Annotated in this window: 104 protein-coding genes and 1 pseudogene (1 of these 105 cut by a window edge); 54 read left to right on the forward strand and 51 right to left on the reverse strand. The window is 59.5% G+C overall.

Features of this window, described 5'->3' with window-relative positions:
- The coding region (locus ONB52_04640) for a T9SS type A sorting domain-containing protein (GenBank protein ID MDZ7415433.1) at window positions 1-1,489 on the forward strand (1,489 nt) is incomplete at its 5' end.
- Between the two features lie 314 nt (window positions 1,490-1,803).
- On the opposite strand, the gene ONB52_04645 is transcribed toward ONB52_04640, so the two are convergent.
- From ONB52_04645 to ONB52_04740, 20 genes are all read right to left on the reverse strand, one after another.
- The gene (locus ONB52_04645) at window positions 1,804-2,442 is read right to left on the reverse strand and encodes an IMPACT family protein (protein ID MDZ7415434.1); all 639 of its coding nucleotides are present in this window, start codon (window positions 2,440-2,442) and stop codon (window positions 1,804-1,806) included.
- On the reverse strand, window positions 2,435-3,670 hold the full coding sequence (locus ONB52_04650; protein ID MDZ7415435.1) for a 4-hydroxy-3-methylbut-2-enyl diphosphate reductase: 1,236 nt from the start codon (window positions 3,668-3,670) through the stop codon (window positions 2,435-2,437). Before ONB52_04650 ends, ONB52_04645 begins: the two co-directional genes overlap by 8 nt.
- A gap of 13 nt (window positions 3,671-3,683) precedes the next feature.
- Window positions 3,684-4,166, reverse strand: coding sequence for a 23S rRNA (pseudouridine(1915)-N(3))-methyltransferase RlmH (locus tag ONB52_04655; protein MDZ7415436.1), 483 nt, complete (start codon window positions 4,164-4,166; stop codon window positions 3,684-3,686).
- Between the two features lie 79 nt (window positions 4,167-4,245).
- Window positions 4,246-4,929 (reverse strand): metal-dependent hydrolase, encoded by a 684-nt coding sequence (locus tag ONB52_04660; protein MDZ7415437.1) that lies wholly within the window; start codon window positions 4,927-4,929, stop codon window positions 4,246-4,248.
- Window positions 4,930-5,006: 77 nt separating this feature from the next.
- Window positions 5,007-5,561 carry a GTP cyclohydrolase I FolE gene (gene folE, locus ONB52_04665; protein ID MDZ7415438.1) on the reverse strand — a complete coding sequence of 185 codons (555 nt, stop codon included), beginning with the start codon at window positions 5,559-5,561 and terminating at the stop codon, window positions 5,007-5,009.
- 156 nt (window positions 5,562-5,717) lie between these two features.
- Window positions 5,718-5,867 carry a hypothetical protein gene (locus ONB52_04670; GenBank protein MDZ7415439.1) on the reverse strand — a complete coding sequence of 50 codons (150 nt, stop codon included), beginning with the start codon at window positions 5,865-5,867 and terminating at the stop codon, window positions 5,718-5,720.
- Window positions 5,860-6,846, reverse strand: a complete 987-nt coding sequence (locus tag ONB52_04675) for a TIGR01212 family radical SAM protein (GenBank protein MDZ7415440.1) — start codon at window positions 6,844-6,846, stop codon at window positions 5,860-5,862. The genes ONB52_04670 and ONB52_04675 overlap by 8 nt, the downstream gene beginning before the upstream one ends.
- A gap of 153 nt (window positions 6,847-6,999) precedes the next feature.
- The gene (locus ONB52_04680; protein MDZ7415441.1) at window positions 7,000-7,524 is read right to left on the reverse strand and encodes a DJ-1/PfpI family protein; all 525 of its coding nucleotides are present in this window, start codon (window positions 7,522-7,524) and stop codon (window positions 7,000-7,002) included.
- Between the two features lie 171 nt (window positions 7,525-7,695).
- Complete coding sequence (locus ONB52_04685; protein MDZ7415442.1) at window positions 7,696-8,001, reverse strand: MTH1187 family thiamine-binding protein; 306 nt, start codon at window positions 7,999-8,001, stop codon at window positions 7,696-7,698.
- Complete coding sequence (locus tag ONB52_04690) at window positions 7,998-8,468, reverse strand: molybdenum cofactor biosynthesis protein MoaE (protein MDZ7415443.1); 471 nt, start codon at window positions 8,466-8,468, stop codon at window positions 7,998-8,000. The genes ONB52_04685 and ONB52_04690 overlap by 4 nt, the downstream gene beginning before the upstream one ends.
- Window positions 8,469-8,545: 77 nt before the next feature.
- Complete coding sequence (locus ONB52_04695; protein ID MDZ7415444.1) at window positions 8,546-8,803, reverse strand: MoaD/ThiS family protein; 258 nt, start codon at window positions 8,801-8,803, stop codon at window positions 8,546-8,548.
- On the reverse strand, window positions 8,800-9,219 hold the full coding sequence (locus tag ONB52_04700; protein ID MDZ7415445.1) for a hypothetical protein: 420 nt from the start codon (window positions 9,217-9,219) through the stop codon (window positions 8,800-8,802). The genes ONB52_04695 and ONB52_04700 overlap by 4 nt, the downstream gene beginning before the upstream one ends.
- 46 nt (window positions 9,220-9,265) lie before the next feature.
- Entirely contained in the window at window positions 9,266-9,940 is a 675-nt protein-coding gene (locus ONB52_04705) for an LON peptidase substrate-binding domain-containing protein (protein ID MDZ7415446.1), read from the reverse strand.
- 30 nt (window positions 9,941-9,970) lie between these two features.
- Window positions 9,971-11,089, reverse strand: a complete 1,119-nt coding sequence (queG, locus tag ONB52_04710; GenBank protein MDZ7415447.1) for a tRNA epoxyqueuosine(34) reductase QueG — start codon at window positions 11,087-11,089, stop codon at window positions 9,971-9,973.
- Window positions 11,090-11,148: 59 nt separating this feature from the next.
- Window positions 11,149-11,454: a Rieske (2Fe-2S) protein gene (locus ONB52_04715; GenBank protein MDZ7415448.1), complete on the reverse strand. Its 306-nt coding sequence runs from the start codon at window positions 11,452-11,454 to the stop codon at window positions 11,149-11,151.
- Window positions 11,455-11,691: 237 nt separating this feature from the next.
- Entirely contained in the window at window positions 11,692-12,078 is a 387-nt protein-coding gene (locus tag ONB52_04720) for a hypothetical protein (protein MDZ7415449.1), read from the reverse strand.
- 822 nt (window positions 12,079-12,900) lie between these two features.
- Window positions 12,901-13,404, reverse strand: coding sequence for an acyl-CoA thioesterase (locus ONB52_04725; protein MDZ7415450.1), 504 nt, complete (start codon window positions 13,402-13,404; stop codon window positions 12,901-12,903).
- A complete protein-coding gene (locus ONB52_04730; protein ID MDZ7415451.1) occupies window positions 13,401-14,423 on the reverse strand; it encodes an MBL fold metallo-hydrolase in 1,023 nt (340 codons plus the stop codon). Before ONB52_04730 ends, ONB52_04725 begins: the two co-directional genes overlap by 4 nt.
- 204 nt (window positions 14,424-14,627) lie before the next feature.
- Window positions 14,628-15,494 (reverse strand): Mrp/NBP35 family ATP-binding protein, encoded by an 867-nt coding sequence (locus tag ONB52_04735; GenBank protein MDZ7415452.1) that lies wholly within the window; start codon window positions 15,492-15,494, stop codon window positions 14,628-14,630.
- Between the two features lie 386 nt (window positions 15,495-15,880).
- Complete coding sequence (locus ONB52_04740; protein MDZ7415453.1) at window positions 15,881-16,507, reverse strand: superoxide dismutase; 627 nt, start codon at window positions 16,505-16,507, stop codon at window positions 15,881-15,883.
- Window positions 16,508-17,353: 846 nt separating this feature from the next.
- On the opposite strand from ONB52_04740, the gene ONB52_04745 reads away from it, so the two are divergent.
- The 4 genes from ONB52_04745 to mdh all read left to right on the forward strand — a co-directional run bounded on the left by ONB52_04745 (window position 17,354) and on the right by mdh (window position 20,644).
- Window positions 17,354-18,877 carry an Rne/Rng family ribonuclease gene (locus tag ONB52_04745; GenBank protein ID MDZ7415454.1) on the forward strand — a complete coding sequence of 508 codons (1,524 nt, stop codon included), beginning with the start codon at window positions 17,354-17,356 and terminating at the stop codon, window positions 18,875-18,877.
- Window positions 18,878-19,046: 169 nt separating this feature from the next.
- On the forward strand, window positions 19,047-19,358 hold the full coding sequence (gene rplU / locus ONB52_04750) for a 50S ribosomal protein L21 (GenBank protein ID MDZ7415455.1): 312 nt from the start codon (window positions 19,047-19,049) through the stop codon (window positions 19,356-19,358).
- Between the two features lie 21 nt (window positions 19,359-19,379).
- On the forward strand, window positions 19,380-19,634 hold the full coding sequence (gene rpmA / locus ONB52_04755; GenBank protein MDZ7415456.1) for a 50S ribosomal protein L27: 255 nt from the start codon (window positions 19,380-19,382) through the stop codon (window positions 19,632-19,634).
- Between the two features lie 83 nt (window positions 19,635-19,717).
- Window positions 19,718-20,644 carry a malate dehydrogenase gene (gene mdh, locus ONB52_04760; GenBank protein ID MDZ7415457.1) on the forward strand — a complete coding sequence of 309 codons (927 nt, stop codon included), beginning with the start codon at window positions 19,718-19,720 and terminating at the stop codon, window positions 20,642-20,644.
- A gap of 78 nt (window positions 20,645-20,722) precedes the next feature.
- Here mdh and ONB52_04765 read toward each other — a convergent pair whose 3' ends face one another.
- The 5 genes from ONB52_04765 to ONB52_04785 form a co-directional block, all read right to left on the reverse strand.
- Complete coding sequence (locus ONB52_04765; protein ID MDZ7415458.1) at window positions 20,723-22,117, reverse strand: MATE family efflux transporter; 1,395 nt, start codon at window positions 22,115-22,117, stop codon at window positions 20,723-20,725.
- Between the two features lie 60 nt (window positions 22,118-22,177).
- The gene (locus tag ONB52_04770; protein ID MDZ7415459.1) at window positions 22,178-23,410 is read right to left on the reverse strand and encodes a metallophosphoesterase; all 1,233 of its coding nucleotides are present in this window, start codon (window positions 23,408-23,410) and stop codon (window positions 22,178-22,180) included.
- Between the two features lie 218 nt (window positions 23,411-23,628).
- Window positions 23,629-26,169 (reverse strand): ABC transporter permease, encoded by a 2,541-nt coding sequence (locus ONB52_04775; GenBank protein ID MDZ7415460.1) that lies wholly within the window; start codon window positions 26,167-26,169, stop codon window positions 23,629-23,631.
- A 226-nt stretch (window positions 26,170-26,395) separates the two neighbouring features.
- Complete coding sequence (locus tag ONB52_04780; protein ID MDZ7415461.1) at window positions 26,396-26,635, reverse strand: hypothetical protein; 240 nt, start codon at window positions 26,633-26,635, stop codon at window positions 26,396-26,398.
- 200 nt (window positions 26,636-26,835) lie between these two features.
- A complete protein-coding gene (locus tag ONB52_04785; protein ID MDZ7415462.1) occupies window positions 26,836-27,528 on the reverse strand; it encodes an ABC transporter ATP-binding protein in 693 nt (230 codons plus the stop codon).
- Window positions 27,529-28,273: 745 nt separating this feature from the next.
- Between ONB52_04785 and ONB52_04790 the strand changes: the two genes are divergently transcribed.
- Window positions 28,274-28,957, forward strand: a complete 684-nt coding sequence (locus ONB52_04790; protein MDZ7415463.1) for a response regulator transcription factor — start codon at window positions 28,274-28,276, stop codon at window positions 28,955-28,957.
- Between the two features lie 356 nt (window positions 28,958-29,313).
- Here ONB52_04790 and ONB52_04795 read toward each other — a convergent pair whose 3' ends face one another.
- Window positions 29,314-30,078, reverse strand: a complete 765-nt coding sequence (locus ONB52_04795; protein MDZ7415464.1) for a ceramidase — start codon at window positions 30,076-30,078, stop codon at window positions 29,314-29,316.
- Window positions 30,079-30,453: 375 nt separating this feature from the next.
- Between ONB52_04795 and ONB52_04800 the strand changes: the two genes are divergently transcribed.
- From ONB52_04800 to ONB52_04815, 4 genes are all read left to right on the forward strand, one after another.
- Window positions 30,454-30,828: a hypothetical protein gene (locus ONB52_04800; GenBank protein ID MDZ7415465.1), complete on the forward strand. Its 375-nt coding sequence runs from the start codon at window positions 30,454-30,456 to the stop codon at window positions 30,826-30,828.
- The gene (locus ONB52_04805; protein MDZ7415466.1) at window positions 30,825-30,977 is read left to right on the forward strand and encodes a hypothetical protein; all 153 of its coding nucleotides are present in this window, start codon (window positions 30,825-30,827) and stop codon (window positions 30,975-30,977) included. Before ONB52_04800 ends, ONB52_04805 begins: the two co-directional genes overlap by 4 nt.
- A gap of 1,071 nt (window positions 30,978-32,048) precedes the next feature.
- On the forward strand, window positions 32,049-32,780 hold the full coding sequence (locus ONB52_04810; GenBank protein MDZ7415467.1) for a glycosyltransferase family 2 protein: 732 nt from the start codon (window positions 32,049-32,051) through the stop codon (window positions 32,778-32,780).
- Window positions 32,781-32,824: 44 nt separating this feature from the next.
- Complete coding sequence (locus ONB52_04815; protein ID MDZ7415468.1) at window positions 32,825-34,090, forward strand: TolC family protein; 1,266 nt, start codon at window positions 32,825-32,827, stop codon at window positions 34,088-34,090.
- Window positions 34,091-34,201: 111 nt separating this feature from the next.
- Here ONB52_04815 and ONB52_04820 read toward each other — a convergent pair whose 3' ends face one another.
- The gene (locus tag ONB52_04820; GenBank protein MDZ7415469.1) at window positions 34,202-34,447 is read right to left on the reverse strand and encodes a DUF4926 domain-containing protein; all 246 of its coding nucleotides are present in this window, start codon (window positions 34,445-34,447) and stop codon (window positions 34,202-34,204) included.
- A complete protein-coding gene (locus ONB52_04825; protein ID MDZ7415470.1) occupies window positions 34,444-34,782 on the reverse strand; it encodes a hypothetical protein in 339 nt (112 codons plus the stop codon). Before ONB52_04825 ends, ONB52_04820 begins: the two co-directional genes overlap by 4 nt.
- Window positions 34,783-35,074: 292 nt before the next feature.
- Between ONB52_04825 and ONB52_04830 the strand changes: the two genes are divergently transcribed.
- The 6 genes from ONB52_04830 to speA all read left to right on the forward strand — a co-directional run bounded on the left by ONB52_04830 (window position 35,075) and on the right by speA (window position 45,274).
- Window positions 35,075-36,520, forward strand: coding sequence for an efflux RND transporter periplasmic adaptor subunit (locus tag ONB52_04830; GenBank protein MDZ7415471.1), 1,446 nt, complete (start codon window positions 35,075-35,077; stop codon window positions 36,518-36,520).
- Between the two features lie 81 nt (window positions 36,521-36,601).
- Window positions 36,602-39,751 carry an efflux RND transporter permease subunit gene (locus ONB52_04835; protein MDZ7415472.1) on the forward strand — a complete coding sequence of 1,050 codons (3,150 nt, stop codon included), beginning with the start codon at window positions 36,602-36,604 and terminating at the stop codon, window positions 39,749-39,751.
- Entirely contained in the window at window positions 39,744-42,245 is a 2,502-nt protein-coding gene (locus tag ONB52_04840; protein ID MDZ7415473.1) for a heavy metal translocating P-type ATPase, read from the forward strand. The genes ONB52_04835 and ONB52_04840 overlap by 8 nt, the downstream gene beginning before the upstream one ends.
- Before the next feature lie 67 nt (window positions 42,246-42,312).
- The gene (locus ONB52_04845) at window positions 42,313-42,696 is read left to right on the forward strand and encodes a heavy-metal-associated domain-containing protein (GenBank protein ID MDZ7415474.1); all 384 of its coding nucleotides are present in this window, start codon (window positions 42,313-42,315) and stop codon (window positions 42,694-42,696) included.
- A gap of 233 nt (window positions 42,697-42,929) precedes the next feature.
- A complete protein-coding gene (locus ONB52_04850) occupies window positions 42,930-43,355 on the forward strand; it encodes a hypothetical protein (protein MDZ7415475.1) in 426 nt (141 codons plus the stop codon).
- A 23-nt stretch (window positions 43,356-43,378) separates the two neighbouring features.
- The gene (gene speA, locus ONB52_04855) at window positions 43,379-45,274 is read left to right on the forward strand and encodes a biosynthetic arginine decarboxylase (protein ID MDZ7415476.1); all 1,896 of its coding nucleotides are present in this window, start codon (window positions 43,379-43,381) and stop codon (window positions 45,272-45,274) included.
- A 77-nt stretch (window positions 45,275-45,351) separates the two neighbouring features.
- Here speA and murJ read toward each other — a convergent pair whose 3' ends face one another.
- The 11 genes from murJ to ONB52_04910 all read right to left on the reverse strand — a co-directional run bounded on the left by murJ (window position 45,352) and on the right by ONB52_04910 (window position 59,346).
- On the reverse strand, window positions 45,352-46,938 hold the full coding sequence (gene murJ / locus ONB52_04860; protein ID MDZ7415477.1) for a murein biosynthesis integral membrane protein MurJ: 1,587 nt from the start codon (window positions 46,936-46,938) through the stop codon (window positions 45,352-45,354).
- Window positions 46,939-47,436: 498 nt separating this feature from the next.
- The gene (locus tag ONB52_04865; protein ID MDZ7415478.1) at window positions 47,437-48,060 is read right to left on the reverse strand and encodes a flavin reductase family protein; all 624 of its coding nucleotides are present in this window, start codon (window positions 48,058-48,060) and stop codon (window positions 47,437-47,439) included.
- A 146-nt stretch (window positions 48,061-48,206) separates the two neighbouring features.
- Window positions 48,207-49,226, reverse strand: a complete 1,020-nt coding sequence (locus tag ONB52_04870) for a metal-dependent hydrolase (GenBank protein MDZ7415479.1) — start codon at window positions 49,224-49,226, stop codon at window positions 48,207-48,209.
- A gap of 674 nt (window positions 49,227-49,900) precedes the next feature.
- On the reverse strand, window positions 49,901-51,007 hold the full coding sequence (locus ONB52_04875; protein MDZ7415480.1) for a SpoIIE family protein phosphatase: 1,107 nt from the start codon (window positions 51,005-51,007) through the stop codon (window positions 49,901-49,903).
- Window positions 51,008-51,100: 93 nt separating this feature from the next.
- Window positions 51,101-54,208, reverse strand: a complete 3,108-nt coding sequence (locus ONB52_04880) for an efflux RND transporter permease subunit (protein MDZ7415481.1) — start codon at window positions 54,206-54,208, stop codon at window positions 51,101-51,103.
- A 97-nt stretch (window positions 54,209-54,305) separates the two neighbouring features.
- Window positions 54,306-55,391 (reverse strand): efflux RND transporter periplasmic adaptor subunit, encoded by a 1,086-nt coding sequence (locus ONB52_04885; protein MDZ7415482.1) that lies wholly within the window; start codon window positions 55,389-55,391, stop codon window positions 54,306-54,308.
- A gap of 169 nt (window positions 55,392-55,560) precedes the next feature.
- Complete coding sequence (locus ONB52_04890; GenBank protein MDZ7415483.1) at window positions 55,561-55,716, reverse strand: hypothetical protein; 156 nt, start codon at window positions 55,714-55,716, stop codon at window positions 55,561-55,563.
- 583 nt (window positions 55,717-56,299) lie between these two features.
- Window positions 56,300-56,725 (reverse strand): OsmC family protein, encoded by a 426-nt coding sequence (locus ONB52_04895; GenBank protein ID MDZ7415484.1) that lies wholly within the window; start codon window positions 56,723-56,725, stop codon window positions 56,300-56,302.
- A 170-nt stretch (window positions 56,726-56,895) separates the two neighbouring features.
- The gene (locus tag ONB52_04900) at window positions 56,896-57,504 is read right to left on the reverse strand and encodes a YceI family protein (GenBank protein MDZ7415485.1); all 609 of its coding nucleotides are present in this window, start codon (window positions 57,502-57,504) and stop codon (window positions 56,896-56,898) included.
- A gap of 82 nt (window positions 57,505-57,586) precedes the next feature.
- Complete coding sequence (locus ONB52_04905) at window positions 57,587-58,072, reverse strand: MarR family transcriptional regulator (GenBank protein MDZ7415486.1); 486 nt, start codon at window positions 58,070-58,072, stop codon at window positions 57,587-57,589.
- A 443-nt stretch (window positions 58,073-58,515) separates the two neighbouring features.
- Entirely contained in the window at window positions 58,516-59,346 is an 831-nt protein-coding gene (locus ONB52_04910; GenBank protein ID MDZ7415487.1) for a phosphatase PAP2 family protein, read from the reverse strand.
- A 657-nt stretch (window positions 59,347-60,003) separates the two neighbouring features.
- On the opposite strand from ONB52_04910, the gene ONB52_04915 reads away from it, so the two are divergent.
- Window positions 60,004-61,389, forward strand: a complete 1,386-nt coding sequence (locus ONB52_04915) for an MBL fold metallo-hydrolase (protein MDZ7415488.1) — start codon at window positions 60,004-60,006, stop codon at window positions 61,387-61,389.
- Between the two features lie 584 nt (window positions 61,390-61,973).
- Here ONB52_04915 and ONB52_04920 read toward each other — a convergent pair.
- On the reverse strand, window positions 61,974-62,849 hold the full coding sequence (locus ONB52_04920) for a DUF4835 family protein (protein ID MDZ7415489.1): 876 nt from the start codon (window positions 62,847-62,849) through the stop codon (window positions 61,974-61,976).
- Window positions 62,850-62,916: 67 nt separating this feature from the next.
- On the opposite strand from ONB52_04920, the gene ONB52_04925 reads away from it, so the two are divergent.
- The 23 genes and pseudogenes from ONB52_04925 (at window position 62,917) to ONB52_05035 (ending at window position 87,639) form a co-directional block, all read left to right on the forward strand.
- Window positions 62,917-63,744: a hypothetical protein gene (locus tag ONB52_04925; GenBank protein MDZ7415490.1), complete on the forward strand. Its 828-nt coding sequence runs from the start codon at window positions 62,917-62,919 to the stop codon at window positions 63,742-63,744.
- Between the two features lie 645 nt (window positions 63,745-64,389).
- Complete coding sequence (locus ONB52_04930) at window positions 64,390-65,409, forward strand: YpdA family putative bacillithiol disulfide reductase (GenBank protein ID MDZ7415491.1); 1,020 nt, start codon at window positions 64,390-64,392, stop codon at window positions 65,407-65,409.
- Between the two features lie 76 nt (window positions 65,410-65,485).
- Entirely contained in the window at window positions 65,486-66,049 is a 564-nt protein-coding gene (locus ONB52_04935; protein ID MDZ7415492.1) for a hypothetical protein, read from the forward strand.
- An 83-nt stretch (window positions 66,050-66,132) separates the two neighbouring features.
- Window positions 66,133-67,527, forward strand: coding sequence for a dihydrolipoyl dehydrogenase (lpdA, locus tag ONB52_04940; GenBank protein ID MDZ7415493.1), 1,395 nt, complete (start codon window positions 66,133-66,135; stop codon window positions 67,525-67,527).
- A gap of 131 nt (window positions 67,528-67,658) precedes the next feature.
- Window positions 67,659-67,868 (forward strand): hypothetical protein, encoded by a 210-nt coding sequence (locus ONB52_04945; GenBank protein ID MDZ7415494.1) that lies wholly within the window; start codon window positions 67,659-67,661, stop codon window positions 67,866-67,868.
- Between the two features lie 157 nt (window positions 67,869-68,025).
- A complete protein-coding gene (locus tag ONB52_04950; GenBank protein ID MDZ7415495.1) occupies window positions 68,026-68,367 on the forward strand; it encodes an NADH-quinone oxidoreductase subunit A in 342 nt (113 codons plus the stop codon).
- The gene (locus ONB52_04955) at window positions 68,364-68,834 is read left to right on the forward strand and encodes an NADH-quinone oxidoreductase subunit B (GenBank protein MDZ7415496.1); all 471 of its coding nucleotides are present in this window, start codon (window positions 68,364-68,366) and stop codon (window positions 68,832-68,834) included. Before ONB52_04950 ends, ONB52_04955 begins: the two co-directional genes overlap by 4 nt.
- Before the next feature lie 218 nt (window positions 68,835-69,052).
- Window positions 69,053-69,760 carry a T9SS type A sorting domain-containing protein gene (locus ONB52_04960; protein ID MDZ7415497.1) on the forward strand — a complete coding sequence of 236 codons (708 nt, stop codon included), beginning with the start codon at window positions 69,053-69,055 and terminating at the stop codon, window positions 69,758-69,760.
- A gap of 293 nt (window positions 69,761-70,053) precedes the next feature.
- Window positions 70,054-70,816: pseudogene (locus tag ONB52_04965) on the forward strand (IS5 family transposase).
- A 78-nt stretch (window positions 70,817-70,894) separates the two neighbouring features.
- A complete protein-coding gene (locus ONB52_04970; GenBank protein ID MDZ7415498.1) occupies window positions 70,895-72,760 on the forward strand; it encodes an NADH-quinone oxidoreductase subunit D in 1,866 nt (621 codons plus the stop codon).
- Window positions 72,757-73,236, forward strand: a complete 480-nt coding sequence (locus ONB52_04975) for an NAD(P)H-dependent oxidoreductase subunit E (protein MDZ7415499.1) — start codon at window positions 72,757-72,759, stop codon at window positions 73,234-73,236. Before ONB52_04970 ends, ONB52_04975 begins: the two co-directional genes overlap by 4 nt.
- 63 nt (window positions 73,237-73,299) lie before the next feature.
- Entirely contained in the window at window positions 73,300-74,616 is a 1,317-nt protein-coding gene (nuoF, locus tag ONB52_04980; protein ID MDZ7415500.1) for an NADH-quinone oxidoreductase subunit NuoF, read from the forward strand.
- 128 nt (window positions 74,617-74,744) lie between these two features.
- Window positions 74,745-76,409, forward strand: coding sequence for a molybdopterin-dependent oxidoreductase (locus ONB52_04985; protein ID MDZ7415501.1), 1,665 nt, complete (start codon window positions 74,745-74,747; stop codon window positions 76,407-76,409).
- A gap of 3 nt (window positions 76,410-76,412) precedes the next feature.
- On the forward strand, window positions 76,413-77,492 hold the full coding sequence (locus tag ONB52_04990; protein MDZ7415502.1) for an NADH-quinone oxidoreductase subunit H: 1,080 nt from the start codon (window positions 76,413-76,415) through the stop codon (window positions 77,490-77,492).
- 66 nt (window positions 77,493-77,558) lie between these two features.
- Window positions 77,559-78,143: an NADH-quinone oxidoreductase subunit I gene (locus ONB52_04995; GenBank protein ID MDZ7415503.1), complete on the forward strand. Its 585-nt coding sequence runs from the start codon at window positions 77,559-77,561 to the stop codon at window positions 78,141-78,143.
- A 631-nt stretch (window positions 78,144-78,774) separates the two neighbouring features.
- The gene (gene nuoB / locus ONB52_05000; GenBank protein MDZ7415504.1) at window positions 78,775-79,320 is read left to right on the forward strand and encodes an NADH-quinone oxidoreductase subunit NuoB; all 546 of its coding nucleotides are present in this window, start codon (window positions 78,775-78,777) and stop codon (window positions 79,318-79,320) included.
- Entirely contained in the window at window positions 79,320-79,916 is a 597-nt protein-coding gene (locus ONB52_05005) for an NADH-quinone oxidoreductase subunit C (GenBank protein ID MDZ7415505.1), read from the forward strand. Before nuoB ends, ONB52_05005 begins: the two co-directional genes overlap by 1 nt.
- 2 nt (window positions 79,917-79,918) lie before the next feature.
- A complete protein-coding gene (locus ONB52_05010) occupies window positions 79,919-80,479 on the forward strand; it encodes a 4Fe-4S dicluster domain-containing protein (GenBank protein MDZ7415506.1) in 561 nt (186 codons plus the stop codon).
- Between the two features lie 57 nt (window positions 80,480-80,536).
- The gene (locus ONB52_05015) at window positions 80,537-81,799 is read left to right on the forward strand and encodes an NADH-quinone oxidoreductase subunit D (protein ID MDZ7415507.1); all 1,263 of its coding nucleotides are present in this window, start codon (window positions 80,537-80,539) and stop codon (window positions 81,797-81,799) included.
- Between the two features lie 514 nt (window positions 81,800-82,313).
- Window positions 82,314-82,799 (forward strand): (2Fe-2S)-binding protein, encoded by a 486-nt coding sequence (locus ONB52_05020; protein MDZ7415508.1) that lies wholly within the window; start codon window positions 82,314-82,316, stop codon window positions 82,797-82,799.
- 226 nt (window positions 82,800-83,025) lie between these two features.
- Complete coding sequence (locus ONB52_05025) at window positions 83,026-85,338, forward strand: xanthine dehydrogenase family protein molybdopterin-binding subunit (protein ID MDZ7415509.1); 2,313 nt, start codon at window positions 83,026-83,028, stop codon at window positions 85,336-85,338.
- Between the two features lie 52 nt (window positions 85,339-85,390).
- Window positions 85,391-86,368, forward strand: a complete 978-nt coding sequence (locus ONB52_05030) for an FAD binding domain-containing protein (GenBank protein MDZ7415510.1) — start codon at window positions 85,391-85,393, stop codon at window positions 86,366-86,368.
- A 17-nt stretch (window positions 86,369-86,385) separates the two neighbouring features.
- Window positions 86,386-87,639, forward strand: coding sequence for a hypothetical protein (locus ONB52_05035; GenBank protein MDZ7415511.1), 1,254 nt, complete (start codon window positions 86,386-86,388; stop codon window positions 87,637-87,639).
- An 87-nt stretch (window positions 87,640-87,726) separates the two neighbouring features.
- On the opposite strand, the gene ONB52_05040 is transcribed toward ONB52_05035, so the two are convergent.
- Window positions 87,727-88,386 carry a DUF480 domain-containing protein gene (locus ONB52_05040; GenBank protein MDZ7415512.1) on the reverse strand — a complete coding sequence of 220 codons (660 nt, stop codon included), beginning with the start codon at window positions 88,384-88,386 and terminating at the stop codon, window positions 87,727-87,729.
- 582 nt (window positions 88,387-88,968) lie between these two features.
- Complete coding sequence (locus ONB52_05045) at window positions 88,969-90,072, reverse strand: saccharopine dehydrogenase NADP-binding domain-containing protein (GenBank protein ID MDZ7415513.1); 1,104 nt, start codon at window positions 90,070-90,072, stop codon at window positions 88,969-88,971.
- Between the two features lie 443 nt (window positions 90,073-90,515).
- Between ONB52_05045 and ONB52_05050 the strand changes: the two genes are divergently transcribed.
- The 8 genes from ONB52_05050 to ONB52_05085 all read left to right on the forward strand — a co-directional run bounded on the left by ONB52_05050 (window position 90,516) and on the right by ONB52_05085 (window position 98,946).
- On the forward strand, window positions 90,516-90,644 hold the full coding sequence (locus ONB52_05050) for a hypothetical protein (protein ID MDZ7415514.1): 129 nt from the start codon (window positions 90,516-90,518) through the stop codon (window positions 90,642-90,644).
- 592 nt (window positions 90,645-91,236) lie between these two features.
- Entirely contained in the window at window positions 91,237-92,298 is a 1,062-nt protein-coding gene (locus ONB52_05055) for an ATP-grasp domain-containing protein (GenBank protein MDZ7415515.1), read from the forward strand.
- Window positions 92,295-93,362 (forward strand): ATP-grasp domain-containing protein, encoded by a 1,068-nt coding sequence (locus tag ONB52_05060; protein MDZ7415516.1) that lies wholly within the window; start codon window positions 92,295-92,297, stop codon window positions 93,360-93,362. Before ONB52_05055 ends, ONB52_05060 begins: the two co-directional genes overlap by 4 nt.
- Complete coding sequence (locus ONB52_05065; GenBank protein MDZ7415517.1) at window positions 93,301-93,780, forward strand: GNAT family N-acetyltransferase; 480 nt, start codon at window positions 93,301-93,303, stop codon at window positions 93,778-93,780. Before ONB52_05060 ends, ONB52_05065 begins: the two co-directional genes overlap by 62 nt.
- A 265-nt stretch (window positions 93,781-94,045) precedes the next feature.
- The gene (locus ONB52_05070; protein MDZ7415518.1) at window positions 94,046-95,296 is read left to right on the forward strand and encodes a NupC/NupG family nucleoside CNT transporter; all 1,251 of its coding nucleotides are present in this window, start codon (window positions 94,046-94,048) and stop codon (window positions 95,294-95,296) included.
- A 70-nt stretch (window positions 95,297-95,366) separates the two neighbouring features.
- Window positions 95,367-95,750: a four helix bundle protein gene (locus ONB52_05075; GenBank protein MDZ7415519.1), complete on the forward strand. Its 384-nt coding sequence runs from the start codon at window positions 95,367-95,369 to the stop codon at window positions 95,748-95,750.
- Window positions 95,751-95,993: 243 nt separating this feature from the next.
- Complete coding sequence (locus tag ONB52_05080) at window positions 95,994-97,496, forward strand: amino acid permease (protein ID MDZ7415520.1); 1,503 nt, start codon at window positions 95,994-95,996, stop codon at window positions 97,494-97,496.
- Between the two features lie 43 nt (window positions 97,497-97,539).
- A complete protein-coding gene (locus ONB52_05085; protein ID MDZ7415521.1) occupies window positions 97,540-98,946 on the forward strand; it encodes an amino acid permease in 1,407 nt (468 codons plus the stop codon).
- 322 nt (window positions 98,947-99,268) lie between these two features.
- Here ONB52_05085 and ONB52_05090 read toward each other — a convergent pair whose 3' ends face one another.
- The 7 genes from ONB52_05090 to ONB52_05120 all read right to left on the reverse strand — a co-directional run bounded on the left by ONB52_05090 (window position 99,269) and on the right by ONB52_05120 (window position 103,997).
- On the reverse strand, window positions 99,269-99,745 hold the full coding sequence (locus ONB52_05090) for a biopolymer transporter ExbD (GenBank protein ID MDZ7415522.1): 477 nt from the start codon (window positions 99,743-99,745) through the stop codon (window positions 99,269-99,271).
- Entirely contained in the window at window positions 99,720-100,376 is a 657-nt protein-coding gene (locus ONB52_05095; GenBank protein ID MDZ7415523.1) for a MotA/TolQ/ExbB proton channel family protein, read from the reverse strand. The genes ONB52_05090 and ONB52_05095 overlap by 26 nt, the downstream gene beginning before the upstream one ends.
- 23 nt (window positions 100,377-100,399) lie before the next feature.
- Complete coding sequence (locus ONB52_05100; protein ID MDZ7415524.1) at window positions 100,400-101,293, reverse strand: TonB C-terminal domain-containing protein; 894 nt, start codon at window positions 101,291-101,293, stop codon at window positions 100,400-100,402.
- A 101-nt stretch (window positions 101,294-101,394) separates the two neighbouring features.
- Window positions 101,395-102,195, reverse strand: a complete 801-nt coding sequence (locus ONB52_05105) for a ribonuclease Z (GenBank protein MDZ7415525.1) — start codon at window positions 102,193-102,195, stop codon at window positions 101,395-101,397.
- Window positions 102,196-102,198: 3 nt separating this feature from the next.
- The gene (locus ONB52_05110) at window positions 102,199-102,540 is read right to left on the reverse strand and encodes a divalent-cation tolerance protein CutA (protein ID MDZ7415526.1); all 342 of its coding nucleotides are present in this window, start codon (window positions 102,538-102,540) and stop codon (window positions 102,199-102,201) included.
- Window positions 102,541-102,815: 275 nt separating this feature from the next.
- Window positions 102,816-103,709, reverse strand: coding sequence for a hypothetical protein (locus ONB52_05115; protein ID MDZ7415527.1), 894 nt, complete (start codon window positions 103,707-103,709; stop codon window positions 102,816-102,818).
- A 6-nt stretch (window positions 103,710-103,715) separates the two neighbouring features.
- Window positions 103,716-103,997 carry a hypothetical protein gene (locus ONB52_05120; GenBank protein ID MDZ7415528.1) on the reverse strand — a complete coding sequence of 94 codons (282 nt, stop codon included), beginning with the start codon at window positions 103,995-103,997 and terminating at the stop codon, window positions 103,716-103,718.
- 159 nt (window positions 103,998-104,156) lie between these two features.
- On the opposite strand from ONB52_05120, the gene ONB52_05125 reads away from it, so the two are divergent.
- A complete protein-coding gene (locus tag ONB52_05125; GenBank protein MDZ7415529.1) occupies window positions 104,157-105,062 on the forward strand; it encodes a BlaI/MecI/CopY family transcriptional regulator in 906 nt (301 codons plus the stop codon).
- Window positions 105,063-105,205: 143 nt separating this feature from the next.
- Here ONB52_05125 and ONB52_05130 read toward each other — a convergent pair whose 3' ends face one another.
- Together ONB52_05130 and ONB52_05135 are read right to left on the reverse strand one after the other, a co-directional pair.
- Window positions 105,206-107,443 carry a TonB-dependent receptor gene (locus ONB52_05130; GenBank protein ID MDZ7415530.1) on the reverse strand — a complete coding sequence of 746 codons (2,238 nt, stop codon included), beginning with the start codon at window positions 107,441-107,443 and terminating at the stop codon, window positions 105,206-105,208.
- 98 nt (window positions 107,444-107,541) lie between these two features.
- On the reverse strand, window positions 107,542-108,033 hold the full coding sequence (locus tag ONB52_05135; protein MDZ7415531.1) for a hypothetical protein: 492 nt from the start codon (window positions 108,031-108,033) through the stop codon (window positions 107,542-107,544).
- A gap of 396 nt (window positions 108,034-108,429) precedes the next feature.
- On the opposite strand from ONB52_05135, the gene ONB52_05140 reads away from it, so the two are divergent.
- The 5 genes from ONB52_05140 to crtI (ONB52_05160) all read left to right on the forward strand — a co-directional run.
- Window positions 108,430-109,230: a DUF547 domain-containing protein gene (locus ONB52_05140; protein ID MDZ7415532.1), complete on the forward strand. Its 801-nt coding sequence runs from the start codon at window positions 108,430-108,432 to the stop codon at window positions 109,228-109,230.
- Window positions 109,231-109,284: 54 nt separating this feature from the next.
- Window positions 109,285-111,429 carry a TIGR04283 family arsenosugar biosynthesis glycosyltransferase gene (locus ONB52_05145; protein ID MDZ7415533.1) on the forward strand — a complete coding sequence of 715 codons (2,145 nt, stop codon included), beginning with the start codon at window positions 109,285-109,287 and terminating at the stop codon, window positions 111,427-111,429.
- 63 nt (window positions 111,430-111,492) lie between these two features.
- A complete protein-coding gene (locus ONB52_05150; GenBank protein MDZ7415534.1) occupies window positions 111,493-112,170 on the forward strand; it encodes a lycopene cyclase domain-containing protein in 678 nt (225 codons plus the stop codon).
- Window positions 112,139-113,647, forward strand: coding sequence for a phytoene desaturase family protein (gene crtI, locus ONB52_05155; GenBank protein MDZ7415535.1), 1,509 nt, complete (start codon window positions 112,139-112,141; stop codon window positions 113,645-113,647). Before ONB52_05150 ends, crtI (ONB52_05155) begins: the two co-directional genes overlap by 32 nt.
- 191 nt (window positions 113,648-113,838) lie before the next feature.
- On the forward strand, window positions 113,839-115,343 hold the 5' portion of the coding sequence (gene crtI / locus ONB52_05160; GenBank protein MDZ7415536.1) for a phytoene desaturase family protein. Its footprint extends 22 nt past the window's final position; the window shows 1,505 of its 1,527 coding nt (coding positions 1-1,505); its start codon is at window positions 113,839-113,841; its stop codon lies off the right edge, out of view.

The following is a 115,343-nucleotide window of genomic DNA, read 5'->3' on the forward strand; positions in this document are numbered from 1 at the left end:
GAGCATCGCCAGCGTGACGGTGAACATTACCGACAACGATGCGGCGGGCGTCACCATCACCGAATCGGGCGGGAGCACGGATGTGACCGAGGGCGGCGCGACGGACAGCTACACGGTGGTGCTCAACACCGTGCCGACGGACAATGTCACGATTTCTTTTGCCACCGGCAGCCAGTTGCAGCCGATGGCGGCGCTCACTTTCACGCCGGCGAATGCGCTGACGCCGCAGACGGTGACGGTGAGCGCGGTGGATGATGCGGTTGCCGAGGGCAGCCACACCGGCACGATTGCGCACAGTGCCAGCAGCAGCGATGGCAATTACAATGGTCTGAGCATCGCCAGCGTGACGGTGAACATTACCGACAACGATGTGGCACCACCGCCAGTGAAGCCCTTCGTTTTTCTCGCCAATACGCTCACGCTCAAACGCACGAAGCAGGCGACACCGGCGGGCGACATGCATGCAAATGGCTGGCTGACAGTCGAGAAGGGCACGCCGAGCACGTACAATTCCAATCTTACCGCGGTGGGGAAAATCACCATTCAGAAGGACAACACCATCAATGGTGATGTGACTTCCGCGACGGCGATCAGCAACGCCGGCACGATCACGGGCACGTCCGGTATTGCGCCGGTGGCGCCGGAGCCGCTGCCGAGCCTGAGCTATTCTGCCGGCGGGCCAACCCAGACCGTACCACAAAATGGGACGCTGGTTTTGGCGCCCGGTTCATACAACCATGTCATCCTGAACAGCTTCAGCACGCTCCAGCTCAGCAGCGGCGAGTACTTTTTCACGTCGCTCAGATACAGCAACAGCGCAGTGACCTCGGCGGTCATCACAATCGATCTGAGCAGCGGTGATCCAATCACGCTGAATGTCGTCAGCAACCTCGCGCTTGGCCCCGAAATCGAAATCCGGCTGCTGCCCAATGGCGAGGGCGACAGCGAACTGGTCACGTTCAACACGCTGCAAAGCACGAATGTGACCCTGGGCCGCGAGGCGTATTTGCTCGGCAGTTTCAACGCGCCGAACGCGAAGATGACGCTGGCCAAGAACAGCCAGTTGCGCGGCGCGTTGTGTGCCAATGAGATCGTGGTGGAGCGTGATTGTCTGTTCCTGCATCATGCGTCGCCGGGCAGTTTGCCGGGACCGGGTAATTTGCCGAAGTCTGCCCTGGAAGATGAAGTCACCGACAACCCGCAGCCGGTCACCAGCTACGAGTTGCAGCAGAACTATCCCAACCCGTTCAATCCCACGACGACGATCCGGTTCGCGCTGCCGCGGGCGGGCGAGGTGAGTCTGGCGATCTTCAACACCAACGGGCAGCTTGTGAAGCAAGTGGCAAGCGGCAAGTATGCCAGTGGCAGGCATCAAATCGTGTGGGATGCGACCGACGAACGCGGCCAGCGCGTAGCGAGCGGGGTGTATCTCCTGGTGCTCAAAGCGGGAGAATTTACCGCGCAGAGGAAACTTGTGTTGATGAAGTAATTTTGTGAAGGGCGAGGGGTGATGAGTGAAGGGGGCGTCTTTCGTCCCTCACTCCTCGCTCATCGTTTCTCGCCGTGCAGAGGAAACCGGTGCTGGAGCGCAGGCATCCGTGCCTGCAGCCAGGAGGTCTGCGCCATGTTGATCGCCCATCGCAAACAGGTTTTGCGGCGCGGACACGGGCGGAGGAAAAAGGCAGGGCGAAAGACGGAGGTTGCGTCTTTCGCCCTTTGTTTTTCATCTCACTTTTGCCCGGCTCTCTCATCCGGTCGCCAGCGCGGGGACTGGCACACGCGACAACGCAACCGGCGGCACTTTCAGGCAGTGCCTGGCGGCTCCTCTACGGCTTGAATCTGCACGCGGCCGCCGCTCCAGTCGGTCAGGCTGCTGCGAAATGCCGGCTCCAGATCCCGGCGAATCACGACCAGACGGCTGATCGCCGTGCCGAAGTCGCTGGCCAGCGTTTTGGCTTGATATTGATGCAGGGCTTTTTCCACCGCGGCGGAATGGTGGTAGGAGTAGGTCAGGCGCAGATGAGTGCGGGGATGCAGCGGCACCAGGGTGGCGCGCGCAATTGCGGCTTGCACCGCGCTGCTGTAGGCCCGCATCAAGCCGCCGATGCCGAGTTTGGTGCCGCCAAAATATCTGGAGACCACGGCCACGAGGTTGGTGAGTTGATGGGCGGCGAGGGTCTGCAACATCGGCCTGCCGGCGCTGCCGGAAGGCTCCTGCGCATCGCTGCTGTGGGCGAGCAACTGCTCACCCAAGCCGAGGCGAAAGGCGTAACAGTTGTGGCGGGCATCGGCAAATTGCCGGGCGCGCGCCGCGATCAGGGCCTCGGCCTGCGCGCGTGATTGTGCGGGCGCCAGCCAGGCAATGAAACGCGAGTCCCTCACCCGCACTTCGGCTTCGCAGGCGGCGGCAATGGTGTGGAAAGGTTTCGCCGCCTCAGTCAAGCATCCAATCCTCGAGGTTGAAACCGCGCAGTTGCGCCAGGCGCACGATGGTTTCACCGATTTTGTTGTTCGGTGTGGAGGCCCCGGCGGTGATGCCGATCTTCAGCTCGCCGGTCGGCAGCCAGTTGCTGGTGGTGATTTCGTCGGGCTGGCCCGCAGGCTTGTGGCGCAGCGTGCGGGCATCCACCAGGCAGGCGGCATCGTCGATGTGATAGGCATGGGTGTGCTGCCCCGCAATCTCGACGAGATGATTGGTGTTGCTGCTGTTGTAGCCGCCGATGACGAGCATGAGATCGAGGCCGTGGTTTTGCACCAGCTCCAGCACGGCATCCTGGCGGTCCTGGGTGGCGCTGCAAATCGTATCGAAGTTGCGGAAATGCCGGTCGATTTCGGCGGCGCCGTACTTTTCGATCATCGCGCTTTTGAGACGTTCGGCAATCGCCAGGGATTCGCTGGAGAGCATGGTGGTTTGATTGGCGACGCCAATTTTGACAAGATCGTGATCGGGATCGAAGCCCGGTGAAACCGCCGGGCGGAAGCGCGTCAAAAATTCCGCGCGGGAGAGACGGCCGGCGAGGAAGGCGCACACCTCCTCGGTTTCCGCCATGTCGCGCACCACGAGATAGCGGCCGTTGGGATATTTCAGGGCCTGGCTGCTGGTGGCGCGCGTTTCCTCGTGCGCATATTTGCCGTGAATCACCGCGGTGAAACCGTCGCGGGCGTATTGCTCCACCCGTTTCCAAACATTCAACACCGAACCGCAGGTGGTGTCCACCAGGATGCAGCCGATGGCGGAGAGCTGGCGGAATTGCTCGCGGGTGACGCCGAACGCGGGCAGAATGACGACGTCCTCCGGCCGCAGCATGCGGTAGTCGTTGCTCCGGCTGTACTGCCCGCTCAGGAAATTGATTTCCATCTCGAGCATGCGCCGGTTGACGTGTGGATTGTGAATGATTTCGCCGGTGAGAAAAATGCGGCGGTCGGGAAATTTTTCCCGCGCCTGATAGGCATACTCGACAGCGCGTTCGACGCCGTAGCAAAAACCGAATTCCCTGGCGAGATGAAACTGCAGATTGCCGGCGCGCAGCACATACTGGTGGCGGCGCAGATAGTCCACCACCCGGCTGTGATAATCACGCGCCAGTTGTTCCTGTGCGAAGGCCTTCAGGCCAAGCCCTTTTTGAAAATAAGTTCCGCTGTGCGGCGGCGTCGAAGTGATCTGACTCAAAGAAGGGTCCTCTCTATTTGTGATATTTTTCGCCGCGCAGAATCGTGCCGGCGCGATAAAGCTGCTCCAGCAGCACGATGCGGGCCAGCTCATGCGGCAGGGTCATGGGCGAGAGCGACAGCCGTTCCTGCGCACAGTTGCGCACGGTTGCGCTCAGACCCAGCGGACCGCCCAGCACGAAATCGATGGCGCGCGGCCCGTGCTCCAGCAGGTGTTGCAGCCAGCGCGTGAACGCCTGCGTGTCCCGCCGCCGGCCCTGGGCCTCCAGCACCACCAGGTGTGCCTGGCGGCGCAAGGCTTGTTGGATGTCCGCCCCCTCCGCCGCGACCGCCTCCGCCTCCGAAAGTCCCCTGCCCACGCGATCCCTGATATCCACCACCTCGAGGGTGAAATAGTGCTGCAGCCGCTGCTGATAATCGCGTGCCGCAGCGAGCCAGTGTGACTGGCGCAGCTTGCCCACCGCGACGATGCGAAGCTCCAGAGGGAAACGCGCCATGCTTGCTCCGCGGCCGCCTGCCACTGTCAACGCGCCGCCAGGCCGCCGGCGTGGGACGCGCGCAGGCGGCGGGTAGGGTTTAGAATTCGAAATGCTCGCCGGGGTTGAGAATCACCACGCGCGTTTTGCCGCCGGCAAGCCGTTCGGCAAACTCACGCGGGTCGGCGGCGATGACCGGAAAAGTGTTGTAGTGCATCGGAATCACGATGCGGGGTTGCAGAAACTCGACGGCCTGAACGGCATCCGCGATGCCCATGGTGTAGTTGTCCCCGATGGGCAGCAGGGCGACATCGATGGCATGGCGCTGGCCGATGAGCTGCATGTCGAGAAACAATCCCGTGTCGCCGGAGTGATAGACCACCTTGTCGGCGGCGGTAATCAGGAAGCCCGCGGGACTGCCCATGTACAGAATGCCGTCGGCGGTTTCATACCCCGAGCCGTGATGTGCGATGGTCAGCTTGACACGGCCAAAGGGAAAAGCCCGGCTGCCGCCGATGCTCATGCCGTGAGCCTCGACGCCCTGTTTGCCGCAAAACGTCGCAATCTCATGATTCGCGATGATGCGGGCGCCGGTGCGGCGTGCAATCGCGACGGCATCACCGACATGATCCCCGTGACCGTGGGAAATCAAAATGAAATCGCAGACGATTTCCTCCGCTTTCACCGGCGCCACCGGGTTGCCGGTGAGAAAAGGATCGAGCAACAGACGATGTGTTCCGGTTTCCAGCAGAAAACAGGAATGCCCAAGAAATGTGAGTTTCATGACGCCTCTCCTCATGTTTTGGGCAACCGCAACCGCGCCGGACTGCCCGGCAGGCACCAGGCCGCGTGCCGGGGCTCTCAGCTCATCTGGCGGTGGCCGATGAGCTGCATGAATTCTTCGCGGCAGGCACGGTCATCGTGAAAGATGCCGAGCAGCGCGCTGTTGGTCACCACCGTGTTTTGTTTTTGAATGCCGCGCATCATCATGCAGAGATGCCGCGCTTCGGTCACCACCGCGACACCGGCGGGGCGCAGGACTTCCATAAGCGTCCTGGCGATCTCGTTGGTCATGCGTTCCTGCACCTGCAGCCGGCGGGCAAACACTTCGACGATGCGGGGGATTTTGCTCAGCCCCACCACCCGCCCGTCGGGAATGTAGGCCACATGGCAGCGGCCGTAGAACGGCAGCAGATGATGTTCGCACAGGCTGTAAAAATCGATATCCTTGACGATCACCATCTCGCTGTACTGCTCGTCGAACAGGGCATTGTTGAGAATCGCCTGCACGTCGCTGTGATAGCCGGCGGTGAGAAAGGCATAGGCATCGGCGACCCGCCGGGGGGTGCGCAGCAGCCCCTGGCGGCGGGGATCCTCGCCCAGTTGTTCGAGCAGCTCATGAATCAGCGCCATGATGCGGCTGTGGCCGGCGCGTTCCGCGCGCGGCCCGGTTTCATGATTAAAGGCATCGTCAACAAAGGTCAATGCCGCGGGCACGCCGTCCGCCGAAGCCTCCGGTTTGACCTCACTCTGTTGCTGTTGTCGTTTGGGATCGAACATAACAATTGGTGCTCAGGGTTGGGGCATGATCCGCACGGCCTGGCAGGCGGGCGCGCCACCCGCCGCCGGGAACAACAGCGCGAGCAGGGTGAGCACGGCAACGACCGCGAGGGCCAGCAGGATGAAATGCCGGCGTATGGTTTTTTGTCTGTCATCAGCCATGCGAGGGTCCCCCGGCTGCCGTGTCCGGCGCGACAGTGGTTGGGCTTGCAGGTTGAAATAATCGTCCCTGATAGGTGCCACGGCGCCGCATCTCGGCGGTGATGCCGTGGATGATTTCCGCGCGCGAGAGATGCCAGCGCGGCGCGATCAGCAACGCGCGTGGCGTCTCGCCGTGCAGCCGTTCGATGACGATCGCCGGCGACAGGCGTTCGAGAAAGCGGATGACCAGCGACACCCACTCCTCGTAGGAAAAGACATGAAACGGCTGCTGCTGGTATTGCCGCGCCAGTTCCGTGTGTTTGACCACGTGCAGGTTGTGGAGCTTGATGATTTGCACATCGAGGGTGTTGATCACCTCCGCCATTGCCAGCCACTGTGCCTCGGTTTCATTGGGAAAACCGAGGATGACGTGCAGTGTCACCGGCAGGCCGAAAGCCCGCGCCTGTGCGATCGCCGCACGCGTGCAGGCAAAATCATGGCCGCGGTTGATCCGGCGCAGGGTGTCGTCATAAATCGACTCCAGGCCGAATTCGAGAGTGATGTGGGTTTCGCGCGCCAGCCGCGCCAGCATGGCCAGTCTGGCCTCGTCCACGCAGTCGGGCCGTGTGCCGATTGCCAGCCCCACGACCTGCGGATGCTGCAACGCATCGCGAAACAGGGTCTCCAAATGTTCCACCGGTGCGTAGGTGTTGCTGTAGGGCTGAAAGTAGACGAGGAAGCGCCGTGCTGCGAAGCGTTGTTCGAGAAACCGTATGCCGGTTTCGATCTGATCGCGCACGGAATATTTGGGCCGCGCGCTTTCCGGGGTGAAGCTGACAATGTTGCAATAGGTGCAGCCGCCGCGCCCCACCGTGCCGTCACGGTTGGGGCAGGTGAAGCCGGCATGCACACTGACCTTGTGCACCCGTTCGCCGAACTTCTCCTGCAGGTAGCGGCCGTAGGCGTTGTAAAGTGGCGGTGTCGTTTTGCGTGCACTCATATTGTCACGTTTTATCTGCCCGGCAAGGTTGCCACCCCGGCCGCTCCGTGGTTTGCCAGGACGGGAGCATTCGGGAGGCGCGGCGCTTTGCACTGCCATGACCGGGCCGTAGCGCAAACACGCTTGTTGCAAGGCTGCCGCTTCGCACCACGGCTAATTCCCGGAAAAAGTCTTCGCCAGTTCCCCGGCAAACAGCGAAACCGCAGAGGCGCCTTCGGCGGTCAGGAGATTGCCGTCGCGTTCGACCTTGCTGCCGGTGTAATCCGCACCGAAGTTCGCGAGTTTTTCGAATACGGAGATGTGACCGGTGACTTTTTTGCCTTTCAACAGACCGGCCGCGCCCAGCGCCACGGTGGCGCGGTCAATCGCAGCGATGGGTTTGCCCGCGCGCGCGTGGGCGCGCAAAATCTCGTGGACTTTGTAATCATACCAGTACTGGCTGGCGCCGTGGCCGCCGATCAACACCACACCGGCATAGTCCTCGGGATTGACCTGGTCGATCAGCAGGTCCGTGGCGACGGTTTCTCCGCGGCTGCCAGTCACACCATCGGGCACGGTGGAGGCCACCACCACTTTCAGACCGCGCTGTTCCAAAGCGGCGCGCGCCGTTTCGTATTCTTCCTGGCGAAAAGCATGGGACGGCAAGACAAACAAGATGGCCCGGCCGTTCTTGCTCATGATCTGCTTCCTCCTCCACAATCGCTGTTTGCTCTGAATCACCAATTGCCCGGCTGTGCCCGGCGGATTCATGGCCGTGCCGGAGATTCAGCAAAAGCCCTCCGCCCGGACACCGCCCGCGCCGGCGTTGCACCTGACACCCGCGGCCGGCGCGACGAACCCAATGCCGGCTCACTTGCGCACGGCAAATCCCAGGATTTTTTCCACCGCCTGCACTTTCTCCTCCGGCAGCCGTTCCTGTCCCTTGAAATCGTCGATTTTGATGCGGGTCAGGACGCGATCATGCTGCTGCCGCACGGCGTCGTGACAGCGGCGCACCACGGCCATGACCGGCTCCCATTCACCGACGATCACCGTACCCATCGGTGTCAGACGATATTCCAGACCGCTTTCATGGATGATCTTGACCGCGGCCGCGACTGCCGCACCGAGGTGGGCTTCCCGGCTCACCGGCACGATGCTGAGCTCAACCATCATGTCACAGTATCCTCTCGTTGCGTTTGAGAATCGCGCGCAGCCTGGGGCACGCTGTGTGCCTGACAGCCCTCGACCCAGTAGCTGCCGTCCGGGCGAAATTCCTTTTTCCAAATGGGCACGGCATGTTTGATCGTGTCGATCACAAAACGGCAGGCGGCAAAGGCATCGGCGCGATGCGTGCACGCCACCGCAATGGCCACGCTCACCTCGCCGAGCGCGAGCCGGCCCAGGCGGTGCGCGATGGCCAGCTTGCGCACCGGCCAGCGCCGCCGGGCCTCTTCTGCGATTTTCTGCATCTGCCTCAGGGCCATGCTGTCATAGGCCTCATACTCCAGGCCGGTGACCTGTTGTCCCCGGGAATGATCACGCACCCGCCCGAGAAAGACGACGACACCACCGCTGCCGTGGTCATCCACCTGTGCCAGCAGCTCCGCCAGATCAATGGGTTTGTCGGTCAGGGCAATCATGCGTTCCGGCTGAAAAAACTGTCAGGCTTGTTTCGGGTTTGAATGACAAGGGGAAGTTAAAAGAGTCGGGCAGAATCTCAAGTGCTTTGTTCGCCGCCACTCACCGGCGGCAGCAGCGCCAGTTCGCGCGCCTGAGTGAGCACCACCCGGGCCGGCACAAATTCGCCGTCCACTGCAAACGCGAGGGTTTTGAGATGCGGGCCCAACCGGGGATATTGTGCGGCGAGTCGTTCGGCAATTTCCAGCGGCGTCAGCGGGCCGGGCAGTTCCATTTCGATTTCGCGGCTGCCCACGGCCTCGCGCAAACCGGCATACAGGAGAATCCGAATTTTCATGTTGCGGTCTTGGAATACTTCAGGGCGGTGAGATGATCAAAACCGCGGTGGGCGGGATTTACCTGAAAGTCCCGGTAGATCGCGCGGCACTGGTAGCAAATGGTCACCGTCGGCAGGAGGTAATAAAGTGCGAAATCGAGCGCGGTGGCGAGCAACAGGCTGAGAAATTTGGTGTGATAGCTGAACAGCACGCCGATCGCAAAGATGAGCAGGCCGAGGCGGGGGTTGAAGTCTTTCTGCAAATAAAAGCCCTGATTGCCGCACACCGCGCACTGCTCGATCTGGCCGGATTGCCGGCTGTGATCGGAGAAGGTGAGCGTCACGGTTTGACCGCAGCGGCGGCACTGGATCAGCGGGGTGTCGCTCCCGGCTTGGTTTTCCGCCCGGCAGTGCGGGCAGAGGAATTCGACGGTCATGGGTGATTTCGGGGGCATGGTTCGAACAGCCGCAGGGCGGCGGGTTTCAGTTGAGTTCGGGATCCTCCGGCACGACGCGCATGCTGGCCACCACCTGGCGCAGTTTCGCGGCATAATTCAGGCGGCCGTCGACGATGCCCTGCACCACGTCCAGCCGCTTTTCCACGGCCGGCATTTCCAGCAGTTGCTGCTTGTCGCTTACGGGGATATCGAGGATCGCGGCGACTTGATTAACCACCATTTCGAGCGAGGCGCTGCGGTCCCAGCGATTGTCATCCAGGTCGATGCCCAGCACTTGATTGAAATAGGTGAAGAAACGTTCGAGCAAATGATCGCGTGCGCGCAACTGCTCATGGGTCTCGCGCGCTGAGGGCGTGTCATCCAGCAGATTGACCACCGCAATGCGATAGGGCTTGTCTTTCACGAATCGGACCAGCTCGAAACGGCGCAAGCCGTGCAACAGGATGTTGAAGCGGCCCTCGGGCAGACGCTCGTAGGCTTCGATGCGGCCCATGCAACCAATGCGATAAACCGCCGGCAGGCCGGCGCTGTCACGACCGCCACCATCCTTGAGAAGAATCATGCCGATCTGGCGCTCATGCTCCAGGGCGTCGTTTACCATTTGTTTGTACCGCGGCTCGAAGATATGCAGCGGCAACAGGATCTTGGGAAAGAAGACGACATTGGGCAGCGGGAAAATGGGCAAAACAATTGTCGCCATGATCGGCCTCCCAAACGCGGCAAGGTTCAGTTATGGTTCGGGAACAGGGGTGGATGCCGTGACGGACTTGCACCCTCCTCTCAGCGGGCCGGCGACGACAATCCGCGCCAGGCGCGTACAGGCCCAGTGCGCGGCCTCGGCCAGCACCGCATCAGGATGATCGCAGAAGCGTTCCGCCACCCGCCGCAAACCCGGCAGCCCGCTGTTGCCGATGGCGAGCAGCACGTTGCGCATCAGACCGCGCCATTTGGCGCGTTTCACCGGCGAATGCGTGAAGCGCCGGCGAAAGTCCTCCTCGCTCATTTCCGCCATTTGTTGCAGGGAGGGCGCCAGCAACCCCGGCCGCGGGGAAAACGCAGGGTCTGCCGTGGTCGCGGCCTTGCGGTTCCAGGGGCACACGTCCTGGCATATATCACAGCCGAAGAGATGCATGCCGAGCGGTGCCCGTAATTCCTCCGGTATGGCACCACGCAGTTCGATGGTCAAGTAAGAGATGCAGCGGCTGGCGTCCAGCACATAGGGCGCAACGAATGCCTGTGTCGGACAGGCCTCCAGGCAGCGCGTGCAACTGCCGCAGCGGTCGGGGGGCGGCGCATCCACCGGCAGCGCCAGATTGGTGATCAGCTCGCCGATGAAGAACCAACTGCCCAGGCGCTGGTTGATGAGATTGGTATTCTTGCCGAACCAGCCCAGGCCGGCATATTTGGCAAACACCCGGTCGAGCAGCGGCCCGGTGTCGGTGTAAAAGCGGCCTTGATAAGCCTCGCCCAGGCGCGCCGAGAGAAACTCATGCAGCGCGACCAGTTTGCGGCGCAGAATCTCATGATAGTCATCACCCCAGGCGTAGCGTGAAATCCAGCCACGGCCCGGTTCGCGTCTGGCAATGGAGAGCGGCTGCGGCGTATGATAAACCACACCGATGACAATTACGGACCTGGCCTCGGGCAGCAGACGACGCACGTCCATGCGACCGGGCAGTTGCCGGTGCAAATAAGCCATCTCGCCGGCATAGCCGGCCGCCAGCCAGCCGGGATAATGATGCAGCTCTTCAAAGAACGCAGCCGGTGCGACACCGAACAACTCACAACCCTGGGCGGCGGCCAGTGCCTGCAGTTCTTCCTTCAGACCGGCGGTCATCGCATTGGACATGCGGGCAACGCCTCTCGTGCAATTCGTCTCAACGCACCTGCAGCCGCCTGTATTTCCGCTCACAGCGCGACTTGCACTTCCCCGTTGCGGCTGCGCACCGCGTAGGTTTTGAGTTTGCGGGCGCGGTTGCCGAGATACTCGCCGGTGGTGACGTCGTACTGCCAGCCATGCCATGGACAGGTGATGACGGTACCCTGCAGCTCGCCCTCTTCGAGCGGGCCCTGGCGGTGGAGGCATTCCTGCTCGGTAGCGTAAAGTTGGCCGCCGACATTATAGAGCACGATCGTCCGGCCCTGCACTTCCACTTTGCGCACGGCGCCGACCGGGAGATCCTCTGCTTTACAGACTGTAACGAAATCACTCATGGCATTCTCCTTTTGTCCAAATCGCATGTCATCACGCCGAAGGAGGTCACGAGTAGAAATTCTGCTGAACAGGCCGGGCGGAATGGCCGCCGGGGTAACTGTTCAGCCACAGTTTGACCATCACTTCATCCTGCTCGGCAGGAATGCCGCGGCCACGCGCAGCAGATCAAACAGGGAGTTGAACCATTACTGTTTGTCATGAAAATATTTTTTTGCACCTGAATTTTTACTCCAACCTTAAGTTCCAAAATCCGCTCCGCAACCCAAAACTGTCATTCCGGAGGAATTTGCCATGTGCATTGGCACACCCATTACGATGAAAATGTCTGCAGGCAGGCTGGAAGCCTGCGCTACGGCATTTTCGTGGTAATCCTCCTGAGTACCGGGATAGATGCTTATTCTGACATTATCCCAAGCACTCAAGAAGATTCTTGCAGAATGACATTGGGGGGTGGAGGTGCCAACCTGACGCTGTACTAATTTTGCACCCAGATTGATTTCCTGCGCGAGATGCGTCGCTTTCAACGCGATGGCCAACCACCCAGCGGCTGAGGCATAAAAAATTTTGCCGGCCCCCGTGCGCTCAACTTCGGCAGGAGTGAGCTGTTTTTGATGAAGCAGCATCTCGCATTTCCCAAAACTTTGTTGGGAGTGACCGGCGTGGCCCTCCTCAAGAAGCCGCGTCAGATCAGGAGAAATTCTACAGGTCACGCCTGACGGAGTTTAAAGACATACAAGATTCCTCTATCTACAAACAGTTCACTCCTGCGGGAGTTTGGTAAACACGCCACTTCTTCCGGACAACAGCAAGCTCGCATGCAAAATTCAGGTTTTACACGCATGGTGTTCGCTCCTCAAAAGGCGTCTCCCCAAAGCTGCGGCTGATGTGTGCTGCTGGATTGAAAACACGCCCACTCCCCAATGCTGATTACGCTGAGCAACAAAACATTCCGGCGATCTTGACAGAGTGACAGGGCCTGCGGCGAGAGTTTGGCAGGTTCGCTGTTCCACCAGATAAACGTGTGCGTGTTCCGCGGCATCTTCATGTGTTGCCCGTCCAGAGGTCATCCGGCAAGCCGGGCGGGTCCAGCCTGTCCCTGGATGCAAACATGCTGCATGAGCCGCGCCAGGCACCAAACAAAGTGACAAGCGTCATGCCCTCACTGTGAATCCCTTCGACTCCTGGAGCAATCAGCGGGGGCAATTCTTGCAAGCGCGCTCGAGCTTCCTGCAAGTCATTTGTCTGGTCGGCATAGAACTTTTCCGTGTGAACCGATTCGCGGTCACATTGCGCTGGCTGACGCTGTTCCGTGCCGGTTCGAAAACGTTTCACGCCCGGCTGCGCCGGGGTTTCTCACGGCCGATTGTCACGACGCCGAGGATGCTGAGACACCGGCCCAGCCGTTGCAGGAATACGTTTTCCCACGCCGTGATTTGGGACGGGCACTATTTAGCGAATTTGTTTTTCATTTGCAAGCGTGTCGCTCGCCGAACTTCCGCGGCATGCCAGCGCCGCTTTTCCGCTGCAGTGACGGGAACGTACTCCGGCACGGCGACCGGCCGGCCCTGTTCGTTGAGGGCGACGAAGGTGAGATAGGCGGAGCTGGTATGCTTGCGTTCGCCGGTCAGCAAGTTTTCCGACCAAACTTTGACACCGATTTCCATGGAGGTGTGAAAAGCACGATTGAGGGCGGCGCGGATGATGATGAGTTCTCCGACTTTGACGGGGTGGTGAAATTCTAGGTAGTCCACACTGGCGGTGACCACGGCACGATGGCAGTGGCGCGAGGCGGCAACGGCCGCAGCAATGTCAATCAGGTGCATAACTTTGCCGCCCAGGATGTTGCCGAGCAGGTTGGCATCGTTCGGCAGCACGATCTCCGACATTTCGGCGGTGGTGGCAGCAACAAAGTCATTCGCGTTCTCTGGCGCGCGTGTGTGTGGGTTCATGGGCTGAGGTGTATCTCCATGCCTTCGTGGGCGGCATAAGCCGATTTGAAGAGAGTACGGGCATATTCCTGAATGCGATCCATGTCTTCATCCGCATGGCGCGGATCGTGATGAAACAGGATCAGCCTGCCCACCCGGGCCTTGCGCGCCACTTCGCAGGCCATTTCGACCGTGCTGTGGCCGAAGCCCTGGGTGGGGAAATGCGGGTCGGCATACTCGTCGTGGGTGTATTGGGCATCATGAATCAACACATCGGCATCGCGGGCAAACTCGATGAGACGCGCATCGCCGCCGGTGTAGCCCTCGATGTCGGAGGCATAAACCACTCGCCGGCCGTTGTTGGCGATCTTGAAGACGAAAACGCCGTCCTTGGGATGGGCATAGCTGCGCATGATGCTCACCAGCAGATCGCCGGGCTGCGACGGCGGCAATTCCTCCCGTGCGCTGTAAATTTGGGGAGCCCTGTCGGAGTTGCGGTAGAGCAGCCGGTCGGAATCCGCCAGGTTTTCGATGATCTTGTGGGCGTTCAATTCCTCCAGCCGCACCGGGCAATAGCGTGCCGTCATGGTGAGGGAGATGCTGTCGCGCAGATCGACACCCAGCAATTGCGGGCCATAAACATAAAGCCGCGTCCGGCTCGAATAGGCCGGCAGGAAGAACGGCAGGGCCTGAATATGATCGTGATGGGTGTGACTCAGCAGAATCGTGATGGGGTGGGGTTCCCGCGGTTCGTCCGCACCGGCCGCCTGATGTTCGGACATGATGAGGTCGCCGAGTGCAATCAGGCCGGTGCCGGCATCGAGAATGATGCGATGATAGGCGTTGCGAACTTCGACACAGGCGGTATTGCCGCCGTACCGGACAGTGTGCGGGCCGGGCACCGGATAGCTGCCCCGCACGCCCCAAAATCGAATCAAAAGCTCGGCAGGAGAAGGCCGGGCTTTCTCCGCTTGTGCCTGCCTCTCCGAACGATTTTGACTTTGCGCATGACCTGCGGCGGGGCTATCGTTGCTGGCCATAGAACTCCTCTCGCGCTGCGTATCCCGTACTACTGCTGCAATGACAAAACTCCCTCCGCTCTGGACATTTCCCGCTGGCTATGTGGTACTACGTCACCTGCCCGTGGTTGCGTAAACCGCAGGCGAGACTTTGCCCGGTCTGGCTGCAGCAACTGTCATCCGGCCGTGCGACATCCCGCGCGCCCGGCTGCTTTCGTCTGACTCTCAGGAAAGCTTGAACACTTTTCCCAACAATTCGTTGCCGGCTCCCGCGCGCGAATTCTGGGCGGCGACCTGCGCGATCAAATTCTCCACAATCTTCTGAAACACCGCCTGAATGCCGGCTTCGTCATTTTGGCTGACGATCGGCCGGCCAACATCGCCTCCCAGCCGGATCGCCAGGTTGAGCGGCACCTCGCCCAGGAACGGCACGGCAAATTTCTCCGCTGCCTCCCGGCCACCGCCATGCGCAAACACCTCGGTGCGCTGACCGCAATGGGGGCAAATGAAATAACTCATGTTTTCGATGATTCCCAGCACCGGCACTTCCACCTTGCGGAACATGTTGATGCCTTTTTTGGCATCGCTCAAGGCCACATCCTGCGGCGTGGTCACGATCACCGCGCCGGTCAAGGCCACAGCCTGCGAGAGCGTTAGTTGGGCATCGCCGGTGCCAGGCGGCAAATCCACCACCAAATAGTCCAGCTCGCCCCACTCCACCTCGGTGAGAAACTGGGTGATCATACGGCCCACGAGCGGACCGCGCCAGATCACGGCCGTGTCCCCTTCGCTGACATAACCGATAGAGACAATTTTAATGCCATACTTCTCGATCGGTTGAATACGACCCTGCGGCGTGGCATGGAGTTTGGCTTTCAATGTGTCAGTCATCATCGGCACATTGGGGCCATAGATGTCGGCATCCAACAATCCCACCTGCAGCCCGCGTTGCGCCAGGGCCACTGCAAGATTGACCGATACGGTGGTTTTGCCCACGCCGCCTTTGCCGCTGGCGACAGCGATGATATTTTTCGCGCCGGGCACAGGTCGCGGTGGTTGTTGTGGCGGCGTGGGATGAAGGGGATGGTTCATGATCGTCTGCCTGCAGTTTCTAACTGTTAATCCGCACAGCCGTGACTTGGACATGCCATGCGTAGCGGGGAAATGTCTTGGTCATGTTCCTATCCGGCGGTCCACCTCGTGCAACGAATCCCCTGCCCCCTGGATACTCTCACGGGAGCGCAGCCGCCTTGTTGTAGGGAGTGTGCGCTATCCGCGCCTGCGCCAGATGGCGCGGCCAATATAACAAAAAATTTTGGCTTGTCAAATTTTTTTGACGGCCACGCGAGGCATGAGGCTTGGTGCAAATACCGCGGTGCTGTCGATTTGGCCATTGAAAAGAAATGGCCTTGAGTTACACCTCTCAAGGCCATTCGTGTTCGGCTCCCGCTGCCCCAAGACGGGGAATGACGGGGCTGCTACTTCACATACATTTTGTAGCGATCGTTGATGCGACCCCAGTGCAGCCGGGCGATGAAATTATCGATGTACTTTGCCCGGGCCGGACCGTCTTTATGATAATAGGCATGTTCGAACACGTCGCAGGCAATTAGCGGAATGCCACCCCAGATGGCGCCATATTGATGCTCGTCCACCAGCACATTGAGAAGCTGCTTGGACCAGAGAGCATCATACACCAACAGACCCCAACCACTGAGTTTGGCGGAGACGGCCGTGGCCTTGAAATCCGCCTTCCACTTGTCAAAGGAGCCGAATTGTTTTTCGATGGCTTTTAGCACCTCCGGGCCTTTGGCAGGGTCGCCATCACCACCCATCACGGCCCAATACACGTCATGCAGCAGGGCGCCGGAGTGATTCCAGGTGTAGCGCCGCTTCAACTCCCCGATCTCGCTGTAGTTGCCATTGGCATCGGCGGGATTGGCTTTTTCCAGTGCCTGTTCGATTTTGTTGAGCACTGTCACATAGCCTTTGTGGTGGGTATTGTAGTGCCAATCCGTGGTCTCCGGGCTGATCACGTCTTTCAACAGGGTCTTCGCCTCTTCATCGCTGTAAGGGCGAGGGCTCAGGTTGTATTCGTAAGCCATGACATCCTCCTAAAGTAAATAAAAATGCAGGTCAGTTCCCGCCCGGTTTATTGTAGTGGCGGTTGTGAGAAGCTTTTGAACCGGGCGCAATATCGCAATTCCGGTTCACAATGTCAACGTTGAGTTTGGCAGGGTGGACGCGCCACCCGGGGCTGGCCGCGCACGCGCGAAGCGGAGTCGGGAGGAGTCCGGTGCAGAAAAAGACCTTGCATTCTCCCATTAATTTCTGTATTATTCGCGCGCATAAAGATTGGATTCTATGAAAATAAAGGCCGCCCGAAGCAGCCGGTCACAACGCCCGACCACCGGGCAGAAGCCGGCAGAAATCAACAGGCCGAAAGGTCGTGTGCAATGGTGAGACGATAAATCGTTTACGATAGATCGAAGTGGTGAAAGGGATAGGTGACTATCCCTTCTTTTTAGTGCTCGTCCGAACTTGCCGGCTTTGCAGCGATTGTTCCTGCAACGGTCCGGCTGTTGCGTCAAAATTGCCGGAGTCTGCAAGACCTCCGGTTTTGAGAACCCCCGGCTCAGCCGAGGGGCGGGACGTTTTCGGACAGAGACTTTTTCAACTGTTCTTTGACAATCGGTAGAAGCCAATACGGCCAACCCTGTATCAGCTCACTCCCTGCACCGCCACAGAGGAGATTTTCCCTGCACCCGTATGCAGGCGGGATCGAGCTGCATGCAGCGTTTACCTGGTGCCACTTTCTCATGTGCCAGGTAACGATCCGTCAAAGATGAACCTCTTACTATCAACGGGAGAATATGACGTTAGCGCCAAGCAACACGCTCGTGCGGACGCGCCGCCGCGGGCAAAACTCCCACCAAACTTCTAGGAGTGATATGAGAAAAGAGATTTTCATCAACTCCTCGGTTGGCGAAACAAGGATTGCAATCCTTGAAGACGGAAAATTGGTGGAGCTACTGACCGAACGGCCGGAAAATGAGCGCATGGTGGGCGACATCTATCTGGGCAGGGTGGTCAATGTCGTCAAGGGGATGAGAGCCGCCTTTGTGGACATCGGCCTCGAACAAGACGCCTTCCTGCATTTCAGCGACATCGGGGAAACTCTGAGCGATTATCATGCTTTTCTCGATCTGGAGGAGACCGGAGGAGACACCCGCCCTCCGGAACGTGCCACCCCAAACCATCGCCCAATTCCCAAAGAGGGGCAGGAAATCCTGGTGCAGATCATCAAAGAGCCGATCAGCACCAAGGGCTGTCGCATCACCACCGAGTTGTCGATCGCGGGGCGATACATGGTGATCGTCCCCAACAGCGACATGGTGGGCGTCTCCAAGAAGGTGATGAATCTGAAGGAGAAGCGGCGGCTGAAAAAGATCGCCCAGGCGATCAAGCCCAAGGGTTTTGGTCTGATCATCCGTACCGTGGCAGAGGACAAGGACGAGGCCAGCCTGCGTGCTGACCTTGAAAATCTCATGCGGACCTGGCGCAAGACCGAAGCCCGCCTGAAGAAAGAGAAACCTCCCTGCCTGGTTTATAAAGATCTCGCCATGGCCTCCAGCGTGATTCGAGATCTGTTCACGCCCGACATCACCCGCGTGGTGGTCGATTCCCGCCGTCTGCATCAACAAACGGTCAGTTATCTTCAGGAAGTAGCCCCCCAATTCGTGGAGAAGGTCGAGCTGTACCGCGGCAAGAAGCCGTTGTTCGACACCTACGGCATCGAGCAGGAGATCGAAAAGAGTCTGTCGCGCAAAATCTGGACGCGCAGCGGCGGCTACATCCTGTTCGACCATGCCGAAGCGCTCACCGCCATCGATGTCAACAGCGGCAAGTTCATGGGGCGGGGCGGACACGATGAAAACGCGCTGAAGATCAATCTCGAAGCCGCGCGTGAAATCGCCCGGCAGCTTCGCCTGCGGGATATTGGCGGGATCATCGTCATCGACTTCATTGACATGATCGATCCCCGCCTCAAACGCCGCCTGCATGACGAATTCCGCCGTGAGCTCCGCAAAGACCGCGCCCAGTCCAACATCAGCCAAATCAGTGAATTCGGCATGATCGAGATGACGCGCGAAAGGGTGCGCCCCAGCCTGCTCTTCTCCTACTCGGACCCCTGCCCTACCTGCGAAGGCACCGGCCGCGTGATCTCCAAAGCCACGGTGCTCACGCGCATCGAGCGCTGGCTGATGCGCTACAAATTTATCGGCAGCGAGCGCAGTCTCGTGCTGGTGGTCCATTCCGAAATGCAGCGTTTCCTGACCGCCGGTTTGCGCAGCCGGATCCGCCGGCTGATGTGGAAGTATTGGATGAAAATCCAGGTCCTGCCGGATGACACGCTGCGTCCCGAGGAGTTCAAGTTCCTCTCCAAACGAGACGGGCGGGAAATCATGATTTAGTCCGGGGGAACGGCTCCCGTCCAAAAACGTCACCAAAACCGGCAAGTCCGGGCCAACCGAGGGAAATTAGAGCTTGACAAAAAGCGGTGCGTTCGTTACTTTGCGCACCGCTTTTTATTTTCTGCGGAACTGAAAAAAATCGACAAAAAATAACCTGTGGAGTCACGGCATGTATGCCCTGGTGGAAATTGCAGGCGAGCAATTCCGAGTGGAGAAAAACGCCAAGATTCGCACGCAGAAGCTGGCCGGCGAATACGGCACCAGCGTTTCGTTTGATCGGGTGTTGCTGGTGAACAACGAGGGCCAGATGCTGGTGGGGCAGCCGCTGGTGGCGGGTGCCAAGGTGGAAGGCACCATCGTCGATCAGGATCGCGACCCCAAAGTGCTGGTCTTCAAAAAGAAACGACGCAAAGGCTACCGCAAGCTCAATGGCCACCGCCAGCACAAGACCGTGGTTCGTATCGACAATATCATTGTTTAGAATGCCAAGGAGTGAATTGCTATGGCTCATAAAAAGGGCGTGGGCAGCTCGCGCAACGGGCGCGACAGCAACCCGCAATATCTGGGCGTGAAGCGCTATGACGGCGAGAGGGTTCTGGCCGGCAACATTCTGGTGCGCCAGCGCGGCACGCGTATTCATCCCGGCGAGAATGTCGGCCTCGGCAGCGATGACACCCTCTTCGCGCTGGTCACCGGCAGGGTCAAATTCAGCCGGCTTGGAAAAACCAGAAAAAAAGTCAGTGTGATCGCTGAATAAAATCCAACAGGCCAACGAAACCAACTTCGCTTGGCCTTTTTCATTTTGCACGGGCTGAATGGCAATGTGAGAGGAGCACGCTTATGAAGATCACTGTTGTGGGAGCAGGACATGTGGGCGCGACGACCACCCTGCGGCTGGCCGAAAAGCGCCTGGCCAATGAAATCGTGTTGATCGACATTCTCGAAGGCATTCCGGCGGGCAAGGGCCTGGATTTGTGGGAATCCGCACCGGTCGAGGGCTTCGATTGCAAGATCATCGGCTCCACCAATGATTATTCGCTCACCCGGGATTCCGACCTGGTGGTCATCACCGCCGGCCTGGCGCGCAAACCCGGCATGAGCCGTGATGATTTGCAGGTAAAGAATGCCGGCATCGTCAAGGCGGTGACCGAAAGCATCGTCCATCAGTCGCCGCAGTGCAAGATCATCGTGGTCACCAATCCCCTCGACGTCATGACCTACGTGGCGATGAAAGTCAGCGGCTTTGAACCCCATCGTGTCTTTGGCATGGCAGGCGTGCTGGACACGGCGCGCTACCGCACTTTCATCGCGATGGAACTCGGGGTGTCGGTGCGGGACATCAGCGCGCTGGTGCTCGGCGGCCACGGTGATGACATGGTGCCGCTGCCCCGGCTGACCACGGTCGGCGGCATCCCGCTCACCGAGCTGATGAGCCAGGACCGCATCGACGCGATTGTCGAGCGCACGCGCAACGGCGGCGCCGAGATCGTGAAGCTCCTGAAAGAAGGCAGCGCCTATTACGCACCCTCCGCCGCGGTCGCAGAAATGGCGGAATCGGTGTTGCGCGATGCTAAACGCGTGCTGCCCTGCGCCGCCTGGCTGAACGGTGAGTACGGTCTGCACAACGTGTATTGCGGCGTCCCGGTTAAACTCGGCAAAAACGGCGTCGAAAAAATCTACGAACTCAAGCTCACCGAGGCCGAGCTGAAGATGCTGCACGCCTCCGCCGGCCACGTCAAGGAAAGCATCGCGAAGCTCAAGCTGTGAGCCGTACGGCATGAAAGCCAAAGGGCGACGCGCGCGTCGCCCTTTGGCTTTGCACACCTGCCGCTCTTTTCCCCGCTGTCACACTTTCGCCGGCTTGATATCGACTTTGATCGCCGCCCATTTCCCCTGTCGAAAGCGCAGATACGTCAGCACCGCGCGCGTGAGATGCCCCAGGACGATCGCCCGCCACACGTCACCCGCCTGCAAATCGCGCGCGAACTGGAAGTAACCACAATAGCCGAGGGGCACGATAATTTGTGCGATCAGGGTAATGTAAAGCGGGCTGCGCGTGTCGCCCGTGCCCTGCAATCCGCCGGTGTAGACCAGCGCCACGGTGATGAACAAGCCGGAGATGCTCAGGTGATGGAGCAATTGCACGCCGATCTGCACCACCGCCGGCTCGCGCATGCCGAACAGGGCGAGCAAGTGTACGGGAACAAAGAGGAACAATGCGCCCACCGTCGCCGCCAGCGTCAGTCCCAGGCGCGCCGCGGTGTGGGCCGCCAGCCGGGCGCGGTCGATCCTGCCGGCGCCGAGGTTCTGTCCGGTCAGGGCCGCGGTTGCGCTCATCAAACCCACCGAAGTCCAGGTGATTAATGAAAACAGCTCCGTGTAGCCGATGGCATAGGCGGCGTGAGCGGCGGCACTTTGCGACAGCGAGCCGATGAAACGCAGCATCATCACGCCGGCGAGATTCATCGCCACGCCCTGGAAGCCGGTGGGCAGGCCGAAGCGAAACAATGAAGTGATGATGCTCCAGTCGGGCCGCCAGTTCATCGCGCGGGAAAATTGCACCACCAGGCGCTGCGAGAAAAGCAGATAAATCCCCAGCGCGGAAGCAACACCTGCGGCGAGCACGGTGCCCAGTGCCGCACCCGCCGTGCCGAGCACGGGAATGAACAGGAAGTTGAAAATCAAATTGAGCATGGTCATCAGCATGCCCAGGCGCAGCGGTGTTTTCGCGTCGCCGGCAGAACGCAAAGCGCCGCCGAGCATGAAGAACGTCAGCATGCCGATGCTGCACACGAACATCAGGCGCAAATAGGGCAGGGCTTCCGCCGTGACCGCCGGCTGGGCATGCACCAGCTCCAGCAGCGGCGGCGTGCAAAGATAACCGAGCGGCGCCAGCACCAGACACGACAGGGCGAAGGCTGTCAAAAAAGCCTGATAAACCACCCGGTTCACTTTGGCGGCCTCACCGGCACCGGCAAAGCGCGCCACCAACACGCCCATGCCGCTGAAGACGGAGCTGATGAACACCACCACCACCAGAAAAATCTGCCAGCTCACGCCAATGGCGGCGTTGCCACTGTAACCCACCAGTCTGCCCACCATGACATGATCGATGATGCCCTGCAGACCGCCGATGAAATTCTGCAGTACCGTCGGCCACGCCAATTTCCAAAACGCGCGCAGCATCGGGCCATCGATCAGCTCGCGATCGAATTTCCCGGGAGACGATTTTCCTGTCATGTTCATCCTTGTTGGGACGCCGGCGGCGGTGCCGGGAGGTGAGAATGGCAAAGCATTGTGTCATCCTTTTCGTGAGGGCGTCGGCCGTGCCTCTTCGTTTTCCGGCAACAGAACGATCAGCGGCGCCTCCGGCGGGCAACCCAACCGCACCGGAAACCAGTGACCGGCGCCGCTGGAGGTGTAAAGCTGGGATTCTGCGCGGCGGTAGTGTCCCCACAGAAAGCTCTCCGGCGCCCAGCCCTCGAACAAGCTGCGGCCATTCATGCCGATTTGTGCGCCATGCGTGTGCCCCGCCAAGGTCAAATCCACGCCGCGTGCCGCGGCTGGCAGAAAACCCGCAGGCCGGTGACTCATCAGGATTTTAAAGGCCGCGGCCGGCGCGTTTGCCATGGCGGCGGCCACGGTGGTCTCGAGAAAATGCGGCAGATCGCGGCGCAGCAGGCGCTGTGGATCATCCGCGCCACCAAGATACAACTCCGCGCCGTGGTGTTGCAGGCAAACGCCTTCATTGCAGAGCAGCGGCACCGGGCCAGCCGCAAAACACCGCCGCACGGTCTTGATGCCGCGGTAGTACTCATGATTGCCCAGAGAAGCCCACACGCCAAGCGGCGGCTGCAGCGCCGCCAGCAGACGCAACAGATCAGGCAGCAGTGGCAGGCGGTCGGCGAGATCGCCGGTGACCAGAATCAAATCGGGTGTCAGGCCGGCAACGCGCGTGAGCAGACGCTCGACCTCGTCGAGTTGCAGATAGTAGCCGAGATGAAAATCGGAGAAATGCATGATCTTCAAACCATGCAAACCCGCGGGCAGTCGTTTGAATTTGAGCCTGATCGCGGGCAGGCGAATTTCACCGAAGGCTTGCGCCAAGCCACCCGCGCCGGCTGCCATCAGCAGTGCCGGCACGGCCGCCGCCGTCGACAGCAGAAAGCGCCGCCGTCCGGCATCCACTGCTGTTGTGGGGGCGGCGGATTGGCCGCCTCGAGCTTTCCGCCAGCGTGCCAGACGATCACTCGCGATCGCGGGCGGCCACACCAGCAGCAAAGTCGCGGCAAAGAGCGATGCCAAAGCAGTACCTGCCGCTCCCACCTCCATCACAGCCGTTTGCTCGAGGGCTGTGCCCGCAGCCCAAAGCAGTGCACACAACAAACCGCCCGCCGGCATAAACTTGAGAAATGAGCGCACCACGCGCTGTTGCCGCCAGGCCGGCGGACCAAGGCGTGTGCCCCAGTAATTACCCAACGAAGCCAGCAGCAAAAAGACGGCACTCACCATCATGGGGAAATAGTCGCGCATACTCTCCTTGTGTAAGGCCTCAGTGACGTGCAGCACTGAGGCCTTACCTCCTTGGGTTTGGGAATCAAACTTTCCGGTGCGAAACAGGGAGCGGCAAAATACGAAATCACAAAACCGAAAGCACGCACTTCCTGGTTTTTTGCACGGAAATGCCGCGCCGCAGAAATCTGTGCAAGTCTCCGGGCGGGTGTTCCGCTCTGCCGGAAAAACAGCCGGCTTCATTCCTCCCGAATGGCGCTGGCGATGGGAAGCCGCTTCAGTCGTTGCATCGGATAGAAAGCGGCCAGCAGCGCTGCGCCGGATGCAAGCAAAAAGGTTTGCAGATAAGCCGCGGCCTCGAGCCGGAAGGGAATGGCCCAGCCAAAAGTCCGCAGATTGATGACATAAATCAGCACCAATGCCAGGGCGGTGCCGGTCGGCAGCGCGATCAAGCCTGCAAACACGCCCATCAAACCCGATTCCAGCAGGATCATGCGCCGTAATTGCGCAAGCGTCATGCCCACCGCGCGCAAAATACCCAGCTCGCGCGTGCGCTCCACCAGCAGCGACATTACCGCGCTGATAATGCCGATCACCGCGACGATTCCCGCCAAAATCTGCATCACCTGCGTGATGGCAAAACTCTGGTCAAAAATACGCAACACCTCGGCACGCAGCTCGCGGTGGGAATTGATCTCGACGGCGAACCGGCCTGCCACCGCGCGCCGCAGCGCCCGCACGTAGTCAGCGACCGCCACCCCGGGCTCCAAATAAAGCGCGGCATTGGTGATGCGCGGCGGCCCGAAACAGCGGGCATAGGTTTCGTGTGACATCATCACCTGCCCCTGATCCAGCGAGTAGTCGATGATGACCGCCGCGATGGGGAAAGGTTGCAGCCCGGCCAGCGTCGGCAACACCAGCGTGTCGCCCGCGGCCTTGCCAAAGCGCCGGCTGAAAATTTCAGAGACGATGACGTCGCCGGCAAGCAGCCTGGGCCAGTGTTGTGCACCCGTGCCGGTGGTGAAGGTGAATTGGCTGCGTGTCTGCAAAACTTCCGGGCTGACCTCCACGAGGTAGATCGGCGCGCCGCGATAACGGAACTCGGTCGCACCGTACTGAGTGAGCGCCGCAACCCCGGGCTGCCGGGCCAAGAAGTCCAGGAACGCCGGCGAGAGCGTGGCACTCCATTTTGCCGTGGCGAACCCCAGCGGCCGCAGGTAAACATCCCCCTGCAATGCGCCGTTCACCCAATCGTTGATGGTGGCGCGGAAGCTGGTGATCATCAAGCGCATGCCCAGCACCATGGCCAGCGCGAGCATCAAGGCAGCGATGGCTACCGAGGTGCGGCTGAGCGCTGCGCGGATGCTGCGGGTGGCCAGCAGACCCGGCTGGCCGGCATGGCGCTGCGCCAGCGGTGCGCTGATCACGGTGAGCCCAATGGTGAGCAGGGGCGTGAGAAAAATGGCTGCCAGCCCCACGAGCAGGGCAACGAGCAAACCGCCGAGAAAGCTGGTGGAGTGAAGATAGACCAGCAGGCCGAGTATGAGCGCCACGAGACTGGCCGCAGCGAACCAGGGCACAAAAGTGCGGGCGCGCCACTCGAGCGAGGAACGGCGCACGGCCACCGCCGCCGATATGCCGGCAGCTTCGAGCGCGGGCACGACACTGGCAAACAGTGTCGCCACCAGGCCGAGACCGGCCGCTTTGACCATCACCGCCGGCCGCACTGTCACGCCTTCGACTTCGAGGAAAACATACAGCTCTGAAATCGTTGCGCGCACAGCATGCGTGGCATATTGTGCCAGCAGCACGCCGAGCGCCAAACCCAGTGCCACGCCAATACCGCCGACTGCCAGCGCCTCCAGCAGCGCGTTGCCGATGACCTGACGCGGGGTGACGCCCAGGCAGCGCAGTATGCCGATCTGCTTGCGGCGATGCAGCACCGCGAATTCCATGGTGTTGTAGATGAGAAACATGCCGACGAACACGGCGAGAAAGGAGAGCGCGGTGAGATTCAGCCGGTAGGCGCGGATCATCTCCTCCACGCGGCGGCTGCGACCGGCTGGCGGCTCCAGGCGCAGATAATGTGGCAGGGCAGTGCGCAAGCCGGCGATGCGGTCTTCGTCCGCCATCAAATCGATGCGGTCAACATAACCGAGACGGCCGAGCACTTCCTGCGCGCTGCTCAGGTCCAGCAGGAGCAGATTGTCGAAACCCAGGCGTGTCAAGAGTTCCGGCGCCAGCGTGCCGATGACGAAGACTGGGCGCCACTCACTACCGACCAGCAGATGCAGGGTGTCAGGCAGTCGCAGGCCGTGAGTCGCCGCAAAGGTTTCACTGAGCAAACCGGCACCGGGCTGCGTCAGGAGCGGCAGACTGCGGGCGCTCAGCAGGGTGGCGCTGGAATCAGAGAGATTGGAATAGTCGCGAAAGGCTGTGTCAGTGAAGGGATCGATGCCGAGGACATGCACGGCATCATTGTCCGCTTCGCGGCAGGCCGCCACGTATTCCACCACGGGCGTGGCTGTCAGCAGTGACTGGCGCAGGATTGTGGCGGCCATGGTGTCCGGGATGCCGGCCGCACTGCCCAGAATCTGATGCGTGGCCCGGCCCGAGATGGCATCGACGGACTTGCGAAAACTCCGCAGCGCGTTATCATTGGCGAGATCAATGCCGGCCATTACGGCCACCCCAATCGCAATGCCCAGCAATGACAGGAGAGCCTCCAGCGGCCGGCGACGCAGATGACGAAAATTGAAAAGTCGGAGGAGTGTGAACAAGCAGGCCTGCCTCGAGTTGAATCGAAAATAAAAAGATACTTTTGCTGCGCGCCAGAGATCACCGTTTGTCACTCGTCACATTTCTGCACCAGCCTGGCGGGCCTCCTCGGTCCCCAGACTTTTCCACCCCCCGCCATTTTTTAAACACTGCCTCAAGGGAGGTAATTGCCATGCCCGTCCGGCCACCCATCGGGATGAAAATGTCGCGCAGACCTCCTGACCAATGTCACCAATTCCTCAAATAAAGCAAAAAACTCTCACGCAAAAAGTTTTTCTGCAGCAATTGCCAAACAACGAACCCCGGCACCACAAAAATCACACAGATCACCAGGTTTCCCTCGTGCTCTTGGCGGATTGCGTGGTTCAAAAATCTTTGCGGTGATAGTTCAGTTCCTTTTTTGATCTGCCACGGCTTGGCCGTGGCATTGCTGCAGAGCGCATCCCCAGGATCGCAAGATAAAGCCACGGTCAAACCGTGGCAGAACAGTTATTCTTGGCGCGGCCTTACGGCTTCGCATCCTTGTGTGTTTTGGCTTTTGGATTCTATCGCTTCGAAAAAGTTGGCAGCATGGACCGCCAGCTCCGCAGGCAGAAAAGATGACTGCGCTCCCTTTTCATCCTGAATGGGTATGCCAGCACACATGGCGATCACCCTGTTCTCCCGGATCAGAGCGGCACGCCGCCTGAGATCGAGAATGGCAAAATGCGACCATCGCGGACCTGCAGAGCGGAGTCTGCAAAGCGCGCGGCCGCCAGACTGTGGGTGACCAGCAACACGGTTTTTCCGCGGGCCATCGCCAATTGCTGCAGCAAAGCCAGGATGTTGTCTCCGGTTGCGGAATCGAGGTTGCCGGTGGGCTCATCCGCGAGAATTAGGACAGGATCATTGATCAACGCGCGTGCGATCGCCACGCGCTGCTGCTGACCACCGGAAAGTTGATCGGGAAACGCATCCAGGCGGTCTGCCACACCGAGGCTCTGCAGTAATTCCCGCCCGCGCTCATACAAATCTTCAGGCGGCCGGTCGCGGAGCTGTGCCGGCAGCAGGACGTTTTCCAGCACCGTCAGCGTGGGCAGCAGGTTGAAAAACTGAAAAACGAAGCCGATTTTCTCACGTCGCAGCAAGGTCAGCGCAGTTTCGTTCAGGGCGGTCAAATCAACACCATCGAAGAAAATGCGGCCATGCGTCGGACGATCGATTCCGGCAATGAGATTCAACAATGTGCTCTTGCCTGAGCCGCTTGCGCCATAGAGTGCGAGAAACTGCCCGGCGGAAATGGTCAAATTCACCTCGCGCAACGCGACGACCTCCTGACCCTGCCCGCCATAGATTTTGGATACATCCTCCAGCCGAATCAAATGACACCTCGCGCATTATTCCAAGGAAATAAGCCCTCGCACCCTGCTTGCGGGCCGGGCTAAATGAAAACCCAATTTATGCTCAAGACGAGTCGTGTGCAAGCCTTTCGCCGTTGCTCAGCCCCAAATTTGGAGTTCGGCACGCCTAGCACAAAATTGAATTCCAAATGTTTAACTGTGAGACAAGGCTGTAACCTTACTGAGTTTTCTGCAACATAATTCGGCCAATTTCCGCCACCTGGCTGATAATTGTCCGCCAGAAACTGCTTTTCGTGAAGAATCAGTATGTTCAAATTGCCTGCTTAGAAATCAGTTCCGCTGCCGCCGGCCAGCCGAATTTCGATTTAAATTCATTAAAATAAAAGATGGGTCAGCAATCAGATGTTTGTGGGTGATTTTTTTTCCTGCCACTATTAGTTGTGGCACTTATCTTGCAAATGGATAAGATGTCTTGATTGAAGGGATCAAGGTTGTACAAGTAGGCGGCTTTTGTGCCTCACATCGGGATGATCTGAGTGTCTATCAAATCCTTTTTTGATGTAGGTTGTATCAGCCTAGGCAGGGTTTTTAGGAAATTACAGGATTGGTAGACGAATGCAACCTGCACGACACCCTCTCGGTGTGAGGCCAATTTTTTGAATTTTCCTCCAACCCGCAGAAATGGCCGGTTGCAGCTATTTCTGGTCAACACGCACTCACGGCAAATCCACCCATGTACAGGATGTCGAACCTCCTGGAGGAGTCGATGGAAAAGGGTATTGTGCAACTTTACGGCAACGGTGACAGCGCCTCACTGCAATTGGAACACCTGTTGGAGAGCGAAGGATACGCGCTGCAGTGTAGCACGAATCTCGACAATTTGGCGGAAGTTGTCATCAACCAGAAACCGGCAGCTTTAATCATTGATTTGGACGAGTTCGGTGATCGCGTCTGGTCGGCGTGCATGGAACTACGCGACGAACTCGCCGCGCGCAAAACCGCGCTGATTCTGATGACTTCGAGCGAGGATGAGAATCTGCGCGTCAAGGCGCTGGAAAGCGGCGCGGATGACATCATCGCCAAGCCCTTTGGCCCGCGCGAACTGTCGGCACGCATCAAGGCCATCGTCCGGCGTCTGGCGAGCGCAGACGCCAAGAAAATTCGCGTCAAGGACATCGAAATCGATCTCGATGAACATCGCGTGCGCAAAGCCGGCAAGCCCATCGATCTCACCTACATCCAGTTCAAACTGCTTTATCTGCTGGCCTCGCGGCGCAACAACGTGTTCAGCCGCAAGGAAATCCTGGAACGGGTGTGGGGAAAAAAGGTCTACGTGACCAACCGTACCGTGGATGTGCACATCAAACGGTTGCGGGAAAAGCTGGGTGAATACAAATATCCGTCTCAATACATCGAAACGATCCACGGCACAGGGTATCGTTTCCTCTAATACCTCATTTTTCCTCCCTCCGGGCCCCTGGCGCAAGCTGGGGGCTTTTTATTTTTGTTCGCTCCTGCCTACTGCATGCCCTTCCCCGAAAAAACAATTGTCCCCGGTGAGTTCGCTCCCCAATCTGTCCGGGTCCGGCACTTCCCCTTCCGGCAGGCTTGACATTCTGAAGGTCCTGGCATACAGTGGCACAATTTCCCCGGTCAAATTCGCCAACCTTCGGGCAGGATTGGTTTCGGCTGGCTTGCGAGGGGATGGAAGATTTTCCCGCGTGATTGCCGGCGCGGCAGATGCATTCCCATTGCAGGACAGCGACAGGTGAAAGCATGCGCGGCCTGAGCCGCTGGATGGCAACTTCAGCGCAGCGGCGGCTCCGCCATTTTCTCCGAGCGATAGTAGAAAAACAGAAAGGCGCCGGCCACCGCGCCCAACACGTGCCACAGCGCATGGCCCTGCAGCCAGCTCGCCGGTGCACACAGGATCCTGGTGTAATCAAGCAGCCAGGCCGCAAAGCCCGTGAGCAGTGAGAGCAGCGCAGCATGCAGCAAGCGTGCATCCGCGTGCACGGGAGTGGGCCGCTGCCGTTCAAGCCACAACGCCACGAGAATAAGACCGCCGAAAAGCCACCGCCGCAGAAACGGTGCGGCGAGCAGCAGGCCGGCCAGCAAGAAGTTTGAAACGAGGTAGGCCGCCACGAACACGTGTTTGCGCATTGGCCGTGCACGCGAGAGATTGTAAAGCAGAATGAAAGTCGCGAACAAGTACATCCCCATCAGATCAGCGAACTGGCCGGCAAAGGTGAGCGAGGCATGATAGAAGGCGGTGCCGAGCCCGATCAAGATCAAGGTGACGCCGTAGAGCACGGGATAGCCGAGCTGGCGCGTCATCACGTTCGGATACCGGCTTCCGGTGTTCTCTGCATGATCCTGGCGGCACCGGCCAATCACCAACAGCCCGATGAGTGTGAAGCTCAAGCCTGACCAGGCGTTGGCAGGTTGTGCAACCGCGCCAGGCCGGATCTCTTCACAGAAGCAGGCAGTCGGCATACAGCTCGCCGGCCGCCAGTCGGACCAGGAATAGTCTTGAAGGCTCCAGTAAAACGCGAGGCAGAGAATCATCATCGCCCCCACTACCGCGGGCCAATAGGGTCTTATTGGAAGAGACATCGCATCAAGCCCCGCAAGTTGGTGACTTGTGAACACAAGTGTTTTTAGTAAGCCAGTTGGTTTGTTTTGTTGGAGAAATTTTTTACTCCCGAGGCAATGATTCGTGCCGAGAATAATCAACCTTTGCCAAAGCTGCAAGCCCGATCTGCCCGCATGACAAGTGGCCGCCCGCTTGCGGTAACGATTTGGGAATTTGCGTGTGATGGCACGCGCAAGTAGAGACGGGGCAGGCCGCATTTCATGCCGCTTTTCCCCTGCCAAGACCCTTTCACCCGCGGCCTGCACCACCCTCCGCCGGCCACAACAAACATCAACCATCGAGAGTCGATCATGATCAGAAAATTTTTCGCAGTGAGCGTGGCAGTCGTGTCTCTGATCCTTGCCGGGCCGGTCAGCGCCCAGCAAATACTCATTGAACAACTTCGTTCATTCCAGCCATTTTTGGATAAAACCTGGAAAGGTGAATTCAAGAACTCAACCAGGGAAAAACCGATGTTCGACGTCGCGCGCTGGGGGCGCGCGCTGAACGGCACTGCCGTTCGCAGCCTCCACTCCGTCAATAACGGCGAATATGGCGGGGAAGCCATCATATTTTGGGATAAGGGCAAACAAAGCCTGGTGTTTTTTACTTCACCACCGCGGGATTTTACACCATCGGCACACTGTCTTGCGAAGACGGCAAGTTCATCAGTCACGAATATGTGACCGGCAACCCCAACGGCATCACAGAAGTCAAGGCCATTGCCGAGGCCACCGCCGATGGCAGGATGCTGAGCAGGTCGCAATACGTGCAGAATGGAAAGTGGGTCGATGGCCACGAAGTGCTTTACGTGGAAGATGCCCCGCGCAAGTGATCTTCAAGTAGCCCGGCTGAGTGTGCGGTCCCTCCGTCTCTGCCGCTTCCCTCTGCAGAGTCGGCTACTCTCCTCCTTTGCGAGCATCGCTGTTCCCATCAACTGGCGGCCCGGGGTTGACTGCAAGCGCCGCGCAGCAACAAAAGTGTTTCAGCAGGAGCCCGCGGTGACCTCGAAAAACTTCGGTACGGCAGCTCCGGCTGAAACACTTTCGAGCGGAGGCCGTGGCCGCGGCACAAGCTGCCCGTCTGCCAGTCAGGGTAGGCCGCGAATGCGCTGCATGATCTTTGCAGTTGTGATCGTTTTGCAGGGATAATACCTGCTGTCGGCAGATCGCAGCATGCTGTGCCGGCGGCGATCAAACCGGCATCATTCTTCCCGCGCCCCGGCAAATATTCCTTGCGAATTTCGCCAAAAACGATAGATTTCGCCTTGTCATTTTATGAATTCGCGGCGTTGCCCGATTGCTTTCGAGTGAGGCCCATTGCCTGTTTCACATGCGCCAAAGCAGAACTAGAAAAAATGCTGCACCGCAGCGGCGGGCAAAAGCCCTGCTGCTCGCAGCTGCTTTGCTGACCGCCTCCATGCCATTGCTGCGCGCGGAAGGTGCAGGCCTCTGCTGTTCCATGTCTGCCGCGCGTTCCCCCCAAGCCCTCTGCTGCACAGGCAAAGCCCGGGCATCGATGATGTGCTGCACCAACGAGTCCATGCCACCTGCTGATCACGCCACGCTGGTTCCCGCCGCTACGGGTCAATCGTTGCGACTGCTGCCCGCGTGCACAACTCTGCTTGCTGCTGACGCAGTGGAGCAGGCGCAGCATTCCTGCAGGAACGTGGTGTCGGCCTGTCTCGTTTCGCTGTCAGGGCTGACCGGCACACACCGTCATCTTCTCCTCTCTGTTTTCCTCATTTGAGCGCCCGTGCAAGGGAGTAGTACGCCCGCTCCCTCCTTCTTCACCTTTGCCATCACCGTTTTTGGGGATGCCATGAGCAGCGCTGCCGGCGGATGGTCCGCCGGGGTGTCGATGCTTGCCGGAACCCCGAGGCAGCGCATGACCCGGAAAGGTCCACATGAAAGTGGCCGTCGTGATTCCAGCTTGCAATGAGGAACGCGCCATCGGCAAAGTGGTCGCGGCGATCCCGCGTCCGCCGGTGAGTGCGATCATCGTTGTCAACAACAATTCCAGCGATCACACCGCCGAGGTGGCGCGAGCCGCAGGAGCGCAGGTGGTGGAGGAGCCGCGGGCCGGCTATGGCGCCGCCTGCCTCACCGGCGTGAATGCGGCGGAGCAGCTCGGCGCAGACCTGATTGTCTTTCTCGATGGCGACTACAGCGATTACCCCGAGGAAATTCCCGAGCTGATCGCGCCGATTCTCGCAGCGCAGGCGGACATGGTCATCGGCTCCCGCATTCTCGGGCAACGCGAGCCGGGTTCCCTGACACCACAACAACGCTTCGGCGGCTGGCTGGCGTGCCGGCTCATGAAGCTGTTTTTCGGCGCACAGTACACCGACCTGGGACCCTTTCGCGCCATCACGCTGCCGGCCTTGCGACGCCTCAACATGCAGGATCGCAACTACGGCTGGACTGTTGAAATGCAGATCAAGGCGGCGCGCGCCGGCTTGCGCGTGCAGGAAATCCCGGTGCGCTATCGCAGGCGGATCGGGGTCTCGAAAGTTTCGGGCACCGTAAAGGGCGTGTTCATGGCAGGCTGTAAAATTCTCTGGACGATTTTCAAGTATGCTGTGCAAACTGCGCCGCAGGGTGTCGAATCCGGGGAACGACGACACGTTGCCGGATAAAAACCAGGCGGTGCTGGAATGACATTCCGCATTTCAAACCAATCATGAAATCAATCGTTTTCTCATTTGTCTGTGCGCTGCTGCTTTGTTGGGGAGGGAAGACCGCGGCTCTGGCGCAAAGTGAGCACGGTGAAACCGTCAGCCTTGCCGCCCTTCTCCGTGAGGCGCGCGCGCGCAATCCCGAGATTCGTGCGGCGCAGAAAAGATGGCAGGCGATGCAAGCGCGCATCAAACCGGCCGTCACCCTCGAAGATCCGCAAATCGGTTTGCAAGTGATGTATGTGCCGTATCCGCTGCGCAACGCTTTTAAGAATGAGCGCGCCCTCACCATCAGCCAGATGTTCGAGTTTCCCGGCAAGCTCGGCCTCATGTCCGGCATGGCCAAGCGCGAGGCACAAGCCAGCGGCGCGGAGTATGAACGTGTCGTGTTGCGTGTGTTGACGGAGGTCAAGAAGATCTACTTCATGCTCTTTCATCTCGATTATGAGCTCGCGAACAACCGTGAAAACCGTGCGCTGATGCGGCAATTCATCGAAATCGCCAGCGTCAAATACGCCACCGGCATGGGCTTGCAGCCGGACATCCTCAAGGCGCAAACCGAGTATTCGATGATGTTCAACGACAGCCTGATGCTGGCGCAAGAACGCCGCTCGATGGCGGCGATGCTCAACGCTCTGTTGGATCGTCCGCGCGATAGCCACGTGCCGGTGATTCACGAACATTTCGATCCGCGCCACCATTCCTTCAATCTGGATTCGCTGGTGCAAACGGCGTTTGCCCATCGCCCCGAATTGAAAAACATGCAGGCGATGGCGGACATGTATCAACTCTCCGCCCGTTTGGCGCGCCGCGAATATTTTCCCAATTTTATGTTGAGCTACACGCATCGAAAAATGCCGGAGATGAAAACGTGGGACGCGATGGTTTCGTTCAACGTTCCGCTCTATTTTTGGCGCAACGAAAAATTGCGCGTGCAGGAAGCCGATGCCAACTATCAAATGGCAGATGCCAGTTTACAGTCGATGCACAACATGGTGCGTGCAGAAGTGGAAAGCGCCTTCTACAAAGTTGAACAGGCGGCGCGCAGCGTGCGGCTTTTTCAACACACCATCATCCCGCAGGCCGAGCAATCGCTGCTGGCCAGCCGTGCCGCTTATGAGAACAACAAGGTGGATTTCCTCATGCTGCTCGACAGCCAGCGCACGCTGCGCGAACTCAAACTCGCCGCGCATCAGGCGCTGGCGGATTTCGGCACAAGGCTCGCGGAGCTGGAGCTGGCGGTCGGAACGCAACTTGTAAATTTGGATTGAGGGAAATAGGCAAGATTAAACTGGCGATGCGAGTGCGAACAAAATTATTCTCGAAGCGGGCGTGGTTGGGAAAGGACACTTTCGTGGAAAGCGTGGTACCCGATGAACCACTCACACGATTGCAAGTTCGCGAACGTGCAGCATATCGCGGCGGGTTGCCGGTCGCAGCGCCGTTGCCGGAACCGAGGTCACGGCAACTGTTTCGCCATTACCAGCGAAAAACTCGACTTCGTAGCCCTCAGGATACCGATCGGTTGCCGGATGATGTTCAACGATTGTCCCCATGTCCCCGGCAAAAAGATTTTCGTCGGGCAGGTCTTGAACGAGGACGACTCTGGAGAATAATGGAAAACTCATGGTTGTTTCTCCGGAATGAGAGTGACAAAGCGGGCGACAGATTCGCCTTGGCGAATCATCCAAATAGATCGAATCCACCGCCGTTGGCCATTAGGACCGGCGAGAGGTGCAACAATCTCATATTTTACGCCATAAATGGATTGTTTTCCCGGCAACGCTTCGAGCGGCAAATGTTGCTCGCGCAAGTCTTTCTCGAGAATTTGCCACTGCGCTTGCTGGTAGCCAAGCTGCATCAGATATCGCGCTTTGGATTCGCCATCGGGATTTGAGAGATCTAGAACATAATCGCGCAATTTCTCAGGAGCAATGATGGTTGTTGTCTGTGAAAGTTTCACCCAATGTCATTTTGGTGAATTAGATTCATGGCATCATTTTTTAACAAAATACGAGGTTTTGCCGCAAAACGCAATATTTTTGGGTTCAAGTTTTATTTTTCAACCAATGGTTCGAAGCCTGGTGCAGCAAATTTTCCACATGAAAATAGCGAGGTGAAATATGTGGCTCATATTCAAATCTTTTAGTTTCCAAACCTCATTGATCACTTCAGAATTACCATCGCGGTCATTGGTTCTTTTGTTGCTGATTTCCGCCCTTTTCGTCATTGCCTGTGAAAAGAAAGCCGCGCAAATGGCAACCACCAATGGCCCGGCAACTCCAGATAAAAAAGACCGCAAAATCCTCTACTACAAAGACCCGATGCACCCGTGGCTGACTTCGCCGAAGCCGGCCAAGGCGCCGGATTGCGGCATGGACATGGTGCCGGTTTATGAAGGCGAAGAAAACGAACAGCCCGGCAGCGCGATCAAAATCGACCCCACCGTCGTGCAAAATATCGGCGTAAAAACCGAAGCGGTGCAGAAACGCCGGCTCGCCAAAACCATCCGCGCCGTTGGCAAAGTCGAAGTGGATGAGACGAAGCTCTACGCCGTGAACACCAAAATCATGGGCTGGGTGGAGAAGCTTTATGTGAATGTCACCGGCCAGCCGGTGAAAAAAGGCCAGGCGCTGCTCGAGCTTTATTCGCCGGATTTGGTCTCGACGCAGGAGGAATATCTGCTCGCCCTGCGCTATCAAAAAGCGGTGAGCGGCAGCGAATTGCAGGAGACGCTGGCCGGCTCTTCAAGCTTGGTCGAAAGCAGCCGCCGGCGTTTGGAATTGTGGGACGTCTCTGAAGCGCAAATTGCTGAACTGGAAAAGACCGGCAAACCGCGACGCACGCTCACGTTCTATTCCCCGGCTAATGGCATTGTGATGGAAAAAATGGTGGTGCAGGGCGCCACAGTCATGCCCGGCATGGACCTGTTCAAAATCGTTGATCTGTCCAAAGTGTGGGTGATGGCGGATGTTTATGAATATGAACTGCCGTGGATCAAAGTTGGCGAACCGGCGGAAATTGAGCTGGCCTACATTCCCGGAAAAATTTTTACCGGCCAAGTCACTTACCTCTATCCCATGCTGGCAATGGAAAGCCGCACCGCCAAAGTCCGTTTGGAATTCGCCAATCCCCGCGGCGAGATTCAACTGCGGCCCGAAATGTTCGCGACGGTGCGTTTGAAATCTGACTTGGGTGAAGAAACGATTGCGGTGCCCGAGCAGGCCATCATCCGCAGCGGCGAACGACTCATTGCGATTGTCGCACGCGACGGCGGCTATTTCGACGTGCGCGAAGTGAAAGCCGGTTTGGTTGCCGAAGGCTACATGCAAATTCTCGAGGGCTTGCACGAGGGCGAGCAACTGGTGGTGTCTTCACAATTCTTGATTGACTCCGAAAGCAATTTGCGCGCGGCGATTGCGCAATTTACCAGCAGCCATGCGGGACATGGCGGGCAGTCAATGGGCGCACCATCCGGAGAGAGGGGGAAAGGTCGAGTGGGGGAAGGGGAGACGGTGAGAGGACATGAAGGGCATCAGATGCAAACGCAGAGCAAACCGGCTGAACATTCAACCCACGACATGGACAAAAATAAAGAAACCGGTGCGAAAAAGTATACCTGCGAAATGCATCCGGAAGTGATCATGGACGCGCCAGGTGATTGTCCGAAGTGTGGGATGAGGCTGGTGGAGATGAAATGAAAGTTGCTGGTTGCTCGTTGCTGACCATTGGCCAATTCAACATCATCAAAGAGCAACCAGCAACCAACGGCGGAGCTTTTTATGCTACCTAAAATAATAGATTGGTCCATCCGCAACAAATTTCTCGTCGTCCTGCTCACCGTCTTTGCGATCATCGGCGGAATTTACGCGATGCTCAACACGCCGGTGGATGCGATTCCGGACTTGAGCGATGTGCAGGTGATCATCTACACCAAGTTCGAGGGCCAGTCGCCGCGCATTGTTGAAGACCAGGTGACGTATCCGTTGACCACGGCGATGGTCTCGGTGCCGCGCTCGACGGTGGTGCGCGGTTATTCGTTTTTCGGCTACTCGCTGGTTTACGTGATTTTTGAGGACGGCACCGATATTTATTGGGCGCGCTCGCGCGTGCTCGAATATCTCAATTACGCGGCGAATCGCCTGCCCAAAGGCGTCGTGCCCGCGCTCGGCCCGGATGCCACCGGCGTCGGCTGGGTGTTTCAATATGCACTGAGATCGAACAAGCGCGATCTTGCCGAGCTGCGTTCGATTCAAGATTGGTATTTGAAATATGAATTAAGCGCGGTGGAAGGCGTTTCGGAAGTCGCCAGCATCGGCGGATTCGTCAAGCAATACCAAGTCACCGTTGATCCCAATCGCCTGCTCGCCTACAATATTCCGCTCGACATGGTGATGATGGCGATCCGCAAGAGCAACCACGACGTGGGCGGCGAAAGCATCGAAATGAGTGAGACGGAGTTCATGATTCGCGGCCTCGGCTATCTCAAGTCTGTCGACGACATCAAAAAGATTCCGCTGATGGTGGACAAGAGGGGCGGCACGCCGGTGTATTTGCGCGACGTGGCGGACGTGCAAATCGGCCCGGAAATGCGCCGCGGCATCGGCGAGCTCAACGGCGAAGGCGAGGCGGTGGGCGGCATCATCGTCATGCGCTACGGCGAGAATGCGCTGAAAGTGATTGACGGCGTGAAGAAAAAGCTGGAAATCTTGAAGGCCGGCCTGCCGGAGGACGTGGAGATTGTCACTGTTTACGACCGCTCGGCGCTGATCAAGCGCGCGATTTCCAATTTGCGCCAAAAGCTGATCGAAGAGATTTCCGTCGTCGGCCTCGTGTGTTTGATCTTTCTGCTGCACCTGCGCAGCGGCTTTGTCGCAATCTTCACCTTGCCCACCGCGGTGTTGATCTCGTTTTTGATCATGTACTATCAAGGCATCAACGCCAATATCATGTCACTCGGCGGCATTGCCATCGCCATCGGCGCGATGGTGGACGCGGCGATCATCATGATCGAAAACGCGCACAAGCATCTCGAGCGCGATGCCGGCAAAAAAGCGCATTGGAACATTATTGCCGACGCTTCCAAGGAAGTCGGGCCTTCGCTGTTCTATTCTTTGATGGTGATGACCGTGTCGTTTTTGCCCGTCTTCGCTTTGCAGCAGCAGGAAGGCCGGCTCTTCAAGCCGCTGGCCTTCACCAAAACCTATGCGATGGCGGCCTCGGCATTTCTGGCGATTACCATCGTGCCGATCTTGATGGGTTTTTTCATTCGCGGCCGTCTCCGGCCGGAGGAAAAAAATCCCATCAACCGTTTTTTGATCAAGCTGTACGACCCGGTGCTGCACTTCGTGTTGCGCTGGAAAAAATCAGTACTGGTCGCGGCGTTGATCATCCTCGGCGTAACGGTTTATCCCTTCTCGAAAATCGGCAACGAATTCATGCCGCCACTTTACGAGGGCGACTTGCTCTACATGCCGACGACTTTGCCCGGCATCAGCGTCACCAAAGCGCGCGAGCTGCTGCAGCAGACCGACAAGATCATCCGCCAATTTCCGGAAGTGCATCACGTCTACGGCAAAATCGGCCGCGCCGAAACCGCGACTGATCCGGCCGGCCTCGACATGATTGAAACAATGATCATGCTCAAACCGGAAAAGGAATGGCGGCCCGGCATGACGGTGGACAAACTCATCAACGAGATGGATGCGGCGCTGAAAATTCCCGGCTTGTCGAACGTATGGACGATGCCGATCAAGAATCGCACCGACATGCTGTCGACCGGCATCAAGACGCCAGTTGGCGTCAAAATCTCCGGTCCTGATTTGCAGACGCTGGAAGCCATCGGCAAGGAAGTCGAAGCCGCGGTCAAGCAAGTGCCGAATACGCTTTCTGCTTTCGCGGAGCGCGCGGTCGGCGGAAACTACGTCGATTTCCATGTTAATCGCGACGAAGCCGCGCGCTACGGCTTGACAGTTGATGATATTCACAACGTCATTCAATCCGCCATGGGCGGGATGGCGGTGACGACAACAGTTGAGGGGCTCGAGCGCTACCCCGTGAATTTGCGCTACAGCCGCGAATTGCGCGACAATATCGAGGCGCTCAAGCGTGTGCTGGTGGCAACGCCGACCGGACAGCAAATTCCGCTCGGCCAGCTCGCCACCCTCAGCATCAACAAGGGACCGATGGTGATTCGCAGCGAAGACACGCGCCCCAATGTTTGGGTGTATGTCGATATCAAAGACATCGATGTCGGCACCTATGTGAACATGGCGAAGCGCGCGGTGGCGGAAAATGTGAAACTGCCGCCAGGATACAACATCGTGTGGAGCGGGCAGTATGAATACATGCAACGCGCCCAGCAACGGCTGATGATCGTCATCCCCATGACCGCCCTCATCATTTTCGTCATCATTTATCTCAGCACGCGCTCGGTGACAAAGACGATGATCGTGTTTCTGGCGGTGCCATTCTCGCTGGTCGGCGCCATTTGGCTGCTCTACCTGCTTGATTACAATTTCAGCATCGCGGTATGGGTCGGCATGATCGCGCTCGCCGGCTTGGATGCCGAAACCGGCGTGGTGATGCTGCTTTATCTCGATGTCGCTTTTGACAACGCCAGAAAAAAAGGATTGATGCGAACGCTGGCAGATTTGCGTGAGGCAATTTACGAAGGCGCGGTGCGCCGCATTCGCCCGAAAGTAATGACCGTCGGAACGACGTTCGTCGGCCTGCTGCCGATCATGTGGAGCGCCGGCACCGGCGCCGACTTGATGAAGCGCATCGCCGCGCCGATGGTGGGCGGATTGTTTACTTCGCTGCTGTTGGAGTTGATGGTTTATCCGGTGATTTATTATCTTTGGAGGAGACGAGAGCTTCAAAAAGTAAACACTGATGAAACAGATAAACAAGGAAGGGTGCAGCATGGCTAAAGACCCCATTTGCGGCATGACGGTGGATGAAACGACAAGCCTGACAGCCGAGCGCGACGGGCAGACCTACTATTTTTGCTGTGAGCATTGCCGGCAGAAATTTCTCGCGCCGTCTGCACCGCAAGTCATCACCCTGAAACGGCCCCTTGCGGTCGCAAAGCAGCCTGTGAGTCTTGCGCCTTCGCACCAAGAGAAGCATGGCCAGCACGCGCCGGCGACGGTCGCGCACGCTTGTTGCGCGGATGATGGTGCATCACCAACAACGCCCAGTTCCGCTGCGAAATATTTTTGCCCGATGTGCGAGGGCGTCGAAAGCGACAAGCCCGGCGATTGCCCGAAATGCGGCATGGCATTGGAACTGAATCCTGCGTGGAAACCTAAGAGCAAAATTATCTACACGTGCCCGATGCATCCCGAAATCGAGCAGGGTCATCCCGGCGAATGCCCGATCTGCGGCATGGCGTTGGAGCCGAAAACAGTGTCACGCGACACCGAAGAGGAAAACGCCGAGTTGCGCGACATGACGCGCCGCTTCTGGATTGGCGCAGCGCTCACGTTGCCGGTTTTTCTGCTGGCGATGGCGCATATGATTCCCGCGCTGAACGTGGTACCGGAAAATATTTCGCGCCGGTTGCAGTTCATTCTCACCACGCCGGTGGTTTTGTGGGCCGGCTGGCCGTTCTTCAAGCGCGGGTGGCGTTCGATTAAAACGATGCACTTGAACATGTTCACGCTCATCGCCATCGGCGTGGGCGCGGCTTATTTCTTCAGCGTCGCGGCAATGCTGTTGCCCAATCTGTTTCCCCATTCCATGCGGCACAATGGCGGTGTGAACGTTTATTTCGAAGCCGCGGCAGTGATTGTCGTGCTGGTGTTACTCGGACAAGTGCTGGAATTGCGCGCGCGCAGCCGTACCGGCAACGCCATTCGCAGCCTGCTCAATCTCGCGCCGCCCACGGCCCACCTCATTCACAACGGCGAAGAAAAAGAAGTGCCGTTGGAAAGCGTGAAAAGGGGTGATCGTTTGCGCGTGCGGCCGGGCGAAAAAATTCCAGTTGATGGTGTCGTCATCGAAGGCCGCAGCAGCGTGGACGAGTCGATGATTACCGGCGAGCCGATTCCGGTGGAGAAAAACCCGGGCGACAAAGTCACTGGCGGCACGGTGAACGGCGCCGGCAGTTTCGTGATGCAAGCCCAGCGCGTGGGCAGTGATACTTTGCTGGCGCAAATCGTGGACATGGTCGCGCAAGCGCAACGCAGCCGCGCACCAATTCAAGGGCTGGCTGACAAGGTTTCCGGCTATTTTGTTCCGGCAGTCGTCGCCATTGCCGTAGTCACTTCATTACTTTGGTATTTCTTCGGGCCGGAGCCGCGGCTGGCTTATGCCCTTGTCAATGCCGTTGCAGTGTTGATTATTGCATGCCCGTGCGCTTTGGGTTTGGCGACGCCGATGTCGGTGATGGTGGGCGTGGGCCGCGGCGCGCAATCCGGCGTGCTCATTCGCAACGCCGAAGCCATCGAAATCATGGAGAAAGTCAATACGCTGGTCGTTGATAAAACCGGTACCCTCACGCACGGCAAGCCACGTCTCACTGCCGTGTTGCCGGCCGAAGGTTTTGAGGAGAATGAACTGCTGCTGGCGGCGGCCTCGGTCGAGCAAAACAGTGAGCATCCGCTGGCCGCCGCAATTGTGCAAGGCGCAAAAGAACGAGGAGTGAAGCCACAAACGATTACGGATTTTGCTTCGATCACTGGCGGAGGTGTCGTCGGCAAACTTGGGGGAAGGGAAATTGCTGTAGGCAAAAGTGCCTTCTTGCAGCAACGCGGGGTGAGCGGCCTAGCGGCGTTCGAAGCGCGCGCAGGAGTACTGCAATCCGAAGGCAACACGGTTATTTTCATTGCGATTAATGGCAAAGCTGCAGGCTTGCTCGCGATTGCTGATCCCATCAAAGCTTCAACCCCCGAGGCCATCAAAGAATTGCACCAACTCGGCTTGAAAATCATCATGCTCACCGGCGATAATCAACGCACTGCGGAAACAGTGGCAAAGAAACTCGGCATTGACGAAGTTGAAGCCGGCGTCGAGCCGCAAAACAAACACGAGCGTATTCAGCAATTGCGGCAACAGGGCCGCATCGTGGCGATGGCGGGCGACGGCATCAATGACGCGCCGGCATTGGCCGCGGCGCATGTCGGCATCGCGATGGGCACGGGCACGGACGTCGCCATGGAAAGCGCGGGCATCACGCTGGTCAAAGGCGATCTGCGCGGTATCACCAATACCATCAACCTGAGCCGCGCCATGATGCGCAATATTCGCCAGAATCTTTTTTTCGCGTTTGTTTACAACACGCTCGGCATTCCCCTTGCCGCCGGCGCGCTCTATCCGTTTTTTGGCGTATTGCTCAGCCCCATCATCGCGGGCGCGGCGATGAGCTTCAGCTCGGTTTCGGTGATTGTCAATGCCCTGCGTCTGCGCAAGCAAAAGCTGTAACCGCCGATTGCAGATCGCAATTCGCCGGATTTCAACCCTCATCATTCATTTCACAAAGGATACCCTCATGGTAAGAAACTCTCTTCTCGCTCTGTCACTCGGTCTGGCCCTTATGGCGTGCGGCGGTTTCGAGCACGACCGCACCGACGCCACTGGTTCCGCCACAGCGCAGGCCGGCCTTTCGGAAGTAAAGATCAGCGTGCCCACCGTGCAATGCGGCAGTTGCCAGAACAAGGTTGAGAAGGCACTGCAAGCAGTGGCGGGCGTGAAAACGGCAAAGGTTGACCTGGATGCCAAAGTCGCACGGGTGAGCTTCGATCCGCAAAAGGTCGGACTGGCTGAGCTGGAGAAGGCCATCGCGCTGGCGGGATATGATGCGAACAATGTCAAGCGCGATTCCACGGCCTATGCTGGGCTCGATCCCTGTTGCAAGCTGCCGGAAGACCGCTGAACCGCAGACCACACGCGCCACCGCAGGAGGTGCAGCATGGGCACCTCCTGCGGTTCCCGCCTTTTTTCCCCGCGTCCTGGCTGCCTAACCCCGCCGCCCGGGGGTTGAATCTGCGACCGGAGCTAGGCGGCAGCCAGTCCCGCCCGAATTTTTTCCCGTCAAACTGCAAGCTTGCTAATGAAGAATATCTTTTGTAGTATCCGCGCCGGCTGTGAAAGCCCTGCAGTCGACCAGTGGCGGCTGCGAGGTCGGAGGATGAACCTGCCCATGTTGAAAAGCAGTATGAAGATGTTCTGCAAAACCTCGAGGCCGCGATCATTGCCTTGTATCGCATCATGCCGGAGTTGACGGACTATGAGGTCGCCGATGCCGTGCGGTTGCTGATAGGCGGGTATGTGGCGGAAGAGACGGAAAGGTTTGCGCCCCATGCCAGTCTCTGCGAACGCGGCGGGGAGGTTCGGCAGGCCGTCAAAGCGATCTGCGCATGGCGCCCGGGGCGCAAGATGCTCGAGAGCGCCGGGGGCGAGGAAGTGCCCGGGCTGCAAATTTCTCTGAACGAGATCAGCGCCTGCCTGAAACGCATGCACCAATCCGTGCAATATTGGACGAAGGAGGGCGGACGGCAGGGTTGTCTGAAATTCGTCAGTCAGTTTCTTTAATCTGCCAAAGGGGTGAGTGCAACGTGTCGGTCTGGAAAATTCAAGATTCCCTGGAAACTTACAACATCGCGCAGTGGGGCGCGAATTTTTTTTCGGTGAACGATCTGGGCAACGTGGTGGTGCATCCCAACGGTGATGCCGGCCGCGCCATCGATCTGAAAGTGCTGGTCGATGAAATTCAACAGCGTGGCATTCAACTGCCGCTGCTGGTGCGCTTCTCCGACATTTTGCGCACGCGCGTGCGCGAACTCTGCCTGAGTTTTCAACGCGCGATCGAAGAGTACAGGTACCAGTCGGTTTACCGCGGCGTTTATCCCATCAAGGTCAATCAGCAAAAGCATGTCGTCTCCACCATCGTGGATGCCGGCCGGCCTTTTCATTACGGGCTGGAGGCCGGCTCGAAGCCCGAGCTGCTCACCACCATGGCGCTGCTCGACGATCCCGAAGCCCTGATCGTCTGCAATGGCTACAAGGACGAGGAGTTCATCGAGCTGGCCCTGCTGGCGCGCAAAGTGGGCAAGAACGTCATTCTGGTGGTGGAGAAGCTCAATGAAGTCGACCTGATCACCAGGCTGGCGGAGCGTTTGAACGTGCGGCCGGCGATGGGCGTGCGCGTGCGCCTGTCGACCAAGGGCGCGGGCCGCTGGGAGGCCTCGGGCGGCGACCGCTCGAAATTCGGGCTCGGCCCCGTGGAGATTCTGCAAACCCTCGAGAAGTTGCGCGCCCAAAACCTGCTGGACTGCATGCAGTTGCTGCACTATCACCTCGGCAGCCAGATCACCGCCATTCGCAACATCAAGGAGGCACTGCGCGAGGCCGGGCGTTATTATGTCGAGATCAAACGGCTGGGCGCCGCACTCAAGTACTTCGACGTGGGCGGCGGCCTGGCGGTGGATTATGACGGCTCGCGCACCAACTTTTCCGCCTCCGCCAATTATTCCCTGCAGGAATATGCCAATGATGTCGTTTATCAGATCATGACCACCTGCGATGAGGCGGGTGTGCCGCATCCCATCATTGTCAGCGAATCCGGGCGGGCAATCACCGCGCACCACTCGGTGCTGGTGTTCAACGTGCTCGGCGCCATCGTGTCGCAACCGGTGGAACCGCAAAAACCCGTCGAGGCGCCGCCGCTGGTGGTCGACTTGTGGGAGTCCTATCAAAGCCTCAGCCGCAAGAATTATCAGGAAGCCTATCACGACATCCAGCATGCGCGCGAGCAGATCTTGAACATGTTCAATCTCGGCTACATCAATCTGCACTGGCGCGCTTATGCCGAAGCCGTCTATCGCGCCGCCAACCACAAGATTCAGCGCCTGGCCAAGGATTGGGACTACGTTCCCGACGAACTGGAGGGGCTGGACCGCGCCCTGGCCGACATTTACTTCTGCAATTTCTCACTGTTTCAATCCCTGCCCGACGCCTGGGCCATCGATCAGGTTTTCCCCATCATGCCGATTCATCGCCTGAATGAAAACCCGACGCAATCCGCGGTGCTCGCCGACATCACCTGCGATTCCGACGGCTGCATCGACCGCTTCATCGATCTGCGCGACGTGAAGGATGTGCTGCCCCTGCACCCCCTGCGCGAGAACGAGGAGTATCTCATCGGCATCTTTCTGGTGGGCGCCTATCAGGAGATTTTGGGTGATTTGCACAATCTCTTCGGCGACAACAACGCCGTGCATGTCACCCTCGACGGCGAGGAGCATGCCTACAAAATCGAGCACGTCGAATATGGCGACACGGTTGCCGAAGTGCTGGGCTACGTCCAGCAGAAAAAGGACGACCTCGTCAACCGCTTTCGTGAAAGTGTGGAACGTGCCGTGCGCGAAGGCCGGTGCACGATTCAGGAGTCGCGTCACATTCTGGAAATGTATCGCAGCGGGTTCGAGGGCTACACGTACATGGAAGGCTGAAGCGGCGCCCGGCCGGCGGAGGACAGGCGCCGGGTTGCACGCCTGCGCTTGGTTCCCCCCACTGACCGCAATCCGGCTCAGGGGTTGCGGCGGCGGCCGGGTTTGAGCCGGCGGGCAATCTGCCCCGCCACGCGCATCACCTCTTCGACACGCAAGGCATGGCTGGCCGCGAGAAAAAGCGCGGTGAAGACCGTGCCAATGATCAAACACAGGAGCAGGCTGTCGCGCATGCCGTCGGGAGCGAGAAAACGCAGCACAACCTTCCTCAGGGCGGCACTCATCATGCCCGCCGCCGCACTGAGCAGCAGCAGCTTGCCAAAAAGCAGATAGACCAACCGGCTTCCGCGATTTCCACTCTTGCGATTCCACAACATGTAAAGCAGGCCACTCTGCAAAATGGCGGAGAGGGAAACCGCCAGCGCCAGGCCGTGAATGCCCAGTTGTGTCGTGCCGAACCAGTAAAGCGGAAGGCTGGCGAGCACGGCGAGCGTGCCCACCAGCGTGGGAAACAGGGTGTTTTGCATGGCGTAGTAGCCGCGCACCACCACGGTTTGCGCGGCAAAGGCGAAGGCCCCGATCAGGAGCAACACCAGCACCTCGGCGGTCAGCACAGTGGCCTGCTGGTCGAAGCGGCCGCGCTGAAACAACAGGCGAATGACTTCGCGGCTGAGAACCATCAGGAGCGTTGCCACCGGAATGACCAGGGCAATGTAGCGGCGCAAGGTGTCATCGAGCAGGCGATTCATCTCGGCCAGACGACCCTCCGCCATCAGGCGTGCGAGATAGGGATAGGAGGCCACGCCCGCCGCCTGGCCGAAGAAACCCACCAGAATCAGCATGACGCGCAGGCCGTAATTGAGGGAAGCAATGCTGCCCTCCGGCAAAAACGAACCGAAGAAACGGATGAAGAATTCCGTGGAAAACGTCATCGTCAATCCCACCATCAACGGCAGGGAGAGCAGCACGTAGCGCTTGACATCAGGATGGCTGAGCGTGAAGCGCCAGCGCAGGTGCATGCCCACGCGGCGCGCGCCCACATATTGCACCAGCAGATTGCCCGCCAGCGCGCCCGCCAAAACGCCCCAGGCGAATCCCGCCATTGCCAGCCAGCGATACAACAGCACGCCGCCGAGAATGATGCCGAGATTGTAGAGCAGCGGCGCCAAAGCCGGCAGGGTGAACTGCTCTTTGGCGAACTGCACCGCCATCAACAAGCCGCCGAAGAAAAAGCACAATTGCGCCGGTGTGATGATGCGCGTCATGCGAATCGCGGCGGCGCGCTGCCCGGGATCGGCCAGGCCCGGCGCAACCAGCGCCACCAGCTCGGGTGCCCACCACCACGCCGCCGCCACCAGCAGCGCCAGCAATGTGCCAAAAACCGTAAAGATGATCGAGAACACCTCCCAGCCGGCACGCTCGTCGCCGGCCGCGAGATATTTGGAAAAGATGGGAATGAACGTAATCGACAGGAAGCCGCTCGCCACCACGTGGTTGAGAATTTCGGGAATGACGAAGGCCACGTTGTAGGCATCGACCTCGCCGGCAGCACCGCCGAGATGGGCGATCACCATCTCGCGCACCAGCCCGATCACACGGCTGGCCAGCACCGAAGCCATCATGATCAGTGCCGCAAAGGTGACTTTTTGGGAAAGGGATTTTGTCATGCTGCCTGCAATCGCTGTTGTCGTCCCGGTGGCAGGAGTGCGAAGGAGGTCATGACCTCAGCCGGCAAGGCCGCCGGACAGGCCCGGCCGGCTCTTCGCGCCGGCTGCCCACTTATGCAGACAGTCCCGGTCAGGATGAAAATCATGGCGCGGTCATAGCCGCAACCCAATCTGTCATCCGTGAAAAACGGCGCGCGGCAAAGTTTCATATCAGATTCCTCTCCGCAATCGAACACCTGGCCCGCCAGTGACACAACTGTTTTTCCAGCCCCGGTCCAATCCCGCCAAAAATCACGCATGCGCTCGATCGTCATTCCCGTGGCGATTCGCCGCCATCCCTGCGACAAATGGTATTGCCGGGCAGCGCGGTTCGCCGGCTGTCTTGCGGCCCGGCCGTCAGCTTGCATTCCGGACGGTCCGCGGCGGCGAGTTCACCAGGATTGGAGAGGAAGGGGGCAGGGCCCACAGCCGGTGCGCTTTGAATCGGCCGTGACTTTTCTATTTGTTGATCTCCGGCCGTGCCATTGCAAAGACGCTGCCGATGGTCGCGTATTCTTCGCCGCCGAGACGTGTGATCGGTCGCAGCGCGGCGGCATCGACCAGGCCATTGGGTCGCAACAAAGCGGCCCGCATGTGAAAACGCACAATCCTGCCCAATACCAGCGTCGCGCTGGTGCCCGCCACCGGTACGATTTGCGTGAGACGCGCTTCCATCGCCACCGGCGCGTCCGCCACGCGCGGCGGCTTCACTTCCAGCGAGGGCGCGGCTGCCAGGTTTGCCAGCTGGAATTCATCGACGCCGGCTTCCCACTCGCCGGAGGTGAGATTCATTGCCGCGGCCAGATGCTCGTCCACGAGATTGATGACGAATTCGCCGGTTTCCTGCACATTGCGCAAGGTGTCTTTGGGCCGGCCCTGGCGCTGTCCAATGGCGATCATCACGGTCGGCGGATGGTTGGCGACCGCATTGAAAAACGAGAAAGGTGCGAGATTGCGCACGCCGGAGGCGCTGAGGGTTGACACCCAGGCAATCGGCCGCGGTGCCACGAGGCTCAAAAACAGGCGGGCGGCTTCCCGCGGCGGCATGGCATTAGTTGAGAAAGAGACAAACTCTTGCGACATGGGGGAGTCTCCCGGTTTGACGGCAAGCGCAGCCCGGTACTGAGATCGCCCGCGCTGCACGCGAAGTCAGGCTTTGTCCATCGCATTGGCGGCGCTGGCGAGTTGCGCGACCAGCCTAAACCCGATTGGCGCGCTGTGACCGTGCCTTATTTTGACAGAACCGGCCGGGGCACCGGTTCTTCGTTGAATTTCATTTCGGACAGATCACCCCGGGCCGAAAAGGTGTAGCGCAGAATGAAAGGCAGTGAACGTTCGGCAAATCCAATTGCGCGCAGGACTCCGCGGTCGATCATGAATTGCAGATCGCGAATCTCGACCACCCGGCGGCCGTCGCGCTGCTCGGAATGCACCCAGGGAAAGCGGGCGAAATGCAGATACCAGCGGCTTTCCGGAATTTGCAGGGCGCGGGCGGCGAACTCATCTTGCGCGTTCTCATAGACGGTGAGCGTGAGCGGCTCTGCCGGCCGCCGGTTGCTCATGTAGGCCTGGCGGGCACCATCTGCGGTTTGTGCCAGCCCCATCCAGCGGAAGAGGCTGAGCGGTTGTGGCAGGGCGGTGATTTTCGTCGCCTGCACGCCGGCCTGTTGCAAGGCCTTCGCCATGCGGTGTCTGGCGATTTGATGGTTGATCATTTCTGCGCCGAGATAGAACAGCACCAGCACGCTGCCCGCGAGTACGATGCGCCGCCGGTTTGCCGGCCGCAGCCTGGCGAGCAGCAACACCGCCGCCAGTAAACCGGTGAACCAGGGATCGATGATGAACATCCAGTCGAGGGCATAGCGGCTGGACGACAGCGGTGCGAGAATTTGCGTGCCGTACGCCGTGATGACATCGAAGAAGATATGCAGCAGCGTACCGAGCAGTGCCAGCAACCAGGCGGTTTGGAAGGGAGCCAGCTTTTTCCAAAAGTAGAAAAGCGCGGCCGGCGCCAGTGCAAACACCGGCGCAAACACCAGCGAATGGGTGAGGCCGCGATGGTGCTGCATCGCGAAGATTGGGTCCTGGAACGCGCCGAGCGCGACATCGAGATCCGGCAGGTTGGCCGAGACCACCAGCAGCCAAAAGGCTTTGCGTTTGAAACCGGGGTCGGCAAAAAACTCAGGCTTGGTGACTTCCATCGCCTTTGCGGCCAGCGCGCCGGTGAGACTGTGCGTGAGATTATCCATCGTTACAACCCGAATTTTGCACCCGGATTGATTCCATCAGCGGGTAACGCTGATGGGATCGCGACGCCCAACCACCCACGGGGTGGGGCATAAAAAATTTCACAGGCAAACCTGCTGTCGACTCCGGCAGAAGAAAAAAACTGCGCCAGATCATGAAAAATTCGACAGGCCGTTCCTCCGGAGCTTGCATTTTGGCTATGGAGCGCAGCTATAACCAGTTCGCTTCGCGGGAACTTTTTGGGCGCTGCCTCGAGAGGAGAGGGCGCACACCCGACAACCCCGCCCGGGACGGCCTGTTTATAAGTACCTGAATTTTGCACCCAGATTGATCTCTTTCGCGAGAAACGTCGCTTTGATCGCGATGGCCAATCACCCAAGGGCTGACCTGCTTGATGCTCCTAAAAAAGCCGCGTCAGATCATGAGAAATTCACAGGTCACTCCCAACGAAGTTTAAAGACACGCAAGATGCCCATGTCTGCAAACAGTTCACTCCCAACGGAGTTCTGTGAGCACGCCATTTCTTGCGGCCAACCGCGAGCCAGCGTGCAAAAATCAGGAATAAAATTTGGTTGCGGCATGACGGCCGCGTTACGTGATCCGGAGTGCGAGCATCGTCACATCATCCCTGATTTTCGCCGCCGGGGCAAAGCGGCCCAATTCGGCGACGATGCCGTCATAAAGTTCCCTGGCAGAAGCGGCAGGGGCGAGCCGTTTCATCTGCTCCGCCAATCGTGGCAGGCCGAATTCCTCCCCCCACGGCGTTGGCTGTCTCGGTCACGCCATCGGTGTAAAACAAGAAGAGATCCTCCTGCTCGAAGGTAATCGCTTTTGCCTGGAAGGAGGCGTTGGGTGTGAGACCCAATGCGACGCCGGAAGTGGTGTGCTCGCAGACCTGCCGGGAGCGGCTCTGCCAGTGCAGCAACGGCAAATGCCCGGCATGCACCAGCGTGACGGTGCATTTGGCAAAATCGAACAAGGCCCACAAAAAACTCACGAACATGCCCTTGTCGGAATTGTGGGCCAGTGTGTGATTGAGAGACTGCATCAACTTTTCAGGGCGGGAGAGATATTTGAGCCCGGTGAGGAAGGCGCTCTTGGTGATGGCCATCAACAGGCCGGCGGCAACGTTGTGTCCGGCCACATCACCGATGGCGACTGCCAGCCGCTGATCGGGAAGTTCCACCACTTCGAAATAATCGCCGCCGACCTCCTGCGCCGGGAGGGTCCTGCCGAAAAGCCGGCACCCCGGCGGGCTTTTTTCCACCACGGGCAAAAGCTGCGATTGAATCCTTTGTGCCAGCTTGATCTCGGTTTCAATGCGGGATTTTTCCGTGAACACCGCGCGCGCCACCCGGCCATAGCATTTGATGCCGGCGACAATCGCGACGAAACCGATGCCGAAGAGAAGAGAGTTTTTTGCCTCCGGCAGCATGTGTTTCGGTGTTGCCGAGATCCCGATCATCGCGCCCAACACCGCGGAGACCAGAGAAATCGCAAGGGTCAGCCGGCTGTAATACCGGCGCCAATGTGGATGGAAGATGATAACCGTGTCGGACAACATCAGCAAAAAAATGACGGGATAAACGACCGCCGGAAGCCCCGCCGGCAGAATGCCGCTCAGAAACCGGTCAAACGCGAGAAAGAGCAGGATGATGATGCTCAGATAGAACAAGGTCAGCGAGCATGCCGCCTGCCAGCGGATGCGCAGCGGCAGTTGCTCGAACATCTCGTACTCTTCGAGACTAAGATTGATCAGGCGCTGAAAAAGGGTTTTGGTCATCTGCACAAACTGCCGAAGATGTTCGGGTAAACTGCAGACGAAGCGACGGACCCGCCGGCCGGCAGGTCCATCCCGGCCGGTTTCTTTTCATTATCATGCCACGACTTCCGCACGGGCGGGCGTTGCCAGCGGCTGCCTGTCGTGGGCCGGCCCGACCCGGATTTTGGTGAAACGTGCCAACAGCGTGTAAACCACCGGCACCAGCACCAGCGTGAGAAATGTTGAGAGCAGCATGCCGCCCACCACTGCAATGCCCAGCGGCCGCCGGGATTCCGCGCCGGCGCCCAGGCCAATGGCGATGGGCAGAATGCCGAAGATGGTCGCGAACGAGGTCATGAGAATCGGCCGCAAGCGGATGGTGGCCGCATCGGCAACCGCATCGAACAAGCGCTCGCCCCGCTCCTGCAATTGGTTGGCAAATTCCACGATCAGAATGGCGTTTTTGGTCACCAATCCGATCAGCATGATCAGACCGATCTGCGAGTAAATATTGAGGCTCTGTCCGAAGAAATACAGCGCGGCCAGCGCACCCGCCACCGCCAGCGGCACCGAGAGCAGGATCGTGAGCGGGTGAATGAAACTTTCGAATTGCGCCGCCAGCACCAGATAGATGAACACCACCGCGAAGGCGAAGAGAAAATAGAGCGCGCTGCTGGATTCGCGGAACTCGCGCGACTGGCCGGTCAAGTCGCGCTTGATGGTGGGCGGCAGGCTGGTGTCGGCGATGCGGTCGAGATCATTCAAGGCCTGACCCAGGCTCACGCCCGGCACCATGCTGGCGGTGATCGTCGCCGAGCGCACGCGATTGAAGTGATTCAACTCTTTCGGCGCCACGGTTTCCTTCACAGTCACGACATTTGCGAGCTGCACCAGGCCGTTGGCGCCGCGCAGGTAGATGCCCTCGATGGTGTTGGGCGTGGCGCGGTCCGCGGGTTTGAGCTGCACGATGACATCATACTGTTTGCCGCCGCGCTTGAAGTCGGTGACCACGCGGCCGCCCAGGAAGGTTTCAAGCGTGCTGCCGATGTCCGTCACCGAAACGCCGAGCAGCGCCGCGCGCTCGCGATCGATGGTGATCTCGAGCTGCGGTTTGTTCAGGCGCAAATCACTGTCGAGATTGATGAGATAGCCGAGTTGCGAGGCCTGCGCCATCATGAGGGCGACTGCGCTCTGCAGTTCCTCGTAGGTGTCGGCCTGCAGCACATAGGCCACCGGCGTGAAATTGAAATCCGCGCCCAGGCTCGGCGGGTTCAACACAAACGCGAGCACACCCGGAATCGAAAAGAGCTGCGGGAAAAGTTCCTGCACGATTTGTTGCTGCGATTTCTGCCGCTCACTCGCCGGCTTCAGGTTCAGGAAGATGAAGCCATTGGTGACGCGGCCAGGCCCGGCAAAGCCCACGCCGGTGGCGGTGAACACGCCGTTGGTTTCGGGCCGGCTGAGCATGATCTGTTCGATCTGCCGCACGTAGCGGTCGGTGTAATCGAGCGTGGCGCCTTCGGGCGCGATGACGATGCCGAAGCCGACGCCGCGGTCCTCGGTCGGCACGAGTTCACTGGGCAGCAGCTTGAACAGCGCCACGCTGATCGCGATCATCACCACGGCCACACTCACCACCAGCACGCGATGCCGCAGCGCGCCATGCACGATGCGATGGCAGGTGCGCTCCAGCCAATCGAAGAAGGCGTCAAACGAGCGCGCCGCCCAGCTCGAGCCGGTGTGGTGCAGCGGTTTCAGCATGCGCGAGCTCATCATTGGCGTCAGGGTCAGGGCGACGAAGCCGGAGATCAGCACCGCCACCGCCACCGTCACGCCGAACTCATTGAACAGGCGGCCGATGTTGCCGGTGAGAAAGGCGAGTGGCACGAACACGGCCACCAGCGCGATCGTCGTGGCCAGCACCGCAAAGCCGATTTCTTTGGCGCCGTCGCGCGCAGCCTGCAGGCGGGATTTGCCCATTTCCATGTGGCGGTAGATGTTTTCGAGCATGATAATGGCATCATCCACCACCAGACCGATGGCGAGCACCAGCGCCAGCAGCGTGAGGATGTTGATGGTGTAGCCGAGAAAATATCCCACCGCAAACGTGCCGATGATGGAAATCGGGATGGCGAACGTGGGGATGAGCGTGGCGCGGAAACTTTTGAGAAAGGCAATGATCACCAGCACCACCAGGCCGAAAGCGATGAGCAGCGTTTCCGCCACTTCGTTGATGGAGTCCTGAATGAAGGTTGCCGAATTGTAGGCGACTTCCAGTTGCATGCCCTGGGGCAGCGTCTTTTGCAGTTCCGGCAGTGCGTCGATCACGGTTTGCGCCACTTGCAGGGTGCTGGCGCGCGTTTGTTTCACCACGCCCAGCCCGGTGGTGGGCTTGCCGTTCCACCGCACCGCGGTGCGTTCGTCCTGCGCGCCCAGTGCCACCTCCGCCACGTCACCCAGGCGCACAAGCTCATCGCCGCTTTGCTTGACGATGATAGCGGCAAATTCCTCCGGCGTGACCAAATCGCCGCGGGTGCGCACGGTGAATTCACGGTTTTCGCCCTCCACGCGGCCCGCCGGAATTTCCGCGTTTTCGCGGCGGATGGCATTTTCGACATCCTGCGGCGTGAGGCCGCGCGCCGCCATGCGTTGCGAATCCAGCCACACGCGCATGGCATAGCGCCGCTCGCCGCCCATGAAGATCGAACCCACGCCCGGCAAACGCAACAGCCGCTCTTTCAGAATGCGCTCGGCCGCGTCGGTCAATTCCAGGTTGTTGTGGCGGTCGCTGATCAACGCCAGCCACATGATCGGCTGCGCGTTGACGTCGATTTTTTGGATGATGGGATCATCGGCCTCGCGCGGCAGCAGGCCGCGCACACTCGCCACGCGGTCACGCACGTCGTTGGCGGCCTGATCGACGTCGCGATCCAGCTCAAAGGTGATGGTGATCGCCGAGCCCTGCTCCTGGCTGGAAGAGGTGATCGTCTTCACGCCCTCGATGGTGGAAAGCTGCTCCTCCAGAATGTCGGTGATCTCGGTTTCGACCACGTTGGGGCTGGCGCCGCGATAGAAGGTGGTGACCGAAACCACGGGCGGATCGATGTCGGGATATTCGCGCACCGGCAACTGCGTGAAGGACACCACGCCGAAGATGATGATCACCAGACTCATCACCGTGGCGAGCACCGGGCGCTGTATTGAAATTTCACTGAGCTTCATGATGGTCTCCGCAAAGAATACGCCATGGCAGCGCGGACCTCTTGTCTGTCTTCGTCCACTTGCAGTCTGGCTGTCTGCGCCAGCGGCATCGCCTCTGTCAGTGCTGTTGTTGTGGGGCGGGCGGCATCGGCAGGACTTTGGCGCCCGGGAAGAGTTTTTGATGTCCGGCGCGCACGACCCGGGCGCCCGTCGTCAGGCCGTTGATGATTTCGACATTCTCACGCTGGCGTGTGCCCAGCTCCACCGGCATTCTCGCCACCGTGCTGTCGGGCTGGATGAGGTAAACCAACGCCTGGTTTCCTTCCACGAAAACCGCCTCACTCGGGATGACCAGCGCGTCGGGCCGCTCATTGAGCACCACCGTCACATTGGCGGACATGCCGGGACGAAATTTGCCGCCGGGATTGTCGAGCCGCGCCACAATCCGGACCCGGCGCGTGGACTCATCGACTATGGGCTCGATAACATCCACCCGGCCGGTCAATTCATAGCCCGGATAGGCTGTGGTGGAGACTTTCAGCTCCGCGCCGCGCTGCAAGCTGCCGTAGTAGCGTTCGGGCGCGGAGAAGGTGACGCGCAGCCGGTCGATCTGCGCCAACTCAGTGATCGGTGCGCCTGCGCGCAGAAACGTGCCGGGGCTGACGCGGCGCGCGCCGGTAATCCCCGCGAACGGTGCCACGATGCGCGTCTTTTGCAATCGTGCGCGAATCAAGGCCAGTTCCGCTTCCGCCACTTTGAGCGCGGCCGCGGCATCGTCCAGGCTCTGTGCCGTGCCCAGGCCCTCCTCGGTGATGGTTTTGATGCGCTCGAAGGTCACCCTGCGCTGTTCGAGAATCGCCTGCGCGCGCTCTTCTTCCGCACGCATTTGCGCATCATCGAGCTGCGCAATCAAACCGCCTTTCGCGATGGCTTGGCCCTCCCGAAAAGGCAGGCTGATCACGGTCGCGTCGATTTCGGAGACGATCGTGACGGCATTCTCTGCCGCGATGGTGCCCACGGCTTCGAAGGGGTCGATGACCGCACTCTGCGCCACCGTGGCGACTTCCACCGGCATGGGCGGCATTTGAAAACCGCCGCGCGGCCCCTGTCGCGTTGCGCAGGCAGCCAGCATGAGCGACAAAACACCAAGGCCGGCGAGGCGAAATCTCGAGCGTGCCTGTCGCTGCTTGCATGAGGTAAGCATGTGGTAACGATCCTTTCCCGGAAGTATGACGGCATTTTGTGGCGATTATGGTGACAATGGCCGTGGCAGTGATTCTTGCATGCAGTGACGATAGCATTTTATTCGCACAAGGCCAAACTGTTTTCGTTGAAACATCATCGCGGGTTGCACGCGGGCACAAGATGCAGCATCACGGCCAAATCCCGCCCGCGGGGCAGGGGCCGGGATTGGTTTTGTCAACCCGGCGTTTCACCGGCTCCACTTCCCACGACGATCCCACGCCGCGTTCGAGCCGGTTGTCTGCCTCGCGTCTTTCGCAGCGATCCCGCCGGACATTTTCGGACACGATGTTCCGGATCGTAAGCCAACCATCCGGCCGCCGACCAGGCCCGCGCTGCCCGCCGGGTGAAACGCAAACAATGGCAGCCGCAGGATAAGGCAGGTGTGGAAATGAGGCGTGGGGGGAAGTGCGCCTTGGGTCCCGTCATTTTCAGGCTTCCTTGCCGGCCTTGACCGCTGCTGACAGAGACTGGTTCATGTTCGATTATCCGTTGTCGTTGCACACCGGCGGCGGAAGTGCGGGATGTTTCCGGTCAAGGTGCGCGATTTCATCGTGGCGGGCCGTGCCACGCAACCGATCGGGCGGGAAGACAACTCACGCCGCACAGCCGGCTTCTCCTGTTCCCTCAGGAGGCTGAAAATCACAAGGCAGAATGGTCGTTCGGCAAAGGGATGGGCAATTGCATTGCCGGTTGGCCATTCTGCCGGAACGCCAGGGGGCGGGTTGGTGTCTGCGCGGCATGCTTCCACAACGGCCGCCCCGCTGTTGTTGAAACAACGGCTCTGGAGCAAACCCGAAGGGTTTTGATAGAACAGCCCGGAGGTGGCACCCCCCCGCCCCGGCGTTGATGATTGCGGAGGGATATGAATCAGGCTTCCAATTTCGCGTCCAGCGTGATTTGTGCGGTGAGGGCGCGGGAGACGATGCAGTTGGCCCTGGCGTCGTTGGCGAGCTCGTCGAACTTGGCGCGAGACACCCCCGGCACTTTGCCGGTCAGCTCCAGATGAATCGTGGTGATCGTCCAATTGCCCTGCACTTGTTCGAGCGTCAAGTGCGCGCGCGTGCTCAGCTTTTCGGGCGGAAAACCCGCCGCGCTCAACTTCGCGCCCAGTGCCATGGTGAAGCAGCCTGCGTGCGCAGCGGCGATCAATTCTTCAGGATTGGTGCCCGTGCCGGATTCAAACCGGCCACTGAAGTTGTAGGGCGTTTCCTGCAGCGTGCCGCTTTGCGTCGAGAGTGTGCCCTTGCCCTCCTTCAAGGTTCCCTGCCAAACCGCAGAAGCTTGCCGTTTCATGTAACACTCCTTGTGGTTGAACTGTGTGAATTGTCGGTCAGCCTGCCAGAGTGACGACAGATGATTTGTGCTTCCGTCAGAGGCTGCGATTTTTCGCGACAGCACGCGGCGCCGATCGTCTGGCATGATCCGCGCCGGTTGCTGTCCGCGAGCGTCACCGCACGCCGCGCCTAGAGTTTGGGCGCCTGCGCGGGCTTCGCGATGGCCTCAATATTCAGATTGACTTCGACCTCTTTCCCGACAATGAGATTGCCGCCTTCCAGGGTTTTATCCCATTTCACGCCGTAATCAAAGCGATTGATCGTGGTGCGGGCTTCCACCGCCAGGCGTTTGTTGCCCCAGGGATCCTTGATCGTTCCCAGGAGCGTGAAGGGCAGCACGATTTCTTTGGTCACGCCCCGCATGGTCAGATCACCGACCGCCACAAAACCCTCACCCCTCTTCTCGATCTTCCTGCTGGTGAAGGTAATCAGCGAGTCCTGCGCGGCATTGAAGAAATCCTCGCTGCGCAAATGCTTGTCCCGCGCTTCGTTTTCGGTGTCGATGCTCGCCACCTTGATGGTGACGTTGACCGAGGATTGGCTGAGGTCTTTTTCGTCATAAATGATTGTCCCGGAAAAATCCTTGAATTTGCCGGTGACTTTCGCAATCACCATGTGGCGCACGGTGAACAGCACGTTGGAGTGCGAAGCGTCAATTTCGAATTTCTCACCGGCAACGCCGTTGGCCAGCAGCAGGCTGCCCAGCAGCAGCGCGCTCAGGGAAGTGGTGAAACGCATGGGTTCCTCCAAAAGATTAATGATGTGAGAACTGGAAGCAGCGTTGAAGAGGCCGGAAGCTGCAGGAGGACCCCGGACCGGTTCAACGCGGTGTCGCTAGCGATTTACCCAGTTTTTTCAACAGCCGGATAAGAGTGTCTTTTTCGTGCGGCGTCAGGGCGCTGGTCAGGCGCTCGATGGCTGCCGCATGCCGCGGGAAGATTTCGGCAATCAGACGGCCGCCGGCCTCGGTCAAATGGATGCGGAACATGCGGCGGTCGTCACTGGCGGTGACACGCTTGACCAGCCCCTTTTCCTCCAGGCGATCGACCACGCCAGTGACGTTGGCACCGCTCATCAGCAGCTTGCCGGCGATCTCGCACATCTTCAGGGGGCCGAGATGGGCGAGCACCTCCAGCACGGCAAACTGCGGCGGGGTCAGATCGGCGTCTTTGTGCGACAGGGCCTCGGCATGGGCAAAGGAATTGTAGCAGCGTGCCAGCACGACCCATAACTTCAATGCTTGTCGCCGGCAGGCGCTGTAGCCCTCGCGGTTGAGCAGGGCCTTGCGGGTCAAATGTTCCGCCATGGTTTTGCCGCACTCTCTTTAAGTAGAGATACTTCAAATTTGAATTTTCTATAGTTTAAAATAAAATCCATGAGAGTCAAGCCCTTTTTTCGTGGCGACTCCCGATCAGGCAATAAACTCTACGCAGCAGGGTGGTGTTTCCCCCCGATAACCGCGGCGACGCAGAGAGCGCAGAGTCTCAGCCTCACCAAGGTCTCATTGCGTTTTCTCTTCACTTCTGCGGTTTGAGCGGTGATTTTGAGACTGCGCGGCATCCCCAATTGCAGAGACTCATGGCTGCCCGTGGGCTTCGGATTGTAGTCCGTCGGAAATCAGACGTCATTCTGCTGATGCGGATGATGCCATTGGAATCGGTGAGCAAGCCGGGCGCGACACTGCGGAAGGCGGCGATGAGGTTTTGCCAACGATCGCCGGCGCCCGTGGAGGGAAGGAAGCGCAGGAGATCACCAGGCCACTGTCGTATGCAGACCGCGGGCACTGGCAAATACGCACCATTGGCGGCTGCCCACCTGGCTGTGGCTGCGCTGTTCCGCGAGCCCTTGCGCTGCACTGTTCACATTCGCAATCGCGAAAATCGCACCCAGCGTTACGTCCGACAGCCAGTGATCTTCACCATACAAACGGGCTGCGCCGCCCAGTGTGCCCACGCTGTACAGCAGCAGCTTGGCAGGCAGAGGTTGCAGGCGCCGGGCGAGCGTGTGGGAGAAGACCATGGCCACCATCGCATGGCCCGAAAAGAAGGAAGAGTAGGCTTCTGCACCGTGAAAGAAATCAAACTCCTTGTGACCCCGGCCGACATGCGGCCGTGCCCGACCGGAAGCGATTTTAACGGGGTATTGCACCGCGCCGGAGGCCAGCAAGCTCGCGGACAAAGTGACACAGGTTTCGCGCAGCCAGTCACTGTCCAACACCAGCCCGGAAAGATACAACCCGCCGGTGAGCAGGACAGCGGTACGCGGTTCGCCGCATTGCACGCCGAAGCTGGCGAGTTTGTCCCCGGTCCTGCTTTGGTTGCGCTGGAAGAAGCGGTTCACCTCTTCATCGGCGAAGGAAATGGCAAACGTGCCGGCGAGTACGGAACCGAAGATCGCCCAGTCTTTACTCCGCCAGCGCAGGGGATTGCTCAGCACGTGACCGGTGCCGGCCAGCACGTTGCCGGCATCGTGCACAAACTGCCGCGGCCAGTTGCTTGCTGATCGCTCCTGGCCATGAAGGGATGAGGCGCAGAAAACCAGCCAGGCAGACAACAGGCCACGGTGGAACAGGGTGCGCATGAAAATATCCTCAGGAGTGCTGGTGGAATCCCGCGGCTGCGGGGCGGCTTGCGTGGACGTGCAATATAGCCAGAAATGCCGGCCCTTGCAAAAATTATTTGGTGTGTGTCCAACAAGCGCAGCGTTTTGCGACAGCAGAGATTTAACGATGTTGTGAGCATTGCGATAGAAGCCCGGGAATCCGCCACCGTCTGAAGATGCCGGGAACCACGGCGCACCGGTCGGCAACAGTGTCGGTGGGGATCATTTTTAAAATCATCACATCCGGGTTGCTGCAGGCGGCCATGCTCACCTTTCAGCGTCGTCCCTCAGTAACGTGTGGAGTGGCGCAGACATCCCTGCCCGCAGAGAGCCTCCGCAGGGTTGCAAGATAAAGTCACGGTCAAACCGTGGCGGAATGGATGCGCTTTGCAGAGCGCCTGCAGCTTTGCGCCCCTGCGAGTTTGGGCTTTTGGATTTTATCGTCTCGAAAAAATTGGCAGCATTGGACGGGAGGTCTGCGTTACGTTCTCGCATGCAACTGAAGCCTGGCTTGCAAAACCGCGCCTCCGGCGGATTCGCACTGCCGCTGCGAGCTGCAGGAGTGGTGCCGGTTTTCCGCTTGACATTCTTTGCACCCGGCATTAGCTTGTGCGCAACTTTTTTCTGGAGCACAGCATGCGCGTCAAGTTTTGCGGTGCGGCACGAACCGTCACCGGATCGCAACATCTGATCACCCTCAACGGCAAACACCTCCTGCTGGAATGCGGTTTGTATCAGGGCCGGCGCGCAGAAGCGCGGGAGAAAAATCAGACCTTCCTGTTCGAGCCCGGCCAGGTCGACACCCTGGTGCTCTCCCATGCCCACATCGATCACTCCGGCAACATTCCCTCGCTGGTGAAGCACGGCTTTCAGGGCAACGTCATCGCCACGCGCGCCACCGTCAGCCTGTGCCACGTGATGCTGCGGGATTCCGCTTATCTGCAGGAAAAAGACGCCGAGTGGCTGCGCAAGAAGCGCGAGGAGGAGATCGAGCCGCTCTACACCATCCAAGATGCCGAGCTGGCGCTGCAGCACTTTGTGGGGGTCGAGTATGGCCGTCCATTCAATGTCGCGCCTGGTGTGCGGGCAACGTTTTATGATGCCGGCCACATCCTGGGATCGGCGGGCGTTTTGTTTGAGATCGAAGAAAAAGGCCGCCGCCTGCGTCTGGGATTCAGCGGTGACTTGGGCCGCTTCCACATGCCCATTCTGCGCGACCCGGTTCTGCTCGATGATCTCGATGTTTTGATCATGGAAAGCACCTACGGCGACCGCCAGCATCATGAGATCGAAGATGTGGAAGAGGAGCTGGCCGGGATCGTGCGCAGCGTGCACCAGCGCGGCGGCAGGATCATCATTCCCTCCTTCGCCGTGGGCCGCACCCAGATGCTGGTTTACTATCTTCACAAGCTCTGGCAGCACAATCGCATCCCCGAGTTGCCGATTTATGTGGACAGCCCGCTGGCGGTGGATGCCACCGCGGTCTTTCGCATGCATCCCGAATGCTTCGACCGTGAAACCTACCGCCTGTTTCTGCAGGATGGACAGGACCCTTTCGGGTTTCGGCGTCTCACCTATGTGCGCGATGTGGAGGACTCCAAGAAGCTCAACGAGCTCACCACCCCGGCGGTCATCATTTCCGCCTCCGGCATGGCGGAAGCCGGCCGCATCCTGCATCACCTGCGCAATCATATCGGCAGACCGGAAAATCTCGTATTGTTGGTGGGCTTCATGGCCGAACATACCCTGGGCCGCAAACTCGCTGACGGTGCCACCGAAGTCAAAATCTTTGGCGAGCTCTGCGAGCGCCGCTGCGAAGTCCGCAAACTCGAAGGTTTGAGTGCGCATGCGGATCGCGAGCAGTTGCTGGCTTTGGTGCAACGGCAGGATCCCCAAAAGCTGCAGCACATCTTTCTGGTGCACGGCGAGCCGGACCCGGCGGAAGCGCTGGCCGATCGCATTCGCGCCGCAGGCTACCGCGGCGTGCATGTGCCCTGGCCGGGAGAAGAAGTCACGATTTGAGCGCGGCCGGTGGCGGTGGGCAGGTGTGGGTAACACTTGCCCAAAAACACCGGTGCCGGCCACATGTGCCGAATCACGCGCAGGTCACATGCCTCTGTAAAGCGCAATTTTTCCCCGGCCGAGCCGGTCCTTCCAAAAACTTCGCATGCCATGGGTCGCAGGAAATTTTGCCGCCGCAGTCACGTTTTTGTAAACAGACATGTTCGCGAGTGTCCGCGATTTGGGATAGACACGATTTACCGCCCGAGGTGAGCCTCTCGCGTTTTCTGGAGGGGAATCACAGCAACACCTTGAAAACTTCCAGTCAAAAAAAACACACCTGCACTTCGTAGCGTTCCGCACTCGTCTGAAAAGTCGGCGCCCGCCAGCGCCCGGAGCAAGCCCCGGCGTCGGTGCCGGACACGCAGCGCAATTTTTCACAAGATTGGCGGGGATGACGCTCTGCAGGCGGCTTTGACAAAAAAGCAACACTGCACGGCGCTGCTTCCTGCCGGGAAACAGTGGAAGGGGCGCCTTCTTCCCTGCTGGCAAAGCGGAGAGTTCGGGAAGGAAGAAAATTTGAAAAGCGGGGGTGGCGGCAAAAGTCAGTTGGCTTCCGCAGCAATCTGCTTTTCGTAGATCTGCTTGCGCTCAGGATCCAGCCGCAGAAGAATTTGGAAGGGTTGGATGTCCTTGCGGCCCTTGAAGACGTCGATGATTTCGGAATAGTGGGCATCAATGAACTGCCTGGCCGCCTGGTTGTCCTTGTTCTCGCGCAAGACGATTTCGAGGCGCTCCAGCGACTGCTTGATGTACTCGCGCGCCGGGCCGGGCTCTTCCTGCAGGGCCGACATGCCGTAAAAGTAGTAGTCTTTCAGTTCGCGGAATTTCTTGTAGTTTTCTCCAAAGATGGTGAGGAGGGTGTCTTCCCGATAATCCCAGCCGTAGACAAACTGGCTGAATTTGGCTTCCTGCAGAATGGCGCGCGCTTTTTCGAAATATTGGGTTCCCGCCAGCGCGCCATACTTGTCGAGCTCGTTGCCGATCAGCAGATAGACATAGAAATCGATTAGCGCGCGCACCGGCACGTAGCCGGGTGAATCCGTGATGGTCTCATTTTGCTGGAAGGGAAAAATGGCGCGTTTGTCGAAGTACTGCAAATCCGGGCCGGAGATCATCAAGCTGCACTGGTAGCGGTCTTCGGTGCTGGTGGGTCGGTATTCCAGGAAAAACTGCAAACCAATGGTGAAGGGCATCACATAATCTTCCTCGATCCAGTCCTTGGCGTTGATATACTTTTCGACCTTGCCGGCAAAATCAGCCATGCGTGGTTTGAACTCATCGGGCAGCTTGTCCAAAATGGCTGTCACCTTGGCGCGCACAATGCCCTGCTCGGGCGCCGCGACCGCACCCGCGACCGCCAGCAGAAGCACCAGCCCGACGGTGCGAGCTGTGTTGCGAAGCGGAAAGGTCGAGAACATGTTTTTAACCTCCACCGGATAAAACAACACCATTCACGGAACGCGGCCAATATAGCCAGAGGGGCGCATGAAAGTCAAGCATATACTCTGGTGCCTTGTGCTGGTGGGCACCGGCTTTGCCCAGACGCAGGACTATGCGCTCGGCGTCCGGGCGCAGGCGATGGGAGGCAGCGGCGTCGCGCTGGCGCGGGAGGCGGAAGGTCAACTGCAGAATCCGGCGTTGCTTGCAGAACTGCCGGGGTGGAGCACGACGGTGTTTTACTCCCGGCCCTTCGGCTTGCCGGAATTGTCGTTGTCGAGCCTTGCGTTCGCCGGCCGGCTCGGCGGCCTGGGTGTTGGCAGCAGTGCGGTTGCCTTTGGACATGACTTGTTGCGTGAGCAAACATTGCTGTTGGCTGTTGCCCGGCGCTTCCCATTCCCCGGCCGGCCGGCAGCAGGGGGAATTGCGCTCGGCCTGCAATTCGGTGTGCAGCAAAAACGCATAGTCAACTACGGCCAGAGTCAAAGCGTCGTTGTCAATGCCGGTGTGCTGGCGCGCCTCCATGACAAGCTGGTGTGGGGGATGGCGGCCGGCAATCTCATGCGCACCAGGGCGGGCCGCGGTCAGGAACGCTTGCCGCGCCATCTTGCTTGCGGTTTGGCATATGTGGCCGGCCGCGCGCTCACCCTGCAATTCGATCTCTACAAGCAGCCGCCGTTTCCGCTGGAATGGCGCCTGGGATTGGAGCTGGCGCTGCTGCCGCCGCTCTGGTTGCGCCTGGGCGGCAGTGAGAACCCCGACCGTTTCACTTGTGGTTTGGCGCTGACAACACGGTCGGCCATGGTTCAAGTCACCACCTTTTCACACGTCGACCTGGGTTGGACACAGCAGGCGGCGCTTACCTTGAGAAGATGACATCGTTTGCTCAAAAGGCATTCTCCGCCGCACATTTGTCCCTTGCTTTGTCCTTCCTGAATTTTGCCTGCCGGCCGGCTGTGGTCCGGAGGAAATGGCTCGTGTGAAGTGCCCCCCCCTGCCGGAGTTGACCGCACGTTGGCTGCAAAATTTTTATGCACCCCTCTGGATGCTCGGGCGTCGCGATCAAATCGGCGCTTCTCGCGGAGGGAGTCAATCTGGGTGCACAATGCAGGTGGCAGCTTCGGGCTGGCAGCCTGTGCGACGGCGTTTTTTTGATGAAGTGAGAAAAAGTTCCGTCTCCTGTGCCGCACCTTTTTCACCTTTTTCACATTCCGGCCGCGTTGCCCCGGCGCTGAAGTGTGGCGTGGCGAATCATGATGGTGAATCATTCGAACAGGCGAGGCGAACTCCACGTCCCGATCTGCAACGCATTCATTGTGCACGCCGTTTTCTGCCCGCAGAACTGTCGTCTGGCGGATGACACGCGCACACGCTCCAGCAGAACGGAAATAGGCCTTGCATTGCGAGCGGGAATTCTTTATAATAATTTCGCTTTGAATGACATGCACGTTGTGTGTTGACATGTGTGTGACTGCAGCCGGAAACGAGGCGTGCGGAGTTGGGTCTCGCGCAAGAGGTGGAATGGATCGCAAATCACCAGTCGATGTTTTGATCGTTGGCGCAGGGCCGGTGGGGCTCGCGTGCGGTATTGCGGCACAGCGCAGCGGGCTTTCCGCTCTGATTGTTGAAAAGGGCGCGCTCACCAACGCGCTCTGCCATTTCCCGCGAAACATGCGATTCTTTTCCACTCCCGAGCTGCTGGAGATTGGCGACATCCCCTTCATCATTTCCGGTGACAAACCCACGCGGACGGATGCCCTCAACTATTACCGCCGTGTCGCGCAGCATTATGACCTGCGTCTCCATCTCTATGAAAAAGTCCTGCGCATTACCAAGGCCGCGGACACTTTCATTGTCTCCAGCGCGGCCGCAGACTATCAAGCCGGCAGCGTGGTGATCGCCACCGGCTATTACGATCATCCCAATCTGCTCAACGTTCCCGGTGAAGATCTCCCCAAGGTCTCTCATTATTACACCGAGCCGTTTCCTTTTTTTCGGCGGAAGGTTGCGGTGATCGGCGGGAAAAATTCGGCGGTGGAAGCTGCGCTCGACCTCTACCGCCATGGCGCGCAGGTCACGTTGATTCATCGCGGGCCGGAGATTCGGCAAAGTGTCAAGTACTGGATCCTGCCCGATATTCTCAACCGCATTCAAGAGGGCAGCATCGCGGCGCGCTTCAACACGCGCGTGGTGCAGATCACCCACGACGCACTCCTGCTGCAAAACCAGACGGGCGAAACCGAGACTCTGGCGAATGATTTCGTCTTTGCCCTCACCGGTTATCATCCCGATTATGCCTTTTTGCAGGCGTGCGGCATCGAGATCATCGGCGGGGAAAACTGCCCGCGTCATGATCCCGCGACTTTCGAGACCAACGTGCCCGGTCTGTACGTCGCGGGTGTGGTGGCCGCCGGCGGCAACGGCAACAAGATCTTCATCGAGAATGGCCGCGAGCATGCCGGGGTGATCATGCGCCACCTCGCCGGGCGCCTGCGGAATCAAGCCCGGCGCGCGGCCGTCAATGAACTTGCCCGGGTATAAAACGGGCGCGTGACACTCAGCCTGCTGCGTGCAGGATTACGGAAGCGAATTTTCCACTCAGTCTGGGGAGTGCAAGATGATCCGCAAAACCGGTTTGTGCTTGAGCCTGGTTGGGATGGTTGTCCTGCTCGCCGGCGGGACCTGCTCGCCGCCGCCACCGCAACAACGTCCGGGCAATGCTTATGAAGGCTCGGCGCACTGGGCGCGCGATCTGGCGCAACCGTTGATCACCAACTTTGCCGCTGATGCCCAACTCTACAACATCATGGGCATTCAAATCTTCCGGGACGGGCGGCTGCCCGCCAATCAGGGAAGCTGGGGGCTGGTCGCCTGGAGTCCCTCGCAGCAGCAAGAATTCCAGGTCAATGTGCGGCCTGACGGCTCCACCTCGACCAGCACGCGGCCGCAGACCTCGCCGCCGGGCGCCAATGGTCAGCCGTTGCCGGCGGGCTGGGTCAACAGCACGGACATTTTCAATGCCACGGCTCCGCATCGCGATCCGGCCGCCACTTTGGCGACGCTGGCGGCGTTCAACATCGCCACCTATTCGCAGCCGATGTGGGGCATCAACTTCAATGCCGGTGCACAACCGACACATTACGTGAAGTTCGACGGAACCTATATCGGCACCTCGCCTTGAGGTTGAATGTTGCGTTCTCCGGCAAGTCGAACCGCACGCAGGTTTTTCCTGCGGGTGCAGATTGAAATCCAGAGGAGTGAAGTTTGAAAGAATTCGATTTGGTGGTTGTTGGCGGCGGCCCCGGCGGTTATGTCGCGGCGATTCGTGCGGCCCAGCTCGGCATGAAAGTCGCCGTCATCGAAAAGGACAAGCTCGGCGGTTTGTGTTTGAATTGGGGCTGCATTCCGAGCAAGGCGCTGCTGCGCTCGGCGGAAGTTTATCACCTGCTGCAGCATGTCCAGGAGTTTGGCCTGGGCGTGGAGAGGGTCTCGTTCGAGTGGCAGAAGATCATTCAACGCAGCCGCAGAATCTCCGAGCAGATCAACAAGGGTGTGCACTTCCTGTTCCGCAAGAACAAAATCGAACACATTGATGGCGCCGGGCGTTTGCGCAAGGGCAACGTTGTCGAAGTCACCAAAGACGGCAAGGCAGTGGGTGAATACAAAGGCCGGAACCTTGTCATCGCCACCGGCGGCGCACATCGTTCGCTGCCCGGGGTCGCGCTCGATCGCCAGCGGGTGCTCACCAGCACCGAGGCCATGATTCTGCCGGAGAAGCCGAAAGCGATGATCATCATCGGCGGCGGCCCGATTGGCGTGGAATTCGCCTATTTCTACAATGCCTTCGGCTGCAAGGTGACCATTCTGGAGATGATGCCGCAAATTCTGCCGCTGGAAGATGAAGAAATCGTGAAGGCGCTCACCGCCAATTTCAAGAAAAGCGGGATTGCGGTGGAGACCAATGCCAAAGTTTCCGGCGTCGCGGTGGGGGCGCAGGAGGTCACCGTGAACTATACCGTCGGCGATGCCGAAAAGAAGATCACCGGCGAGGTGGCGCTCATGGCGATCGGCTTTGCCGGTCAGACCGCCAACCTTGGCCTGGAGGAAATCGGCGTGACGGTGGAGAAGAGTTTTATCACGGTTGACCGGCGGACATACGCCACCTCGGTGCCCGGGGTGTATGCCATTGGCGATGTGATCGGGCCGCCGCTGCTGGCACACGTGGCTTCAGCCGAAGGCATCGCCTGCGTCGAGCACATCGCGGGCAAGGCGCCCCATCCGGTGGATTACAACAACATCCCCGGCTGCACCTACTGCCAGCCGCAAGTCGGCAGTGTGGGATTGACCGAGAAACAGGCGCGTGAAAAAGGCTATGAGGTGGCCGTCGGCCGCTTCCCGTTCCGGCCGCTGGGCAAGGCGGTGGCGGTGGGGGAGACCGAAGGATTCGTCAAGCTGGTGGTCGACAAGAGATACGGCGAGATCCTGGGCGCGCACATTCTCGGCAGCGAAGCGACGGATATGATCGCAGAGCTGGTGGCGGCGCGGGCATTGGAAACCACGGTGCACACGCTGGCCAGGGTCGTGCATGCACATCCGACCTTCACCGAAGCGGTGATGGAAGCAGCCGCGGACGCGCTGGGCGAGGCGATCCACATTTAATGCCTGTTGGACAACGTCCGACCCCCGCGGCGCCGGGGGTTGCAAAACGGCGGGCTTGTGAAAACTCTGCGGAATTCAAGGCAACGGCCAGGCCGTCGCAGAAACAGTCGTTGGGAAGCGGGTGCTTGTGAATGGCGACTGTTGAGGAGATATTGCCGCCCATCCGCACACCGGCGTGGCTCGGGAGCGGCCGGGGAGTCGGGCTACAATTCACTGATCTCACCACCATACAAGGAGAAGCTGCAATGATGAAAAAGAAGGCCGTCAAGAAGGCAGCCAAGAAAAAAGCCACCAAGAAGAAGGCGGCTGCCAGAAAAAAAGCAGCGGCGAAGAAGAAGTAAGCAGGCGACTGTAACGAGTCGGCCGCTGTCGGCCTGGTTGAGTTGCAGCGTCAGTCCCGCTGCGGCGGGACTGATGTTTCGCAGTTGCACGACGCGATGAAATGGGATCACCGCGTTTTTTACATAAACCGCAAGCGGGTGTCTGATGAGCAGTTTGGTGTCCGTTCTCACGACTTTCGTGCTGCTCGGCGGCCTGGTCGGGTTGCTCCTGGTGTTGTCCTCCTGGCTCGGCCCCAAACGCACCAACAGCGTGAAAGAGGTGCCGTTCGAATGCGGCTGGGTTCCGATTGCCCTGCCCGGCGAACGGCGTTCGATTCGATTCTACATGATCGCGATCCTGTTCGTGCTTTTCGATATTGAAATCGTTTTTCTCTTCCCCTGGGCCACGGTGTTTCGCGAGCTGGGGCCGGGCGGATTTTTCAGCATGCTGACTTTCGTGGGCATTCTCGTGCTGGGACTGCTCTACGCGTGGAAGCGAGGTGCTTTGGAATGGGATTGAGAAATCTTCTCGGTGGCGACAATTTTGTCACTTCGCGCGTCGATGCCGCTGTCGGCTGGGCGCGCAAGTTTTCCCTGTTTCAATATCCGTTTGTCACGGCCTGCTGCGGCATGGAATACATGGCGGTCTCCGGGCCGCAATATGATCTTGACCGCTTCGGAGCCGCCCTCCCGCGTTTCAGCCCGCGCCAGGCTGACGTTCTGTTTGTCGTCGGCACGATCAGTCAGAAGATCGCGCCGATCTTGCGCCGGGTTTACGACCAGATGTGCGAACCCAAATGGGTGGTCGCCTTCGGTGTCTGTACCTGCACCGGTGGCTTTTACGACAACTACTCCACCGTTCAGGGCATCGACACCATCGTGCCGGTGGATGTTTACATTCCCGGCTGCCCGCCGCGGCCGGAAACCGTGCTGCAGGGTATCATGCTGCTGCAGGAGAAAATTCAAAAGCAGAAGCAGGAGTATTAAAACTTGGCCATGCTCAAATGCAGACCCTCGGACAAAATTTCAAGTTTCACATTTTGATCGTAACGCTTTGCAGGCTCCTTTGTAATGACGCTCTACTGGCGCACCAGCGTTTAAATCAAAATAGTGATCACCAATTTTACCCACTCCATTTAGGGGATTCGTGGGAGTATTTTGTCAATGGCTGGATGGGCGTTCGAGAAGATACGTAGGTTGTTTCAATGGCGCGTGATACAACGATAGCGGCGAAGGCGTTTAAAGTTGTGGCGACAAAATCCCTTCGTTTTAACGGCACAAGCTTGTCTTTCGAGCGAGTCGACACTCTTGGTGACGTTTACAAATACGATCCTAGCACGCAAAGGGAAGTTTTGCTGTATCGTTTCTCGGATCTCTCAAGATCGTTCTGGCCTTCTCAAAACCATCTGGCGCGGTTCGATACTTCATACACTGATGAGGTGTTTTCAAAGGCGCGAAAAATTTTAAGAACGAACTTCTATTTTTCCAACGACACCACGCAACTGCTTTTTGTTTACGACTTTGCTGATAGCCTAGGTCTTATCAGATCGGATTTTGGTCATTTGCAAGGCACTTTCCTTGGCGGGGCCCGAATAAACGGCGTTCTATACGGGACCTTCACTTCAGTTAAGGAAAAGTATGAAACGCCGGTGAGTTTTACGCTTTATCAAAACTATCCAAATCCTTTTAGGACGAGTAGCACCATTGAATTTTTGATCACAAACTCAAGCTACGTTACCTTGAAAGTTTTTGATGTTCTAGGACGAGAAATTATCTCGTTGATAGATGCTCACCTTTCTGCTGGAAAGCACAAAGTCGTTTGGCACCCTGAAAGGCTTGCCGCTGGAAAATATTTTTACAGACTCAGCTTTGAAACGCACAGCAAGGTGAGAGAGCTTACTTTTCAGAAGTAACGCCATTCCATCCCGACTATTTTTAGTTTGAGCATTGATGAAGAATGATAACGACACGGCAAATCATCTTTAGCGCCAGCTTGCAAACCTTTCTGACGCTGGGCGAAATAGCTTTAGAGTCTATCCGAAAACCAGAAAGTTCGTAATATCAACAACTAAAAGTGCGGCAAAAATACATACCAGCTTTTTAATTTATTTTTCCAGCTTTCATTGGCATGAATACCACTCATGCTAATGAATTCGACGTGAATCCCGGGTTCTTACCCAGCGAAGAACTCTGGCAGCTCGTTGAAATGTTGCTGCCACCTTGGCCAGACAAACCAAAAGGTGGCAGACCACCGATGCCGGACAAACAAGCCTTCTTTGCCATCCACTATATCTTGGTGACCGGTATCCAGTGGAAGGCCTTGCCGCGCTCGCTCGGTGCGCCCAGCACCGTTCATGATCGTTTCCCAAAATGGGTGCGGTTGGGCCTGTTTTGGATCTTTGGCGTCTGGGCGTGCATACTTATGACCATGTCCTCCCTCTGATGTGGGAGTGGCAAGTTATGGATGGTGCCATCACGAAAGCCCCTCTGGGGGCGAAAACACTGGCCCCAATCCCACCGATCGCGCCAGGCGAGGTACCAAACGGCATCTTCTGACCGATGGCCGGGGCATTCCGCTGGCACTGGTGGTGAGCGGAGCCAATCGTAATGATTTCAAAGAAACCAAAGCAGTGTTGGACAATCTCGTGATGGCACGCCCCCAACCGACCACACGCAAGCAACAAAACCTGTGTCTTGACAAAGGCTATGATTATCCGGAAGTGGCGAAAATCGTGGCAGCATACGGTTACACCGCACACCTGCGGCGCCGCGGTGAAGAGCACGCACAGGAAAAGAACATTCCGGGTTATCGCGCGCGGCACTGGGTGGTGGAACGCACACACAGTTGGATGAATGGAAATCGCCGGCTACTCATTCGTTGGGAAAAGAAGACGGCCAATTATGAAGCCTTTCTCCCTCTGGCGTGTGCGATCATTGCCGTTCGCCGTACCCTCGCGGTTTTCGGATAGGCTCTTAGTCGTCGGTGACCGAAGCGAGCACGGCAAGATGACTTTGCTTCAATAGACCTCGTTCCTGGATAAACATTTATGTCTTGGCTAGAAACCATCGTTGCAAAATTTCCCGAAGCCGTGCAAATCGTGCCTTCGAAAGCGCAAGAGCACGTGCTCATTGTCACGCGCGAAGCATTGCACGCGCTCTGCCGCTACTTGCGCGACGAGCACAATCCGGCCTTCAATTTCCTGATGGACCTCGGCGGCGTGGATTATCTCACCTTTCCGGAACCCCGGCCGGAACGCTTCGAGGTGATCTACAATCTCTTCGCCTGGCCGCAAAAACTGCGCTTGCGTCTGCGCGTGCCGGTGCCGGAGCACGATCCCATCCTGCCCTCGGTTTCCCACCTGTGGGCCGGCGCGGGCTGGTATGAACGCGAAGTGTGGGACATGTTCGGCATTCGCTTCAAAGGGCTCGCCGATCATCGCCGCATCCTGCTCTATGACGAGTTCAAGGGCCATCCGCTGCGCAAGGACTATCCCATCAACCGCCGGCATCCGCTCGTCTCCAACGAGAAGATGAATGCCCCCGGGAGCAACGGCCATGCACGCACGTTTCGCATCAAGACCCCCCAGCCCGGCGCGAACACGCAGAACATGCTGCTCAACATGGGGCCCTCGCATCCGGCCATGCACGGGGTCATCCACCTGCTGCTCGAGCTCGACGGCGAAATTGTCGAGCGCGCCGACGTTGGCATTGGCTATCTCCACCGCGCTTTCGAAAAGGATGCCGAAGCCGTGACCTGGACGCAGGTTTTTCCCTACACCGACCGTCTCAACTACGTCTCGCCGCTGCTCAACAATGTCGGTTACGCCCTGGCGGTGGAAAAGCTGATGGGGCTGAAGACCACCGAGCGCTGCCAGTACATTCGCGTGATCATGTCGGAGATCTCCCGCATCACCGACCATTTGACCTGCATCGGCGCCAACGCCATGGAACTCGGCGCGATGACCGGCTTTCTCTATTTCATCAAAGTGCGTGACATGCTGTTCGAGCTGATCGAGGAAATCACCGGGGCGCGCCTGACCGTCTCCTACGTGCGAATCGGCGGCGTCAAGGCCGATCTCACGCCCACTTTTGCCGACAATCTGCGCAAGATTCTCAAAGAGCTGCGCATTGCTTTGGACGAACTGCACAAGCTGCTCACCCGCAACCGCATTTTCGTGGACCGCATGCAGGGCGTGGGCGTGATCAGCAAACAGCAGGCGGTCGACTACGGCTTCACCGGTCCAATGCTGCGCGCCTGCGGCATCGATTACGACGTGCGCAAGGCGGAGCCCTATCTCGTTTATGACCGTCTCGATTTCGACATTCCCTATGGCAGCAACGGTGACAATTACGACCGCTATCTCGTCCGCATGGAGGAAATCGAACAGAGCATGCGCATTTTGGAGCAGTGCCTGCAGCAGATTCCGGGCGGCGAAATCAACGTCGATCACGAGGGCAGGGTCATGCCGGCCAGCGTGATGGCGGACTATGGCAAGTTTGGCCGGACCAAGGGGCTGCTGCAGATCGAGGCGCTGACCGACCCCACACTCTCCGGCGGGAACTCGCGGCTGCGCGACAACATCTTCCCCGACAACAAGCGTGTCGTCCTGCCGGCCAAGGAAAAGGTCTACGGCAGCATCGAAGGCCTGATGAATCACTTCATGCTGATCATGGAAGGCTACGGCATTGCGCCGCCCATCGGCGAAGCCTACCAGGCGGTCGAGGGCGCGAACGGCGAGCTGGGCTTTTACGTCATCAGTGACGGCAGTGGCAAGCCCTACCGGGTGGATGTGCGGCCGCCCTGCTTCGCGCTGATGTCCGGCTTTCATGAAATGATCAAAGGCGATGCGGTGGCGGATATCATCGCGACCTTCGGCACGGTGAACATGATTGCAGGAGAATTGGATCGATGAGTGCAAAATTGTCGCAAGCGGCGCGCGACCGCATTGCCGAGTTGTTCACCCACTATCCGCCGGAGCACAAGCGCGCGGCGCTGCTGCCGATCCTGCACGTGGTGCAGGAGGAAATTGGCTATATCCCGGTTGAGCTCGAAGAGGAGATCGCGGGGTTGGTGGGCGTGCCGGTGGTGAAAGTAAAAGAAGTCCTTTCCTTCTACACCTGGTTTCGCCAGCAGCCGGTGGGCAAGTATCACTTTCAAGTGTGCCGCACCCTCTCCTGCAGTCTGCGCGGCCACCGCGAGATTCTCGCATATTTGGAAAACAAACTCGGCATCAAGGCCGGGGAGACCTCGGCCGACGGCAGATACACGATCAGTACGGTGGAATGCCTGGCCTCCTGCGAAACCGCACCGATGATGCAGTTGAACGAGAAATATATCGATCATCTCACGCCGGAGAAAATCGATGAGATTTTGGCGGGATTGCCGTAAGCTACGGCGGATCGCGCGCGACCTCAACCGTTAACCACTTGCCTTTTCCCATTCATGATAGACATGGACACAACGTTGACACCCAACGGCGGCATTCTCACCCCCCTCATCAGAAAGAACTGCCAGATTTTGCGGAACTATCTCGAGGCCGGCGGCTATGCCGCTGCGCGCAAGGCGCTGGCCATGACGCCGGAGGCGATCATCAACGAAGTCACCAAATCCAATTTGCGCGGACTGGGCGGCGCGGGCTTTCCCACCGGCCGCAAGTGGAGTTTCATCCCTAAAAACTCCCCCAAGCCGAAATATCTGGTGATCAACGCCGATGAAAGCGAACCGGGCACTTTCAAGGATCGCTACCTCATCACCCGTGCGACACACGCCCTGCTGGAAGGCATCATCATTGCCGCCAGGGCCATCGATGCCCACACCGCCTACATCTACATCCGCGGCGAGTATGTCGAGCCGGCCCGCATCCTGCAGGCCGCCATCGACGAGGCTTATCAAAACGGCATCCTGGGCCGCAAAGTGCTGGGCACGGATTATGAGTTGAATGTCTACGTGCACCGCGGTGCCGGCGCCTACATCTGCGGCGAGGAAACCGCGCTGCTGGAATCACTCGAGGGCAAAAAAGGCTGGCCGCGCATGAAGCCGCCTTTTCCCGCGATCGAAGGCTTGTTCCGCTGCCCGACCATCGTCAACAACGTCGAGACCATTTCCTACGTCCCCGCGATTCTCGCCAACGGCGGGGAGTGGTTCGCAAAACTCGGCAGTGAGCGCAACGGCGGCTATCGCTTTTACAGCGTCAGCGGTCATGTCAACCGGCCCGGCGTTTATGAATTGCCGCACGGCACGACCTTGCGCGAGATTCTCTACACCCATGCCGGCGGCATTCGCAACGGCAAAAAGCTCAAAGCCGTGATTCCCGGCGGCTCTTCCTCGCCGGTGCTGCGGCCCGAGGAGATCGACGTGAAGATGGACGTCGATTCGCTGGCAGCCATCGGGTCGATGATCGGCTCGGCGGGCGTGATTGCCATCGATGAAGACACCTGCCTGCTCGAAGTCCTGCGAGTGACTGCGCGTTTTTATCATCATGAAAGTTGCGGCCAGTGCACGCCCTGCCGGGAAGGCACCGGCTGGTTGGAGAAGGTGCTGGCGCGCATGCGGCGCGGCGAGGGCAACCCCCAGGATCCGGACCGGCTGTTGAGCATTGCCACCGGCATCATGGGCAACACCATTTGTCCGCTCGGCGATGCTGCGGCCATGCCGGTTTTCGGCTTTGTGAAAAAGTTCCGAGAAGAGTTCGAAGCACACGCCAGGTATGGCAGATGCCACACCGGTGCGTTCACCAGTTGGCAGCCACCGGCCAGGCCCGGCGCCTGAGTTGGTCGGTGGCTGACCCGGCGGCACGGCCGCCGGCACAAATCTGCAAATGTCGGCCGGGGCCGCTGCATCCGCAACCGGGCGGTGGCGCCGCCTCCTCTTGAATCCGATATTTCAAACTCCCGCATATGCCCAACATCACGATTGACGGCAAAACCGTTGAAGTCGAACCCGGCACCACGGTGATTCAGGCCGCGGAGAAACTCGGCATCGAGTTGCCGCGTTACTGCTACCATCCCGGCCTGAGCATCGTCGGCCAGTGCCGTATTTGTCTCGTGGAAATTGAAAAGATGCCCAAGCCGCAGGTGGCCTGCTACACGCCGGTGACTGACGGCATGGTGGTGCACACGCAAAGCGAGAAAGCGCTGCGTGCCCGCAAAGATGTGCTCGAATTGCTGCTGGTCAATCACCCGCTCGACTGCCCGGTGTGTGATCAGGCCGGCGAATGCTGGCTGCAGGAGTATTACATGCGCCTCGGCCAGTATGACAGCAAGATGATCGAAGACAAGGTGAAGAAGGACAAGGCAGTCGATCTCGGCCCGCATGTCATGCTCGACCAGGAGCGCTGCATCCTGTGCACGCGCTGTGTGCGCTTTTGTGATGAGATCAGCAAGAGTCATGAATTGGGCATCTTCAACCGCGGGGACCACGCCGTGCTGGCGCCCCATCCCGGCAGACGTCTCGACAATCTGTATTCCGTCAACACGGTTGACATCTGCCCGGTGGGCGCGCTCACCGAAAAGGATTTTCGCTTTGAAGCGCGCGTCTGGTATCTGCACTCAACCCCCTCCATTTGTCCCGGCTGCAGCACCGGCTGCAACATCGCGATACACACCAACACCGAGCGCACCCATCACGCCCAGGGCCGGCGCGTGGTGCGCCTGAAACCGCGCTACCATCCCGAGGTGAATCAATGGTGGATGTGCGACATTGGCCGTTATTCCTTCAAGAGTGTCGATGATCCCTCCCGGCTGACCGCGCCGATGCTGCGGCAGGACGGGCAGTGGATTGCAACCAGTTGGGAAGTGGTGAGCGAGGCCGTGACGCACAAGATCAAGACGGCGGGTGCGGAACGGGTGGGCTTGTGGGCCTCGCCGCAGTTGACCAATGAAGACCTGTTCGTCCTGAAAAAATTTGCCGACCGTCTGGGCCTCACCCGCGTGGCAGCCACGCTCGCACCCCTGCAAAAGCCGGTGCGTGACAACTTCCTGATCAAGGAAGATCACAACCCGAATACGCGCGGTCTGGAGTTCACCGGTTTCCCGCTCGACACGCAGGCCTCGGCTGACTTGCTGCAGCAGGCGGCGGACGGCAAACTCGCCGTGCTGCTGATCTTTTACCATGATTTGACCTGCGCGTTTGCCGGCGAGGCGGTGAGTCGCGCGCTGGCAAAAGTGCCGACCGTGGTTTTCATCGGCCCCAATCACAATGCCACCAGCGCCGCCGCCCATTTCCTGCTGCCGGCCGCGGCGTGGCCGGAAAGCGACGGCACATTCACCAATTTTGCCGGGCGGGTGCAGCGCTTGCGGCAGGCGGTGCCGCCCCTGGGCGATGCCCGGCCGGTTTGGCAAATCCTGAAATTGCTCGGCAAACCGCTCGGCGTCATCGTGCCCTATCTCGAAGCCGGGGATGTTTTTGCCGCGCTCGCGCGCGAAAACCGCGCCTTTGCCGGCATGTCGTATGCAACCATCGGCGAGTTGGGCCACCAGTCCGGTGAAGAGGCTCATGCCGTGAAGACTCGGCGCCTCAATCAAGTGCCGGACAAGCTGCGCATTGTTCCCATTTTTGGATAGACCATGAGTGAGATTATTGCCACCGTATTGAAGATTCTGTTTTTCATTCTGGTCTTCGTGTTCAACACCGCGGCGTTGCTGACCTGGGTGGAGCGCAAACAAAGCGCGCTCATGCAGGACCGGGTGGGTGCCAACCGCGCCCGGATTTTCGGTTTGCGTTTGTGGGGGTTGTTTCACATTCTCGCCGACTCGTTGAAGATGTTTCTCAAGGAGGATTACCGGCCACGGGGCGCGGAAACGCTGCTCTTTTGGCTGGCACCCGGCATCAGCATGTTTTTCGCGCTGGTGGCGTTTGCCGCCATCCCGTTTGCCGACTCCCTGGTGATTGGCGGCCGCGCGCACCTCATGCAGATCGCGCCGCTCAATATCGGCATTTTGTACGTCCTCGCCACCATGTCGATGGCGGTGTACGGCGTGGTGCTGGGCGCCTGGGCCTCCAACAACAACTACTCGCTCATGGGCGGCCTGCGCGCCTCGGCCCAGATGATCTCTTATGAAGTCGGTATTGGCGTCTCGCTCATCGGTGTGCTGCTGGTTTTTCAAACGGTGAATCTGCAGGAGATCGTGCGCGCCCAGGGCGCCCTGCTCGGTGGCTGGCTGCCGAAGTGGGGCATTCTCTACCAGCCCATCGGCTTTCTGCTGTTTTTCACCACCGGTCTGGCGGAAACCAAGCGCATCCCGTTCGATGCGCCGGAAGGCGAAAGCGAGATCATCGGTTACCATGTCGAATTCAGCAGCATGCGCTTCGGCATGTATTTTTTGACCGATTTGATCGAGACTGTGCTGATCGCCTGCATCACCGTCACGCTGTTCCTCGGCGGCTGGCAGGTGCCCTATCTCACCGCCGCCGGTTTCGAGTTTCCCTGGGGCGGCCGCCTGGCCCTCTCGAACTTGTCGGTCACCGTGCTGCAGTTTTTAGGATTTTCGCTGAAAGTTGCGGCCCTGCTGTGGTTCATGATGTTGATCCGCTGGACGCTGCCGCGCTTTCGCTACGATCAAGTGATGGCGCTGGGCTGGAAGATTTTGCTGCCGCTGGCATTGCTCAATATTTTTGTGACGGCGGCAGTCATCCTGTTCCTGTGAGACGGCCGGCCGCCATGCCGGTCAATTCCTGCGCCGCCTCATTCACCACGATTCCCTGCATTGGCCATGAACGTCCACGACAAATACAAGCCGCTGACTTTTTGGGAACGAACCTACCTGCCGCGCGTGTGGGACGGCCTGGTGCTCACCATGCGGCATTTCTTCTGCAACCTGTGGCATTTTCTGCTCGCCAGCCTCGGCATCCCGCGCGCCTGGAAGGGTGCGGTGACCTATCAGTATCCCGAAGTGCGCCGCCCGCTCTGGCCGCGTCTGCGCACTCTGCACCGCCTCACCAAGCGTGACGATGGCACGCCGCGCTGCGTCGCCTGCATGATGTGTGAAACCGTCTGTCCGGCCAAGTGCATCTACATCGTCGCCGGCGAGCGCCCGGAGAAACAGATCGAAAAGTATCCGGTGCAGTTCGACATCGATTTGGGCAAATGCGTGTTCTGCGGCTATTGCGTTGAAGCCTGCCCGGAGGATGCCATTCGCATGGACACCGGCATCCTCGAGTTTTCCGCCTACGGCCGCAATGGCATGCTGCTCACCAAAGAGATGCTGTTGAGCTTCGAGCCCAAGAAAGGACATTACGTCGCACGGCCGGATTTGGAGACGGCGCCCACCGCCGCGCCCAAGCTCGCGGAAGCCTAGCGGGCTGTCACCCTGATTTTGATTTGGCAGTGGTCCGCAAAATCTCACCCCGGCAAATCTTGTGACAGACCAGGCAACAAGCCCGGCGGTGTACAGGTTCATCGGAATGACACGCCGGGGAGCCATTTCTGCGATCAGGGCAACAGCACACGCGTGTGCTTTCTTGCATCTTGCCTCCACCATCCTTGACTGTTGTATTCTGTTTGTCCGCGGAAGCGCTGCCCGTGTGGTGACGATGCCACCCGGGTAGGCCCGGGATCCGGAGTGACGGTGGGACTCTAAATTTTTTTGCTGCCACGGCCACGCCATGCAGGAACGCGGATCATATCAGGAGGCTGCGATTTCGGACGGGTACTCATGACGAGTCTGTGACGGTGAGCACGTGAGCGCAGAGCGGTGCGGCTGCCTCCCGGTATGCCTGCGAGATGACGGGCAACGCAGTCGTACCGTTCGAGGAGGTGAGGTTCCGCCCAAACTGCGCCGGCCAAGGCCGGGCGGCGCTTGCTATTCCTGCCGGCATTGTCTATATTGCCGGCGTTTTCGCGGTTGCGACGCAATCCCGCGCTGTCCCGGCGGCAGGGGCGGCGCCCACGTTCGACGATCACCAGAATCCTGCAGAACGGAGGAGAGTATGGGCCGACCACAGCAGCCATTTCTGGAAAAGGAAACCCGTTTTCTCGAGGAAGGACGGTACGGCGACAACGTCATCATCACCTCAATCGATTCATTGCTCAATTGGGCGCGGCTGTCCTCGCTGTGGCCCATGACCTTTGGCCTGGCGTGCTGCGCCATTGAAATGATGGCGGTGGGGGCCTCGAAGTATGATCTCGACCGCTTCGGCGCCGGCGTGTTTCGCCCCAGCCCGCGCCAGACCGATCTCATGATCGTGGCCGGCACGGTGACCATCAAGATGGCGGAGCGCGTGAAGGTGCTCTACGAGCAGATGCCGGAGCCCAAGTATGTCATGTCGATGGGAAGTTGTGCCACCTGCGGGGGACCCTACTGGAAGCACGGTTATCATGTGCTGAAGGGGGTGGATCGCGTCGTGCCCGTCGACGTTTATGTGCCGGGTTGCCCGCCCCGGCCGGAGGCGCTGATTGACGGCCTGCTCAAGCTGCAGGAGAAAATTCGTCGGGAAAGCCTGATCAAGCGCAAACTCACGGAGGCGGTGAAATAATGGCACCGGATCAAATTGCACAACGGCTGCGGGACCGCTTCGGCGAACAAATTCTGGAATTCAAGGGCGATGCCCTTGATCCCTTTGTGCGGGTCGCGCCCGAAAACATTTTGCCGGTTTGCAAATTCCTGCATGAAGAGGACGATCTTTTTTTCGACATGTGTCACAACCTTTCGGGCTACGATCCCGGCGCCGGCCAACCGCTGGTCGTTATTTATCATCTTTTCTCCTTCCGCCATCGGCATTGGTTTACCCTGAAGACGGAAGTCCCGCGCACGGGCGGTCATGTGCCCACGGTGTCCTATCTCTGGCGCACGGCGGACTGGCACGAACGCGAAGTGTATGACCTGTTCGGCATCACCTTCGATAATCACCCCGACCTGCGCCGCCTCCTCTGTCCGGACGATTGGGAAGGCTGGCCGCTGCGCAAGGATTACATCGTGCAGGAATACTACCACGGCATTCGCGTGCCCTACGGCGAGGACTGGAACAACTTCGACACCTTCGCAGGCAACTTCGAACGCGGACATTACGTTTTCGCCTTTGAAAAACGCCTGCCCGCCAACGACGGCCAGCCGGCCGGGAAGAAGGAGTGATCATGGCACAATACTTCAAAGACATCTGCAACGGTCTTTACACCATCCTGATCGGCATGCTGGAAACCTGGAAGCATCTCTTCCGGCCCGCCGTCACGCTGCAATATCCCCATGCCCGTTTTGCCCTGCCGCCCGGCACGCGCCAGCAGCTCTTTTGCAACATCGATGATTGCATCGGCTGCTACAAATGCGCACGCATCTGCCCGGTGAATTGCATCTACATCGACACCGTCAAGGCCAAGCCCACCGAAGATCTCGGCAAGGCCTCGACCGGCAACCCCATCCGCCAGCACGTGGTGCGCTTCGACATCGACATGTTCAAGTGCTGCTACTGCGATTTGTGCACCACCGTGTGCCCGACGGAATGCCTGTACATGACCGACAAGTACGAAGCCACGGTGTACGAGCGCAGCAACGGCCTCTTTCACTTTTCCAAGTACGAGCCGGCGTTGGCGGCCAAAATGCTGGCGGCGCAGGCCGCCGAAGAGGCTGCCGCAGCCGCCGCCAAGGCCGCCAAGGCCGCCGCCAAACCCAAAGCCGAGGCACAGCCTGCGCATGCCTGAGCGCACGGCCGTCGCCTCCGCTGCTCCCTTATTCTCTCCCTCATTTTGGAAGGCGCTATGTTCGGCACAATCGGCAACATCTTCAAACGGCAGCGCTACTATTTTGAAGACGAAGGCAATCTGGTGGTCGATCTCGATCCCGCCGCCGCCATCCAGAAGCACAATTACGAGACCATGGCGCAGGCGCGGCGGAGCAAAACCTTCCCCGGCGACGAGATGATCATCAACATGGGGCCGCAGCACCCCTCCACCCACGGCGTGCTGCGCCTGGAGCTGGTGCTCGATGGCGAGATCGTCAAGAAATGCACCCCGCACATCGGCTATCTACACCGCAATTTCGAAAAGCATGCGGAAAACGTCGGCTGGAACGAGGTCATCCCCTACACCGACCGGCTGGACTATCTCGCCTCGATGAGCATGAATCTCGGCTATTGCCTGGCGGCGGAAAAACTGCTGGGCATCAAGGAGCTGCCGCGCAAGGTCGAATACCTGCGCGTGATTTGCGCGGAGCTCATGCGCATCTCCAGCCACCTGATGGCAATCGGCACCTTCGGGCTGGATGTCGGCGCCATCACCCCCTTTCTCTGGGCTTTCCGCGATCGCGAACGCATTCTCGATTTGTTCGAATGGCTTTCCGGTGCGCGCCTGCTCTACAACTACATCTGGATCGGCGGCCTGGCGCGCGATCTGCCCAGCGGCTGGCTCAAGCAGGCCGCGGCATTCCTCGACGAGCTCGAGCGCAACATGCGGGAGTTCAACCGGCTGCTCTCCGGCAATCACATCTTCATCAAACGCTGCGCCGACATCGGCATCCTGCCGCCGGAAGTCGCCATCAATTGCGGTGCCACCGGCCCGGTGCTGCGCGGCAGCGGCATCAAATGGGACGTGCGCAAGGACGAGCCCTACTCCATCTATCCGCAATTCGAGTTCGATGTGCCGGTGGGCGAAGGCCGCTACGGCCCGGTGGGCTCCGTGCTGGATCGCTACCTGGTGCGCATTCAGGAGATCGAGCAGTCGATCAAGATTTTGCGCCAGGCGATTGCGCAATGTCCCGAACAGGGCGACGTCAAGGAGGCCATCCCGCGCCGCATGCGGCCGCCTGCCGGCGCCGAGTGCTATGTGCGCAGCGAAGCCCCGCGCGGCGAGATCGGCTTTTATCTGCGCTCCAACGGCAGCGACATTCCCGACCGCGTGCGCTGCCGGTCCTCCTGTTTCGTGCATGTCAGCCTGCTCGATGAAATCAGCCGCGGCGCAATGGTGGCCGACATGATTCTGATCATCGGCAGCATCGACATCGTCCTGGGAGAAGTCGATCGTTGAGCGCCGGCAACGGCGCCGGCCCGATGCCGCAGCCGGCAATGCTCCGCCCCGTCGCTGTCTGCGCGCACAGCAGGCGGCGCGGCGGGCTGTTTTTGCGACGGGGAGGGCGGCCGCCGGGCAGTACACTTTTTTCGTGAATGGCTCTCCACGGCGGGGAGGAGGCTTGCAAAAGTACCGGAAACGGCGTGCACTGCCTCGCCTGCTCATCAGGTGGGTGGTTTTTCCCTTCCGAAGCAAAACTTCGTGTGAAGTGTTTTCCGCATGCGCTCATGGTGGGTGAAGGGGGTCTCGTAATCGCACCGGCGGCCTGCATATTCATTCACCGTCGCGGAACAAGATTATTCCCGCCAATTTCCGCCTTTTTCCAGAATCCGCTTGACAACTCACTCCGCTGATTTTATTATCTATCCGTTTTTATGCCGGTCGCAAACCATATGCGCGCCCGGCCGGCACAGGCACAAACAGTCGCACCACACCGCACGTGCGGTTTCTCTCATCCCAACCACGCACCCCTATGCCAACCAGAGAGCTCATTACCCTGCGGGTGAACGGCTCCACGCATGAACTGGCCGTCCGGCCCTATGATGTTTTGCTCGATGTCTTGCGGGAAAATCTCAATTTGACCGGCACCAAGCGCGGGTGTGACATGGGCACCTGCGGCTGCTGCACGGTGCATCTTGACGGCGAGCCGCGATTGGCCTGTCTGACCCTGGCGATGGAGGCGGTCGGTCGGGAGGTGCGCACCATTGAAGGCCTGAAGGATAAGGGCTTGCTGCATCCCTTGCAGCGGGCCTTTGCGGAGTACGGTGGTTCGCAATGCGGTTTCTGCACGCCGGGCTTTATCATGACTGCCGCCGCCCTTTTGGCCGTCAATCCCCACCCCACACGGGAGGAGATTAAAGAAGCGATTTCCGGCAATCTTTGCCGCTGCACCGGTTATGTCAAAATCGTCGACGCGATTGCAGCGGTTGCCCGGACAAAGGCGGCGACCGTTGGATAAGGGATCGCCTTCCCCGGCGACCAGTACAGCGGGCCGGGCGTTTGGCCGATTCACCGCTGCACCCATCCCGCCCGGGGGCTTGTAAAGCAGCACGCGGCGTGCAGATTTTACCTGCACGGCGCGCGCGGTTGAAGAGCAGTTGTGGCAAGGCGGCGAGAGCGGAAACACAAGAAATCCCCGCCGGCAGAGCGTGCCTTGCGCCTGATCATTTTGCGGAGAGCAGAAGATGGCGAACATTATCGGCAAGCCGGTTCCCCTGGTCGACGGCCTGAAGAAGACCACGGGCGAGGGCATCTACACCGACGACATCAAGCTGCCCAACATGCTGGTGGGCAAGATTCTGCGCAGCCCGCATGCCCATGCCCGCATCAAACGGATTGACATCCGCAGGGCGGAACAGTTGCCGGGCGTGCATGCCGTGCTCACCGGCAAAGAGGCGCCGCATACGTTTGGCGTGCTGCCGATCAGCGAGGATGAAACCGCACTGGCGGTCGACAAGGTGATTTTCATCGGCGACCATGTGGCAGCGGTGGCCGCTGATGACGAAGAGACGGCTCTGCAGGCGCTGCGTCTGATCGAAGTCGAATATGAAGAGTTGCCGGTTTACCGCAAATTTGAAGACAGTGCGCAACCGGTGGCGGAGGCCATTCATCCCGGCAGCGGCAACGGCACCAATATTCACAAGGAGGTCAGGCAGGAGTTCGGTGATTTGGCGGCGGCACGTGCGGGCAGCCGGCAGGTAAAATCCGCCCGTTACGATTTTATGGGTGTGACGCATGCCTTCACGGAACCGCATTGCGTCATCGCCCATTACGACGCCGATGATCGCATGACGGTGTGGTCGGCGCAGCAGGTGCCGCATTACCTGCATCGCGCCCTCGCCCGGGTGCTGCAAATGCCGATGCATCGCATTCGGGTGATCCGGCCGATGGTGGGCGGCGCCTTCGGCGGCAAGAGCGATCCTTTTCCGCATGAGATGGTGGCGGCACTGCTGTCGCGCAAGTGCCGGCGGCCGGTGAAGATTCTGTTCGACCGCGAGGAAGTTTTTCTCAACAATCACGGCCGGCATCCCACGCACACCGAAATCACGATGGGCCTGGATGCGGCGGGCAGGATCACCTTTTTGGATTTGCAGGCGGACATTGACGGTGGCGCGTGGGGCAGTTTTGGCGTGGTCACGACGTACTACAACGGCGTGCTCAACATGGGGCCGTATGTGATCAACAACTTTCGTTATCACGGCCGCCGTGCCTACACCAACAAGCCGCCGAGTGGCGCGATGCGCGGCCACGGCGCGGTGAACTCCCGCTTTGCCGTCGAGACGCTGCTGGATGAGCTGTGCGAAGCGGCCGGGCGCGATCCCTGTGACGTGCGGCTCAACAACCTGCTGCCTGCCAACTGCACCACGGTCAACGGCTTTCGCATCACCAGCAACGGCACGCGCGAGTGCATTCTGCGTGCGCGCCAGGCCTCGGAATGGGACCGCAAATTCCGCAAACTGCCGTATGGCCGCGGCATTGGCGTGGCCTGCGGCTTTTACATCAGCGGCAGTGCCCATCGCATTCATTTCAACGATCTGCCGCAAGCCACCGTGCACCTCAAGATCGACATGGATGGCGGCATCACGGTGCACTGTCTGGCCGCGGAGATCGGTCAGGGCAGTGACACCATGCTGGCGCAATGCGTGGCGGAGCCGCTGGGCGTGAAGCTCGACCGCATTCGCATTTTCGCGAGCGACTCCGATGCCGATCCCATCGATCTCGGCTCCTATTCCAGCCGGGTGACCTTCATGGCAGGCAACGCGGCGCGGGAAGCCGCCCTCCAGATTCGGGAGAAGCTGGTGCAGGCGGCACATGCGCTCACCGGCTATCCCGCCGAAGGCTTTGTGGCCGCCAACGAGGAGCTCATTTATCAGCGTGATCCGCGCGTGCGGGTGAGTTTCATGCAGGCCCTGGAGAAGGCGCTGGCCAACAACGGCGCTCTGCTCGCCAAGGGCAAATATATGGGCCCGCCGCCGATGGGCGGGTCGTTCAAGGGGGCCCGCGCCGGTCTGTCACCGAGCTACAGTTTTCAATGTTACATCGCGGAAGTGGTGGTTGATACGGAAACCTTTGCGCCGCGGGTGGAGAAGGTCTGGGCGGCGCACGATTGCGGCCGGGCACTCAATCCGCTGGCGGTGCAGGGCCAGATCGAGGGCTGCATTCACATGGGGTTGGGCCAGGCGTTGATGGAGGAAATGATTTACAATCGCGGCAACGTGTTGAATGCCAATCTGCTCGATTATCGCACGCTCACGCCCCGGCAAATGCCGGAAGTGGAAGTGATCATCGTCGAGAGCGATGATCCCGAGGGGCCGTGGGGCGCGAAAGAGGCCGGGGAGGGGCCGTTGCTGCCGATTTTGCCGGCGGTGGCAAATGCCATTTATGATGCGATTGGCGTGCGGCTGCGCAGTTTGCCGATGACGGCAGACAAGATTTGGAAAGCGGTGCAGGATCAGAAACGGATCGCCAGGCGTCGCGCCGCGCTGCCTGTCTCTTGAACGGCAGCCGGCTCACGGCTTCACGGCTGCGCCAGACAACACCAGCAGAAGCATGATTCTTCCCGCCTTCAAATATCACCAGCCCCGGACTGTGCAGGAGGCGATCGCACTGGCACAGGCCTGCGCCGGGGATTTTGACTTCCTCGCCGGTGGCACGGATTTGCTGCCGAACTACAAGATGCGGCTGAATCCGCGCCGCCATGTGATCAGCCTCACCCGCATTCCCGAGTTGCAGGAAATCAGCCCCACCCGCATCGGCGCGCTTGCGCGTCTGCGGGAGGTCATCGCGAATGAAGCGCTGCAACAGGCTCTGCCGGTGATTCCGCACACGGCGCGGCAAATCGCCAGCCCGTTGTTGCAGGCTGCCGGCACCGTGGGCGGCAACTTGCTGCTCGACACACGCTGCTATTACTTCAACCAAAGCTGGTTTTGGCGGGATTCCAAAGGGTATTGCCTGAAAGCGGCGGGCACGGAATGCCTGGTGATTCCGCAAAAGTCGGTTTGTTATGCCACTTACTCGGGCGACCTGGCGCCGGTGTTTCTGGTGCTGGGTGCCTCGCTCGTGCTGCAGGGTCCGGAGGGCCGGCGGGAAGTGCCGTGTGAAAAATTCTTCACGCATGACGGCATTACCCGCCATGTCAAACTGCCAGAGGAGATTTTGACCCACGTGCTGATCCCGGCCGCGGCACAAACGTTCAAGGCCGGCTATTTGAAGTTGCGGGTGCGGGACAGCATGGATTTTCCCGTCCTGGGTGTGGCGGCAGCCATTCGTCTCAACCAACGTACCATCGAACAGTTGCGCGTGGCTCTGACCGGTGTGGCGACGACGCCACTGCTGTTCGACGAGGTGACCGGCGCGGTGGTGGGTGATCAACTCACAGAGAATCTCATCGCCGGCCTCGCGGATGACATCATGAATCGTGTCACCCCCTATCGCAACGTTGCCCTCTCCCCGCAATACCGCAAAGCCATGATTGCCGTGTTCATCCGGCGATTGCTGCGACAATACCTGCCCGCTGTCGAGACGTGAAGAGAGGAGCACAGGACATGAACACCCCGCAGAGCAACCACCGCGCCGTCGGAGAGCGTGTGACCAGCGACCGGCTGCCCGTGATGGTGGCGGAGTATCACGATATGCGCTTTGGCGCGCGCGCCTATCTGGTGATCGACATGCTGGTCAACGGGGTTGCCGGCGGCGGCTGCCGCCTGAAAAAAGGCGTCACCGCCGGGGAGATGATCAAGCTGGCGCAAACCATGACGCGCAAATTCACCCTCACCGAGCCGCACATCGGCGGCGCCAAACTCGGCATCGATTTTGACCCCGCCCGGCCGGAAAAACTGCTGGTGATGCAGCGCGTCTTCGAATTCTATCAGGCCTTCCTGCACAACTGCTACGTCACCGGCGCGGATTTGAACACGAATGAGAGCGAGATCGTGGCCTGCACCCAGGCCATCGGCCTGCCCTGCCCGCAATACGCGCTGGCGCGCAGCCTGGGCAACACCGAGCGCCGCATTGCACGCTTTTTCGAAGGCATCAATTTGGCCGTTGACGACCGCGGCAGGATGGTGCTGAATGACGCGGCCACCGGCTACAGCGTGTGCATTGCGGCACAACGCGCGCTGCAACCGCAGGGCTTGCGCGGCTGCACCGTCGCCCTGCAGGGTTTTGGCAACGTCGGCACCGGCGTGGCCAAGTTTCTTGCCGACCGCGGCGCCCGGATTGTTGCCGTGAGCGACCGCTTCGGCACCATCTACTGCGAGCAGGGGCTGGATGTCGATCTGTTGTTGGCACGCCGCGACCAGCACACGAAGTCGGTGTTCCCCGCGCTGATGGCGGCGACCGACCGGCCGCCCCAATATGAGTTCATTGCGGATCCCGAGGTCATCTATGAAATGGCCGATGATCTCTTTCTCCCGGTGGCCGACAGCGGGCTGATCACCGAAAAGAATTACCGCAAGATCAGGGCGAAGTACATCGTGTGCGGCGCAAATGATCCCTTTGCGCCTGCGGATTTGGAGGAGCGTCTGTTCGAGCTGGGCAAGGTCGTGGTGCCGGATTTCATTGCCAATGCCGGCACGGCGGCGCTCTATCACACCCTGATTCGCGGCGAGGGACCGGTGATCCTTTCGGAGGTGCTGGCGAGCATCGCGGAGCAAATCGGGCAGGCCACCGATGAAGCGTTGCAGAAAGCCCGGGCCGAGAAGATCTCGCCGCGCCGTGCAGCGGAAATTATCGCCACCGAAAAGATCAACGCCTATCCGGCACACTACACCACGACAGTTTCGAAGCGCTGGACCTGAGCCGCGCCGCGGGGGAGGAGCGGCATTGGGCCATGCCGGCCGGTGGGGGAAATGGATGGTGACTGCACCGCTGCCTTGCCTTTGGCCTCAAGAGAGATCGTTCCGCAACCGCGCGAAATCCTCCTCCAGGCGGGCCAGTCTTTCGCGCCATTGCGCGTTCTCCTCTTGCAGCCGTGCCAGCGTGGCCTTGAGTTCTGCCAGCTCGGCGCGCCACGAACCGGGCGCGGAGGATGCGGTCGCTTCGCGCGGTTGCCGGGGATCGCCGAGACAATGACGATAGCGTTCCTCCTTCTGGCCGGGCTGGCGCGCGACGGCTGCAACCAGTGGCGGTTCCCGGTTTTGCAGGCTCGCCAGCGTCTCTGCCACTTCCTCCAGGGTTTTAAACTCGTGCTGGCGCAACGCGCGGCTCTTGATTTCTCCCGCAGTTTGCGGCCCGCGCAACAACAGCAGGCTGAGTGCCGCCATTTGCGCATTCGACAAGCCCATGCCGCTCGCGCCAGCCCGGTGCGCATACTTCACCACCCGGCCCTCGCCATGCACGAAGGCGCACCAACCCTTTTCTCGCAAACCGGACAGGGCTTCCTCGACCTCCCCGGCCTGATATTCCACCACCGGATCACGGCTCGTTTTCTGATTGCAGGCCGCCACCAGCGCGTTGAGCGTCATGGGATAATACTCCGGCGTGGCCTGGCTTTTTTCGATCAGACAGCCCAGCACACGGAGTTCTTCCGGGGAGAGGGTTGGCATAAATCCACCGCGTTTGTGGGTCTCTGAAACGGCATTTTTGATTTCGGACTCAACCGGCGATTCGGACCGGCCATCATTCGCATCCGTCCGACCTCACCGACTTTGGAGAATATGTTCCGGCAAGGCCTGGCCGTTGCTTCAAATCCCGGCCTCTCACGATGCCCGGCTTTGCGAAACCTCGGCTCAGCCGGGCTCGCAATGTGTTTGCTCACTTGACCAGATCAGGTCAAAAAAGATGCGGCTTTTGTGAATGATGGTCTCCAAACGCATTTCCCCCGCGCCTTCTCTCGGAGAGAGAAAGGAGAAGACAAACTGGATTGGAATGCAATTGTCTCAATTGCACTCTTGCTGAAGACGTCACGTTTTTCTCACACGAACGAAAGGGCACTTCCCACGAAATGGCTTTTTCCCGTGGGGTTTCGGTTTTCGTGGAAGGATTTTCTGTGTTTGATCTTGACACCGAGGGTGGTATCACTGTTGTGTTATGCACCGGCCGTCCCGAGCGGGACCTAGGCGCGCATCTCTCATCTTCTTCAGGCGTGCGGCGAAAGCGCTCCCGTGGAGCAATCTGTTTAGAACTGCTCACGACAAGCCGCCGGCATGCGCACCCGCCGGCCCGCTCTCCGTGAAATCGTGCAGCTTTACACCGGGCAGAGTCAGGATAAAATCAGCGCCCAGCGCAGCCGCAGGCGTCCAGGCGCCGGGGCGCACGCGCTGCGCCAGCACCGCGGCCAGAGCGGCGAGCGCAGCCTCCGCGGTGAAGGTGTATCCCTCCGGCGTGGTTAACGCGGCGGACACCGTGCGCCCCGCCGCATTGCGCACCTCACCCCAAATCACACTGAAACACTGCTGGCGCTCCGCTGGTGTCAATTCCCTGGTACCTGCCGCTGCGACCGCTTTCAGCAGCCATTGCACCAACGCGGGGCGGGTGAGCGGCGCGATCCGGTTCAGCCACCGCAGGCGGCCAAGCAACGCCGGCGGCACGGCGGTGTAGACGCATATGTTGGGAATGCCAGTGGTATGAAAAGCCGTACTGACGTCGCCCCAAGGAATGCTTATGCCCATCCTGCTGCCCTGGGGAAAGGGCAGCCGCCGTGTTTGCCAGCCGAACGGCACCGCAATGATTTCACCGTTGTGGCGCACGCGGCTGCCGCCCGGCAACGCTTCAATAGCAGTTTTGATTGTGCCCCGGCTCGAGCGGCCGGTTCCACCAAACGCCAGTTCGAGATGGGTGGCATCCGGCAGGCGCTTTTTGAGCATCGCTGCCAGGCAATCACTGGGCACAACGTCGAGGCCCACACCCGGCAGCAGGACGATGCCCGCCTGCCGCGCCTGCTCGTGGCAGGCAAAAGTTGCTTCGAACACGGAAATTTCACCGGTGATGTCAAGATAATGCACCCGGGCTTGCAGGCAGGCGGCCCGCATCGGCTGGGAAGTTGCCGAGAACGGCCCGGCCATGTGCAGCACGGCGGTGAGGCCCTGCAGATGCGCATGGATCATGCCGCTGTCGTTGAGCGTGAAAATGCGGTATTCCAAGCCCAGCTCCCGGGCGAGCCGGCGAATGGCGCCGGCATTGCGACCCGCCAGGATAGGCCGCAGGCCGCGCGCGAACGCGAGCCGCGCGGTCAGGTCGCCGGTGTAGCCATTGGCGCCGTAGAGCAGCCAGGCAGGCGTGGCTGAAGTCACGGCATTCCCTTTCTGCAGACGGCATGGGCAGCGCGGCTGCCCTCCAGGCAAAGCCTGACGGTGCAGCCCGCCGGCAAAAGTCCCCTGCAACGGTCTGGCCGTTGTGTGAGAAACCGCGACACAGACGGCGTGGAAACATTCGACCGGATACTAACCAAAAAACGGCACAAGCGCAAGCCGCGCCTGCCCGCATGGTTTCCCGCCGGGGCGGGCTTGCTTTTTCAGGAAAAGCTCTTTAGCTTGCCCGCCGGATTGCGAGCCGGGTGGCGGCCACGCCAAGATGATGGTGCATGCCGGCGGTTGGCGCCATTTTGTTGGTGACAGCTCACCTCACGAGATTGGCCACCACCCAGCCATTGCCCGAAACTTCCCAGAATGCGGTGGAAAACCATTGCCCGGCCGTGGCAAAACGGCCGTAAATTTTGCCGGGGAGGAGAACCATCATGAGTTCCCGCAGCAAAACCGTGATCATCATTCTGTTCATCTTCTTCATCATGTTTCTCATTTTCCCGCGCGGCTGTCCGGAGCAGGGCGGGGCGGCTTCGCAGCCGGGGACCGCGCTGTTGCGATGACAGGCGCGCGCCTGCCCACAGTCATCATCTGAAGCAATCTCCCGAAAAAAAATTGACGCGAAGGCGTGAAAGTGCCAATTACTTCTTGCATTTTCCTGAAAAAGTTTGTTTATTGCGCGCGTCAAAAAATGATCGTCGAACAAACTGGAGATTGACGCATCAGATGTTACTCACAATCCCGGCCGATTCAGCAGAACCGCCAGAACCGGCTTCTCCCACCCAGCCCTCAGCCGCTGCGTACTTCGCGGGGGAAGTAATCCAACACCTTCCCATTCCAGTATTGTCACCCGTCTGTCTCTATCGCAAACCAACCCTCCCAGCAATGCCACAGGTGATTGCCGTGTGAAAGCGAACCAGTCGCCCGGTTGCGACTCAGGCCCACATGAAATCATTGCGGCGGCAACTGCTCGTGCGGCCAGGCGGTTTCGGAAACAGTTGCCCCCGTGCCAATCACCCAAAAACAGCATGGCCGGCAACCACGCCACGCCGGAGAAAACACCCGGTGCGCACATGGGCGCAAGACCGGCGCGACGCACGCCAGGCCATCACCTGAACCACCTGCATTTCCACCGTCTTTGAGGAGACCAACATTATGCGAGTCGGATTCACTTACAACATGAGGCGCAGCTCGGCGACCGCCGAAGAAACGGAGCCTCCTGATTTCCCCTCGCTTCCTGCTCCCGGCCGCGATGGCATGGACAACTTTGCCGAATGGGATGACGAGCAGGTCGTCCGTGACCTGTACGAGACCCTGGCAAAATATCATGAGGTGATTCCCATCGAAGCCGACCTCAACGCCTTCGAGAAGCTGCGCAAGTACCGTCCGGATATTGTGTTCAACATCGCAGAAGGCTTCTTTGGCCCTTCACGCGAGTCGGTCATTCCTGCCATGCTGGAAATGCTGGGCATTCCCTACACCGGTTCCGACCCCGTCACCCTCGGTCTCTGCCTGGACAAGGCGCGCGCCAAGGAGATTCTGGGCTACCACCGCCTGCCCACCGCGAAATTTGCCGTGTTGAAATCCTGGCCGCTCAACGGCCAGTTGCGCCACTTCGATTATCCCATGTTCGTCAAGCCGCTGTTTGAAGGTTCCAGCAAGGGCATCTGGATGGATTCCGTGGTGGAGAATACCGCTGCCATGAAAGCCACGGTCGAAAAAATCTGGCACACTTATGCACAGCCGGCGCTGGTGGAAGAGTTCATGCCCGGTCGGGAATTCACCGTGGCGCTGCTGGGCAACGGCCCCTCCCTGCGTGTGCTACCGATCGTCGAGATTGCTTTCGAGGTGTTGCCGCAGGGTGCCAAGCCCATTTATGGCTGGGAGGCGAAGTGGCTGTGGGACTCGGCCGAGCACCAGTTGGAAATCTACAAATGCCCCGCAGCGCTCGACGCCGAGCTGCAGACCAAGATCGAAACCCTGTGCAAGAAGGCCTTCAATTATCTTGGCTGCCGCGATCTCTGCCGCATCGACGTGCGCCTGGATGCCAACGGCGAACCCAATATTCTCGAACTCAACCCGCTGCCCGGTTTGATCAAGGATCCGGCGGTGCATTCCTGCTTTCCGAAGGCGGCCTACACCGCGGGCATGACCTTCGACGATTTGATCCTCACCATTTTGGAGGAGGCGTGCCGCCGGCAGGGGGTGCGGCGATGAACAGTCCAAAAGTTTTGCTGGCCTACAATGCCCCACGCCGCCAACAGCGCGGCCGCGCGATTGACTACATTTCCGAAGCCGGTGTGCTGGAGCAGGTCAATGCCGTGTATGCCGCCCTGCGCGAGCTCGGTTATGAAGTCATGCTCGCGCCCCTGCAGAAATCGATTCACGCCTTCATGGAGCGGCTTTCCCGCCTCCCCGCTGATCTGGTGTTCAATTTGGTGGAAGGGTGGCAGGGGGAGAGCCGTTTTCATGTGCATGTCGCCTGCATGTACGAGCTGCTGGGCGTGCCCTACACCGGCGCGCCGCCCGCCACTTTGATGCTCGCCACCGACAAGTGGACAACCAAGATGCTGCTGCAGCAGGCGGGCCTGCCGGTGCCGGCCGGTCTGCTGTGCAGTGAAGTGCCCGGCCGCGTCAATCTGCGCTTCCCCCTGATCGTCAAGCCGGTGCATGAAGATGCCAGCCTGGGCATCGACGCGGAATCCGTCGTCGATACGGTTGACGATTTGCGCCGGCGGGTGGCGTGGGTGATTCAAAACTATCATCAGCCGGCGCTGGTGGAGGAATACATCGACGGCCGCGAGTTGAACATTGCCATCCTCGGGGACCAAATTCCGGAAGCACTGCCGATTTCGGAGATCACTTTTCCCTACTGGCCGGCGGAGGTGCCGCGCATTTGCTCCTACAACGTCAAGTGGATGGCGGACAGCGAAGAGTATCATGCGGTGGCGGCCGAGTGTCCTGCCGTGCTCGAGGAGGAAACCGCCCGCCGCGTGCAGCAAATCGCGCTTGCCGCTTTTCAGTTGCTTGGCTGCCGCGACTACGCCCGTGTCGACATGCGCCTGTCCGCCGACAACCAGCCCTACATCGTGGAAGTCAACCCCAATCCCGACATCTCGCCGGATGCGGGATTGACACGTTCGGCACTGGCTTCGGGGCGGTCGTATGTGCAACTGGTGGGTGACATCATGGCATGCGCCCTGAAACGTGGAGAACCCCATGGTCGCCATTCGCGCCCTGCAGCGCGACGATCGGCCGTCTATCAGCCGAATTTTGCATGACACCGGCAACTTCACCGCCGCGGAAATCGCGGTTGCGCTCGAACTGATCGACATCTATCTCAACCAACCGCAGCAGCGGGACTATCTCTTGTATTGTGCCACCGACACCACCGCCGAGGTCATCGGCTACGTCTGTTTTGGGCCGACCCCGATGACCGAAGGCACCTGGGATTTGTATTGGATCGCCGTTGCCCCGCAGCATCAGGGCCGCGGCGTCGGCCGGGAGTTGATGGAATTCGTGGAGAATTATGTCAGCGGCTGCAACGGCCGCCAGCTTTTCATCGAAACCTCTTCACAGCCGAAATACGAACCCACCCGCCGATTTTATCTCCGCCGGAACTATCAGGAAATTGCCCGCATCCCCGACTTTTACAGCGTCGGGGATGACCGGGTCATTTACCGCAAATTGTTGCGCTGATACCCCTCCGGCAAGCCGGTCGGCCCGGTTTTCCCGGCGCGCCGCCCGCCACCGACCTCACCCCGCGGGGCGCAGGCGGACATGCCGGCAGCGCAAAATCTGCTTGTGCTTCACGGAAACTTGATTATCTTGCCCCTCAACTTTTTCAGCGCACGGAGTTTTGCAGCCAAAATCCCGGCCCCAGAACGAGTCCCTCACTGTTTTCGCGCAACGACGCAGTCGCCGCGCGGCGATCGCGGCATACGATCCACGGAGGAAGGAAAACATGGAACGCCTCATCAGTCTGTTGGGGATGTTCATCTTGTTGGCGCTGGCCTACGCCATTTCCTATGATCGCCGGAATTTTCCCTGGCGGGTGGTGCTGTGGGGGACGGGCCTGCAACTGCTGTTTGCGGTCATCATCCTGTGGACGGAAGCGGGCAAAACCGCTTTCCAGTGGACGGGTGACAAGATCACTGCTTTTCTCGGCTTCACCAAATACGGCACCGAGTTTCTCTTTGGCAATCTCGTCAAGCCCGAGTTTCAAAACACCTTTGGTTTTCAGTTCGCCTTCGCCATTCTGCCCACCATCATCTTCTTCTCGGCCGTCATGTCGATTCTCTATTATCTCGGTGTGATGCAAAGAGTCGTGGAGTTGATCGCGCGCGCCATGGCCAAAACCATGGGCACGAGCGGCGCGGAGTCGCTTTCCTGTTCCGCCAATATCTTCGTGGGCCAGACCGAGGCGCCGTTGTTGATCCGGCCGTTCATCGCCCAGGCGACGCGCTCGGAGTTGATGGCGATCATGTGTGGCGGCTTCGCCACGGTGGCGGGCGGCGTGCTGGCGGGGTACATCGCGATGGGCATTCCGGCCTCGCATTTGCTGGCTGCCAGCGTGATGTCCGCACCGGCCGCCCTGGTGATGGCCAAGATCATTCTGCCGGAACGGGAAGAGTCGGTCACCAAAGGCCACGTGAAAGTTCCGCCCGTCAAAATCGCAGGTGACGTTATTGAGGCGGCGGCCGTGGGCGCAGCGGATGGTGTCAAGCTGGCAGTCAATGTCGGCGCCATGTTGCTGGCCTTCATCGCCCTCATCGCCGTGATCAACGCCGGCATGGGAATCATTCACCAGACGCTGGCAAACTGGGTGAACTTCAATTATTTTCCGCAGGATTTGCGCACGCTTTTCGGCTGGATTTTTTCGCCACTGGCGTGGGTCATGGGCGTGCCCTGGAAAGACTGCCTGGAGTTTGGCAACCTGCTGGGCACCAAGATTTCGATCAACGAATTTGTCGCCTACGTCCAGCTCGGCGAGACGATTAAAACCGGCGCGATGAGCGAGCGCGCTGTGATCATTGCGACCTACGCGCTGTGCGGCTTTGCCAATTTCTCCTCCATCGCCATTCAAATCGGCGGCATCGGCGGCATGGCTCCGGAACGCCGCAGCGATCTCGCCAAACTCGGCCTGCGCGCCATGTTCGGCGGTGCGCTGGCAAGTTGGATGACCGCGACCATCGCGGGGATGCTTACTGGATAAGATAGACAAGGAGACAAGATCAGCGAGCGCAGAAGGGCTTTTAATTTTTCCAAACTATTGGGAGGGTATCATGGAAAAACTGGAGGCTATATTCGACCTTGGGGAACGAGCCTTGCGCTTTGCCACGCCGATCGTCAAGTATGTCCGGACTTTTCCGAGAGATGTTGCGGGGTTTGAAATTGGCGGGCAGCTTATCCGCGTTGGCACTTCTCCGGGCGCCAATTATGAAGAAGCCGATGCCTGTGCCGGCGCCAATGAATTCATCTACAAAATACGGACCTGCTTGAAAGAGTGTCAGAAAACCCGCTGCCGGTTGCTGGTCTCCAAATTTGCTTTCCGGGAAAGCGGGCTGGACACCTGGCTGCGCAGGAAAATCTCTGCGAGGATCAAAATTTTCAAAACGATTATCACGAAGACCATCACGAAAAGAAAATCCCCCAACCTCGATTGCTGAAAACTCCGAATTTGAATTGTCTACCCTGCCCCGTGGGCTTTTGCAGTGACGGCCGGTCGCACGGCCTTTGATCATCGATTTCGTCCTCCGGGACTCCCGGCTCTGCGTTGCGTTCACCTTGCGGCCCGGTGGCGCTGTTCTTGCCTTGCCATGAAATGTAATCTGAAATTGCAGCATCAGCCGCTCTGTCCGTTTTGACTTTTTTATCCAACTTGGCTCTTTGACCAACTTGGTTCCCTGACCATGAACCTGTTCCGCACCAAGAACCTTGATCAGTTGACCCACGACGCCGAGGCCACCCGCATGAAGCGCTCGCTCGGCGCGGTCGATTTGATTTCCCTGGGCATCGGCGCCATCATTGGCACCGGCATCTTTGCCATCATCGGCACGGCCGTCGCGGGCGATACGGTGCGCCCCGGCGCCGGTCCGGCCATCATGTTGTCCTTCGTGCTGACGGCGATTGCCTGTGCCTTCTCGGGTTTGTGTTATGCCGAGTTCGCCTCGCTGGTGCCGGTCTCCGGCAGCGCCTACACATATGCTTATGCCACCCTTGGCGAACTGGTGGCCTGGATCATCGGCTGGGATTTGATCATCGAATACGCCATAGGCAATGTGGCGGTGGCGATCGGCTGGGCGGCGTATTTTCATCAGATGTGCGAGGGCCTCGGTCTGCACATTCCCGCCTGGCTGTCGGTGGATTATCGCTCCGCGGCACAGACGGCCGCGGCCGTTGCCAAAGCCGGCGGGCAGGTCGATCCCAGCCTTGCGCTGAATTACGAAGCCTGGCTCAACCATCCCACCATTTTGGGCATTCCCATCATCTTCAACTTTCTGGCGGTGGCGATCGTGGCACTGATTACCTGGGTGCTGGTGCTGGGCGCAAAGGAATCCGCATGGGTCAACAATCTGATGGTGGCGATCAAGCTCGCGATTCTGCTGTTCTTCATCTATGTGGGCGCCAAGTACGTCAAGCCGGAGCATTGGTCGCCGTTCATGCCCAACGGCTTTCCCGGCGTGTGGACCGGCGCGAGCCTGATCTTTTTTGCCTATATCGGTTTTGATGCCATCTCCACTGCCGCGGAGGAATGCCGCAATCCCGGCCGTGACATGCCCATCGGCATCATCGGTTCGCTGGCAATCTGCACGCTGCTCTATGTGGCGGTGGCGGCGGTTTTGACCGGCATGATGCCGTGGGACAAACTCGGTGTCGCCGATCCGCTCGCGGAGGCGCTGGCCTATGTCGGCTCCGATGCCGCCGCCGGCCTGGTGGCGTTCGGCGCGGTGATTTCCATGACCGCGGTGCTGCTCGTCTTTCAATATGGCCAGCCGCGCATCTTCTTTGCCATGTCGCGCGACGGCCTGCTGCCGCCCTACTTCGAAAAGATCCATCCCAAATACAAAACCCCGCACAAGACCACCATCTGGACCGGCGTGGTGGTCGCAACCATCGCCGCGGTTGCCAACATCAACGAGATCGTGGAGCTCACCAACATCGGCACGCTCTTCGCTTTTGTGCTGGTGTGCGCCGGCGTCATCATTCTGCGTTACAAGGATCCGCACCGGCCGCGCGTTTTCAAAACTCCGCTGGTGCCGCTGGTGCCGTTGCTCGGCATCGCCTCCTGTGTTTACCTGATGGCCGGCCTGCCCCATGTCACCTGGCTTCGTTTCGGCGTGTGGCTGCTGGCCGGCTTGCTGCTGTATTTTGTTTACGGTTTTTGGCACAGCCAACTGCGCGGCAAAGCTTGAGGCCGGCGCCATCGCCGTGGTTCATCGCAATGGAGATACAAACATGCAAGACGCCCCTCTCACTGCTGCACCACCCGAGGCAAAACCAGCGGAGTTGCTGCGCGCCCTGGGTTTGCGCGAAGCCATCGCCATCAACATCGGCTGCGTGATCGGCTCCGGCATTTTTCTCGTGCCGGCCACCATCGCCGGCCACCTCAACGCCATGGGCCCGATTCTGCTGGTGTGGGTGGTCGCCGGCTTGCTCACGCTCTTCGGCGCCCTGTCCCTCGCCGAGTTGAGTGCCATCCTGCCGCGCGCCGGCGGGCCGTATGCCTATCTGCGCGAAGCCTTCGGCAAAGTGTGGGGGGTTCTGTTTAGCTGGAACGACTTCTTCATCAACAAGGCCGCTTCGCTCGCTGCGGTTGCCATCGCCTTCACCACCTATCTCGGCTATCTGGTTCCCGCCCTCGGTCAAAGCCCGCCGTTCTTTCAACCCGGCTGGACCATCTTTGGCCATCCTTTTGTTTTCGGCTGGAGTCAGCTCGTGGCGATTGCGGTGATTGCGCTGGTGACCGTGATCAATGTGCGCGGCGTGCAATTCGGCGGTTGGGTGATGAACCTCTTCACCTCCGCGAAAGTGGCGGCCCTGCTGTTTTTGATCCTGGCGGTTTTCTTTTCCGGCAAGGGCAGTGCGGCGAACATGCTGCCCTGGTGGCCGGAGAGTTGGAGCCGCGAACTCACGGCCGCCTTCGGCCTGGCGATGGTCTCGGCGTTGTGGGCGTATGACGGCTGGATCGATGTGACGCTCACCGCCGGTGAGATCAAAAACCCGACGCGCAATGTGCCGCTCGCCCTGCTTTTCAGCGTGCTGGCGATCATGGTGCTTTATGTGCTGGCGAATATCGCCTATGCGCTGATCATCCCGCTTGCCGAAATGCCGGCTTCCTCGCGCATCGCCGCGGATGTGGCGGCGCGCGCCATTGGTCCGCTCGGCGCCCTGCTCGTTGTCGCCGGTATCATGTGCTCGACCTTTGGAACGGTCAATGGCATGGTGCTGGCAGGCCCGCGCTCGATTTGGGTCACCGGCCAGGATCGCGTCTTTGCGCCGGTGCTCGGCAAAGTGCATCCGCGCTTCCGTTCGCCGCACGTTGCCGTCATTACCATCGGCGTGTGGGGGGCGTTGCTCACGCTCAGCGGCACCTATGATCAACTTGCCGCCTACGTGGTTTTCGGTTCATGGTTTTTTTATGCCATGGCGGCGATCAGCGTGATTGCGTTGCGCCACAAACTGCCGGACGCGCCCCGGCCCTACAAGGCATGGGGCTATCCCCTGGTGACATTGCTCTACACGCTGTTTGTCGGCTGGTTCCTCTACAACACCCTGCTCAACGATCCGCGCGATGCCCTGATTGGCATCGGACTGCTGCTTCTGGGATTGCCGTTTTACTATTACTGGACACGGCAACGCTAGTGCACGGTTACCTTACATTTTTGTAGCCCCGACCCCTTGCGGGTCGCTTGCTGAAGCAGCAAAAGTTCATTTTTGAACAGCCGCCCATGAGGGGCGGGGACTACAGAGTTCATGTTTACAGTGCACCAGGCTGAAAGCCGGAGCGTGCAAAGCATACTGGGGGCGCGCTGACCGCCGATCGGTGGAAAAGAGCCGCAAAAGCAGACAGGCCAACGGATCAAGCGATCCGTTGGCCTGTCTGCTTTCCGCCTTCACTCCGGCGCATGGCATGCGTTGAATGGCTGGGCTGGCATGCCGCCCGCTCAGCGCGGCGGCGCACGCTTCATTTCCCGCTCGCCTCCGGAATGGTCGCGATCGTCAGTTTCTTCACGCCCGCCTGCCTGGCAATATCCATCACCTTCACCACCCGGCCGTGCGGCACGTTTTCGTCGGCGAAGAGATGCAGCGTGGTTTGCGCTAGCTGGCTGGCGGCAGGCTGCAACGCCGCCGGCAGCGTTTCCAGGGTCAATTCCCGGTCGTTCAGTCGCAGGCTGCCATCTTTGAACAGGTAAAGAATGTAGGAATCGACCTGGCTGAGGTCCGCGCTTTTGGCGCTGGGCAAATCCAGCTTCATGCCCGGCTGTTCAATGAAGGTCGAGCTGATGAAGAAGAACATCAGCAGCATGAACACGACATCGATCAACGAGGTGATGTTGATGAACACCCGCCGGCCCGAGCGCGCGCGGGTGGAGGCGGCAAAGGAGAATTTGCTGTCGTAGAATTGCATGGCGGTGTCATCCGGCGGCGGTCTGGTTGGCACGCGGTTGCCCGCCGGCGGGCGTGAAGGCGCGGATTTTCAGCAGCAGTGCCGAAGTCTGGTCTTCGATATCCAGCACCAAATCCTCGGCGCGCTTGGTGAAATAATTGTAAACCACCAGGGCGGGAATGCCGATTGCCAACCCCACGATGGTGGTGATCAATGCCTCCGATATACCGCCAGCCAGCGCCGCGGCCTGGCCCACGCCCATCTGGCTGATCACTTTGAAGATCTTCAAAATGCCGAGCACGGTGCCAAACAGCCCGAGCAGGGGCGAAACCGCCGCCACTGTTTCCAGGGCCACCAGCCCGCGCTCGAGCGCACGGACTTCCTGGCGGCCGCGATCCACGATGATCTCCTTCATCTGCTCGTGCGGCAGCGTGCGGTGCTCCAGCGCGGTGCGAATAATGTTGGACAACGGGCCGTTGTGCTTCTGGCACACCGCGAGCACCAAATCGACGTCCTGCGGCGAGGAGATGCTCCCAATCACCGCGACCACCTCGGGCGTGAGAACCTTGCGGCGGCGCAGGCTCCAGAGTTTTTCGAGGATCACCGCCACCCCGACCAGTGAACACAGCCCGAGCGGGATCATGGTGATGCCGCCTTGTTGCAGAAACTGCCAAACCGTTTGCATGATTCCTTTCCAGTTGGATGCCCTCACGGCCGGATGACGGTGTATTCGAAATGCGCCGTGATCTCGAGATACGGCTCGGGAAAATTCTCCGGCAGCTTGCGAAAGGGCGCGGAAAGCTGCACCGCGCGCACGCTGGTTTGCATCAGCGACTCGTGACCGTTGAAGTTGAGCACCTCCAGCGTTTGCAGCGAGCCGTCCGGATAAATGCGGAAGCGCAATTGCGTCCTGCCGCTGATCAATCCCATGTGGGTGAAAGCCGGCGGCGGAAAAATGTTTTCATAAATGCGCCGCCGCAGCCAGAGCATATATGGTGCAAATTCCCACTCATAGGTGTTCAGGGAAAAATCGCCGAGCGCCTGCGCGCGGGTGACCTGCTGATCATGGCCGGCGGTGGTCTCGCCTTCGAAAGCAGTCGGGAGGGGCGCCTTCCTGCCGGTCAGCATTTCCCGGCGAAAACTGGCGGCACCGAAGGCAAAGGACTGCTCGGCGGGAGTTGGAGCTGTGGCTGCCGCGGCATCGCTGCCTGCGGGTTCCGGCGGTGTCACCGTTTGCCGCGGAGGAGAAGCGGGGCTCGGTGAGTGTAGCAAGCCTTTGGAATATGCTTCACCCAACGGCAGGTTCTCCAGCGCTTCGGGATTTTGGGCCACGGCATTCTTGTCGGAGGCGAAGTGGGCCTCCTCGGCCGGCTTTTCGCGCCGGGCGGAGGACGGTGTTGCCACCACTTCCCGCAGGCGGTTTTCATCGAAGGTCAGTTCGATGACTGCCGGCACGGCAGCGACTTTTTGCGCAGCCGCCCAAATCCATCCGGCGGCGGCCGCCCAGCTCGTCAGCAAAAAGGCAAGAATGTGCAGCAGCAGTGAAGCGGCCAGTGCCCAGTGCACCGGTTTGTTGCGAAAGGATGTGGAAAGGGCTTGCACAGGATCTTCAGCAGAGTGTGGGAAACCAGCAGAGGGTTGCCTGACGTTTTCTCCCCGCGCCGAACCGTGAATGATGCCGTTGCCTCGGGATGACGAAATTTTTACAGCGTTAGACGATCCAGATCGCGGGCCAGTTTGATCTCCCCGGAGAAAAATTCCCGGCATTGTGCCACCACCGGTGCTGCCAGGCTCTCCGGATACAAATGTGAAAGCAGCACCTGCCGGCAATCGGCCGAGCGCGCAATTGCGCCAACTTCGCCGGCCGTCAAATGATTCGCCACGCCCCGGCCGTTGGGAAACGAACATTCGGCAATCAGCAAGTCGGCCGCCGCCGCCAATTCCGCAACCTCCGGGCAGGGGCCGGTATCGCCGGTGTATGCCAGCACCCGGCCACCGCTTTGCAGGCGATAGCCATTGGCCGGCACCCCGTGATTCATCGGCAGCGCCTGCACCTGCCAGGGTCCGGTTTCAAATGCCTGTGCCGACACTTCGCGCACACGAATGGGAACGGCAATGTCCTCGATCCATCTGCCGTACAAGGCCGCCAAACCTTTCCAGAAATTCTGCAGCCCCGGCGGGCCATACACCTGCAGCGGCCGGTGCTGCCGCTGTTCGCCCTCGCCATGAAGCGCCCACAGCAGCGGCGGCAGGTCGGCAATGTGATCGAGATGAAAATGGGTGATCAGAATCGCGTCGACCGTGAGCAGCGGCAGGCCGGCCTCCAGGCCGCGGCGCAGCACGCCATCGCCGCAATCCAGCAGCAGCAGATGATCGGCGCAAGTCAGCGCGTAGCCCGCCATGCTGCGCTCGCGCAGCAACACCCGCGTGCCCGAGCCCAGCACCGTCAGCGTGATTGCGGGTGGGGTCTCCTGTGTCGGGGCTTCCGCCAGCGTCGCGGTCATGACTCAATCCGCCGGTTGCGTCCTGACCTCCGCCGCCAGCCAGCGCAGATAGTTGTCCGCGCCTGCACTGATGGGCAGGGCGATGATCTCCGGCACCTGGTAGGAATGGTGCGCCTGCACGGTGGCGATTAATTCCTGCAGCAGCGGCCGCGTGGTCTTGATGAACAACAACACCTCCTCCTGCTCGTCGATTTTGCCCTGCCACCAAAAGAACGAACGCACGCCGGAGAGGACATTGACGCAGGCCGCGAGCCGTTCCTGCACCAACAGCTTTGCCAGTTTCGCGCCCTCTTCTGCATTGGCGGCCGTGACCAGCACCACCAGTTTGTCGGTGAAATTTTCCATGGTCATCTTCCTGTGTCTCATTTCCGGTTGACTCTTCCCTGCTGCCGCCGTGCAACACTTGAAGCCAGGCCGCCGTCAGCCGGAGGAAAACCTCGCGTCAGGACAAAAGCCACTGCCTGCTGTGATGATCTGCATTTTGCACGCACCCTGGCGCCGGCCTGTTGGCGATGGCAAGGCCATTGTTCTAGCGCCAGCCGGCGGGCTCTGCTTGCCTGCCCACTGCCTGCGCAGTATGGAGGGCAAAACGGATGCAAAATTCAGGGAGGAGGTGTCCGTCAGCGCAGCCAGGCTGCCGGCAGGAACCGGCGGGTGAAATGCCACATGGTGAAACATTCCACGGCGAAAGCCAGGAAGCCGAGATAGCCGTAAAGCGGCATTTCGAAAATCTTCGGTTTGTTTAAATACGGCACAGTATAAACCCATTTCGCGCCGGCCCAATAATTCCAAAATTCCCACAGGAAACCGCAGATCAAACCGGCGGTGAACAGCGTGAGCAGAGTGGTCAAGGAGCGCTGTTGCAGCTCGCGCAGCAGCGACGGCGCGCCCAGGCGATAATTCAGCGGATCGAGCAGGAAAATGAAGCCGATCCACACGCAGACGAACAGATAGCAGGCCACCGTCGCCGGCAACAACAACGGCACCGTGCAACACAGGAAACCGAAAACCACGAACAGGTGCAACACTCCGGCCGGCACAATCGGAGGCGGGGCATTTGCGCCGTGCCATTTCGCCCCGCGAAACAACCCGTGGGCCTGCAGCAGTTCGTGGGTCAGTAAAACGCCGGGATAGATCGTGGCAAACGACCAGACGAAGCCGAGCAAGCGCAGGGTGAGATTTTCCGGCAGATTGACATAGACCCAGTTGCGCAGATGGAGATTGTAGCCTTCGAACATGAACCAGTAGATTACCGAGAAGAAGGCCATGGCGGCAAATTCGCGGGTATGCGCGAACAGGAACGATTCGCCGCGCTGTTTGAGCAGCAGCGCGTCAAGCAACAAAAGATAGCCCGTCCATTGCACCGGCGTGAACCACACCCACACCGGGTTGACTTTGGCAAACATGAGGATTTGACCGGCCAGCATGATGGCGAGGCCCAGCAGGCCGTGCCAGGGAAGGGGCACATGCCGCGCGCGCACCAGACGGTGGGCGGCAGCGGGAGGAATGGGCATGGCAGCTTAGTTCAGGAATTCGGGTGAGCGGGACAGACGTTCGAATATGATGCGTTTGAAGCGGCGGCAGTAGATCATTTCAAACACCGCTTCTTTGTCCGGGAAAAGCTCGAAGGCATAGCGTCGGGCCAGGTGGACCAACCGGCAGGCTTGCACCAGAGAAACCGAGGGGTTTGCCAGCAACAGGCAAATCACATCGGCCACCCGGGAAAGCCGCCAGGCTTTCCGGCGCTCTTCCTGCACGGCATGATCGCCGGTTTGGGGATTGGGTTTTGGTGCCTCGCTCATCGCAAAACCACCTCGGTTGCAGTTTACACAGCGGCCGGCAAAGTATAAAGGTTGCTTGCAAGAAAGGCAAGAAAATCTTTACTTGGAACGGGTCTGCCCACCAGCCGGTATAACAGGGCACTTACAGAAGCGAATCGTTGAAGCCCGATTGGAATGCTCATGCGCGCACTCGCGGTGACAAGGATGATCTTTCTGGCGGCCATGTCGCTGTCACTCTCCGCACAAACGATACCGCTGTCCCAGACCCTCCCCCCGGATTCTCCTCACTTTTTCTCCTCCCCCGCGGATTCCGCTGCTCCCGGCAGCCGCACGGCTTTGTCCGCCACTGCAGTCTTGCGCGGCGAGACGCCGGAAATACGCTTGCTGCGGCTGCGCCGCCAGGCATTTGTCGAACAGATGTTGGGGCGTGCCGCGGTGGGCGTGAGGGATTCGACCATGGCCTTTCGGGTGTCCACCACCCACCTGCCGGCAATCGGATTGACCGCGGAGGAGCTTGCCCGTTTAGGGTCACAGCCTGATCCGGTCGAGGACGTTATACGCCGCGATCAACTCGGCGTGCCTGCGTTGTTCAATCTCGGCGAGGTATTGGGCCAGGGTGTGAAATATCTCGCCGGCAAAGCCGGTTTGGGGCAGCCGCAACCGAAGCCCTGGAGTGTGATTCCCACGGCTGCCGAGGTCAGTGTCATGAAAGTGTTGTGGCAGGAAGGCACGGCCACGACCGCCGCCATCTATGCCCGGCTTGACAGCCTGTCCCTGACAGTTGAAGACCTCGAAACGCTGCTGGAAGACCTGAGCGCGCGTGGCTGGGTCACGCGCAAGCTGGTTTCGCCGCAACATGAATTCACCGTCTTTGGCCTGATGACATTCGAGATGAGCCGCAAGAACGCCAGAAACCGGGAATACCTCTACACGCCTCTCATTCCTCGTCAGAAAATGCTGGCCTATTTGGGGGCCACGGCCTATGCGCGGCGGGGACGGCATGCGCCCGGCGATGAGCTTGTGGCGGCACATTTGCGCCGGCTCATGATTCTGTTGACAAGCGAAGGGCCGGACGGCAGGAATTGAAGAGGGCGCCGCCTCCGCCTGCGCCATTCCTGCAACGGTCAAGCGCAGGCGGGGCCGGTCCTGCTTTTGCGAAGGCGTTTCTCGGGATATGCGGTGGCACAGGCTGCCGGCGTGCCGGCAGACAGCGCGTGTGTGCCGGGAGATCAGAAAAGAAAAGCCGTGGTCAGGGCCACGCTGCGGATGGGTTCGAGGTTGCTTTCGACCTGGGTATAGTAATAGTCGAAGGCATTGTAGAGGTTGAGCGTGATTTCCACGGGCGTCAGGCGCACGCCCGCGCTGAAGTTCGTCACCCGCTGCGCCACGTTGGGCTGGTCGGGGAAAACGCAGAACCGCACCCGGCTGACGTAGCGCGAATCCACGCCCAGGAAGTAGCGGCCGAGCGTGAGGGTGGCGTTGCCGGTGAGCAAGTGGCGCGGCCGGTAGCACAGCGTTTCATTGGCAGCTTCGAGCATCCCCGTCACATCATTGCGGCGCTCCAATTGCCGCGCATCGAGATAGGTGTAGCTTCCCCCGAGGGACAGCCGCCGGTTCCATAAGGAGACGGTAACGTCCACCTCGGCCCCGCGTATGCGCGCCCGGTTGAAATTCTGGAATTGGATGACATTTTGATTGCGCTTGGTCACAAAACGGCCTTCGATCAAATCTTGATAATCACTCCAGAACACGGCAGGATTGATGAACACGTTGCTGAGCACGAGCTGCCCGCCGACCTCATGCGACCAGCCGATTTCCGAGCTGAGATTGGGATTGGGGATCACCACGAAGCCGCTGGCTTTGGTGAGCGTGAAAAGTTCGGCCATGGTGGCGGCGCGAAAACCGCGGCCGGAGGACAGGCGCAGCGACAGCGCCGGCGAAACCACGCAAACCAGCCCGAAGCGCGGGTTGAGATGATATTCCTGCAAGCCGGTGTCCACCCAGTGATAATCCCCACGCAGGCTGGCGGTCAGGGTAAGCGCCGTGGTCGCTTTCCATTCATGCTGCAGATAAGCGGCGAAATCCCGGCCGTCATGCCTGCCAAAGAGCGTGGAGTTGATGTTGTTCACTGTTGCCGACAGGCCGAGGGTGGTGGCATGCACCGGGTTCAACTCGATATCGAGTTGGGCCTCGAGATCATTTTTGTAGGCGCGCGAGTCGATATGGGGGCTGGTGTTGTTGACGAACGGATTGGGGTCGGTCTCGGCGAGATCGTTTTCGAAGCGGCTGTAATAGAAAGAATCGCGCAGCCGCAGCGTCATGTTGCTGGCGGGCAGCGTTTGATACGTGATGCCGGTTTGCAGCCGGCGCGTGTGCGTGCTCAGACCGGCGGACGATTCCGGCACGCGTGTAATTTCGTTGAGGCTGCGCGCGGCGATGGCCTCGCCGCCATGATTGTTGGCGACATTGACATATGCCGTCAGGAACGAAGTCGGCGTGAAACTGTACTTCAGTTTGGTGTAACCGTTGAAGCGGCGATAGTTGCCGTTTTGCGAATAACCGGTCGATTCCCGCCGGCCCAGCGAGGCACGCACCCGCCATTTCCCGAAGGCGCGTGAATGAGAAATGTCCTGGTAGTTGTAGAACAACGTGCGCTCGGTGAAGCGCCACTCCGGGTAGCGCGGCTTGTCATAAATCCCGGTGGTGGCTTTGAACGTCGTGACCGGTTTCCCGGCCGGGTCTTTCGTGATGATATTGATCACCCCGCCCAGCGCGTTGCTGCCATACAGCGAGGAGGCCGCGCCCTTCACCACTTCCACCCGGTCGACTTCATTGGGCGGAATCTGATCCCACTTGATGTCGCCGCTGTCGCCGGGCAGCATCGGCACGCCGTCGATCAGCAGCAGCACACGCGTGCCCGCGCCGCGGCTGTAACCGGAGGAGCCGCGGATGTTGATCTGCCCGGCCATCAGATTCACGCCGGGCGCAAACTCCAGCAGCCGGTCGAGCGAAATGAAGTTTTGTTGCTCGATTTGGCGCGCATGCACCACGCTCAAACTTACCGGTGTTTCCAAAAAGGATTGTGCCTTCTTGCTGGCGGTCACCACCACCTCCGGCACGTCGATGGCGGATTCGCGCAGTTGCAGGCTGACGCGCGTGGTGTCACCGGCCGTCACGCGCAACACCGCACTCATGCCGGCGACGTAGCCGATCAAGGAGGCGCGCACCCGATAATTGCCCGGCGGCACCCCGCGAATGACGAATCGGCCGTCACTATCCGAGATGGTGCCCATGCTCGTCCCTTCGACCATGAGATTGACCCCGGGCAGCGCCTCCTGAGTCGTCGCTTCGCGCACGCTGCCGGCGATCACACCGCGCGCCGCCGGTGTTTGCCCCTCGAGCGTGGCGCCGCTGCCGAGCAGCAGCACGGACAGGAGAGGCAGCAACCGCTTGGGTAAACGTTCCATGAGATTCGTCCCTGAATGATGGTATGGCAAAGCCTTCCCGCGATCGTCTGATTGATGCCATGAGCGCCCGATCCGCCGCCTGGTCGCTGTGATGCGGGTCATGGCAGGATGGGGGAAGGCGGCGAGAGCCGCGCGAAGTCAGCAATGATGTCGACGCCGGTGAGCATTTTCTTGCCGGGCACCGTGACACTGGCGGGCGCCGTGAAGCTGCCGTCCCGGCTGTAAACGCCCAGGGTGTCCAGGCCGCTGTAATCGCTGCTGGCAAACTTTTTTCTGGGTTTCCACGCCAGCACCACCCATTCATAAGTGCCGGGCGCCAGCGTGAGGGTGTAATCGTAAGTGGAAACGAAGCGCGGCAGGGTATCGCTGAAAACCGGGGGATTCAGGGCAATTTCAAAAACCGAAGCGGGCATTTTTCTGAACACCGCCACTCGCACCCATTCCGTGGTATCCGGCCATGCTCCCACATAAGTGATGCGCCCGGAAATGCCCTCGCGAATGGGGGCCAGCCCGTGATCCGTGCACGCGGGAACAATCATGATGATGACAACCAAGCCGAGTGGGAGCAGCGCGATGGCGTGCTTGCGCATGGGTTTCCCTCACAGAAATAAGCGGTTCATCCTGCGGGAGCAGGGCAAGCTCTGGGATGGTTCGAATGTTTGCCCGCACCGCCACGGTCTGCCGCCGCAAGATCACTCAAAAATTTTGACTCAAATTACAGCATGCGATCATTATTGTCAACGGCGAAAACGGCCGCGGCAAATCAAAAGGGGGGAGGGAACGGTCACCGCGAAGATTTTGAACCACGCAAGCCACCAAGAGTGTGAGGGAAAAGCTGTTGTCTCCAGGCAGGGCTGCCTGCTCTGCTCCACACCTTTCCTAAGGGATGACGCCGTGGCACGGGAGGAAACGCGGCAATCCGGTCGCCGGCGCCATTCGTATTTCCAAGGCATCATCCTGTTTCTCATTTTGGAAAGGATCAAAACATGACACCCGTTTTCGCCACGGCCGGTGGCTGCCACGGCCGATTCCGCCTCTGGTGGCAGCTTCTGCCGGCCGCGCTGTGTTTGTTCCCGCTTTGTTCCGTCCTGGGCGCGGCCGGCGGGCCGGATCACAGTCTGTTCACTGCAATTTTGCGTGATCACGTCCGCGCGGGCGCGGTCAATTATCGCGCCCTGAAAGAGGATGCGCGTCTGCCACAATACCTCGCCATGCTGCAGCAAACCGATCCCGCCGTCCTCACCGTCCGCCGTGAGCGGCTGGCGTTCTGGTTGAATGCCTACAATGCCTTCACGCTGCACTACGTGATCAGCAAGTATCCCGTCAAAAGCCTGATGAACAAGCTCGCTTATGCCACCGGCGGCGGCACGTTCAAGACCAAATTCATCACCATCAACGGCGTCAAATATTCGCTCAACGACATCGAAAACGACATTATCCGGCCGATGGGAGACCCGCGCATTCATTTGGCACTCGTGTGCGGCGCCAAAAGCTGTCCACCCCTGCGTGCCGAAGCCTATGTCGCCGACCGCCTGGAGGAACAGCTCGAGGAGCAGGGGCGTCTTTTTCTCAGCCAGCCCGAAAAAAACCGTTTCGACTTCACCAACAACGAAATCCATCTTTCAAAAATCTTCGACTGGTTCAAGGATGATTTTCGCAAGCAGGGTGGCAGCGAACTCGATTTCATCGCCCGGTTTTTGCCCGCGGAGCAGGCGGAGCTGCTGCGTGCCCGCGCCGCGACCATCAAGGTCAAATACACCGAGTATGATTGGAGTCTGAACGAGTAATTGCATCCTCCCAGCCGCCGGACAACAGCGCTCACCCTCGATCAGGAGCAAGACATGACCGACCCGCTCGACAAGCCACAGCCGCTTGCCGTTTCGATCATCATCCCGACCTGGAACGAAGCCGGGCAGATTGCGGACCTGGCCGGCTCTCTCGCCGGCCAGCCGGGCGTCGAATTGATTTTTGTCGATGGCGGCAGCAACGACGGCACCTGGCAGAAGATTGCAGAGATGAAGCACCGCTTGCCCGGCATTCATCTGCTGCACGCACCGCGCAGCCGCAGCCGCCAGATGAATGCGGGTGCGCGGTTGGCCCGCGGCGAGTGGTTGCTTTTTTTGCATGCGGACACGAAGCTGCCTCTTGCGTCTCTGCAGGCTTTTCTGCAAACTGCCGCCCAGGACACCCGGCTGGTCGCCGGTGCCTTCCGCTTTCGCGTGACACATCCGCGGCGTGTGTATCGCTATCTCGAATGGTATGTCGCCTTGCGCTGCCGGCTGTTGAAGCTGCCGTATGGTGACCAAGCCTTGTTCGTCAAACGGCAGGTGTTCGCCAAAAGCGGCGGATTCCGCGAGGATTTCCCGCTGATGGAGGATCTCGAATTCGTCCGGCGCCTGAACCGCGCACCGGGCTTTCGCGTGTTGTCCGCACCGGTCTATACTTCGGCACGACGTTATGAGGCCGAGGGTTTTTGCAAGCGGGGCTGGAATAATTTGCGGTTGCAGTTTCTTTATGCCTGCGGTGTACCGCCAGTGCGGCTGGCGGCGGATTACTGGAAGAGTGCAGGAGGTTCACAGCCAATTTTCGCGGAGCAAAGCATGCCCACTGTCCAGCCAGTCGAGCAGGGAAGCACAAACGCCAACATTCACGGCACCGGCCAACAGTGGCCCGGCGCCGCGGAATGCAAAGCCAGAACCTGGAGTCGGTTGTCGCCGCATTTGCGCACCCCCGAGCAATGGCTGGGGCGCCGCAAAGCGATCGGCTGTGTCTCGCTTGAAATCACCCAGCGCTGCAATCTCGACTGTGAACTGTGTTATCTCAGTGAAATGAGCGAGGCCACCCTCGACCCGCCGCTGGTGGCGCTCGAGCAGCGCCTGCGTGAGATTCGCGCGCATTACGGCCCGGGCACGGCGGTGCAAATCAGCGGCGGCGACCCCACTCTGCGGGCGGAAGACGAGCTGCTCGCAATTGTCCGCTGTGCCGCGGCGCTGGACTTGCAACCGGCGCTGCTCACCAACGGCATCAAAGCCACCCGCCCGCTGCTGGAGAAACTGGCTGCCGCCGGCCTTACCGACGTCGCTTTTCATGTCGATCTCACCATGAAGCTGCGCAAGGCCGACAAAAGCCTCTACACCAGCGAGGAAGAGTTGAATGAGCGGCGGCTGGAGTACATCGCGCGGGCGCGCGGTTTGAAGCTGGCGGTGATTTTCAACACCACGCTGTGTGCCAGGAATTTTCATGAACTGCCGATGCTGGTAAGGTTTTTCTGCACGCACGCCGACGTGGTGGGCATGTGCAGCTTTCAATTGCAGGCGGATACCGGCCGCGGGACACTGCGCGGCCGGCCCGGGGAGATCACGCCTGACAACGTCGTCCGCATCATCAACGAACAGGTCAAACACCGCATCAATTTCGACGTCTTCACCATCGGCCACCCGCAGTGCAATCGCGTGGGTTACTCGTTCGTCAGCAACGGCAATGCCTACGATCTCTGGCATGATCCCGGCATCATCAACCGCCTGGCGGACAAATTCGAGGGCGTAAAAATCGACCGCCGCGATCCCGCCGCCGCAGTCAAAAACCTGGCGCGGCACATCATCAAGCATCCCGTCTTGTTGTGGGAAGCCGCGAAGTTTGTGGGCGTGCACGCCTGGCGGATGAAGGGGGATCTGCTGCGCAGCGGCTTGCGGGTGCACAAGCTCAGCTTTTTCGTGCACAACTTCATGCACGCCCAGGCGCTCGATCCCGAACGCATCGCCAACTGTTCTTTCATGGTCATGACGGTGAACGGCCCGATGTCGATGTGTTTGCACAATGCCAATCGCGATGCCTACATCACCGCGCCCTTCGTGATCCGGCAGAATGGACAGGAACAAGTTTTCAACCCGGTGCGGCCCCACCGGCGGGCCTCCTGGGAGAGCAAAAAAGCCATGCTGGCTGGGCCGGCTGCTTCTGCAGTCCGGGCAGACAGCGCCTCGGGTTAAAGCGGCAGGATTGTCCCGCCCCCTGTTTGGGCGGCGCGCAGGTGCCAAAATCGGCATGAGGCTATGAAAATTGAATACCTCCTCTTCAATCTCTGCGTCCTTGCCGGGCCGCTGCTGATGAGCTTCGAGAAAAAGATTTACTTCTTCTCGCGCTGGCGCCCGGCAATGGCGGCCATCTTGCTGGTGGCACCCGGTTTTATTCTCTGGGATGCCGCAGTCACTGGCAGACACTGGTGGTTCAACCCCTCCTACACCCTCGACTTTCGTATTGCCGGCCTGCCTCTGGAAGAGTGGTTGTTCTTCTTCACCGTGCCGTTTGCCGCCTTGTTTGTCTGGGAAGTGATCGGCTTTTATCTGCCTGATCGCCGCCACGCCGCGGCCAAAGGTTTCGCACTGCTGCTGTGGCTGGCGCCCCTGCCGGGCGTGCTCGCGCTTTGCCACGGCCGGGAATACACCGGCCTCATGCTTTTGGCGGTGAGTCTCACGGCGGTGCTCGATCGTCTGCTGCAGACGCGCTTGTTGAGCAGGCAGCGGGTGCTGCTCTATTTCGCTGCCACGCTGATGCTGAATGTGATCTGCAACGGCTATTTGACCGCGCGGCCCGTGGTGGTTTACAACGCGGCACATCATCTTGGCCTGCGAGTGGGCACGATTCCGATTGAAGATTTTGGCTACGGCTTTGCCTTGATCATGCCGGTCACAATACTCTATGAGAAGTTCCGTGGGACAGCGCCGGCTTAAACATGTGCTGGTGATCGGCGCCGGTCTGGGCGCCCTGAGCGCGGCAGTGCGTCTGGCGCGCATGGGGTTTCGTGTCACCGTGTTCGAAAAAAATGCCGAAATCGGCGGCAAAGCCGGCGAACGCCTGTTGCACGGCTATCGCTTCGATACCGGTCCCTCCCTGCTCACCATGCCATTTGTGGTGGATGAGCTGTTTGCTTTTGCGGGCTGTGCGCGCGAACAGTTTCTGCATTATGTGCCGCTGGAGCCGATTTGCCGCTATTTCTTTCCCGACGGCACCCGCCTGGATGCCAGCTCCGATCCTGCCCGGATGAAGGCGGAAATCGCCCGGCTTTCCGCCCGCGAGGCCGCGCAATACGAGAAGTTTCTGGCGTACAGCCGCCGCATTTATCAACTCACGGCGGAGATTTTTCTTTTTTCCCCGTTTCATGAATGGCGCAGACTGCTGCGCCGGCGAAATTGGCGGACGCTGTTTTCCCTGCCGCTCCTCGATCCCTGGCGCACCGTGCATCAGGGAGTGGCCCGCTTCTTTTCGGATGCGCGCCTGCTGCAATTGTTCGACCGCTACGCCACCTACAATGGCTCGAATCCCTATCGCGCGCCGGCGACGCTCAACATCATTCCTCATGTCGAGTATGAACTGGGCGGCTATTACATTCAGGGCGGCATGCGGCGTCTGGTGACGGCGCTCGCACAAGTGATGCAGCATCTCGGTGTCGAGCTGCACATCTCCCATCGTGTCGAGAAAATTTTGCATGATGGCAAAAAAGTCACCGGCCTGCAGGTCGAGGGCGAAAAGGTGGCGGGGGATTATGTGCTCTGCGGACAGGACGTGGTGGTGGCATATGAACAATCGCTCGAAGGGTTTGACCGGCGGCGGCGGCAACTGCGCCGGTTGGAACCCTCCTGTTCCGGTCTGGTTTTTCTCTGGGGTGTGCGCCGGACGCATGAGCAGCTCCTGCATCACAACATTTTCTTCTCGCATGATTACCGCCGCGAGTTCGAAGAAATCTTTGATGAATTGCTGCCGCCGCAAGACCCCACCATCTACCTGGCCATCACCAGCAAGAGCGATCCCGCGCACGCTCCCGGTGGCGGGGAAAACTGGTTTGTGCTGCTGAACATGCCCTATTTGTCCGGCCGGTGTGATTGGCGGAAGGAGTGGCCGCAGGTGCGCGAGCGCGTCCTGACCAAGCTGCGTCGCTTTGGCCTCGAAGTCGCCAGCGCCATTGCAGTGGAGGAGGTCATCACCCCGCAGGATTTTTACGATCTCTATCTGAGCAATCGCGGCAGCATTTACGGCATTTCCTCCAATCGCCGCAGCACGGCTTTTCGCCGGCCGCCGAATCGCAGCCGCGATCTCGAAGGCCTGTACTTTGCGGGCGGCGCGACCCATCCCGGCGGCGGCATCCCGCTGGTGTTGCTCTCCGGCAAACTGGCTGCGGAATTGATTGCCGGGCATGCAGCCCGGAGCTGAGACCGAAACCGGAACACCGGGGAAAATGACAAATCCTGTTGGAGGGGATTGCAGCCGGTGCTGCGTAGTGTTTAAAACAAAACCCTGCAACGCGGCCCCCGCCGGCAGGTTTGAGAGGAAGAAGGCGGCGTTACGCCGCGTGAAATCTGCAACGAAATATCCCGACTGAACAACCGGGTTGATGTGAGACCATGACAAGCAAAAGAAAAATCGTTGTTATTGGTTCGGGTTTTGGTGGCTTGGCGGTGGCGATCCGGCTGCAGGCGGCCGGTTTCGCAGTCACCCTGCTGGAAAAAAACGCCATGGTGGGCGGCCATGCCTGCCAGCTCAAGCAGCAGGGTTACACGTTCGACATGGGCCCTTCGCTGATCACGGCGCCGGACATCATCCAGGCGGTCTTTGCCAGTGCCGGCCGGCACCTGGAAGACTATCTCGAACTGATGCCACTCAATCCGTTCTACCGCATCTATTACCATGATGGCAGCCATCTCGATTATTCCGGTGACGGGCCCGCCATGAAAGCACAAATCTCCGCCTTCCACCGGCGTGATGGTGCAAATTACGAACGCTTTCTGCGCGACAGCGGCGCGATCTATCACGCGGTCATTACCGACGGCCTCGGCACCACTCCCTTTCACGAACTGAAGACCATGCTCGCTTTTCTGCCGCGCGCCCTCCGCCTCAAAGCCCTGTATCCGGCATACTTTCTCGTCAGCCGCTATTTTCGCGATCCGCGCAATCGTTTCGCCTTCTCCTTTCATCCGCTGTTCATCGGCGGCAATCCTTTTCGCGCGCCCAGCGTTTACTTGATGATTCCCTATCTGGAAAAAGCCGGCGGCGTATGGTTCAGCCGCGGTGGCATGTACAGCCTGGTGCAGGCTTTCGAAAAGCTGTTTTTGGAATTGGGCGGCCGCCTGCAAACGCAGGCGGAAGTGACGGAAATCTTCGTTCGCAACGGCCGCGCCACCGGCGTCCTCGCGCGGGGGGAATTTCACAGCGCCGAGGCGGTGATCTCGAATGCCGATTGGGCGCATACCCATTTGCAGCTCCTCAAGCCGGAGCATCGCCGCCGGTGGACGGATCACAAGGTCAGGCGGCTGGACTATGCCATGAGTGCGTTCCTGCTCTATCTCGGTGTGCGCAAGCAATATCCCCGGCTGCTGCATCACACCCTGATCCTGTCGCCGCGCTATCGGGAGCTGGTGAAGGATATTTTTGATCGCAAGATTCTGCCGGAGGATTTTTCCATGTATTTGCATGTGCCGACGCGCACCGACCCCGGCATGGCTCCGCCCGGCTGCGAAAGCATGTATGTTTTGATTCCGGTTCCCAATCTTGCCGCCCGGGTGGATTGGCAAATGCAGGCGCGGCCCTTTGCCGACAAAGTACTGCGTTTTTTGGAGGAGGATTTTGGCCTGTCTGAGCTGCGCCGCCACCTCGAGGTGATGCAAATTTTCACGCCGCTCGATTTCAAGCTGCAGCGCAATTGTCATCTGGGCAGCGCCTGGGGGGTGGAGCCAAAACTGACCCAGACAGCTTATCTCCGGCCGCACAATCGCAGCAACGACATTCGCAACCTTTACTTTGTCGGGGCCAGTACGCATCCCGGTGCGGGTGTCCCCGGCGTTTTGCTCACCGCCGCGGCCACCGAGCGGTTGCTGCGACGGGATTTCGGCATGCCGGCGTTGCGTGTCAC

Source organism: candidate division KSB1 bacterium (genome assembly GCA_034506255.1).
GTDB lineage: Bacteria > Zhuqueibacterota > Zhuqueibacteria > Zhuqueibacterales > Zhuqueibacteraceae > Coneutiohabitans > Coneutiohabitans thermophilus.

Bases quoted from the DNA above. Each gene is read 5' to 3' on its own strand.
- ONB52_04655 (MDZ7415436.1), bottom strand. From the start codon at position 4,166: ATGGCGCGTTTCCCTCTGGAGCTTCGCATCGTCGCGGTGGGCAAGCTG.
- ONB52_04660 (MDZ7415437.1), bottom strand. From the start codon at position 4,929: ATGAAACTCACATTTCTTGGGCATTCCTGTTTTCTGCTGGAAACCGGA.
- ONB52_04670 (MDZ7415439.1), bottom strand. From the start codon at position 5,867: ATGGCTGATGACAGACAAAAAACCATACGCCGGCATTTCATCCTGCTG.
- ONB52_04675 (MDZ7415440.1), bottom strand. From the start codon at position 6,846: ATGAGTGCACGCAAAACGACACCGCCACTTTACAACGCCTACGGCCGC.
- ONB52_04680 (MDZ7415441.1), bottom strand. From the start codon at position 7,524: ATGAGCAAGAACGGCCGGGCCATCTTGTTTGTCTTGCCGTCCCATGCT.
- ONB52_04685 (MDZ7415442.1), bottom strand. From the start codon at position 8,001: ATGATGGTTGAGCTCAGCATCGTGCCGGTGAGCCGGGAAGCCCACCTC.
- ONB52_04690 (MDZ7415443.1), bottom strand. From the start codon at position 8,468: ATGATTGCCCTGACCGACAAACCCATTGATCTGGCGGAGCTGCTGGCA.
- ONB52_04695 (MDZ7415444.1), bottom strand. From the start codon at position 8,803: ATGAAAATTCGGATTCTCCTGTATGCCGGTTTGCGCGAGGCCGTGGGC.
- ONB52_04700 (MDZ7415445.1), bottom strand. From the start codon at position 9,219: ATGACCGTCGAATTCCTCTGCCCGCACTGCCGGGCGGAAAACCAAGCC.
- ONB52_04705 (MDZ7415446.1), bottom strand. From the start codon at position 9,940: ATGGCGACAATTGTTTTGCCCATTTTCCCGCTGCCCAATGTCGTCTTC.
- queG (MDZ7415447.1), bottom strand. From the start codon at position 11,089: ATGTCCAATGCGATGACCGCCGGTCTGAAGGAAGAACTGCAGGCACTG.
- ONB52_04715 (MDZ7415448.1), bottom strand. From the start codon at position 11,454: ATGAGTGATTTCGTTACAGTCTGTAAAGCAGAGGATCTCCCGGTCGGC.
- ONB52_04720 (MDZ7415449.1), bottom strand. From the start codon at position 12,078: ATGCTGCTTCATCAAAAACAGCTCACTCCTGCCGAAGTTGAGCGCACG.
- ONB52_04725 (MDZ7415450.1), bottom strand. From the start codon at position 13,404: ATGAACCCACACACACGCGCGCCAGAGAACGCGAATGACTTTGTTGCT.
- ONB52_04730 (MDZ7415451.1), bottom strand. From the start codon at position 14,423: ATGGCCAGCAACGATAGCCCCGCCGCAGGTCATGCGCAAAGTCAAAAT.
- ONB52_04735 (MDZ7415452.1), bottom strand. From the start codon at position 15,494: ATGAACCATCCCCTTCATCCCACGCCGCCACAACAACCACCGCGACCT.
- ONB52_04740 (MDZ7415453.1), bottom strand. From the start codon at position 16,507: ATGGCTTACGAATACAACCTGAGCCCTCGCCCTTACAGCGATGAAGAG.
- ONB52_04745 (MDZ7415454.1), top strand. From the start codon at position 17,354: ATGAGAAAAGAGATTTTCATCAACTCCTCGGTTGGCGAAACAAGGATT.
- rplU (MDZ7415455.1), top strand. From the start codon at position 19,047: ATGTATGCCCTGGTGGAAATTGCAGGCGAGCAATTCCGAGTGGAGAAA.
- rpmA (MDZ7415456.1), top strand. From the start codon at position 19,380: ATGGCTCATAAAAAGGGCGTGGGCAGCTCGCGCAACGGGCGCGACAGC.
- mdh (MDZ7415457.1), top strand. From the start codon at position 19,718: ATGAAGATCACTGTTGTGGGAGCAGGACATGTGGGCGCGACGACCACC.
- ONB52_04765 (MDZ7415458.1), bottom strand. From the start codon at position 22,117: ATGACAGGAAAATCGTCTCCCGGGAAATTCGATCGCGAGCTGATCGAT.
- ONB52_04770 (MDZ7415459.1), bottom strand. From the start codon at position 23,410: ATGCGCGACTATTTCCCCATGATGGTGAGTGCCGTCTTTTTGCTGCTG.
- ONB52_04790 (MDZ7415463.1), top strand. From the start codon at position 28,274: ATGGAAAAGGGTATTGTGCAACTTTACGGCAACGGTGACAGCGCCTCA.
- ONB52_04795 (MDZ7415464.1), bottom strand. From the start codon at position 30,078: ATGATGATTCTCTGCCTCGCGTTTTACTGGAGCCTTCAAGACTATTCC.
- ONB52_04800 (MDZ7415465.1), top strand. From the start codon at position 30,454: ATGATCAGAAAATTTTTCGCAGTGAGCGTGGCAGTCGTGTCTCTGATC.
- ONB52_04810 (MDZ7415467.1), top strand. From the start codon at position 32,049: ATGAAAGTGGCCGTCGTGATTCCAGCTTGCAATGAGGAACGCGCCATC.
- ONB52_04815 (MDZ7415468.1), top strand. From the start codon at position 32,825: ATGAAATCAATCGTTTTCTCATTTGTCTGTGCGCTGCTGCTTTGTTGG.
- ONB52_04820 (MDZ7415469.1), bottom strand. From the start codon at position 34,447: ATGAGTTTTCCATTATTCTCCAGAGTCGTCCTCGTTCAAGACCTGCCC.
- ONB52_04830 (MDZ7415471.1), top strand. From the start codon at position 35,075: ATGGCAACCACCAATGGCCCGGCAACTCCAGATAAAAAAGACCGCAAA.
- ONB52_04835 (MDZ7415472.1), top strand. From the start codon at position 36,602: ATGCTACCTAAAATAATAGATTGGTCCATCCGCAACAAATTTCTCGTC.
- ONB52_04840 (MDZ7415473.1), top strand. From the start codon at position 39,744: ATGGCTAAAGACCCCATTTGCGGCATGACGGTGGATGAAACGACAAGC.
- ONB52_04845 (MDZ7415474.1), top strand. From the start codon at position 42,313: ATGGTAAGAAACTCTCTTCTCGCTCTGTCACTCGGTCTGGCCCTTATG.
- murJ (MDZ7415477.1), bottom strand. From the start codon at position 46,938: ATGACAAAATCCCTTTCCCAAAAAGTCACCTTTGCGGCACTGATCATG.
- ONB52_04865 (MDZ7415478.1), bottom strand. From the start codon at position 48,060: ATGTCGCAAGAGTTTGTCTCTTTCTCAACTAATGCCATGCCGCCGCGG.
- ONB52_04870 (MDZ7415479.1), bottom strand. From the start codon at position 49,226: ATGGATAATCTCACGCACAGTCTCACCGGCGCGCTGGCCGCAAAGGCG.
- ONB52_04875 (MDZ7415480.1), bottom strand. From the start codon at position 51,007: ATGACCAAAACCCTTTTTCAGCGCCTGATCAATCTTAGTCTCGAAGAG.
- ONB52_04880 (MDZ7415481.1), bottom strand. From the start codon at position 54,208: ATGAAGCTCAGTGAAATTTCAATACAGCGCCCGGTGCTCGCCACGGTG.
- ONB52_04885 (MDZ7415482.1), bottom strand. From the start codon at position 55,391: ATGCTTACCTCATGCAAGCAGCGACAGGCACGCTCGAGATTTCGCCTC.
- ONB52_04895 (MDZ7415484.1), bottom strand. From the start codon at position 56,725: ATGAAACGGCAAGCTTCTGCGGTTTGGCAGGGAACCTTGAAGGAGGGC.
- ONB52_04900 (MDZ7415485.1), bottom strand. From the start codon at position 57,504: ATGCGTTTCACCACTTCCCTGAGCGCGCTGCTGCTGGGCAGCCTGCTG.
- ONB52_04905 (MDZ7415486.1), bottom strand. From the start codon at position 58,072: ATGGCGGAACATTTGACCCGCAAGGCCCTGCTCAACCGCGAGGGCTAC.
- ONB52_04910 (MDZ7415487.1), bottom strand. From the start codon at position 59,346: ATGCGCACCCTGTTCCACCGTGGCCTGTTGTCTGCCTGGCTGGTTTTC.
- ONB52_04915 (MDZ7415488.1), top strand. From the start codon at position 60,004: ATGCGCGTCAAGTTTTGCGGTGCGGCACGAACCGTCACCGGATCGCAA.
- ONB52_04920 (MDZ7415489.1), bottom strand. From the start codon at position 62,849: ATGTTCTCGACCTTTCCGCTTCGCAACACAGCTCGCACCGTCGGGCTG.
- ONB52_04925 (MDZ7415490.1), top strand. From the start codon at position 62,917: ATGAAAGTCAAGCATATACTCTGGTGCCTTGTGCTGGTGGGCACCGGC.
- ONB52_04930 (MDZ7415491.1), top strand. From the start codon at position 64,390: ATGGATCGCAAATCACCAGTCGATGTTTTGATCGTTGGCGCAGGGCCG.
- ONB52_04935 (MDZ7415492.1), top strand. From the start codon at position 65,486: ATGATCCGCAAAACCGGTTTGTGCTTGAGCCTGGTTGGGATGGTTGTC.
- ONB52_04945 (MDZ7415494.1), top strand. From the start codon at position 67,659: ATGGCGACTGTTGAGGAGATATTGCCGCCCATCCGCACACCGGCGTGG.
- ONB52_04960 (MDZ7415497.1), top strand. From the start codon at position 69,053: ATGGCGCGTGATACAACGATAGCGGCGAAGGCGTTTAAAGTTGTGGCG.
- ONB52_04970 (MDZ7415498.1), top strand. From the start codon at position 70,895: ATGTCTTGGCTAGAAACCATCGTTGCAAAATTTCCCGAAGCCGTGCAA.
- ONB52_04975 (MDZ7415499.1), top strand. From the start codon at position 72,757: ATGAGTGCAAAATTGTCGCAAGCGGCGCGCGACCGCATTGCCGAGTTG.
- nuoF (MDZ7415500.1), top strand. From the start codon at position 73,300: ATGGACACAACGTTGACACCCAACGGCGGCATTCTCACCCCCCTCATC.
- ONB52_04985 (MDZ7415501.1), top strand. From the start codon at position 74,745: ATGCCCAACATCACGATTGACGGCAAAACCGTTGAAGTCGAACCCGGC.
- ONB52_04990 (MDZ7415502.1), top strand. From the start codon at position 76,413: ATGAGTGAGATTATTGCCACCGTATTGAAGATTCTGTTTTTCATTCTG.
- ONB52_04995 (MDZ7415503.1), top strand. From the start codon at position 77,559: ATGAACGTCCACGACAAATACAAGCCGCTGACTTTTTGGGAACGAACC.
- nuoB (MDZ7415504.1), top strand. From the start codon at position 78,775: ATGGGCCGACCACAGCAGCCATTTCTGGAAAAGGAAACCCGTTTTCTC.
- ONB52_05005 (MDZ7415505.1), top strand. From the start codon at position 79,320: ATGGCACCGGATCAAATTGCACAACGGCTGCGGGACCGCTTCGGCGAA.
- ONB52_05010 (MDZ7415506.1), top strand. From the start codon at position 79,919: ATGGCACAATACTTCAAAGACATCTGCAACGGTCTTTACACCATCCTG.
- ONB52_05015 (MDZ7415507.1), top strand. From the start codon at position 80,537: ATGTTCGGCACAATCGGCAACATCTTCAAACGGCAGCGCTACTATTTT.
- ONB52_05020 (MDZ7415508.1), top strand. From the start codon at position 82,314: ATGCCAACCAGAGAGCTCATTACCCTGCGGGTGAACGGCTCCACGCAT.
- ONB52_05025 (MDZ7415509.1), top strand. From the start codon at position 83,026: ATGGCGAACATTATCGGCAAGCCGGTTCCCCTGGTCGACGGCCTGAAG.
- ONB52_05030 (MDZ7415510.1), top strand. From the start codon at position 85,391: ATGATTCTTCCCGCCTTCAAATATCACCAGCCCCGGACTGTGCAGGAG.
- ONB52_05035 (MDZ7415511.1), top strand. From the start codon at position 86,386: ATGAACACCCCGCAGAGCAACCACCGCGCCGTCGGAGAGCGTGTGACC.
- ONB52_05040 (MDZ7415512.1), bottom strand. From the start codon at position 88,386: ATGCCAACCCTCTCCCCGGAAGAACTCCGTGTGCTGGGCTGTCTGATC.
- ONB52_05050 (MDZ7415514.1), top strand. From the start codon at position 90,516: ATGAGTTCCCGCAGCAAAACCGTGATCATCATTCTGTTCATCTTCTTC.
- ONB52_05055 (MDZ7415515.1), top strand. From the start codon at position 91,237: ATGCGAGTCGGATTCACTTACAACATGAGGCGCAGCTCGGCGACCGCC.
- ONB52_05060 (MDZ7415516.1), top strand. From the start codon at position 92,295: ATGAACAGTCCAAAAGTTTTGCTGGCCTACAATGCCCCACGCCGCCAA.
- ONB52_05065 (MDZ7415517.1), top strand. From the start codon at position 93,301: ATGGTCGCCATTCGCGCCCTGCAGCGCGACGATCGGCCGTCTATCAGC.
- ONB52_05070 (MDZ7415518.1), top strand. From the start codon at position 94,046: ATGGAACGCCTCATCAGTCTGTTGGGGATGTTCATCTTGTTGGCGCTG.
- ONB52_05075 (MDZ7415519.1), top strand. From the start codon at position 95,367: ATGGAAAAACTGGAGGCTATATTCGACCTTGGGGAACGAGCCTTGCGC.
- ONB52_05080 (MDZ7415520.1), top strand. From the start codon at position 95,994: ATGAACCTGTTCCGCACCAAGAACCTTGATCAGTTGACCCACGACGCC.
- ONB52_05085 (MDZ7415521.1), top strand. From the start codon at position 97,540: ATGCAAGACGCCCCTCTCACTGCTGCACCACCCGAGGCAAAACCAGCG.
- ONB52_05095 (MDZ7415523.1), bottom strand. From the start codon at position 100,376: ATGCAAACGGTTTGGCAGTTTCTGCAACAAGGCGGCATCACCATGATC.
- ONB52_05105 (MDZ7415525.1), bottom strand. From the start codon at position 102,195: ATGACCGCGACGCTGGCGGAAGCCCCGACACAGGAGACCCCACCCGCA.
- ONB52_05110 (MDZ7415526.1), bottom strand. From the start codon at position 102,540: ATGGAAAATTTCACCGACAAACTGGTGGTGCTGGTCACGGCCGCCAAT.
- ONB52_05115 (MDZ7415527.1), bottom strand. From the start codon at position 103,709: ATGCCCATTCCTCCCGCTGCCGCCCACCGTCTGGTGCGCGCGCGGCAT.
- ONB52_05120 (MDZ7415528.1), bottom strand. From the start codon at position 103,997: ATGAGCGAGGCACCAAAACCCAATCCCCAAACCGGCGATCATGCCGTG.
- ONB52_05125 (MDZ7415529.1), top strand. From the start codon at position 104,157: ATGCGCGCACTCGCGGTGACAAGGATGATCTTTCTGGCGGCCATGTCG.
- ONB52_05130 (MDZ7415530.1), bottom strand. From the start codon at position 107,443: ATGGAACGTTTACCCAAGCGGTTGCTGCCTCTCCTGTCCGTGCTGCTG.
- ONB52_05135 (MDZ7415531.1), bottom strand. From the start codon at position 108,033: ATGCGCAAGCACGCCATCGCGCTGCTCCCACTCGGCTTGGTTGTCATC.
- ONB52_05140 (MDZ7415532.1), top strand. From the start codon at position 108,430: ATGACACCCGTTTTCGCCACGGCCGGTGGCTGCCACGGCCGATTCCGC.
- ONB52_05145 (MDZ7415533.1), top strand. From the start codon at position 109,285: ATGACCGACCCGCTCGACAAGCCACAGCCGCTTGCCGTTTCGATCATC.
- ONB52_05150 (MDZ7415534.1), top strand. From the start codon at position 111,493: ATGAAAATTGAATACCTCCTCTTCAATCTCTGCGTCCTTGCCGGGCCG.
- crtI (MDZ7415535.1), top strand. From the start codon at position 112,139: ATGAGAAGTTCCGTGGGACAGCGCCGGCTTAAACATGTGCTGGTGATC.